Source organism: Flavobacterium covae (assembly GCF_001534645.1).
Taxonomy (GTDB): Bacteria; Bacteroidota; Bacteroidia; order Flavobacteriales; family Flavobacteriaceae; genus Flavobacterium; species Flavobacterium covae.
Genome location: NZ_CP013992.1, coordinates 2,127,125 through 2,242,467 on the forward strand (window position 1 = coordinate 2,127,125; position 115,343 = coordinate 2,242,467).

The window sequence follows — 115,343 nt, forward strand, 5'->3', positions numbered from 1 at the left end:
CAGGCATACGGAACCACTAATATCACGGAATTTAGATGGTATGACTCTGTAACAAATACACTGGAAGGAACTAGTCCAAGTACCATTGTTTCTGGACAAGCTACTACTACTTGGATCACTCCTTTATTAAACACAAGTAAAACATACAACGTTAAGGGGTATAATGGAACATGTCAAAGTTTCTATAATACTTTTGTTAATGCTGAGATAAAATCAACAACTGACATTAATTTAAATGCCTCATCAACTGTTATTTGTGGAGAAAATTCACAAGCAAAAATTACAGCATCTGTTGGAGAAACTAAATTTAATTTACTAACTGAAACATTTTCTGAATCTGACATTTCAGACACCAATTTTCTCGTAACACAAACACTTAGTAATTTCTTTTCTAATGCTACTTGGAAACTATATGTAAGTCCAACGGTTCCCATAAATACAACCGTTTTCAAACCTGCTATCAGTTCAGGAAACGCAGATAATACATTTGCACTCACAACTTCTGACTATTATAATCTTACAATGACCAGTAGAATGACAACTAAAAGCCCTGTTTCAACGGTTGGTTGTACTAGTGCAACCTTAACTTTTAGACATTATTACTCTGATTTTGATAATACAGATACAGCCACTGTTTATTATTCAACACTTGCTTCTCCTGATCCTGCAAATAGTTCTCATTGGACCCAATTAGTACAATATAATTCAGATCAAGGATTACCACATTCTTTTGTATCTGCTAATTATTCATTACCTATTGGCGTTCAAAAACTATCTATAAAATTTGAATACAAAGGTACTTGGGCTGAAGGCTGGGCAATTGATGATGTTTACATAAACGCAACAAAACCTTTTATCCCTAATTATTCATGGAATAATTCATCAGGTATATTATATGTTGACACAAACAATGATAATGTAGGTGATACTCTTTACACTAATCAAAACACATCAACTGTTTATTTTGCTCCTAAGGGTTCTTCTATAGAATTGCCTTCTTGGTCAACATCTGTAGAATCATTAACACCTAATGGCTGTTTATCTACCATTCCTATTACAATTACCAATAGTACTCGTACATGGAAAGGAACTATAAATGATCGTTGGGATACAGCTGGAAACTGGGCACCTGCTATTATTCCTGACAGTAATACTTGTGTAATCATACCTAGTACCGCCAAAATTAGAGGTACTGAATATACAGGCTATGGAAAAAACCTAACTATAAAATCAAACGGAAATTTAGAATTGCAAGCCAATAATAATTTAATTATTACAGACTGGATGGATATAAAAGGAGGAGGAATTTTTAATGTTCGCAACAATGCTAATTTTGTTCAAAGAAATGACAATCCTTCTCCTCCTAATTCTATTTCAGGTACTTTTACTATGGACAGAACGGCTACTGGCTTAAAACTATTTGATTACATATACTGGTCTTCTCCTGTAAACAATTTCCCTATTACCAGTGTCTCTCCAGATACACCAACTAGTAAAATTTTTCATTGGGTAACAGACCATCCTAATCCTAACGGTTTTGGTTTTGGCAATTGGTTTAACACAACTGAAAATATGCAACCAGGCAAAGGGTATATTATTAGAGTGGCTAATAACAACCCTACTTTTTCAACCACCTTTACTGGAGCACCAAGAAATGGCATCATTACAATACCTATTAAAAGAGGTCCATATATAGGAGCAGGCTATAAAGGTACTACTGGACGTTATATAACTAATTTAGATGATAACTTAAATTTAATTGGTAATCCATATCCTTCTGCTATAGATGCTATCAAATTTTTAACCGAAAACGAAGCACTATTAGAAGGAGGAATTCAAATTTGGACACATAAAGGAACTATATCTAAAAACAATGCTTCTCCTTATTATCAAAATTTTTCTAATAACTATTCATATAGTGATTATTTAACCTATACTAAACTAGGATCTAGTCTAGGAAGTAGTACAGGAGCAGATACAGGATTTAACGGAAAAATAGCTGCGGGACAAGGATTTCTTATAAAAATGAAAGATGGTAACCCTTTAACAAACAATATCATTTTTAAAAATAGTATGCGCATTGACAATTCAAATAACGCTTATAATAACAGTCAATTTTATAGAACAACAGACAACAAAAACGAAAACCAACCCAATCGAATTTGGATTGATTTAGTAGATAGTAACTCTGCTAGTAGTACTTTTCTAATAGGTTATGCAGAAGGTGCCACTCCAGAAAAAGATTTTCTTTTTGATGCTAAAACTGATTATGAAGCACCTTTAAAGGCTTTTTCGCTACTAGATAACGACGCATATATCATTCAAGGAAAAGGAATATTTGATATAAACGACAAATTTAATATTGGCTATCAAGTACCTACAAATGGCTCATATAAGTTTGCTATATCTGAAGTAGATGGTCTTTTCAAATCTACTAATCAAAAAATATATCTAGAAGATTTATTAACAAATACAATTCATGATTTAACTGTAAGTCCTTATTCATTCAATAGTGAAACAGGAATATTTAAAGGACGTTTCATAATTAAATACACAAAAGAAACATTATCTAACAATAATGAAGAATACAATAATAGTGTCGTTATTTACGGAACTAATGAATTACAAATTAAATCAGAGTTATTCAATTTAAAAAATATTGAAATCTATGATATTTTAGGAAAAACTTTATTTCAAGCAAAAGAGATCAACCAAAAAGAATCCTTACTTCATTTAAAAAACACCCAAAATATAATCCTCGTAAAAATAACGCTCGAAAATGGCGCAATAATAACAAAAAAAGTAATTTACTAAACATATTTCAAGAATGCCCAAAAAGACCTCCTCCCTAAATAGTTGAGGTCTTTCTCTTTTCTATAAGCCTCTCTTTCAAATGATATATTATAATACGCTTGTTGCTTATCTCTAAATTGCACTAACCGAAACAAATATTCTAATCCGTACCAAATAAAAAACAACAAAACCAACATTTCTTTTTGCTGATGGAGATGAATTCTTTCATGATTCATAAAATACGGATCTCTTTTATCTTCTTTCTTCCTCATAAAAACAAATGGAAAAAAAGTAATTCCACGAAATCTTCTAGGTGTTAAATATTTAGATACTATAAAAAACATATATACAAATTTGATAAATTTGTACACATGAACAATGATTTAAATCCAAATAATTTAAAAGAAGGAGAAGATTTTTATTACACCCCCCAAGGATATAAATGTTTTACAGAAAAATACCATTTAAAACGAGGCTATTGTTGCAAAAGCGGATGTCGCCATTGTCCTTACGGATTTGATAAAAAAACAGGAATTATTAAGAAAACCAATTAATATCCACAATTATTCTAAAACTTAAAAACACACCATAAATACTGCTTATTGCTTACAGCATAAAGCTTAAAGCTAAACAAAATGACATTTCAAGAACAAATAACACAAGGAATTCCAAACGTTTTACCACAAGCAAAAACGTATGAAACACAAATTAATCACGCTCCAAAGCGTAAAGAAATATTAACCGAAGAAGAAAAAAAATTAGCTTTAAAGAATGCTCTTCGTTATTTTCAGCCCCATCAGCATGCTGAACTAATTCCTGAATTTAAGGAAGAATTAGAAAAATACGGACGTATTTATATGTATCGTTTACGTCCTGATTATGAGATAAAAGCTAGACCTATTACTGATTATCCTGGTAAAAGCCTACAAGCAAAAGCCATTATGCTTATGATTCAAAACAATTTGGATTATGCCGTAGCGCAGCATCCACATGAATTAATCACTTACGGTGGTAATGGCGGTGTTTTTAGCAATTGGGCTCAGTATAGATTAACGATGAAATATTTAGCTGAAATGACTGATGAGCAAACACTAGTCATGTATTCAGGACATCCTATGGGGTTGTTTCCTTCCCATAAAGATGCTCCAAGAGTAGTCGTTACAAATGGCATGATGATACCCAATTACTCCAAACCTGATGATTGGGAACGCTTCAACGCTTTAGGAGTCACTCAATATGGTCAGATGACAGCAGGAAGTTATATGTACATTGGTCCCCAAGGAATTGTACACGGAACAACCATTACCGTTTTGAATGGATTTAGAAAAATCAATAAAAATCCAAATGGAGGCTTATTCGTTACCTCTGGATTAGGAGGAATGAGTGGTGCTCAACCAAAAGCAGGAACAATTGCAGGATGTGTAACCGTTTGTGCTGAAGTAAATCCTAAAATAACCAAAATACGTCATGAACAAGGCTGGATTCATGAAGTTCATGAAGATATAAACATTCTAATTACTCGTGTTAAAAAAGCATTAGAAACCAAAGAAATCGTGTCTTTAGCCTACTTAGGAAACGTGGTAGATGTATGGGAACGTTTTGATGAAGAAAACCTACATATTGATCTAGGTTCAGATCAAACATCCCTACACAATCCTTGGGCAGGTGGTTATTATCCAGTAGGCATCTCATTTGAAGAAGCCAATGAAATGATGGCTAACAACCCTGAACAATTTAAAATAGAAGTTCAAAAAACATTACGTCGTCACGCAGAAGCTATAAACAAACACACCGCAAAAGGAACTTACTTCTTTGATTATGGAAATGCGTTTCTTCTGGAAGCCTCACGCGCAGGTGCTGATGTTATGGCTGAAAACCCAACTTTAGGTAAAGAGTTTAAGTACCCTTCCTATGTTCAAGATATCATGGGACCTATGTGTTTTGATTACGGATTCGGTCCTTTCCGTTGGGTTTGTACATCTGGAAAACCCGAAGATCTACAAAAAACAGACAACATAGCTTGTCAAGTTTTAGAAGAAATGATGCAAAATTCACCAGAGGAAATTCAACAACAAATGGCGGATAATATTCAGTGGATTAAAGGTGCACAACAAAACAAATTAGTTGTAGGATCACAAGCACGTATTTTATACGCTGATGCTGAAGGTCGTACTAAAATTGCACAAGCATTCAACAACGCCATTAATAAAGGAGAAGTTGGCCCTATTGTATTAGGTCGTGACCATCATGATGTGTCAGGTACTGATTCCCCATATCGTGAAACATCTAACATTTACGATGGGTCTCGATTTACAGCTGATATGGCAATCCATAACGTCATAGGCGATAGCTTTCGTGGCGCCACTTGGGTTTCTATACACAACGGTGGTGGTGTAGGCTGGGGAGAAGTAATTAACGGCGGTTTTGGTATGTTATTAGACGGTTCAAGCGACAGCGATAGAAGACTAAAATCCATGCTTTTCTGGGATGTTAACAATGGTATCTCAAGAAGAAGTTGGGCAAGAAATGAAGGTGCTATTTTTGCTATCAAAAGAGCAATGGAACAAGAACCTTTATTAAAAGTGACCTTACCTAACTTAGTAGACGAAACACTCTTATAAAACCAGATATTTGCTTTGGTATATTTTTTGTTGTAATTTTATAACAGTCTCTTAAAATTTTCAATATTATGAAAACGATAAAATTACTAGTACTACTCTGTTTTTTCATACTTACAGCATGCAGCTCTGTGTATGTAAATACGGACTATGACAAAAGAGCTCATTTTGATCAGTATAAAACTTTTGCCTATCTCAAAAGCGGAATTGACAAAGCTGAAATATCAGATTTAGACAAAAAAAGAATACTTTATGCTTTAAATGAAACTCTAATATCCAAAGGTTTTACAAAATCTGAAAATGCGGATATACTCATCAGCTTTTTCACAAAAGAAAAAGAACGTATAGACTACTACAATAATTGGGGATGGAATATGGGATGGAATAATCCCTGGTGGGGTGCTGGCATTAACTATTCAATGCCTATTACCTCTATAGAAGGAACACTAATTATTGATATTATAGATGCCAAAACCCAAGAATTGATCTGGCAAGGAAAAGGCTCTGGATATTTAACAGACGATGTAAATAAAAAGGATGCTCGCATTAAAGAATTTGTATCCAAAATACTTGAAAAATATCCCCCTCAAATAAAGAATTAAATAAATGCTCCTTCATCGGAGCATTTATTTTTTACTAACATTTATCATTTTTTAAAAAGCATCAATTAAATACCTTTGTCACAATTATGTACATAAAATGAAAGACATCCAAAACCGATCCGATATAGAACTATTAGTCAATACTTTTTATGAAAAAGTAAAAGTCGACACCCTAATAGGTCCTATTTTTAATGGCATTATAAAAGATTGGACTCCTCATTTAAACAAAATGTATAATTTTTGGGAAACCGTACTACTAAAAGTACATACTTATTCTGGAGCTCCTTTTCCTCCTCATGCTAAAATGCCATTAGAAGAAATACATTTTAACCGTTGGATAAAACTATTCAATACCACAGTAGATAATCTATTTACAGGAAAAAAAGCAGATGAAATTAAATGGAGAGCTAGTAAAATGGCTGAACTATTTCAATACAAAATTGAATACTTCAAAAAAGCCAATCATAACCCCCTTTTATAGCATCATCAGTATTTTAAATTTTAAATTCGTTACAAAAAGGCTTATTTTTGCTCAAATAACTAATTAAAATATGGAAACTCATTTTGAAAGCAATCCCTTAATCGACCGATTACCTCAACATTTAAAACAATTTATAATTCCTCAAAATTATGAGGACTATACCCCTATTAATCAAGCGGTGTGGCGTTATGTAATGCGTAAAAATGTAGATTATCTTTCAAAAGTTGCTCATGAATCTTACTTAGAAGGCCTTCAACAAACAGGTATTGACACAAACAACATTCCTAATATGTATGGAATGAATCGTATTTTAAAAGAAATAGGATGGGCAGCAGTGGCTGTAGATGGTTTTATTCCTCCCAGTGCTTTTATGGAGTTCCAAGCTTATAATGTATTAGTTATTGCATGTGATATACGTCAATTAGAACATATAGAATATACTCCTGCTCCTGATATTATTCACGAAGGAGCTGGACATGCTCCTATTATTGCCAATCCAGAATATGCAGAATATTTAAGACGCTTTGGAGAAATTGGATGTAAAGCCATTTCCTCTGCAAGAGATTACGAACTATACGAAGCCATACGCTTACTCTCTATTCTAAAAGAAGCGGAGAACACCCCAGAAGAGGAGATACAAAAAGCCGAAGAACAAGTGAATTTCCTTCAAAACAATATGGGAGAACCCTCTGAAATGGCTCAAATCAGAAACTTACATTGGTGGACTGTTGAATATGGTTTAATAGGAACCATCGAAAATCCTAAAATATATGGTGCAGGATTACTCTCTTCAATTGGTGAAAGCGAATGGTGTATGACAAATAATGTTAAAAAAATTACTTATGACCTAACTGCTGCAAACCAAAGTTTTGATATTACAAAACCTCAACCACAATTATATGTAACACCTGACTTTGCCCATTTGAGCTTAGTTTTAGAAGAGTTTGCAAACAAAATGGCATTACGAACAGGAGGTTTATCAGGCATGAAAAAACTCATAAATTCAAAAGCTTTAGGAAGTATTGAGCTAAGCACTGGTTTACAAATTTCAGGCATCTTTAGTAACGTAATAGAAAACGAAGGAAAACCTGTCTATATTCAATCAACAGGCAAAACAGCTTTATCTTATCGTGAAAAAGAATTAGTAGGACATGGAACCCAACACCATGCAGAAGGCTTTGGTTCACCAATAGGCAAACTAAAAGGAATTAATCTTGCTATTGAAGATATGAGTCCACGTGACTTAAGAGCTTATGATATTTACGAAGGAAGACAAATTACATTAGAATTCGAAGGAAACATAAAGGTTACAGGTGAAATTATCACAGGTACACGCAACATACAAGGTAAAATATTAATTATTAAATTTAAAAACTGTACCGTCACACATGACAATCAAATTTTATTTCAACCTGAATGGGGAATTTATGATATGGCAGTAGGAAAAGAAATCATATCCGCTTTTTCTGGCCCAGCAGATGTAAACAGTTTTGATATGATTAGCCACGTTCCTTCCAGTAAAACTATAAAACAACAAAAATCAGCCGAACGAGAAGAGTTAGAAGGATTATATAGAAATGTTCGAAATCTTCGAGAAGAAAGAAATACAACCATAACACTTCAAGAAATTTTTAGTATTTTAACAAACAACCATCCAAATGATTGGCTACTAGCAGTAGAAATTGCCGAAATAGCACATAAACAAAATCATAATGATTTAGTAAATAAAGTATTAAATCATTTAGAAAATGTTAAAACTCGTAAACCAGAAGCAAAAAAACTAATTCAAAATGGCTTAGACCTAATTTTAGAAAAAGTTTCTTTCTAATGTAACTTTTGTCACACAAAAATAATTTAAGACCCCATACATTTGATCAAAAATCAAAAGGTATGGGCTTTTTTAGCTTTCTAGGTTTCAATAAAAAAAACAATTTACAAGAATTCATAGCCAAAGGAGCAATCATTATAGATGTAAGAACGCCTGCTGAATACGCTTCTGGACATATCCCAGGATCAAAAAACATCCCTCTTGATAACATCAAAGAACAAATAGAAAACATTAAAAAGTTAAATAAACCTGTAATTGCCTGTTGTCGTAGTGGTATACGTAGCAGTCAAGCAGTTTCTATACTTAAACAACACAATTTTGAGTGTATAAACGGCGGGAGTTGGGATAGTTTACAACATAAGCTATAATTTTCTTCATATCAAGATACCACATTATTAGTTTTTTTTTGGAAACAAAAGGCTATCTAAATTTAGATAGCCTTTTTTTGGGTCAAAAAATTTCCTTCGATAAAACTTCTTCTGTTTTAAGACTTTTTTTGATCTAATACCATTTAAACTCAGATTACACATTAGAAAAACTAATTTTTATAACTCATTGAAATAAAACATTTTAATTTTTATCAATTCTAGTTTTTAAAAATTAAAGTATTAGGGAATCAATAAAGTTTTTTTTTAAATTCTCTAATGCGTAATTTGGGTTAAACTTTGAAATTTCCTCATAATACTATTTTTCTAACCTTGAGACTGTCCAAAAAGTTCACAATCTTATCATCCCGACCAAAGGGAGAAATCACATAATATTGGATTATGAAACTCCTCCTTACGTAGGAGTGACAAACTGAATGTTGATTTAAACATTATCCTACAAAAGCAATAAAAATTAGTATTGATTCTTGATGCGCTTCGCACTCGAACTAACGATGATTTCAGTTATATACTCAACCGCTTCTTCGAGTTGTTTTAAAATAAAAAAACATATCGAGAATTTTACTTTTTAATTCAGTATATTTTAAGTTTAAATGGAATTATTTTGAATATTATTCACACTCCAAAGGGCTTCAGACAAAAAGACTTAGATTTAACCCAAATCTCTCATTAATCCAAACTCTTTTATTTCATTTAACTTATTTCACACATATAAAGTCAATTAACACGAATTTAAAAGCATTACATGGATTTTAAAATTCTTCAAAAAAGATTCTACTTTTATTTTTTCTAAATAAAAAAGTCCCAGAGTTACCTCTGAGACTAGTCGCACTAATAAACTAAGATGATAGGTTTATCGTAATCGATCCACTGATTTTACAAGATCTTCATCCCTTTTAATGGCTTTGTTAGCTAACCCTAACAACAAGATAGTGATTGCAGGAAGAAACATCCCAATACCCTTCACAGGAACCTGAGTTCCTCCAGATAAATTTAGTGCACAATACACAAATAATCCTAGTAAAATTAAGTTTAATATTATATTCAATCTGTTCAAAACAAATTGTGTTTGTCTCTTTTTAAAAGATAATAGACTCATCATACATAATGAGGTACTCAAACCGAAGAAAGCAGTATAGGTAATATTTGTCATAAAATATACCTCTTTCTCCCCTTCTTTCCAAAGAGGAAACACGAAAGGCAAGACCGCCATTACAACAAAAGCCAGAACTAAATATATGCTTTGAACTCTTTGAATCATCTTTTCTACTATATTGATACAAAAATATATTTTCTTTTTTAAAAAAACTATTGTTTCCTTAATAAAATTTTGTATTATTGCAAGAACAATCCGTAAGCACTTCATACTTCGGAACATAAGTTTCAAAAAATCAATTTTTAAACCCCATTTTTTTAAGCTAACTATACTTTATGTTTGATATTTCTGTATTAAAAGAAATGAAGCTAAATGAATTGCAAGAAATTGCAAAAGCAGCGAAAATCAAGAATTTTAAAACTCTTAAAAAAGACGATTTAGTTTACCAAATACTTGACTTCCAAGCTTCAAACCCTGAAAAACTAACCCCTGATGCAAATAGCATCCCTGAAGATTCTTCAAAACCTAAACGAACTCGTATGGTCAAAGACAAAAAAGAAGCATCATCAGAACCTGAAAAAGTTGATATAAATCAAGAAACGTCCTTTTTTACGGAAGAAACAGATGAAAAAAAAACATCTAAAAAAGTAAACAACAAGAAGGTAACAACTAACACAGAAGAAGTTACAGAACAAAAAAAGGATACTTTTGTAAAAAAGAATAAAAACCAGAAATTCCCTAAAGACAAAAAGAGTATTACTGAAACAAACGAAAAGATTATTGAATCTAATCTTCCAACAGAAGAGATAAACACTACAATCAACCTCCAAGAAAGCCAAACAGAAGAAACTGTAGAAATAGCGGAAATTTCATCCGACCAAGTAAACAATTCTACTATAGAACCTGAATTACCCCCATCTATTGAATCAAACAAACACAAGTATAACCAAAATCCTAAATACAAAAAAACAACTAATTTCAGAGAACCTGATTATGAGTTTGAAGGTATCATAGAAAGTGAAGGCGTATTAGAAATGATGCCTGACGGATATGGCTTTTTACGTTCCGCTGATTACAATTATTTAGCCTCTCCTGATGACATTTATTTGTCAACTTCTCAAATTAGATTATTTGGTCTTAAAACAGGTGACACAGTAAAAGGAGTTGTTCGCCCACCAAAAGAAGGAGAAAAATATTTCCCTTTAGTAAAAGTTCTAAAAATTAATGGTCATGACCCACAAGTAGTACGAGATCGTGTTTCCTTTGACCATTTAACTCCTGTTTTTCCTACCGAAAAATTTAAATTAGCAGAAAAAGGTAGTTCTATTTCTACACGTATTATAGATTTATTTTCCCCTATTGGAAAAGGGCAACGTGGTATGATCGTAGCTCAACCAAAAACAGGAAAAACCATGTTACTTAAAGATATTGCTAATGCTATTGCGGCAAATCACCCAGAAGTGTACATGATTGTACTACTCATAGATGAGCGTCCCGAAGAAGTTACTGATATGCAACGCAGTGTGCGAGCAGAAGTAGTTGCTTCTACATTTGATCGCGAACCACAAGAACATGTCAAGATTGCCAATATAGTACTTGAAAAAGCAAAACGTTTAGTTGAATGTGGTCACGATGTCGTTATATTATTAGACTCTATTACTCGCTTAGCTCGTGCTTACAACACTGTGCAACCAGCTTCTGGCAAGGTATTAAGTGGAGGTGTTGATGCTAATGCCTTACAAAAACCTAAACGCTTTTTTGGGGCTGCACGTAATGTAGAAAACGGCGGATCATTAAGCATCATTGCTACTGCATTAACAGAAACAGGCTCCAAAATGGACGAAGTAATCTTTGAAGAATTTAAAGGTACTGGTAACATGGAACTTCAATTAGATCGTAAAATTGCTAATCGCCGCATTTTCCCTTCTGTAGATCTTACTTCATCTAGTACACGTCGTGACGACCTTTTATTAGACGAAAAAACCATTCAACGTATGTGGATCATGCGTAAATACTTAGCAGACATGAACTCTGTAGAAGCAATGGAATTTATTAATGATCGCTTTAAGAAGACTCGAAACAATGAAGAATTTTTAATATCTATGAATGATTAAACACTACATATAACAAAGAGACTGACCAAAAAGTAATAAATCAACATGCAGTCTGTCTCTCCGACGTAAGGAGGAGTCTCATAATCAAGATTATGTGATTTCTCCCTTTGGTCGAAATGAAAGATTGCAAACTTTTTGAACAGTCTCTTATAATTTATCATTAAAGACATTCAAATTCTTTTTATATAACAACCTTTATGTATATGTTTAAAAAATCTTTATCTTTTAAAATATTCCCTTTTCTTTTGAAGATATAAAACCCAACAGCAAAATACATTAAAGCTTAAAGTCAACTTCCTTTTTTATCTCTTCTCCATTATATTCTACTTTCCACCCCACAGAATGGGTAACTAATAATATTTTTGACAATTCACTTATTAACCGATTTTCAGCATTGGATTTCAAAGCAGATTTCTGAATTTTTTTAGCTAAATCCTTTTTAATTTTTTGAGTAATCGCATTAAAATCAGAACCTGTAAACTTATTAAACTGACTTTGTTCAATGTCGTAATACTGTATATCAGGACTAATTTTTACTTCTTCTTTTGGTATAGATATAATTCGAATAACCTTAGATTTATCATCTATTTCATATTTCATTTGACGTAGATCGTATCCTATCGTTACATCTGAATTCACAATTATCAATGCTTTTTTATCAAATGATATGAACCCTCCTAAATAATGATCTTGATCTTTAAAAGTTAATACTTGAGAATAATGTCCTTCTGTTACCACTAATTTCCCAACATTTCTAACTTGCTCTTGGATTAAATTAGTATTATATTCTGTAGAAGTTTCATCATTATTTTTAAGATATCGATATGCAAAAAAAATGAGCACTAAAAATAATAGTCCGTAAAATAGTTTTTTGTAGATATAATTCATAATTAAAAAGATAAATGAGGTATTTTTTTAAACAATAGTGCTTTTTTGAATTCTATTTTTTCTAAAAATTTTTGATGTTTTTCTGTATTGGGATTAAAAGGACGATGTGCTAAATCTTTTTGAATATTTTTTACTTCAAGCATTAAAGATTGCGTTTCTGTCTCGAAATAAATTTCTGAAAAACGTTCCCAAATATAATCTATAGCAAGTTCATTAGGGTGTAGCAAATCTTTTTCATAGAATCTATAATCACGTAATTCGTCCATTACAATTTCATAACTTGGAAAATACGCCTCTTCTATCTTTGAAATAGAAAATGTTTTATGAAGTGCTAAAAACAAATTTCCTTTGCTTACATTATTTTCAAAAAAACCATCTTTTATGTGCCGTACTGGAGAAATAGTAAAAATAAATTTCACATCTGGGTTTATTTTTCTTACGAGTAAAACAATGTTTATCAAACTTTGCTGAATAACTTCTACAGAAAGCAATTCTTTGGTAAATTCTTTTTGCGGAACCTTATGACAGTTAGCCACTGTTTCTCCTGTTTTATTTATTCTATAAACCCAAGAAGTCCCTAGGGTTAGAATACAATGAGTAATTTCTTTTATTTGTTTATTTGCAAATTCTATTAGGTCATTGAGTGTTTTTAAAAAGTTTTCTTTATCTGGATTTGAAAGTTCTGAATGTATTTCAAAACAATGCCACAAATCATTGTGAAAAAAAATATCTTCTTCTGTGAAATGTTTTTTTTCTACAATTCTTTTAATTAATTTCTCTATAGAAATGGGATTAAAAATTATCCCGAAAGGATTTACTGTGGTCTTAAATTTAAAATAACTAAATTTGTTACCGATGTTTTCTGAGAAACAGGAACCCAATAACAATAAATCGGATTGATAATTTATTGTATTCTTGGTTTTGTCAATTGGTATTTTTAATGAAAAAATCATATTCAAAACTACAAATATTTTAGCAATCCTCTAAATATGGACTTTATAGAAATGGAGATTTTATTTCAATATTTAAAAAAACATTATAGACTTTTAGCCATTGCCTTATTAATGGCTGGAATGAACATTTGTTTTAGCTTAAGCGATTCTATTATCACAGGTAAAATAATGCAGGATTGTGGTGTAGGCATTGAAAAATACAAAGGAAATGATCTGGCTTTTGTAAAAGCTGTTGGCTTTTGGTTAGGTTTATCCATCTTAATGGCTATGATTTCTAGAATTACTAAAAACTTCCAAGATTATTTCACCAATATTGTTATACAACGCACAGGAGCTGAGATGTATGCTGATGGCATTAAAAAATCATTAGATTTGCCCTATGCTCAATTTGAGGATCAACGAAGCGGCGAAACTCTTAATAAATTACAAAAAGTTCGAATTGATTCCGAAAAATTAATTAATCTTTCTATTTCATTAGTTTTCCAAACAATAGTCGGGTTTATTTTTGTTTTTTTATACATTGCTCGTATTGATGTCAAAATTTCATTTATATTTATTATTACAGCTCCTATTATTGGTCTTGTTAGTTCTGTTTTAGGAAAGAAAATAAAATCCATATCACGACATATTGTAATTCAAACAAATGCTTTAGCAGGCTCAACCACTGAAAGTTTACGTAATATTGAATTAGTAAAAAGTCTTGGACTTACAGAACAAGAAGAGGCTCGTCTAAACCAAAACACCCTTAAAATACTAGGTCTTGAACTTCAAAAAATACGTTATATACGAAGTTTAAGTTTTATACAAGGAACAACGGTTCATTTTATGAGAACCGCAGTGGTTTTTACTCTTTATTATTTTGTTTTTCAGGGCAAAATAGTAGTTGGCGATTTGTTAACGATGACTTTTTTTACTTTTTTTATTTTTAATCCTTTACAAGAAATGAGTCAATTTATTATTGTAAAAAATGAAACAAAGGTTTCTTTAGATAATTTTAAAAAGCTATTATCTCAGGAATCAGAATATAAACCCACCTCTCCAAAAAAAATTGGAACAATAGAAAAACTATGTTTTAATCAGGTAAGTTTTCAGCATCAAACAGCTAGTTTTAAAGCGGTTGAAAACATTACTTTTGAAATCAAAAAAGGTGAAACTGTTGCATTTGTAGGCCCTTCAGGATCAGGTAAAACAACATTAGTAAAACTACTTGTAGGACTTTACAAACCTAACGAGGGAACTATTACCTACAATAATATAAATGAAACAGAGGTAGAATTATTAGAAATTAGAAAACAATTGGGATTTGTAACACAAGATGCACAATTATTTTCAGGAACAATTAAGGAAAATTTACTTTTTGTAAAACCCGATGCTTCCGATGAGGATTTATTAAATGCGCTACAACAATCTAGTTGTCAAAACCTTTTAAATCGTGCAGAAAATGGTATTAATACGACCATTGGAGAAGGAGGAATTAAGGTTTCAGGCGGTGAAAAACAACGTTTATCTATAGCTAGAGCTATTTTACGAAACCCAAATCTTTTGATTTTTGATGAAGCAACTTCTGCTCTAGACTCTCTTACAGAAGAGGCTATTAATGAAACTATTAAATCTATCTCTAACCACAACCGTATAACGGTTCTAATTGCTCATCGTCTTTCTACTATTATGCACGCTGATAAGATTTTTGTTCTTGAAAAAGGTAAGATTATCGAACACGGGAAACACCAAAATTTAGTAGATAGCAAAGGATTGTATTATGCTATGTGGAGACAACAAATAGGCGAAAGAAAATAGAATCGTTTTATTTTCTAAAAAAGAGCATTTCATCTGCTTAAATGTCTTATGTTTCCTATTTTTGGGGAAAAGATTACTTTTGAAAAATCATTTATCAGATTAGAATGACAAAATTTTTCCAGATTAACAAAGTTTATAAAGCCTTGTTTATTTTTTTTAAAATATTTAGTTAAACGAACATATAAAAATGAAATTTTTAATACAACTAGCCTATCATTTTTGGCCTTCTTTATATAAGAAAAGATATTACAAAACACTTGATTCTTTACATACAACTGATTATAAGTGTGAACCAGAATTACTACTTATTCATCAGCTCTTACAAGAAGATTCTATTTTTGTGGATATAGGAACCAATAAAGGAATTTATTTATATCAAGCTGAGAAGAAGATCAAAACAGGTAAAATTTTTGGTTTTGAACCAAATGAATCCTTAGTTCATTATATTCAACCTTTATTTCCTAAAATCAAACTATTTCCCTTAGCTGTTTCTTCTAAAACAGGTACTTCTATATTACATATTCCTAAAAAAGAAAATGGTTTACAGGACACACGTGCTTCTTTAGAAAACATGGGAGACGAAGTAGAAAAAATTGAAATCAAAACAATAACGTTGGATGATTGGGTTTCACAAAATAAAATAGAAAAGTTAGATGTAGTAAAAATTGATGTTGAAGGGCATGAATTTGATACCATTAAAGGCAGTAAAAAAGTTCTAGAAAAATTACGTCCAACATTTATTATTGAAATTGAATTACGCCATGCTCATTATAGAATCCAAGAAATTTTTGATTTTATAAATAGTTTTGATTATGAGGTTTTTTATTTTAATAGAAAATCATTGATTTTACATCCTTTTGACATTTCTTTATTATCTAATTTTCAAAAAGATGAATATCTAAATGATTTTAATCGCTATATAAATAATTTTATTTTTGTACCTAAATAGTTGTAGAATTCATAGGGATAATTGCATAGTTAAAAATCCTATTAGATAACCTATATAACCTTTGGATATTGAGTTAAATATTCTATAAGTTTATCAAAATTCATAAAATAAGTAGTTAAATGAGTGTTGTTGCAAGACAGAGTATAAAATATAGTATCATAGGATACTTAAGTACTCTTGTGGGTATATTTTCTACCGTATTTTTATATCCGTATGATTTATATTTTTCGGGTAAACTTCAGTTTATACATCAAACTGCTTTATTAATTCTACCTGTGATCGCCTTGGGAATCATGCACGCTAACGTCCGATTTTTTCCTCAGATGTCACAAAACAATACGCAACAAGATTTATTTAAATTTTCTATCGTTTTTATTAGCCGTAATTTTTTATTAGGATTTATATTATTAGGATTCACAACAATACTCTTTCCATCACTCCAGTCAACTGATTTTTACATTTATTCACCTTATATACTTTCAGTAGCATTTCTTCTTTCATTAATACAATTAACATCTAAATATATTTCTATCAAGAAACGAATTGTCATCCCTAATATTTTCGAAAATTTATTTCCTAAATTAGGAATGGTAACAGCCTTTGCATTATTACTTTGGGATAAACTACAAGAAAGCAGAGCCTTATGGATCTTTGTTAGCTTTTTTGTAATTGCTTTTTTAGGAATGGTCATTTATCTTAATCACCTAGAAAAACTAACTCAAAAAATGGATTTTACTTTTTTAAAAAAGGATCAATTTGGAAAGACTCTTTTTATTTATTCTTTTTATACGTTTTTAGGTAGTATGGGGTCTGTAATTGCTCTGAACATTGACACCTATATGATTGGTGAAATGTTAACATTTCAAGAAGTTTCTATCTATAATACATCTCTTAATTTGGTTCGAATGATCACTGTTCCTGCCTTAGGTGTTTATACTATTTCAGCCCCTATTATTGCACAGTATATAGCTGAAAACAAGATACAAGATTTAAAAACCTTACATCATAAAACATCTTTGTATTTATTTGTAATTGGCATCGTATTATTTGGTTTAGTAGCTGTTGGAATTGAAGATTTATTTGCTTTGATGAAAAACGGAGATAAGTTGATCAAGGGCTTACCTGTATTATATATTATGGGATTTGCTTTGTTATTTGATCTAGCTACAGGTTTTAATGGTTATATTATTACTAATTCTAAATACTATAAGTTTAATAATACCACAACCGTTGCATTAGCGTTGTTGACTATAATATCTAATCTAATTTTTTTATTCTGGTTTAAATTAGGAATTATTGGTGTTTCTATTGCTACTGCTATTTCTCTAACTACCTACAACTTAATAAAAATTTATTTTAATTATAAAAAATTTGGTATACATCCTTTTAGTTGGAAGTTTTTACATTTATTTTTTGTTTTAATTATTGTGATTATCATCGGTCGTTTATTACCTAATACTCCTTATAAATTTATTAATTTATGCTACAAACCTTTTGTAGTTCTTATTGCTTTTGCTGTTGCTAATGAATTTTTTAAAATTATCCCTATAAAGGAGGTTTTACCAAAATCATTAATGAGGTAAAGGGCAAATAATTAAAAAAATCTTTTAACCTCAAAAAAGCAGCTTATTCTATTGATTTATACCATTCAAACTTTAAAATTTCCTCATAATAGTATTTTTTTAACCTTGAGACTGTCCAAAAAGTTCGCAATCTTTTCATTTCGACGAAAGGGAGAAATTACATAATGTTTGATTTAGACACTATACTACAAAAGCAATAAAAATTAGTGTTGGTTCTCGATGTGCTTCGCGCTCGAACTAATGATGATTTCAATTATATACTTAACCGTTTGTTTGAGTTATTTTAAAATAAAACAACAGATCGAGAATTTTTCTTTTAAATCCAGTATATTTTAAGTTTTAATGGTATTACAAATAGTTTATACAAATAAACTTTATAAAGAATAACTTTGTACGTAATTTTGCAAGAAAGAAAATCTCATGAAAATAAAAATCTCCGCAATTCAGTTAGCTGAAATTATTAATATTAAAAATTTCAAAGATGAGTTAGAGGGAGCTAATTATAGTTTTTCTGGCTCAGAGTTTTTTAAGCAAATAGAACAAAATAAGTTTATTTATTTATTAGATTATGGCGTGGTTGTTTTTGCCAATTTTAGCCCTGAAGAAGAAACTGAATGGTTACAAAAAATAAAAAGACATCAGGAATCGCCAATAGATATGCTTTTAAAAGAGAGGTATTTCATAAGGATAAAGGAAGATAATACAAATTTTGAAGTTAAAAACAATGAAGTTCTCTTACCTGAATTAGATAGTTCTGCTATACGAATAATTATGCTTAATGTGGCACAATCAGTAGCATTAGAATATTATGAAGTCATTACAGGCAAGTTGGTTTCTTCTACAAAAGAATTTATACTTCAACTAGAAAATACTGGAAATATTAATATTTCTAAAAAGAATCTCTTAAAATATATAGGTCAAGTACTAAACGTAAAAAACAGTATTGTAGACAACTTATATATACTAGACGATCCTAACTCCGTATGGGAAAACGAAAAACTAGATGCTTTAAACAAAAAAATGAAATCTAATTTTGAAATTTTACCCCGTTTTAAAGACGTTGATTACCGCCTCTCTATAGTTGAAAACAATCTAAAAATATTTACCGAAGTTTTAAACGTAAAAGAAAGTTCTCGTTTAGAGTGGATTATTATTTTATTAATTACCTTTGAGATAATAATGTCTTTTGTAAAACATTAGATTAAACTAATTTTATTTTTAAAACGGTAGCCATATTTACTGCCATTTTCTTCATCTGTTCTGCAACTTTACCTTCAAAATAAGGATCAATGCTGTCATATAAATAATCTAACCAAATATCATAATGTTCCTTTAAAAAAGGTTCTTTATCATGAATATCTTTATGTATTTGAAACATATTATTAGTATAACCTCCTTTTAAAAATAAAGCTTGTTCCCAAAAAGTACATAAAACATCTAAATGCTCATCTAAATGTTGATCAACATGAGTTGTCTTTTTAAAAAAGAAATTAATGTTATCATCGGTCAAGAGTTTATTATAAAACATCTTCATTATAAACAATATATCTTCTCTTGTTTCTATATCTTTCATACAGCTAATATAATTTATTTAATTTAAATTTTTATTGATTTTTATCATCTGAATAACCTTTATGTTCATAGAAAACGAACCTATCTGGTTTTATTTCCTACCTTTGCAAAAAAAAGTACATTATGTCGCACAAAGCAGGATATGTTAATATTATAGGAAATCCCAATGTTGGAAAATCAACTCTAATGAATGCTTTAGTAGGAGAACGATTATCTATCATTACCAGTAAAGCACAAACAACTCGTCATCGAATTTTGGGTATTGTAAATGGTGATGATTTTCAAATATTATTTTCAGACACACCAGGTATTATAAAACCTGCTTATGAACTACAAAGTTCTATGATGGATTTTGTTAAGTCTGCATTTGAAGATGCTGATGTACTAATTTATATGGTGGAAATAGGCGAAAAAGACTTAAAAGACGAAGCTTTTTTTAATAAAATTATTCACTCTAAAATTCCTGTTCTTCTTCTTTTAAACAAAATTGATAAATCTAATCAAGAACAACTGGAAGAACAAGTAACATTATGGAAAGAGAAAGTACCTAACGCAGAGATTTTTCCTATTTCTGCTTTAGAAAATTTTAATGTACAAGCAGTTTTTAACAGAATCATAGAATTACTTCCTGAATCTGAACCCTATTATCCCAAAGATGCTTTAACGGACAAACCTGAGCGTTTCTTTGTAAATGAGGCTATTCGAGAAAAAATATTATTAAACTACGATAAAGAAATTCCTTATGCTTGCGAAGTAGAAACAGAAGAATTTAAAGAAGATGATAAGATCATTAGAATTCGTGCTTTAATAATGGTAGAACGTGATACTCAAAAAGGAATCATCATAGGCCACAAAGGGACTGCTATTAAGAAAGTAGGAATTCAAGCCCGCGAAGAATTAGAAAAATTCTTTGGTAAACAAATTCATATAGAGTTATATGTAAAAGTTAATAAAGATTGGCGCTCAAATGAAAGACAGTTAAGACGTTTTGGATATAATCAAAAAAATTAGTTTTAAAACATCTTGTAAACTCATAATATGTAATAGCCACTACTTTACCTGACAGTTGTAAGTTAAATTAAGTTTGTCAGATTGTTTGTTTTTTCAATTCCTGCGGGGCTTTTTCAGATGAAAGAAAAAAATGATTCTGATGCAATTTATTCAAGTTTTTTTCATCTGCCAAATATTTGGTATCTAAAAAAGTTTTTAAAGGAGTTTGTCCATAACAAAACTTACCAGAATGGGGTCTGTTTTGATTGTATTCTATAAGCCAAAGGTCAAGGTCTATTTGAAGTTGTTCAATTGAGTTATAAACTTTTTTTCTAAAAGCTATGGCATAAAATTCATTTTGTATAGTTCTATGAAAACGTTCGCAAATACCATTAGTCTGAGGACTTCTAGCTTTGGTTTTAGTATGATCTATGTCTTCAATAGCTAGATAAAGTTGAAAATCGTGATCTTGTGAACCACAATACTCTGTTCCTCTATCGGTAAGTATTCTAAGTAAAGAAACATCTTGTTCTTGATAAAATGGGAGCACTTTATCATTGAGCATATCTGCTGCTACGAGTGAATTTTTTTGGTCGTATAGTTTTGCAAAAGCAACTTTAGAATAAGTGTCTATGAAAGTTTGTTGGTAAATTCTTCCTACTCCTTTAATTGTGCCAACATAATAGGTGTCTTGTGCTCCCAAATAACCTGGATGAGCGGTTTCTATTTCTCCGTGAGCTTCTTTTTCTTCTTTAGCTTTTTCAATGGCTACGACTTGTGATTCAGTAAGAATCAAACCTTCTTTTGCTACTTTTGTCTCTAAGGCTTTTAATCGCTTTTTAAAGGTCTCTAAATCATTACGAAGCCAAATCGAACGAACTCCTCCAGGAGAAAGTACAATGCCTTCTTTACGCAATTCATTACTCACTCTTTGCTGACCTAGAGCTGGATTATCTGTAGCAATGCTTACTACTTTTTGCTCAATGTAGGGTTCAACACGATTTTTAATAATGGGTTTGCTTCGACTTATTTCTTGAAGTGCTAATTCGCCTCCTGTTTCATATAATTCTTGAAAACGATAAAAACTATCACGACTGTAGCCCATAATCCTACAAGCTTCTGATACATTTTTTAATTTGTTTGCTAAGTTTAATAGTCCAATTTTATTACCTATTATTTTTTGATTTGTTGTCATATTTAATCTTTGTTTAAAATTAATACTTTAATTGGTAACTGTCAGATTAAATATTAACTATTACACATAATACCCCCCCGTTTTAAACTTTATTGTTCTAAAACGAGGGTTTTTAATTAAAATATAAACTAATTTTATTGGATAATTTTTAAAAATTCTTGCTCTAATTCATTCATTTGTCCATACCCGTTTTCACGCGTTTGACGACCAAGAATATACAATAATATCCAACAAAAAAACATTAGTCCCATCACTATAAAGTCAGATGTAATACTTTTCTTTAACATATAATCAGAAATAGCAAACATCATAAAGACAATAAAAACCCCAGCTACCATGAAGTGCATAAAAATAAAAAATGTCCACATCGTTTGAGCGGGTCCAAACAATCCTCGGAGATGAGTAGCTTGCCCATTACTTCCTTCTTTTTCTTCCAACTCTATTGTTAGATATGGTGACCAATAACGTTGTTTTAAACCTCCTATCGTAAATTGTATATGATTTCTTCTTATTTTCATTACATAATCTGGAGAGATTTGACTTTTATAATCAATAAATTTTTGTCTTACCCCCTCAACTGTTTCGTCAATGTCTTTATAAAATCGTAGTCGTAGGTTAATAGTGTTTTCAGTTTCCATTTTTAGTTTATTTCGATTAGAGGGGAACCAAGATAAGAAAATTATTAAAAACTAATAAAACTCACTTCTTTTTTTAAAAATCATTTTTTACAACAAAAAAATAACATTAAAAGATATTCAAAAAAATCTACACAACACACAAACTTAAACATGAGAAGAAATCAAAAAGCCAAAATATTTTAACTCCTACCTTGTTTAAATAAAAAATGTTGAATCTTTTTTTGAATATCTCGTAACTGTATCAAAAAGTATATTTTACATTCAAACCTCCAAAAAAGGTTGCTTTTAAAGGTGCAGGAATGTACGCATCAGGCATTTGATTAACAAAAATCATTTGGTAATACTGTACATTAGTAATATTATTAACTCCTGAAAAAACATCTAAATCTAGGTGATTGATTACATTTACTTTTAAGCCTAATTTAGCGTGTAATAAATTATATTTATCCGCAGTTGCAATTTGTAAATTTGGATTTGTTCTATCTACAGGAACATATCCAAAATTAGCAGTTCCTCTATGATTAAACGTTACGTTACCATAGATTCCCAATTTAGTCAGAAAATCTATACCTGCATTAGCAACCCATTTAGGGGTTCCTAATACACTCAAACCTGAAAAATCGTAAACATTTTGAGCAATGTTAGCCCCAGTTGTGGTTCTACTAAATTTATACTCTTGGTATGTAAAGTCAGAATAAGTCCCGTTTACAAATGGTGCAAATGATTTTAGAAAACCATTTGTTGTTTTTATCATTTCAAATTTTAGATTACCTTCTACCCCTTTATGCAGCTGGCTTCCTCCGTTAATCATATAAGTATACAACTTAGTTATATTGGCTGGATCTGTAACTGAAACGGTTGACATTTTATCTTTAAAATTTGTTCTAAAAGCGGCCAATTCAAATCCTAAACGTCCTTCTAGAAGCTTTCCTTTTGTACCTACCTCCCATTGTTCTCCAATTTCTGGACGTAAATTACTATTGACCTGATTGATTTCAGGGATAAATAAATAACCGCTCACAGGCGCTTTATACGCTTTGTTATAAGAAGCATAAACTGATACTGATTTATAAAATACTTTACTAATAGCTACTTTTGGAGAATACATATCTCTATAAGATACATTAAAGTTTAATGGTTTACTGTTTTGAGTTACTTGCGGATTTCCTGAAAGATTGTAGATATAAGGAAATCTGTCATTAGAATCTATTCCCATATAGTTTGAGCTAATACCAGCCGTTAGAGCAAAATCATAAGGCAAATTAAAAGTCCATTCAGTAAATACAGAATTTGTTTTTGAGGAAACGTATAAATTACTTCTTAAAAGACCTATAGTATTATATCCCTCTGCATTTACAGGATTCCCCATAGGATATGTCAGTGTTTGTGCGTTTTGCATTTGCATTTCAACTCCTGTAATTCCTGACAATTTAAACTCATTACCTAAATCCCATTTGCTATCAAAGGTAGAACGAAAGCCATAATTTACTGGTAATTTATCGGTCCATCCTCCAGCAGAACTTACATTACTACTAATTCCTGAACCAAAAACAGAAGTGGAATTACTCAGGTTTTTATATATTTGATAAAAATGATTCAGTCCTGCTCTGAAACTAATGACATTACTATGTGCATTATTTTTTATATAAGCTGGATTTCCTGAATAATCTAAATTTTGATACTGAGCTATTGTCAGTTCTCCATTTCTTTCCTCATAACTATTGGTATATCCTACATACGCATTGATTTTTTGCTTGTTACTTAAGCCAAAATCAGCAAAAATATTTACAAAATCTTTTTTAGAAGCTGTATGATTCATAAAACCATCATACTTTTGGTTTCCGTAATTAACTAAAAAAGATGATTTTTCACTCCCCACAGCTATTTGAGATGTCAATCGTCTTAAACCATAGCTACCAAACATGGTATTTTGAGAAATAGAGGTTTTTCCTGCCTCTGGTTTAATTGTTTTTAAATTTACAGCACCTGCAATAGCCAATCCGTATAATGATCCTGCTGGTCCTTTTAGAACTTCAACTTCTCCAATTGAATTAAAGTCAATATCATCCATTAAAGTAATTCCTTCAGCATCTGTTACCGGAATATTATTTAAATACACTTTTACTCCTTGTGAATCAAAATTACTATTAGTCCCATTAGTTCCTCGCGCGCCATTTCCATATCCGCGAATATTAAACGTTTGTCCTGCTGATACTGTACGACGTTGCATAAACATTCCTGGTATGTTTGTATTTACAGCATCATCAAAAAACAAACCTGTACCACGTTGAATTTCTTTGGTTTCTAATTTAGAAATAGACGCAGCTTGTTTTAATAATGTCTTATCTGATTGCGAAGTAGCTGTAATTTCTACTTCATTTAATTTATTAATTTCTATATTTTTCTTATTATCTTGAGAAATAGCTTGAATTGAAGTAAGTCCCAATAAAACTACTCCTATTTTATTTTTAATTTTCATGTATACTTAACTTATTTAAAAAAATTATCATACTAGATTTAGCTAACACTTTAGCTAAATACTAAATGAGATAAACAAAGATCTAAATAAAGCTAAACGCTTTTTTATCCTATTTGTCTATCAATATATTATTTTCAATAAAATAGATTGAGGTAAAACTATCAACCTATTAAATAAGTATACTCTGGTGGAGGTGGTTCTATTGATTGTTTATTTTGTAAATAATTCATTAAATCATCCATGTTTAATTTTACTTTCCGACAATCTGAGTAATTATTTAGCAAAACAAACGCTATATTTTCTTGATAGTACAAAAAATTGATTTTTAACCTTTGGTTCTTATTCTTTGCTCCTGTATTACTCTTTTCCTTATAATCTTTTGTTCTGTTGAGATAATTTTTTTCGATTTTATCATTAATCAATTTTAAAACCACAAATCCATTATCTGATTTTATTTTAACAATATCATGAAGTTCTTTATTAATTATAATTTCATGATCTGAAATTCTTTTTTTAAGAAATTCTCTAAAAGTCAATTTTATCGTAAAACAATCATTTTCAGAATATTCCTCCAACACAACTAATTTTAAAAAACTTTGTTTAATTTCAAAAATAGAACTCACTATCCCAGCATGCATGAGTATAATAAAAGCAAGCAATAATAGGATATTTTTTCTCATTTAAACTTTTTGTGGGAGAAGCAAATATATAAAAATCAGATCCATGGAAAGATAATTTTATCAAAAAGAATGTGTAACCAGTTTGTTTTTTTTACCTTTGCGGACTGAAAAATTGAAAAATGAATAATATCGTAGCCATTGTAGGGAGACCTAATGTAGGGAAATCAACTTTTTTTAACCGATTAATTCAACGTCGTGAAGCTATTGTGGATTCTGTTGCAGGAGTAACACGTGATCGTATTTATGGTAAAAGTGAATGGAATGGAAAAGAGTTTTCTGTAATTGACACGGGTGGTTATATTAAGGGTTCTGATGATATTTTTGAAGGAGAAATTCGTAAACAGGTAGAATTAGCCATTGACGAAGCTGATGCTATTATTTTTGTAGTAGACGTAGAAGAAGGAGTAACCCCTATGGATATGGAAGTAGCTAATTTACTTCGTAAAGTTGACAAACCTGTTTTAGTAGCTGTTAACAAAGTAGATAACGCCATGCGTATGGGTGATGCTGTTGAATTTTACTCTTTAGGTTTAGGAGAATACCACACTATTGCGGGTATGAATGGTAGTGGAACAGGAGAATTACTAGACAAATTAGTAGAAGTATTACCCGAATTACCAGAAGTTATAGAAGAAGAAAATCCATTACCTCGTTTTTGTGTAGTAGGTCGTCCTAACGCTGGAAAATCTTCATTTATCAATGCGTTAATTGGTGAGGATCGTTTTGTGGTAACAGATATTGCAGGTACTACGCGTGATGCTATTGACACAAAATACAATCGTTTCGGTTTTGAGTTCAACCTAGTTGATACAGCAGGTATACGTCGTAAATCAAAAGTAAAAGAAGATTTAGAATTTTACTCTGTAATGCGTTCTGTTCGCGCTATTGAACATAGTGACGTTTGTATTTTAATGATAGATGCAACTCGTGGTTTTGAAGGACAAGATCAAAATATTTTTTGGTTAGCTGAAAAAAATCGCAAAGGAATTGTTATTTTAGTTAACAAATGGGACTTAGTTGAAAAAGACACAATGACCACAAAATTATACGAAGCTAAAATTCGTGAAGAAATAGCCCCTTTTACAGATGTACCTATCATTTTCGTCTCGGCATTGACAAAACAGCGTTTACTTAAGGCATTAGAAGCTGCTGTTCAGGTGTATGAAAACAAAAAACAACGCATTCCTACCTCTAAATTCAATGAGTATATGCTTAATATTATTGAACACATGCCACCTCCAGCACTAAAAGGCAAGTACATAAAAATCAAATACTGTATGCAATTACCAACACAATCACCACAGTTTGTGTTCTTTGCTAACTTACCTCAATATGTAAAAGATCCATACAAACGTTTCTTAGAAAATAAAATCCGAAATAACTGGAACTTTGAAGGTGTGCCAATTGATATTTATATAAGAGAAAAGTAAAATAAAACCTTCTTTATTTAAAAGCCATTGCTTCTTTTTAGCAGTGGCTTTTTTTATTTTTAACAACTTCCTACCTCAAAAACCAAGCTATTTATCCCCTATAATACAAAAACAAAACACAGGGTAGAATAGTATCTCTTGTTGTTAAATAAATACAAAAACAATAAATAAAATACAAATAAATTGCATTATCTATAAATAAAAAACCAAAAAACAGAATTATGAAAAAAACATTAATCCTAATTAGCCTCTTATTAAATATTGGCGGGAGCTTATATGCTCAAATCCTAGAATGTGGAACAAAAGAACAAAACGAAATTACACAAAGACAAAATCCTGATGCTTTAAAAAAAAGAAATGAATTTGAAATCTTTACAAAAAAATTTGTACATGATTTACGTAAAAACAAAAATGTAAAAAACAATGCTTTGGCTACTAATTACATTATTCCTGTCGTATTTCATATTTATGGTACTACCCAAAGTGGAAAAAGTGTTACCTATGACAAAATTGTTAACGCGTTAAATGCTGTTAATAATGATTTTAATGGACTTAATGATGACTTCAATAGTGTTGAACCTTTTTTTCAACCTCGTCGAGCAACATTAAACATTCAATTTAGACTAGCCAAAATTGATCCTAATGGAGGCAACACCACAGGAGTTGTTTTTCATACAACAAAAAATGGGTACGGAAATGGAGGCGGATATGACGATCAAATTGCAGCAGATGCTTGGGACAACAAAAAATACGTAAACGTTTATATCCAAAATGATTTATATAATCAAAATATTTACAACAACTCTGGAGTAGCCTGGTATCCCGATATAAATATGACCAATAGAAATACCGCCAGAATAGTATTTAATGGCGCTTATCTCTTGGGTAACACAGATAAAGAATTTTCTTCTACTCTTACCCATGAATTTGGTCATTTTTTTAACTTAATTCATACATTTGAAGATGGTTGTACTGGAACGGATCAAGTAGACGACACACCAAAAGAAGATGCTAAACATGCCTTGAGCTGTACCCCTGGTACAAATTGTGATGGAGACAAAGTAAATATCGAAAATTACATGGGATATAACGGAGCAAGAGGCTGTTACAAAATGTTTACCAGAGGTCAAGTTGACCGAATGATTGCAGCAATGCAACACGAAGCAAGAATTACTCTTTGGCAAAATTCAAATTTATTAGCTACAGGCGTATATGACAACCAACTAGCATCAATTATTGCTCCATTAAGCCTCTACAAAGAAAACATAAACAACAATGGTACTTTCTCACAAATAAATGAATTAAGCCTAACAGCAGGAAAAACTTTTTCATTATCCTCTGGAAAACTTATTCAAGGAACCCATTATACTTTAACCAATTTCCCTCAAGGTTTAAATCCTATCATAACCATAAATAGTAATTCTAAAGCAACTCTTACATTAGAAGGTTCTGCACAAAACCATCAGACTAACCATAATATTTTAGCAAGTATCCAATTTTTACCCGCTGCTTTTTCTGGAGGTACTAACAACTTAATATCTGACAAATTAAACATTAAATTTGAATTTATTGATCCTTATGGTATATTTTTAGCTAAAGGACAACCAAACTGGATGGCAACACCTAGTCAAACATGGCTTTTCTTTAATACAGAAAAAGGAGACGATACTTCCTATGGATTTTGGCTATTTGAAACGGATAAATACAAATTAGAAACTTACGGAAAGCGATTAATTTGCAATCCAAACACAAGAAATATTAGCCGTTTAACAAAAGGAACTGAAATAAATGGTTCTTCTAATTTTACAGCACCTGGAGCCTATCCTAATCAGCTAGACATCATTAATCCGTCTTATAATGATTGGAAAGGACAAATAGGATATATTGGCTATGAATACAAAATAGATGGCAATACTTGCTATGGCTATTTTAAAGTAGAGCCTATTAGTGGCTCTGAAGGGTATAGAATTACAGAATACGCTTACAACACACAACCTGGAGCTCCCATAAAAGCAGGTGAAAAAGATCTACAATCTTTAACATCTCCTTCAAACCTTACTTCTGCTATCAATAACAATACTATTGTTCTAAACTGGATTGATAAAAATACAACAGAAGATGGTTTTTATCTAGAAAAATCAACTAATGGAGGAGCTTATCAGCTAATTGCCTCCTTACCACCTAATACTTATACGTATTCAGACAAACTTATTAATGTAGGCATTACTTACAAATATAGAATAAGTGCTTACAAAGGAACTGAAAAATCAAGCTATTCTAATGAAACAATAATTACAGCTCCTAGTGATTATGTAGATTATTGTAAAGTTAGCGCAAGAAATACTTATGAATATATTAAATCCATTAAATTAAGTTCTTTTACAAATACTTCTGGAGCGGATTATGAAGGATATGGTAATTATGTATCTAAAACAATTAGTTTAAAATCAGGAGAACAAGTAACCACAGTACTTACCCCCGGTTTTAATCCTTCTGCTTCTGATGAAGCATGGACAATTTGGATTGACTATAACGACAATAAACAATTTGAAAATTCAGAAATCGTCTTAAAAACATCCCTAACAAACAAAGAATATACAGGTACTTTTTCAATTCCTTTAACCGCAAAAGGTACTTTCCGTATGCGTATCATAATGCGCTATAATGATATTAGCAATATTCCTTGTGGTTATATTAACGATGGAGAAATTGAAGACTACACCGTACAAATACAAGAACAAAATACTACCTTAGAAACACCTTATGCTTATTTAAATGGTGGAATCTCCAAAAATGGATTTTATGCTTTATGGAACAAAGTACCTAACGCTAGTAAATATGAGGTACAATTAAATACCTCTGGTACTTGGTACACAGTAGGAACTTCAACTAGTTATTATTTATATGTGGCAAAACCTGGATCTAGCACACAATTTCAATTTAAAGTAAAAGCTCTTAATTCTACAGGAGAAAGTAATTGGAGTACTCCTGTAAATGTAACCTTACCTTTATCAGGACCTATAAATACAAAAGAATCTAAATTTATTATAGCACCAAACCCTGCTACCGATCAAGTAACATTTTCAATACCTGAAAGCATTTCTAACGATAGTCGCATAGAAATCTATAATAACTTAGGTCAGCTTGTAAGAATAACACAACAAATGGAAAATTATTCCATTCAAAATTTACCCAGAGGAACCTACCAAGTTAAACTAATTTCTAAAGAAAAAGTAGAAGATAGTAAACATTTATTTTTAAAATAATAAACTCTTTTATTCATTAATCCTCAGGATTAAACAGTGGGTGTCTAAAAAGTAGCAACTTAAACTTCAATTACCAGAGAAGTTACATTATCCGTATTATCTGATTGGTTTTTGCTTATTCACTTCGTTCAAACCTCTCTTTCATCATAGGATGACAACATTGCAAACTTTTAGGACACCCTCTATTATATAACACCCCATTATAATATTCTGATTCCATCTAACTAACGAGTCAAAAATTTACTCTTAGCCTTAATTATATCTGCCACAGGTTTATTTTCAATTTTACTTTCCAACCACGAAATAATATCTAAATAAAGAAAAGCTCTTTTTTCATAAGAATGACTTTCAAATGACTTTAATTTTGCATGTAGTTTTTTGAACTCATTTTTTAATTGATGAGGATAAATTTCACCCAAATTTTTTAAAAACTTAATCATTTCTCTTTGAACTTCATGTAACTCATTCATTTTAATAAGAAACTTATAAGTAGCTTTTAATTGTTTTTCAAGTTGATAATCCATACACGCCTCATAATGCGCCACTAAATTCAAAATCCTAGAAAAACACATGAGGTCTTCCCGCATGCTTAGGTTTTTATTATCTATAATTTTAGTTAAATATTCTATACACTTTTTATTATTGTTTGTTCCAAAATGTAAACACGCTATTTTATAATAAAAAACCATTATATGATGATCATCAATCGTGTTTTTGTACAGGTTTATTAATGTTTCTACTTCTTCTATAAGCAAAAGCCCTTCCTTAAAAGTTCCTTCTAAAAAATGCAAATTAAACTTATTGTTATAAATACATAAAAAAGCAAGCGAGTTTATATTATCATTTTTAGGAAAAGAATCCGATTGAATTGTCTGTTCAATCCGGTATAAAGTAGTTTTAAAACTTGACTTATATTTAATCAAGTACAAACATTCTAATAAATAAGTAGCTCCCTTTAAAAACCATACAGGATTAATATATATTTGATGTTCGTTTTCATAAAATAAACCAATCCACTTAGTAGAGTATTTATAACAGCTCAAAAAATCTTGAACAAGCAAATGTTTCCATAAAAATGTTTTATAAAGCCATAATTTTTCTCTAAATCCCAACTCTTCATATTTATAATTTGGAACATTTTTATTAAAAAAATCTGTTATCTCTCTCATTTCTTCATCACTCTTGGCATAACCACTTTTGAGCATAATACTATAAAGCTGAAGAGATAAATTAGACAATTTACTAGCAATTACGTTTTGTATACTAAGTTCTTTTGCCTGAATAGCCAGTTCATCTGCTCTATTAATAATACTACGAGTTATATACTGAGATTCTATTACTTTTTCTAACTCAACAATTTCATACGCTATATTTTTTTCTTCATTTTCAACTGCCATACTTTTGGCTTTATCAAGAATTTTCAAACTTTGTTTATACAGCCCTTTTTGATACAAAATGGTTGCAAAATCTAATTGTTCCCTTATCAAAATACGTATATTTTGATTAATAGGATTTAATCGTAAACTAACTAAAATTTGCCTATACAAATGAGCCTTCAGATTAGACAATTGAAGTTTTGTTACGATCTTACTTCTCAATATTTCCTCTTCATCATATTCTACCATTTTATCTAGCAAATTAAAAAGAGATAAAAATTTCGCATCCGTATTAACACCTAATCTATTAACATATAGTTTAAAATGTCTTTTTTCAGATTTTGAAAGCGAATGAATTAGAATATGCAAATTATCTTTTGTAGGGTTAGACATTGTAATTTATTTTTCATTAAATACTTACTATTAAAGCACTTACACTTCTTTCATCACTCCTTAGATATTGTAAAATCAAAGTTTTAAAATCAATTTAATGCTTACACAAAATATAAATTCGTTATCAAAAATTAAAATGTTTTATGGAAAATCAGAAAATAAAAATTTTTGACACAACTCTTCGCGATGGTGAACAGGTACCAGGATGTAAGCTAAATAAGAGGCAAAAATTAGCAATTGCTTCTCGTTTAGATGAACTAGGAGTTGATGTAATTGAAGCAGGTTTTCCTGTTTCTAGTCCAGGAGACTTTGAAGCTGTAGATGCTATTTCTAAATTAGTCAAAAACGCAACCGTATGCGGTTTAACACGGGCTATAAAACAAGATATAGAAATCGCTGTAAGAGCATTAGAAAAAGCTAAAAAACCTCGTATTCATACAGGCATAGGAACCTCTGATTCGCATATAAAATATAAATTCAACGCAAGTAAAGATGAAATTATTGAACGAGCAGTAGAAGCCGTTGCCTTCGCTAAAAAGTTTGTAGACGATGTCGAATTTTATGCCGAAGATGCTGGAAGAACAAATAATGAATTTCTTGCTCTAATTTGTAGTGAAGTCGTAAGCGCAGGTGCTACCGTTTTAAACATACCTGACACAACAGGCTATTGCTTACCTGACGAATACGGTGCTAAAATAAAATATCTAAAAGAAAACGTAAAAGGAATAGACAATGCTATATTGTCTTGTCATTGCCATAATGATCTGGGTTTAGCTACTGCTAATTCAGTAGCAGGAATCATTAACGGTGCCAAACAAATAGAATGTACTATAAACGGTATTGGAGAAAGAGCCGGTAATACATCTTTAGAAGAAGTCGTAATGATTTTACGCCAGCATCCCGATTTAGGTTTTACAACTAATATAAACTCTAAATTACTATATGAAATGAGTCAACTAGTTTCTGAACAAATGGGAATGGTAGTCCAACCAAATAAAGCAATCGTGGGATCCAATGCCTTTGCCCATAGTTCAGGCATTCATCAAGATGGAGTAATCAAAAATAGAGAAACTTACGAAATTATAAACCCAAATGACGTAGGCGTAAATGAGTCATCAATCATTCTTACAGCAAGAAGTGGACGAGCAGCATTAGCCTATCGCGCCAAAAAAATTGGTTATGAATTAACCAAACTACAATTAGACAAAGTCTATCTAGAATTCTTAAAATTTGCCGATAGAAAAAAAGAAGTAGTAGATGAAGATGTACACAAAATTATTGAATTAAGTAAAATTAGAATATTTGCCTAATGAAAAAGAAAACCTTATTTGACAAAGTATGGGATAGCCACGTGGTGAGTACAATACCTAACGGCCCTCAAATTTTATATATAGACACCCATTTAATACACGAAGTAACAAGTCCTCAAGCATTTGCTGAATTAGAAGATCGTAACATTTCTATTTTTAGACCCAATCAAATTGTAGCTACTGCAGATCATAATGTTCCTACTTTTAATCAACATCTCCCCATCAAAGATGAATTATCAAAACAACAAGTAGAACAATTGACAAAAAATTGTAAAAAAAACAATATTACACTTTATGGTTTAGGTCATCAATATCAAGGAATTGTTCACGTAATAGCCCCCGAATTAGGAATTACACTACCTGGAATGACTATGGTATGTGGTGATAGCCACACCTCCACTCATGGAGCCTTTGGAACGATTGCTTTTGGAATTGGCACAAGTCAGGTAGCACAGGTTTTTGCAAGTCAATGTCTACTATTAAACAAACCTAAAAGCTTACGTATTACTGTAAATGGTATACTCGCGAAAAATGTAACCCCTAAAGATGTTATCTTATACATAATTTCCAAAATAGGCACCAATGCAGGAACAGGATATTTTTGTGAATATGCTGGAAGTGTTTTTAGAGAAATGTCTATGGAAGGACGTATGACCGTTTGTAACATGAGTATAGAAATGGGAGCTAGAGGAGGCATGATCGCTCCTGACGCAACTACCTTTGAATATATACAAGGAAGAAAATTTGCTCCAAAAGGAAACGAATTAAAAGAAAAAATAGACTATTGGAAAACCTTAGTAACAGACGAAGAAGCTGTTTTTGACAAAGAATATCATTTTGATGCTCAAGATATTGCACCAATGATTACCTACGGAACAAATCCTGGTATGGGAATAAAAATAACCGAAACAGTTCCGTTTATAAACAACGATCCTTCTTTTGATAAAGCTATAGAATATATGGGATTTAGCAAAGGTGAATATTTACTGAACAAAATAATTAATTATGTCTTTATTGGTAGTTGTACTAACTCCAGAATTGAAGATTTTAGAGCTGTAGCTCACTATATAAAAGGAAAACAAAAAGCATCAAATGTATATGCACTAATTGTTCCTGGATCACAACAAGTAGCTATACAAATTAAAGAAGAAGGTTTGTCTAAAATTTTTGAAGAAGCAGGTTTTCAAATTAGACAACCTGGATGCTCTGCTTGCCTAGCTATGAATGAGGATAAAATTCCAGCAGGAGAATACTGTGTTTCTACTTCTAATAGAAATTTTGAAGGAAGACAAGGACAAGGCGCAAGAACATTATTAACCAGTCCCGTTCTAGCCGCAGCAATTGCAATTGAAGGTAAAATTGTAATGGCACAAATCTAAAAAAGAAAATATGGAAAAGTTTACAAAATTAATATCTAGAGCAGTACCCCTAACAGTAGAAAATATAGATACAGACCAAATTATACCTGCTCGTTTTCTAAAAGTAACAAACAAAATTGGTTTTGGAAACCATCTATTTAAAGATTGGCGTTTTGATAATCAAAATAACCCCATTAATTCTTTCATATTAAATAATTCTGATTATTCAGGCAGTATTTTAGTTGCCGGAGATAATTTTGGTTGTGGTAGTAGTAGAGAACACGCCGCTTGGGCATTAACTGATTATGGTTTTAAAGTCATCGTTTCTAGCTATTTTGCTGATATTTTTAAAGGTAATGCCCTAAACAATGGTTTATTACCTGTACAAGTAACTCCTGTCTTTTTAAATGAAACTTTAAACTTATTAAAAACAAACCCTCAAGCCCTAATTGAAATTAATCTAGAAACACAAACTATTACAGTTACAGACCTATCTAAAACGGAAAACTTTGAAATAGATCCTTATAAAAAAATCTGTATGATAAATGGTTATGATGATATTGATTTTTTGATAAGTCATAAAAATAAAATTGAAGCCTTTGAAAAATCAAGAAACTTATCTTATCATAAAATAACAATATAAAGTTAAACAAGTATGGAAATAAAAATAGCATTATTATCAGGAGACGGCATTGGTCCTGAGGTAACAAAACAAGCAGTTAAAGCACTAAAAGCTATAGAAGAAATATATAATCATACATTCTATTTTACAGAAGCTCCAGTAGGAGCCCTAGCAATTGATGAAACAGGTAATCCTCTACCTGAAGCAACCTTAAAACTATGCAAAGATAGTCATGCCGTTCTTTTTGGAGCCATAGGCGATCCCAAATACGATCATGATCCTACAGCAAAAGTAAGACCTGAACAAGGTCTTCTAAAGCTAAGAAAAGAACTAGGACTATTTGCAAACATTCGTCCTATCAAAACCTATGATACATTACTAGACAAATCCCCTTTAAAAAAAGAAATTATTCAGGGAACTGATATGATTATTTATAGAGAGCTTACAGGAGGTATTTATTTTGGTGAAAAAAAATTAAATGAAACCGGTACTATTGCATCTGATTTATGTAAATATACAAAAGAAGAAATAGAAAGAATTACTCATCTTGCTTTTAAAGCAGCCTATACAAGAAAAAAACATGTTACTTTGGTAGATAAAGCCAATGTATTAGAATCCTCTAGACTTTGGAGAAAAGTAGTCACGGAAATAGCTAAAGATTATCCCGATATAACGTTAGATTTTTTATTTGTAGATAATGCAGCTATGCAAATAATATTAAATCCAAGCTCATTTGATGTTATTCTAACAGAAAACATGTTTGGAGATATTATTTCAGACGAAGGCAGCGTAATAGGAGGATCCATTGGCCTATTAGCTTCTGCTTCAATAGGAAACAAAAACGCTTTATTTGAACCCATTCATGGATCTTATCCTCAAGCTAAAGGAAAAGGTATAGCGAACCCCATTGCGTCTATCTTAAGTGCAGCTATGCTTTTAGAGCATTTTGGTTTGTACGAGGAAAGTACTACTATTAATAAAGCTGTAGATAAAGCCTTACAATCAAAAATAGTAACCGTAGATTTAAATAAAGATTTAAATTATTCAACGGAAGTTGTTGGAGATACTATTGCTGAATTTATCCTGAATAAAGATATTGAAATCGTTAATTTTGAAAATTTAAAAATAGGTAAATCCGTACTTATTTAGTATTCTAATTCATTATGTTTAACCCTATTTATGCGTTAGACTTTGTGATGAAAAGGAAAAAAGCAAAGAAGATAAAATGGACAGATATTTTTAAAATCGTACTATTTTTAAACTTTGAAATTTCCTCATAATACTATTTTTTTAACCTTGAGACTGTCCAAAAAGTTTACAATCTTTTCATTTCGACCAAAGGGAGAAATTACATAATATTGATTATGAGACTCTTCCTTACAAAAGGAACAAACTGTATATTGATTTAGGCACTATCCTACAAAAGCAATAAAAATTAGTGTTGATTCTTGATGTGCTTCGCGCTCGAACTAATGATGATTTCAATTATATACTCAACCGTTTGTTCGAGTTGTTTTAACCCAAATTACGCATTAGAGAATTTTAAAAAAACTTTATTGATTCCCTAATACTTTATTTTTTTAAAAACTAGAATTGATAAAAATTAAAACATTTTATTTCAATGAGTTATAAAAATTAATTTTTCTAATGCGTAATCTGAGTTTAAAATAAAAAAAAAGATCGAGAATTTTTCTTTTTAATCCAGTATATTTTAAATTTAAATGGCATCAAAGATCTTTTATTTGTAATAATTTTTTAATATACAAATGTGTATGAATCTTTTTTAAAATTAAAATAAAATTTGAAAGGGTTCGACTTTAAAAAAGTGAACCCCTTCTTTTTAACCCAACTTAAAACAAATTTTTCTTTTAACCAGTCTACTTTTTATTTTACCATAAAACAAACGATTAACTCAATTGAAATTGACCAATAGATATAGAATGGGACTTATTAGCTATAATTTCAGAAACTATTTTTCCTGTAGCAGGTGCTAAACTTAATCCCATCATGCCGTGTCCTGTTGCTAAAATTACATTTTGAATACTTTTATCTCTGGCAATTATCGGCATACCTGACGGAGTACAAGGACGAAAACCATACCATATATCTTGATTTTCAGGCATTTTTACTTTCATTTCAGGATAGAAAGTGTTTACTGTATTAACAATACCTTGTAATCTGTTCCGATTTATTTTTGTATCTCCTGTATGAGTAATTTCCATGGTACCACCAAAACGAATATCATTATTCATAGGAGTAACAGCTACTTTTCCTTCACATAAAATAGAAGGAATTTGAGGTTTTTTTTCTTTATCTAATAAAGTAAAACTGTATCCTTTTCCTGGTAAAAGAGAAATACCTGTTCCTATTTTTTTAGCTAAACTAGGACTCCATGCCCCTGTCGCAATTACAACTTCGTCTGTACTAAAATTTCCTTTAGAAGTAATTATCTGACTTACTTTTTCGTTCGTTAGAACAAAATCCATCACGCTACAATTACTATGAATTTTTATTTCTTTTTTAGCTAATTCTTCTTTTATGTATGCTATGAATTTTTGAGGATATAAATGCGAATCGCATTTATAATGAACTCCCCCTAAAATATCTAGTTTCGTTCCTTGTTCTAAACTTTCTACTTCTGATTTTGATAAGAATTCGACTTCTAACCCTAATTTTTTAGCTTCTTCTCCTTCATGCACAATTTCCGCACCTGTTTTATCTGTTTTAAACAACATTAAAAGTCCTTTTTCTTCATAGTAAAAGGAATTACTTTTACTTGCTAAATCTTTATAAAGTTCTTTACTTAACAGAGACAAATTTCGAAGAGCTGGTTTTGCTTTTTCTACATGTTGTTTTGTGGCATTTTTATAAAATTTCCACCCCCATTTCAACAAATCAACATCAAAACGAGGTTGGATATAAAAGGGACTTTTACTATCAAACATCCATTTAACGCCTTGTGCAATCATACCTGGTTGTGCAAGGGGAATAACGTGAGAGGGCACTATCATTCCTGCATTTCCATAGGAGCAACCGTCTGTTAGATCAGAACTGTCAAATATTTCTACCTCATATCCTTCTTCTGTCAAATAATAAGCAGTACATAACCCAATAATACCGCCTCCTATTATACTTATTTTTTTCATTTTTTAATACTTTTGAGATTTGGGATATTTAAAAAAAATGCTTAGCAAATTTATTTTCACTATACTTTCCTAATTTTTAATTCTATTTATATTACCTGAAATCCATGAGCGTATGGATCATCATCATCAATAATAATGTTGTTATAACCATAAACTTTAGCCCATCCTTGAATACTTGGTACAATTGCGGGTATAGAACCTATATTGGTTTCTTCAACTACTCGTCCGATGAATTTACTACCAATAAAGCTTTCGTGTATAAATTCTTCGTCTTTTTTTAAGATTCCTTTTGCATGTAATTGCGCCATTCGAGCAGAGGTTCCTGTACCGCAAGGGGAACGATCTATTGCTTTGTCTCCATAAAATACAGCGTTTCTTCCTGAAGAACTTGAATCAATTGGAGTACCTGTCCATAATAGGTGGCTTACATCTCTAATTGTATTATTTTCTGGATGTATAAATTGGTTTTGATATTTTTCATTTATACGCGCACGAACCACTTGACTGTATTGTATTATTTTACTTGCGGTAAAATTTTGTATCCCACTAAAATTTTTTTGTGGATCAACTATGGCGTAATAGTTTCCTCCATAAGCTACATCAAATACTATTTCACCCAATTCAGGACATTCTATCGTTAAATCTTGCGCTGCTAAATAGGATTTTACATTTGTAAGGCGTACCCACTCTACTTTTTTGTCAATTTGTTTGTATTCTATTTGCACAAGACCTGCTGGTGCTTCCATTCTAATTTTTCCTGGATTTTTTGGCGTAACTAATCCCTCTTCAACAGCTATGGTAATTGTACCTATAGTGCCGTGACCGCACATGGGTAAACATCCTGAGGTTTCTATAAACAAAATTCCAAAATCATTTTCTGGATCAACAGGAGGGTATAAGATACTACCACTCATCATATCATGACCTCTGGGTTCAAACATTAGTCCTTTTCGAATCCAATCGTACTCTTTTAAAAAATGTTGTCTTTTTTCGCTCATGTTTGCACCCTTTAAATCAGGACCACCACCAGCTACAACCCTTACGGGATTTCCGCAGGTATGTGCATCTACACAAAAAAAAGTTTTTCTTCCCATTGCTTACGCTGTAATAAAAGCTGTTGTTATTTCTAATTGATCATTTACGGTTCTTGAAATTCCTAATGGGTTTTCATTTTTTAATTCTTCTGGTAATAATTCGTTAGGCCAATTTTGATAACTTATAGGTCTTACCCAACGTTTTACGGCATGAATACCTACCGCTGTAAATCTTGAATCAGATGAGGCTGGATAAGGACCACCATGTAGCATAGACGCACAAACCTCAACTCCGGTTGGCACACCGTTAAAGTGTAATAGTTAATATTTAATCTGACAGTTACCAATTAAAGTATTAATTTTAAACAAAGATTAAATATGACAACAAATCAAAAAATAATAGGTAATAAAATTGGACTATTAAACTTAGCAAACAAATTAAAAAATGTATCAGAAGCTTGTAGGATTATGGGCTACAGTCGTGATAGTTTTTATCGTTTTCAAGAATTATATGAAACAGGAGGCGAATTAGCACTTCAAGAAATAAGTCGAAGCAAACCCATTATTAAAAATCGTGTTGAACCCTACATTGAGCAAAAAGTAGTAAGCATTGCTACAGATAATCCAGCTCTAGGTCAGCAAAGAGTGAGTAATGAATTGCGTAAAGAAGGCATTGTACTTTCTCCTGGAGGAGTTCGTTCGATTTGGCTTCGTAATGATTTAGAGACCTTTAAAAAGCGATTAAAAGCCTTAGAGACAAAAGTAGCAAAAGAAGGTTTGATTCTTACTGAATCACAAGTCGTAGCCATTGAAAAAGCTAAAGAAGAAAAAGAAGCTCACGGAGAAATAGAAACCGCTCATCCAGGTTATTTGGGAGCACAAGACACCTATTATGTTGGCACAATTAAAGGAGTAGGAAGAATTTACCAACAAACTTTCATAGACACTTATTCTAAAGTTGCTTTTGCAAAACTATACGACCAAAAAAATTCACTCGTAGCAGCAGATATGCTCAATGATAAAGTGCTCCCATTTTATCAAGAACAAGATGTTTCTTTACTTAGAATACTTACCGATAGAGGAACAGAGTATTGTGGTTCACAAGATCACGATTTTCAACTTTATCTAGCTATTGAAGACATAGATCATACTAAAACCAAAGCTAGAAGTCCTCAGACTAATGGTATTTGCGAACGTTTTCATAGAACTATACAAAATGAATTTTATGCCATAGCTTTTAGAAAAAAAGTTTATAACTCAATTGAACAACTTCAAATAGACCTTGACCTTTGGCTTATAGAATACAATCAAAACAGACCCCATTCTGGTAAGTTTTGTTATGGACAAACTCCTTTAAAAACTTTTTTAGATACCAAATATTTGGCAGATGAAAAAAACTTGAATAAATTGCATCAGAATCATTTTTTTCTTTCATCTGAAAAAGCCCCGCAGGAATTGAAAAAACAAACAATCTGACAAACTTAATTTAACTTACAACTGTCAGGTAAAGTAGTGGCTATTACAGTTAAAGATTAAACGTCCAACTCTTCCTTTTAACGCTTCTACTACCTCTCTATATTGACTTAGTTCTTTTGATTCTGCGATAATTGTTCCTGTTAATTGTCCTTCTAGGCTGTTTATAACCATTGCCATTTGCTCTTTCGTTTCGCAAACTACTAGTACTGAAAATGGTCCAAATACTTCATGACTTAATGTTTTATTCTTTAAAAATTCTGTTGCATTAACCCTTAATACGGTTTGAGGAGCATAATTAGGTTTTGTTTTACCCTCATAAATAGCTAAAATTTCTACTCCTTTTTGTAAACTTAATTCTTGTTGTCCTTCGTCATAATTTTTTCTAATAGAATAATGTAACATACAAGAAGGTGCTATTTGTAAAATTTCGGATGCTAATTCGGATGCAAAAGAGTTTAATTCTGGGCTTTCTAATCCAATTATTAAACCTGGATTTGTGCAGAACTGTCCTGTTCCTAAAGTAATGGAACTTGCATATTGTTTAGCCCAAAAAGAGGTGTTATTTCTTAGTTCGTTAGGTAATAATACAACAGGATTAATACTTCCCATTTCTGCAAATACAGGAATGGGTTCAGAACGTTGTGATGCTAAATCAAAAAGAGCTCTACCTCCTGCTATACTCCCTGTAAACCCAACGGCTTTAACTAATGGATGTTTTACTAATATGGTTCCTAGAGCTGTACCCTCTCCTATTAAATTAGAAAAAACACCTTCAGGCATGCCTGTTTTTTGTACAGCTTTAATTACAGCAGATGCAATCATTTCTCCTGTTCCAATATGCATAGAATGGCTTTTTACAATTACAGGACATCCTGCTGCTAATGCTGAAGCGGTATCTCCTCCAGCTGTAGAAAAAGCAAAAGGGAAATTACTTGACCCAAAAACTACTACTGGTCCTAATGGATAAAGCATTTTTCTCAAATCTATTTTAGGCAAAGGCTGTCGATCAGGAATTGCTGTATCAATTGTAGCTTCTACCCAGCTTCCTTCTTCTAACATTTGAGCAAAAGCACGTAATTGTCCAATCGTTCTTCCTCTTTCTCCTTCAGCTCTTCCTCTTGGCAAACCAGATTCTTGAACATATACCTCTAAAAGAGTATCTCCTAAAGCAAGTATTTCATCTGCAATCGCATTTAAAAACAAGGCTTTTCTCTTTCCCGAAACGTTTTTATATTCTTGGTAGGCCTTATTTGCTAATTGAACTGCTTGTTCTATTTCTTCTGTTGTTGCTTCTATAAAGTCCCAGCTGTTTTCTTGGTTCAATTCAGGATTAAAAGTTTTTAAAACTTTAGTTCCTCCTGCCACTAAATTAGTTCCTATATAATTTTTTCCTGTAATCATATTTAGTCTTTTATATTTAATAAAGTAACCTACAAGCTTTTACCTGTAGGTTAAGATAGCCTCTGAAAAAACATTATCAACCTTATGAAAAGAAGCCTATCAAATGAACTTTATTAAAATATTTTTTTTTATATCGTCTCTGTTATTAGAGATGCGTTTTTATAATCTGGTAGAATGGGTCTTGTTTTTAACCCTTCTTCAATAATTGCTAAAACTTTTTGTTTTTCAGCACCAGCTAAAGGTAGACGCGGTGCTCTAACATATTCTGTACCTATACCTGTTGCTACTTCTGCTAACTTTATATTTTGTACTAACTGAGGACTAATGTCTAATTCTAATAATGGTAAAAACCATCTATAAATTGCTAATGCTTCTTCTATCCTACCAGCTTTTGCTAATTTGTAAATAGCTACTGTTTCTGCTGGAAAAGCATCTACTAATCCTGCTACCCAACCATCAGCTCCCATTAATAAGCTTTCTAGAGCTAAAGTATCTACACCTGATAAAATTTTTAATCTATCTCCAAATCTATTTTTAATACGAGTAACATTTGATATGTCTCTTGTTGATTCTTTAACAGCTTGTATATTATCAAACTTTAATAATTCTTCGAACATATCTAAAGTTACTTCAATCTTGTAATCTACTGGATTATTATATACCATAATAGGTAATGTAGTACTTTTAGCCACTTCAGAAAAAAATACTACAGTTTCATAATCTGTAGCTTTATATCGCATAGGAGGTAACATCATTAATCCTTTAGCTCCGTCTTGTTCTGCTTTATTAGCTGCTTCTATAGCTCCTTTAGTTGTTTGTTCTGCTATATTCATTATAACAGGGACTTGCCCATTTACAATACGAACTGTTTCGCGGATAAGCTCTCTTTTTTCATCTTCAAATAAAGTACTGGCTTCACCTAAGGTTCCTCCTAAAATAATTCCCTCTGCTCCTGCATTAAGTTGCGCCTTGATGTTTACTTCAAACATGGTTAAGTCAAGCTTATCATCTGCTGTAAATTTTGTAGTAACTGCTGGCATTACACCTTTCCATTGAAAACTCATAATTGCTGTTTTTTGACAAAATTATTTTGAATATTATCAAAGCAATACTCAGTTTTTAGCCTAAAATGATACTATATTAGCCATTGTTAAAAATAATATACCAGAATTATGATAATAACATGATGAAGTTATAAATTTGAGTAAATAAAGTACCTACTTATGAAAGTATTCCCTTTTAAAATACCCAAGACAAAAGAAGAGGCTATTATCTATCAATTTGATAAAGAATTAGTGTTATATGATAAGCTTCACCAACATGAAGAAATTCAAATTAGTTATATTGAAAAAGGAGAAGGAACGATAATAGTAGGAGATACAATATCAGAATATAACTCAGGTGACATTATTGTTTTTGGTAGTAATTTACCTCATGTCTTTAGAAGTGATGTAAATAAAGATGAAGAATTTAGTTTAGTTCATTCTATTTTTTTTGACGCCACCGTAATCAAAGAAAGTCTACAAGTACTTCCTGAATCAACAAAGATATTAGACTTTTTTAATGATACTCGCAATGGCTATAGGGTATTATCTAAAAAGGAAAAAATTTATTTACTGATGTTTGAATTGGCTACAGCAAAAGATACCACTAAGTTTATCAAATTTTTACAATTACTAAATAAACTGGCTGCCTCTAAAAAAAAATCACTTTCATCTTTTAGATATGATAAAGACATTACTGATTCTGAAGGTAAACGTATGCAAGTTGTATATGAATTTGTAATGAATAATTTTGATAAAAAAATATCTTTAGAAGAAATTGCGGATATCGCTAATATGACTAAAAATGCTTTTTGTAGGTATTTTAAAATTAGAACAAACAAAACTTTTTTTCAATTTTTAATTGAATTACGTATAGAAAAAGCCTCTCGCCTTTTAACCTCTGACAATGAAATAAGTGTTATAGAAATTGCCGAACTAACTGGTTTTAATAACATTTCTAATTTCAATAGAAAGTTTAAAGAGATTAAAAAGATATCTCCTATGAATTATCGAAAAAGATTCAAAAGTTAATATTTTATTCAATATTAAAATTCTTAACAAGCAAGGTTTCTATTTTTTAAATATTGCTCAAGTAGTTAATATTAAATAATATTAAGTTAATATACTATCCTTTTTGAATTTCTATTTGAATCAATTTTGATTAAAAATTTTAAAATGAAAAATTCTTGCTTTTTATTTGTTACTCTATTTTCCCTTTTTAGCATTAATTGTATTGGACAGGATAAACTAAATTTACTACTAAAGCTTCAAGAAATTTTTAACAAAGCTAGTATCGAAAAGATTAAAAATCTTAAAGATTTCACAGAATCTTATAAAATTGTACTCGACGAACCTTTAGATCATAATGACTTATCAAAAGGTACTTTTAAACATTGTATTTATCTGTCTCATAAGGATTTTTCAAAACCTATGGTTATTGAAACGGAAGGTTATGATGCCCGTTATGAAAAAAATGAAGTAACCTCATTATTAGATGCCAATCAATTAATAATAGAATATCGCTTTTACGGCGGTTCTAGACCTAACCCTATTCCTTGGCAATACTTAACTAACAATCAAGCTATAGAGGATTACCATAAAATAGTAGAAAAATTAAAAAAAATATACTCAGGAAAATGGATTTCTACAGGTATAAGTAAAGGAGGTGAAACAACCTTAATTTATAAATCTAAATATCCTAATGATATCGATGTGGTCATACCTTATGTAGCACCCATGATAAACGGCACAGAAGACGAACGAACTATTAAACATTATACAACTACAGCAGGTACAACAGAATGCAGAAATTCAATCATACAAACTCAAAGACAATTAATGCTTAATAGGACAGCTATTGAAATAGAAATTGCCACTCATGCTAAAAAAAACAATTTAACTTTTAATGAAGTGCCTATTTCAGAAGCATTTGAATACGCGGTTCTAGAATTACCTTTTTCTTTTTGGCAATGGAATGCTAATTGTGATAAGATTCCTCAACTAAATGCTACTCCTAAAGAATTGTTTGATTATTTAAATCATATAGTTGGTTTTGATGTCTATTCTGACAAAGGAGTTTATAGACTATTACCTTCTTTTTATCAACACTTTACAGAATTAGGTTATTATGGTTTTGATCTGAGTCCTGTAAAAGACTTACTACGCATTGTTAAATCACCTAGTAACAGTAGATTTGCTCCTAGAAATATAGATTTGAAATACGATAAATCTTATATTAAACAAGTACGCGATTATACAGAAAAAAAGGGAACTAAAATTTTATATATTTATGGTGGCTTAGATCCTTGGTATGCTTGCTCTCCTACCCCTAATGAAAAACTAGACGCTTTAAAAATGGTGCTTCCACAAGGAACACATGCCACAAGAATTAAACATTTTTCAAAAGAAGATCAACAAAAAATAATGAACATATTAATAAAGTGGTTACAATAAGTGTATATTAAATGAATAAGAATATCTAAAAATATAAGCTCACTATTTTAGCCTCATTCTAATTATTCAAAAGAAATATATTAGAAAAACAAGTTTGTATGAATCTATATTATAGCGAATATTACGAGATTTTTATCTCTAATAAAAATGATTTGTTTGTAGCCTTTTAAGACGCTCTTGTAGTATCTCACTAAGAGGCTGTCCAAAAAGTCCGCAATCTTGTCATTTGACTTCGTCCACGCTTTGCTCTAGTCAACCAAAGGGAGACCCGAGAGCTCCGCTCGAACAGGCAAATTACAACATAGTACTGATTATGAGATTCCTCCTTACGTCGGAGTGACAAACTGTGTGTTGATTTTTTACTTTTAGGACAGCCTCCGTTTAAGATAGTGTCCTTAAAAATAATTAAACAAGCTTATTTTTTTATGACTTTTATATTATTTTTAAAAAATGATAGCTTTACAATAGCCACACTGTTAGCAGCTAGTATTTCTTCAACATCCACAATGCTCCGTTTTTTATTGTCAGTTTTTCTAATTGTCCATTTGCAGTTAGATTGTCCAAATAGTTTTCACTTTCAATTCGTGCTGTTCCTGTCAGTTCAGAAAATTCTTTTGCTGTCAATGAATGATATTTTGAAAATACATAACTCCAAGTCTTGTCATAGTTGGTTTTGATAGCAGTAGGAAAAAGTTTGAGTAAGGCACTCTCAAATGTATTATATGGTTTTGAGCCATAAACCATTTCCTTTTGTCCTGCTGTGTCTGTAAAAAACATTGTTGGAAAACCTCTTACGTCTAATTCTCTGCCTAATTTTAAATCTTCTTCAAAAAGTTCTTTTGCCTTTCCGTCATAATCTGTTTTAAATTTAATAATGTCAAGCCCAACTTTTTTTCCTGCTAATTCTAAATGTTCCCATTTTGAAATATTCTTTTTTTGTAGAAATACCATTTCTCGTATTTCACGAAGAAACAAAATTGCTTTTTCATTGTCTTGCATTTGGGCTGCTTTAAAAGCAATTGAAGGTGGATAAGAAGAGTTTAAAGGGTCTTCAAACCAAACATTTCCGTCAATTGGCATATCGTAATAAACACTTACTTCGTCCCAATGATGTGCAACATCAGAAGGTTTACTTATGCCACCGCTATTATAACTCCAATTCGGCAATAAACCACCCATTCTGTATTCAATTTCAATATTTTCTCCATACTCCAATTTTAATTTTCGTAGTTGTGGTTCAATGCCCCAACAAGAAGAACAAATAGGGTCTGTGTAATAAATTATTTTTACGGTTTTTTGTTTGCTTTTACAGAACTTGTATTTCCAGAATTAGTCCGGTTTGTTGGTATTTCACAAATCCCACTTTCAAGATCGCACATCAAAGGATTGTTATTTTCCATTTTCTTTTTTGTTTGAGCTTGGCAACTAATGTTGCCAAGCATAATTAGTATTATTAAAGTTTTGAACATTATTTTTTGAATAATTTTTCAGAATATGCAGTGTTGGCAAATTCTTCCATTTTTGTAATTAAGCCATTTTCAACGGTATAAACCTGTACCCATTTTTGTTCCAAAATTTTTCCATTTTGTTTAATTTTTTGTTTTTCAGAACCAAGGACAACCACAGTATTTCCGTTGTTTAAAATTTGTTCAACTTTAAAATCAAGAATCTCAACGTTCGATACGATGTTGCCGATAAATTTTACAACTTCATTTTTCCCTTTGTATGTTCCTGAATAAGGAATCAAATTACTTCCATTGTAGTTCCATACTGTAGAATCGGAAAGCGTTAGTTTTAGTGCTTCCATATTTCCTGCTCCAAATGCTTGTAGCATTTTATTTACAACCTCTACTTCTTTACTGTTGTTAGTTTGCGCATTCACACTCATTGTTGTTAGGCTTAATGCTAATAAGATTACGCCTACCGATTTGTTCATTACTTTTTTCATTTTTTTGAAATTTTGAAATTCTTATTAATGGTGCTAAACTATTACACATTAAATATAATTTTGTTATACATTTCCTTTTAGAAAGTAGTTTCCTTTTGGATACTATTCCATAGATTGGTAATTTTGTAAAATATAAATGACTAAACTTAATGAGAAAAAATGCTGAAATAAATGCAACACCTGTCTGTCAGGTAAGAATACAAGCAATTAAAGATGCGATGAGCTTGTTATCGGGAAAATGGAAATTTCATATTTTAGGTACTTTAATAGAAGGTAACACATTAGGTTTTATGGATTTGCTAAGAGAAGTAAATGGAATTGGCTCTAAAATGCTATCAAAAGAACTACAAGATTTAGAAATGAATAAATTAATAAGTCGAACAGTAATGAATACAAAACCCATTACTATTTCATATTCAATAACTGAATATGGCAAAACACTTTCACCTCTAATTGATGAAATAGCAAAATGGGGGATTGATTATAGAAAGTCTGTCTATAAAAATGAAATCTGATAAGTTTGTGTCGGGGGTCGCTATACTTACCCCTAATATTTTGAGTATTGCCCAAAGTGGGAATTTTTAATACAAAGTTCAATTAAAAAAGAAGATTGAATTTTGCGCAAGTATCCAATTGAGACTGTTCAATTCGACACTATCCTAAAAGTGTATAAGTTATAATAAAGAGGTTGTTTTTATGATTTTTGAGGATTTTTTTCTAAAAATCAGGAGTTGTACAACAGTTACCTATGTTAGCCATTCGTTATTTTTTTAGCATTCCTTCATTTAGATAACCAAATCTAACTAATTCAGTTTCATTTTCTAAATATCTTCCACATCCTTTATTTATCAAGTATATTTTAGTTGTAATTTCCAATAAATGCGAGTAGTTATGGTCTGTTATTATTAATCCTTTATTTTTTGATTGTTCTTTTATTTGTTTATTAATTTCGGTTGCAATTGCTGGAGAAATTCCGCTGTAAGGTTCATCTAAAAGACAAAATTTAGACTTATTAAATAAAATTAATTTGATTTGTAGATATTTTAATTCACCGACTGATAGTTCGCCGACTGAAGAATTTTTTAGTTTCTGTATAATATTATCCTCCCAAAACTCGTCAACTCTATTTTCTTCGATTGTTAGATTTACAGTTTTTATAACTGAAAAATTATTTGGAATAAAATTATTTTGTGGCAAATATGAAATCCCGTTTTCCATTTTAAATGATTGAGTTAACACTTTATTGTTAAGTCTTATAAAACTGTTTTCTGCTTTTAAAGTTCCAAATAATATTTTTAGAAGCGTTGATTTCCCGCTTCCATTTCTACCAAAAATCCCAACTATTTCACCAATTTCACATTTTAAATATATATCTGATAATACTTTTTTTCCGCCAAATGATTTATTTACGCTGTCAATTTCTAATTTATATTCCATTAATCAACAAAATAATAATTGATATTCCAAAGTTTAAAAGAAAACAGAACGATATTAATTTCAGTTTACTAATATTCATATTATAGTAAAAATAGTACTCATTTTTTCTAAATTGTTCTTTGTAAAAATAAATAATAGGAATTGCTAAAAATGACAAATTTACAACTACACTACTTGGATTAAACACTAAAGAAATGATTAATAAAAATAGATTTATAAATAATACACTTTTATAAAATTCCCAATATAATTTCAGTTTCATAATGAAGATTCATTTGTTCTTTGTGCGGTTATCGATAATGACGCACAACGCCAGTCTGTGAAAAAACTTCACATCCCTTTTCAAATATATCTAAAATAATTAGTTTAAAAATAAAATATTTCGCATTCTTAACAATGCACACATCTAGGAAATCTCTCTAGAATTCTCAGTAAAAGTTTTATCCAAAGTCTTTAGAGCCAAGTTTTGTGCTTTGTTCTTTAGTCAAGCCCCTGAGCAATATGGGCTATAAAAGAATAACCATGACAAAAGAACTGCGTGGTTTATGCCAAGAAGCCTTTTGGTAGTCCAAAATCAGTAGTGGAATATTTAGGACGTTACACCCACAAAATAGCCATTAGCAACCACCGACTCCGAGAGGTGACTGCAAAAGAGGTAATTTTTAGCTACAAGGAGTAAAAAAGGAAATGACACTTTCTTTAGGGGAGTTTACAAGGCGTTTTGCTTTGCATATACTACCCAAAAACTTTGTCAAAATAAGACATTACGGATTTTTGAGTAGTACTTGGAAACGAAATAAGTTGCCTGCTTTGCAGGCAAAACTCCAAGCAAAACCTATACAAACGAAGATTAAACCCAAATTACGCGTTAGGAATCTCTTTGGTCAAGTCAATAGGATAATTCCAAAGACTTTCGAACCATTTTCTGCGTTTTTTTGTTAGAGCGATTTTTAGTTTTATTGTGTCTCCAACTTTTTCAAAATAAGCCCCTATGGAGAAAGTTCTATATCTTAGTGTGGACAACGTTTTTTGAGTTTTTTCTTGTAACACAAAAATTCTAAATAAAGACATTAAATTATAAGCTATCATAGAGAAAATTAGAGCTGCTTCGGTTGGAAAAAAACCTTTAAGATTGAAACTTTCAGCTCCAAAATCTAATTTTAATTCTTTGATCCTATTTTCAGCATCACCTCTTTGTCTATAATTTCTCCAAACATCTGTAGCGGCATATTCTACATTTGTAACATAGGCTGAGTATCTATAATTTCTATGTATTTCATCTTCTGGAAATAAGCTTAATGTTCTTCCTGTTGCATTTGGACGCTCTGATATTTTTTGTCGAACAATTACAATTCTTCTGTTTTTATCCCAAGAATTTGCTTGATATTCTTTGTCACAAATTTCTATTCCATCATCAATACTTATCCACAAATCTTGCTTGTTAATAAGGTTTTGAATAGGGTGTGTAAAGCGTACAGCTACAATATAATTAAGGGTTTTATGTTCTAAATAATCCAAAATATCTTTTTGAAAAAATCCACTATCTAAACGAACTAGTCCTACTTTTTTAGTTCCAAAATTAGCCATAGTATCTTCTAAAAAACCAACAAAATTATTGGCAGAACTAGTATCACCACTTCTAAGCCAAAAATTAGCAACCATTTTTACATCATTGACAAAAGCAATAATAGGATGATGACTGTTCCTGCCTTTTTTCTTTGGATTATATCCTTTTTTAGCGCCTTCTTGTATTCCGTAACGTGTAATTACTGATGAATCAATATCAAGAGTGAAGTAGTTAATATTCAAATTTTGAAAAAACCAACTAAAAAAATGTCGTGAAACTTCTTGATTTGTAGCTTGTGTAAATTTGGAAAAATAACGCTTGTAAACATCTTGTGCTGGTGTTTGTGACCAACCAAAAATATCTGCTAATGCTCTATCTGCACGAGTAACTTCTGTATGCAAAAATCGATTAGCTCCACACCAAATACTAGTAATAAATGATTCTAAAATTACGGAAACATCATATCCTCGATTCGAATTTTGAGTAGGTAAAAAACTACAATCTTCGATATGAGTTTTGAAGTTGATTTTATCTAACATTTGCTTTAAAAAAACCATTCCGCCCCAAGGCGTAATCGCTTTATTGGTAAAGGATAACTCAATTTTCATAGGCTACATTTTTCTAACGCGTAGCGTTAGAATAGTTACACTAAAATTAACACTTTTTTCCTAATGCGTAATCTGGGTTAAAACAAAAGTATTACTTAAATGTCCCTGTTGTAAAAACGGATATTTGCATACCCTAGCTGTGTTTGATAAAAGAGGGCCTCCTGCTTGGTATCTTGCCACTAGCCAAAACACAAGTTCCTGTAAAAGCTAACGTTATGGGTAAGGGTACTTATGCACAAAAGTGAAGGAAATCACTCAGAAAAACTCCGAAATACAGACTTCAAAAAAAGAGGCACAGTGTGCCTCTTGTATATCATTAAACTTTTAGTTCGAAATTCCCATAGTGAGTGGATGGAATGCAATCGGTTCCGTTCAACAGAGGTTTACTTCACTAAGTTTCTATTTTGTTTTGGTGTTCAGTGATTACAATTCATTGTTCGTGCTTCGCACGCAACGAAACCTTAGCTGTTAACTGTAGTTTTTTTATCAAGTTTCTTATAGGTTTTTCAAAATACAAATAACTTAAAGACGATACTATAATCAAAATTAATAATCTAATTAGAAATGATATTGTAAAGTCAAATTCTTTATTCAGGCCTAAGTATTTAAACATTCTATAGTCGGAAAATATAACCCAAACAGGAGCTTGTAATATATATATTCCAAAGCTAATCTCTCCTAAAAAAATAAATATTTTTTTTGAAAATATTTTTGTAATCAAGTCATTACTCAATGATATTAAAAGTATTAGAGGAACAAAAATTACAGCAAGTAATCCATTATGGAAATTAAAACCAATTGGAAATCTTAAAAGAAGTATTAATATGACTATAAAAAAAGCAATTGATAAAAAGTAGTTTTTTTGATTGTTTTTAAGTTTATTAATAAAAAATAAACCTGCTAGATTACCAATCAAGAATTCATTAAAATGCATTAAGGGATGATAATACAAATCTCTATTACTATAATTTGGTACTTCTAAAACTTTATAAACTATTAGATGGAAAATTATTTGACTAATTAACCAAAATGAAATAATCGAAATGGTATTAATTTTTAGATTTTTTTTGGAATATATTTTATTTAATAAAAATGGAAAAGAAATATAAAAAAACATTTCAACAGATAAAGACCAGCCTGGATAATTCAGTGTAAGTGCTTTTTGAGGAACCCAAGATTGAATCATAAATAAGTTTAATAGCAAATCAAATTTATTGATATTTTGGAACAGAGTAATATCAAGTATCAGAAAAATTGCTAAAAGATATACTGGATATATTCTAGCCAATCTGTTTTTAATGTATTCGATAAAATTAACATTTTCTCTATTTCCATAAGCAATAATCATTACAAATCCCGATAGTAAAAAAAAATAGCTAACACCAACATTTGTTTGTTTAAAAATGAACGAAGTGTACTCGTTGTTAAACAAATAACTATTTTTTCCATAATGAAAAATTACTATAGAAATTGCTGCAATAAATCTTGTAAATGTTAATTGTTCGATTCTCAAAATTAATTTTATTTTAGTTTGCTTTTGTAAAATTACGTACAACGTCAGTCTGTGAAAAAACTTCGCAAACCCTGTCAAATATAGCCAAAATAGTTTGTTAAAAAATCGAGTTTTCGTATTTTTAAATAGGCAACATATCCAAGGAATCTCGCGTAATCAGTTACATTTGTCCAGCTTAGAAGACAAGTATTGATACCCAGTATCAAAGGGAAACAATAAAAAACTCCGAAATACAGACTTCAAAAAAATAGGCACAGTGTGCCTCTTGTATATCATTAAACTTTTAATTCAAAATTTTCATAGTAAGTAAATGGAATTCAATCAGTTTCATTCAACAATGGTTTACTTCACTAAGTTTCTATTTTGTTTTGGTGTTCAGTGATTACAATTTATTGTTCGTGCTCCGCACGCAACGAAACCTTAGCTGTTAGCGGTAGTTTTTCGTTCGAGGTATTTTGTCAGTTTTTCGTATTCTATTTTTTTGATGTAATTTTCCATATAGTCGTAGTCAATTTTTCCGTTTTGGTCTATTGGGAAAAGTAATTTTTGACGTAACATTCTCGCTTCGTTGAATTTATAAGCGTATTGAAATTTAGATTTTTGTTTCAATATGATTGTCTTAATAAACAAATACAAAAATTCGTTTCCTTCAACTTCTTTTAGGCTTAACCTTTTTACATCGTCTGAAAAAATTGCTTTGTAAGGATGATAAAAATTTTCAACAACACTTCCGTTGTAGTTTACTCCCAAAACATTAGAATCTAATGAAGAATTTATATTTGAAACAAAATTTGTAATACCATTATTAGAATCAGAAGCACCAATAAAAGGCGTTTCGCCTTTTATCATATCTGCTTTTGTTAGCCTTTTACCAGCTTTGATATTAAAAATGTCTTCAATAAAAAATTCTCCCCACTTTTTTTTAGTAAGTGAATCAACTTGTTTGAAGTTTTTAACTTGATTCAGTCTTTTTTCTAAATAGAGATTTAGGTTATTTTCTTTACTGCTTTCAATATATTGAACATACTTGTTCATAAAATCAAAATTTGGTAAATTATTAGAATCTACAGGTAAAATAATCTTTTCTCTTTGAATTCTTTTGTCATTAATTTCTCTGTTAAAACCATACTTCTCGCTTAATCGTTTTGCGATTGTAGATATAAACAAATAAATGTTTTTGGTAAATTTTTTATTTTCAAGTTTTGTAACGTGGTCACTCGCAATAAATGAAAATGGCTGAAAAAATGTCGCACCAACACTTCCACTATTTGCAATTGTCAAACAATTTTTAAAAACACGTACTTTTTCAGTATTGCCAATGTAGCCATCAACTCCGTTTGTAGTTGCAGAAGACGAAATATAAGGTTGATTACCTTCGATATGGTCGCCTTTTTTTAATCTTTTGCCTCTTTGTATTTCTGAAAAAATATCCTTGAGATAAAAGACATCCCATTTAACTTCATTTAGTTTCATACTGTTTGGATTAATTTTCATCAAATAAATGTTCTTTTCCATTCAATATCATATTAAACTCGAAAGTTAAATAGTCAGCAATAGTTTTTTCAAAATCTTTGTCTTCTGGTATTTCATCATTAAAGTAATAAAAAGAATGTAACCATTCGTCATCAGATTCAATTGTAGTTTTTACGCAAAAATTGGTTTCAGCTTCTAAATGTTCAAACCAAACATCCAATAAATGCTGTTTTTTGTCTATCGCCTTAATAGTTTCAACTAAACCACGATGTTTTTGAACTTCAAACCCATCATTTTCAAAATTGATAAACTTTACAATTTTATCTTTATAATGTGGAATACCTGCTGTAAAAACAGCTATACAAGGGTTTGTGCCAACACCATAAAATGAGTTTTTGTTTAGCGTAATAACACCATCTAAAGTATGGTATTTCAATATGTTTTCTTTAATAGCTTGTTCTTCTTTTGTTTTTCCTGTCATTGAAGATTGAGGAACAATTACTACAACTTTCGCATCTTGAACTACAGAATTAAGTAAATGCTCTGTAAAGTTTATTTCGTACAAACTTGGATTATTTTTACTACCCATTGAATAAGGTGGATTCATCATACCAACTGTACATCCTTTTTCTTGTAATTGAGAAGGATTAAATTTTAAAAAGTCTTCTTGTTCTAAATTACTTTTTCCATCTCCACGCAGAATCATATTTGTTGTTGCAATGGTAAACATATACGGTTGTAATTCTAACCCGTGCAATTGATTTTTTCTTATGTTTCTTTGTGTTTCAGGATTGTCGGTTTTTTGCAACATATCGTGCATAGCTGCAATTAAAAATCCTGCTGTTCCACAGCAAGGGTCTAAAACTGAATCAGTAGGTTTTAATTCTACTAAATCACAAAATAATTCTGTAACGTGTTTTGGTGTTAAAACAATTCCTAACGATTGTCCGTCACCACCAGAATAAGACATAAATTCTCCATAAAATCTTCCTAAATAATCTTCGGCAGAATGTATGTATTTTATGTTTTTATAAATGTTTTCATAAAGAAACTCTGTAAAGTGTTTTAAAGGTGTTTTCTTTAAAAACTCGTTTACTTCGTTAATTGCTTTTGTGTCTTTAATGACCAGAAACTGACTTAATAATTTATCTTTTTTAACTTGGGGCGAAACGTTTGCTCTTCGTAAATTCTTTTCTATTGCTTCATAGATTTTTTCGCCATCTGTATTAGTTTCGTCACCGATTAAACTATCAATACTGAAACCTTTATGCTCCATTTCACGTAAAGCTAATAAAATTCCAGAAACTATTAGCGGTTTGTCTTTGTCTTGAATACTTCCGTAATTTCTTAAATCTTCGTGAAGATTTTTAGCATCTTTTAGGATTTCTTCTGTTGTTTTGTCTTCGGGTGTTTGCTCTTTTAGAATGTTTTTTGTGTAATATTCGTCAATATTTTTTTCGTTGAAAAGTGTAAACGTTTCAACATCTTCAAGTTCTTTATAACCGCCTCTTTCGTCAATAAATATAGGTGTTATTTTGTGTCTCTTTTCATTGCCCGAAACTCCAAAAACAATGAATTTTTTATAGTTTGTGTTTTTTGATAAATGTTTACCATAAAACAACGCACCATTAACAGCGTAATTTTTTACACTTGTTGTTTCGCTACAAATAACATCTTTATCGTTTCGTTTTATGTGAAAAGAAACGTCTGCTTTGTTTTCAATAATCAAAACGAAGTCTTTAACAATTCCGCTATATTCAGGAAAACCAACTTTTCCTGTTCCAGCTTTTGATGCTGATTTTAAAGCGTTGTCAATGTCTTTTATGTTGCTTCCTTGTGGATGTAAATCAACATTTGCTTCTTTTAGCAATTCGTAAACCCACAAATCTGTCAATATTTCTTTCTTCGCCATTTATTTTGTCAATTCGTTAATGTCGCAAATTTATGATTTTTATTTCTGTTATTTGTTGGTTTGTCTTTCGTTTATGCGGTTCTGTTACACTGACGGCTAACTCATAAATAGGCGAACCTATCTTAATCCTATTTATTGTTATTATTGAAACAATTTAAAAAGGCGTACTTCGCATTTTGTATTGTTTTTCCAAATATAACGATAATAATGATTAAAAACAGTTAGAAATATACTCATCAAGATAGTTTTTTGAGGTCAACCTTTCTAGTTAACTGCATATTCTTAAAGCAATTATAACAGCAGAAAGTAGTTATTTAGCTAAACTTGTCAAAGAAAATAAAGCCTACCTAAAAAGTGTAATAGCTACTACTTGACCTGACAGTTGTAAGTTTAATTTTGCTTGGCAGATGATTTGTAATTTCATTTCTCCGTGAGTTTCTTTCTCTTGTTTCGCTTTTTCAATAGCGACAACCTGTGATTCGGTAAGTAGCAATCCTTCTTTGGAAACCTTGGTTTCTAATGCTTTTAAACGTTTTTTAAAGGTCTCTAAATCATTACGAAGCCAAATAGAGCGAACACTCTCTTGGAGATAACACAATCCTTCTTTACGTAATTCATTACTAACTCGTTGTTGACCTAGAGCTGGATTATCGGTGGTTATAGTGATTAGTTTTTGCTCAATATGTGGCTCAACACGATTTTTAAGAATAGGTTTACTACGACTTATTTCTTGAAGCGCTAATTCTCCTCCTGTTTCATATAATTCTTGAAAACGATAAAAGCTATCACGACTATAGCCCATAATTCTACAAGCTTCTGATACATTTTTTGGCTTTGTTGCTAAGTTTAATAGTCCTATCTTATTGCCTATTAATTCTTGATTTGTTATCATATTCAATCTTAAAAGTTACTGTTTTTATTGGCAACTGTCAGATTAAATATTAACTATTACAGGATAGACATACACATTAATTTCTTGTTTGTTTTCAAATTCGCTTATGCATTTTATTTTAGTTGATTTATAATTGATTGTAATATCAAACTACTTTTAAAAATAAGACTTTATTTGTTTTTTGTTTTTAAATATTGATCCAATAAACTCCCTTGTTTGCCTTCAATAAATCGTTCGTCTTCATAAATGGTTTCACCTGTTGTTCCGTTTATTATATAACAAGTCAATTTTAATGGATTGGTTTTATGATAACTCCACACTTCATATAAAGGAATTTTTAAATGTTTTTTTTCTTCATATCGGTTTATTGAGTGAATTTGTTTTATATTATAAATATCAATTTGATATTGGTTATTCATTTTTGTAGCTAAATCTTCTATTGTGTATTTATATGGTAAATCGTAATTTGTTTCTCTGATTAATTTACCTTGCTCATCATATTCCTTTTTAAAACCAAATTTTATAGAATAAAAACTTTTTAAAATTGATTTTAATTTAGAGTTTTTATGAAATTCTTTATATATCCTTATTCCTGTTTTTTCATTACTTCTTTCTTCCCAGAATGTTTTATCTTCACTTTCTACTTGCCTAATTTTTTCATTGTCTTCATGAAAAATGTAACCATTGTTAGTTTTATTTTTTCTATATTTTTCTATATCTATTGTTTCCATATTAATATTATTTATAGATTCTGATTTGACTTGACTCTTACAGGATAAAAAAGCAAGCAAATATATTATTTGTATTAATCTCATTTTATACCTTTTTTTTAATTATTCCCCATTGCCATTTCCACGTAGTCTTTCTTAGTGCTCCATTATAACTCATCACATTGTCAGTAGCTAATAAAGGATTTGTTCGTGCATAAACAAAAGTGAATTTTTGATTATATTCTGTAATTACACCATTACTATGAGTATGATATAAACCAAGCCCATGCAATGCTTCATGACTAAGTGTTAAGTTATTACGCATCTTATATAAAATTAAATTTTTAACACCAACATCTTCAATCTGACCAGCTGCATTATCATAAACTTCATCTTGTAAAACAAATACAGTAAAATAATTATTGTATTTACTGTTACCTGGAATAGCTATAAATTTACGTCTTATATCTCTGAAAAAATGTGGTATTTTATCTGTTGGGGTTGATCGATAGTCTTCGTTATACTTACCTGCTTGATCATACTTCCCACCTGCAATAAAATCTGGATCAGTAGTTAGATCAAATTCATTAATCCCAACAGAATTTGAATAATTTTCATCTTTAGGCACTATTAAACTTTGATATAATGAATTATATAAAGTTACTTTTTCAGAATCTGTAAAGATCCCTGATACGGCTGATCCAGTTAAGTTAGTCCTTAGTTGTACAAACACAAACTTTAGCTCCTTAATATTCTTGACCGCGTGTTGTCCTGTAGTATTTTTATTAGGCAAAACAATTATTCTACCAGCAAGTTTACGTTCCATAAGTTGCTCGGCTATAGATTTTGCCAAAGAACCCTTAGGATAGACATATACATTAATTTCTTGTTGTGTGGTAAAGCCTTCTATACATTTTACTTTTATACTATCAGCCGTAGCTTCACGTTTTGCCCCTAATGCTTTGTCGCTTATTAATACTGGATTTGTATCGCTACCATCTTTATCATTTATTTCAAAATAGCGTTTGTAAAAAACTATTCTTATTTAATCGAGGAATTATTTGTTCTTTTTTATAAATTCTTCTTTAGTAGAAATTCTAATTCTTTTATTTTGTGGCAATGTTTCCGTTGCAAAACCACTCTTATATTCTTCAAATAAAATCTCTCCAGTATTTCCATTTATTACAATTGCTTTTGCTCCGCCTCCATCTTGTATGTAAAGATTTACTTCATAAATGTAAGGTGCAAATCCAGGGTAAAATTCAATTTTACTTCTATTAACGTAATATTGAATGCCTCTTTCAATATTTGAGTTAGATGGAACCATTAAATCAATATCATAATCTGTCTTTATAAGTCTGCAAAGATCTTCAATACTGAATTTATAATTCTTCTCATAATCAGTTTCTTTGATTAGATTACCTGATTGATCAAATTCTTTTTGAATATTAGATGGTATATTATAGAAAAGACTACCTATTGCCTTAATTCTACTGTTACCATAATAGACAAAGTAATCAATGAATGGTGAATTTTTTTTATGAATATCTAAAATAGTTTCTTTTGTAGGTTCTATAAATTCATTGATTACGACATGATCTCCATTAGGTAATACTTTCATATTTACGCTCGGATCAATTTTTAAATTGGCGTAATACTCTTTATTGAAATATTCCATACTATCTTTTTTTATAATTAATTTTTCTTTTTTATCTTGTGATTTACATGATATTATACTAAAAAATAATATTCCTAATATTAATACTCGTGTCATAAATGTTTTTTTAACTGTTGCCATTTCCAAGTTGCACGACGCAAATCTGAATAGTCTATAATATTTTCAGTCAATTTGTATTTGAAAGTAAATTTACCATTTTTATCAAAGGAATGATATAAACCTAAACTATGCAAAAGTTAGTGAACAAGACAGGTAGAACATGAACAACAAATATCTACCCATTTTTATTTTCTATTTTTTTCAAACTCTTCTTTCGAAAGAATTTTAATTCTTTTATTTTTTGGCAATGCTTCAATTCCAAATCCACCTCTTTGGGTTTCAAAAAGAATTTCACCTGTATTGCCATCTATAACTAACATTTTATCTCCGCCACCATCTTGGATGTAAAATTGTACTGTGTAACAATTTGCTACAAAACCTTTAGCAAACTCTGATTTACCTCTGCCTACATTATATTGTACAGCCCTTGAATCATTTGAATTAGGTTTAATCATTAAATCAATATCATATTCTGATTTTATAAGTTTGCACAAATCTTCAATACTGAATTTAAAATCTTTGTCATAATCAATTTCTTTAATCAATTTACCTGATTCGTCGTATTCCTTTAAAATTCCTATTGGAAAACCATAAAAATCTTGGCTTTCAATATGAATAGTTTTAGTCTTAATATAATAAATCTTAACATAAGTTACTGGGAATATTTTATCTTTTATCCTAAAAATATAATTTATTTTATCACCAGCATCAAAATATTGTGCATTATTGCCATTTGATAACGTAACAAAATCTCCAGTTTGCTTTCCTATTAAATCTCTTAAAATTCTCTCATCATTAATTTCCATATTATTAGCTTTTATAATTTGTAATTGCTTCTTTTCTTGACTTTTACAACCAATTGCATTAATTAATAGTACTATTACTAAATATCGTATCATACATGTTTTTTTAATATTTCCCATTGCCATTTCCAAGTTGTTTTTCTCAATGAGCCATTATAACTCATAAAATTATCTGTGCCATGTGCAGAATCGTACCATGCATGCTTATACACATATTTTTGTGTTTTTGGATGATCATAATTGCAATAATGAACTGATAACACATAACGACCAGTGGGTACATTGTAATTCCAAGTGGAATTATCTGTACCTACATACAAATTGTTTTTATTATTTTTTAGTGCATTGTTGTTTACAGTTGCACGTCTATTATCTTTATCAAAAATGGTTGCTGTATTAGGGTCAGTAGTATCTATATATACATGAGTTAAATCCCTGTGAGTATGATACAATCCGAGACCATGCATTCCTTCATGTGGAAGTGTTTTTGAGTTTCTAGCATTAAACAAAGCCACCGCTTTTTTCTCTATATCTTCGGCAAAACCATTAAGATTATCACAAGGTTCGTCAAAAGAAAATACCATAAAATCATTTTGATAGGCGTTTGAGGTTGCCGTATTTAACAAAGTTCGCAATACTGGTATTAGAGTATTACTGTATTTTAATTCATCTACACTACTTTTTATAAATGTAGAACCTAGTCGAGCACCCGAACTGTTGTATTGTTGCTTAAACCGAGTATCAGCAGTCACATCCAAAATAATATCTGTAATTGTCCCTGCACTGTTGGTTCTTTGATCAGTAATATTAGCTTTAATCAAGCTTTGATATAAACCATTAACTAAATCTTTTTTCTCGCCTGACGCATTTGTAGTTCCAGTATCGAATGCACCAGTTCTTATATTTGATAATCCACCTAAAATATTTGTCCTTACTTTTACCAAAACAACATTCAATTCCTTAATATTCTTCACTGCATTTTGCCCGGTTGTATTTTTATTAGGTAAAACGATAATCTTTCCAGCAAGTTTACGAGCAAATAGTTGCTCAGCTACTGGTTTTGCTAGTGTGCCTTTAGGATATACATACACCTTAATTTCTTGTTGTGTGGTAAAGCCTTCTATACATTTTACTTTTATACTATCAGCCGTAGCTTCACGTTTTGCCCCTAATGCTTTGTCGCTTATCAATACTGGATTAGCATCGCTACCATCTTTGCCATTAATCTCAAAATAGTTTTTGTTAAAAACTACCCGTATTTGATCGGGTGCATCTGTACCACCTACCTCTACAAGTGTACGAAGCTCGGCTTCATAAGGTGGTTTAGGCATTCCCGTAGGCACAACTGCTGCATCACTATAAGGCTTAGGGAATAAGGCTAAATAAGGCACAAAATAATCTTTCGTGAATGGTGCAACAGCAGGTTTTGGAACAATATCAACCTTTATTTTAGGATACTCTTTCTTTAAGGCTTTAAATGCCTCATCTTTAGATTCGTATTCGGTATTAGCGTCTCTGCGAGGTGCTTTACCGTTTGGTGCTTCATACCCATTTTCAATACAATCTTCATATTTAGCTTCGGTGGTTAATCCATTATCATCTACACGTAGCCAGTCAAATCCAAATTGTCCTGTGTAAGTTCCATCCTGTTTGGTGCGAAATTCTACAACACACTCGGTAGTCATTTTATCTAGCGTTGGTGGTTTTTTAGGATTTCCATAAGTAACACCATTTTCATTACCGTTTATGCTAATATGTTTTTGCGAATTTATTTCAATGTTTTCAGCGGAGTATATTTTATAATCACCTCCTACAATCTCAGTGATTTTACCGCCAACAATTCGTGTCCTACTCATATTAGTGGTTTTTAGTTTTTTCGGCACTATTAACGTTGACTCCTTTTTTAGCATTCTTATCAATACTTCCTTCAGAATTTATAACAATACCTTTTTCAGAATTAACTATATTTTTCCCTCCTTTTGTTTCACTATGCACATCGCCTCCTATATATTCATCCAATTTACCTGTAATATGAGTAAGCATACTCAATCCTACCGTCAAGCTTTTTGCGCCTGTTACAGTTTCGCTTGATGTAGCCCCTACAGAAGTGGTTTGATTCATTCCCACATTAGTCGATTTGTTTACTCCCACAGTAGTAGTGTAATTATTAGATACATTTACTTCCATATCTGTACAATTTACTGAAAAAGTTTTAGGCGCATTTACATTGATATTCCCTTGCCCGTCCATTGTCCAAGTATTGCCGCTTGGGTCTTCTATAAAAACGGAACCTTGGGCATCGTTTAGGATTATTTTTGTGCCAGATCGGGTATGAATGACTTTTTGATCATTTCCTGGGGTATGGTACCCGCTGGTTTCGCTTCCGTTGTAATGAGTCCCTAATACAAACGGTTTTTCGGCATTGCCGTTTTCAAATCCTACAAGGACTTCTTCGCCTATTTCAGGGATGAAATGAAAGCCTTTGCCAGCTCCTGAGTGGGGTTGTATCAAACGAATCCACGGGGTTTTTTGATTCTTTTTTTCTTGCCAAGGAAATTGTACGCGTACTCTACCCATTCCCATAGGGTCGTTGTTAACAATCATTTTGGTTAGATTGCGTTTTTTTATATAACTTTTCTTTATATTCAAGTTATTTCGTGTTGTTCTTCATGTCCTTTGTATTCTACAGAAATTTTTCCTCCAACAGAACATTGACTGCTACTTTCTTCTGTAAGAATTTTAAAATTATTGATACTGTCTTTTTCTGTGGTTTTATCCCATTTTATGATTGCAGAAGTACAGTTACTTTTGGTAATAGCGCAAACTCCGAAACTAGGAATATTGGTTTCGGGGTATTTGTCTTCTTCTGTTGCAATGAGTTTTCCTTCTACTCTACTAAAGGTCTGACTAGTTACTTTTAATTGACCTGATTTTGTCCCTTTGTTACAAAATAGGAGCCCTTTTTCTGTGAGTTTTTGTGGCATGATCTACAATTTTTATTTGAACAAGTTGTCCCAAAATCCTTTTTTCTTTTTGGGTGTATGATTATCTCCTTTTTCTTCATCTACAATAAAAGAACTTTTTTTAATTGAATCTTGGGGTTTAGTAGCTTTCTCTTTTGGAGTATAAGATCTACCTGTTCTTTTACAGTATTCTTCATATTGTTTTTCTTCAAAATCTTCCCACTCTGTCTTTGTATAGGACTTGCCTTGGTGGGTTTTGTAAATAGAGGAAGTTTTCTTTTCTTTTTCTCCTTTTTGAGGAAATTTTGTTTTTGATTTAGGTATTTTATCACCGTTAGGGAGTTCTAAAAATTCTGCATCCTCATATAATACTTTTCCATTAGTACCATCAATATATACCACTTTTACAGGATATCTACCTTCTCCTTCATCTGAATAGCCACAAGAGAAAACCACGAGATATAGATATTGCTGTGTTAAAGACTCGTATCTTCTATCTACTCTATATTCTAATATATTCTTCTTGTAGTCTGATTTTACCATTAAATCTACTCCATATTCTTCTTTAATGAGTTTGCATAAATCTTCTACTTTAAAAGGGTAGTTTTTATCATTATCTATTTCTTTAATTAACTTGCCGTTTTCGTCATATTCTTTTGTAATCCCAATGGGGAAACTATTAAATTCTCTTACTGTAGATTTTAATAAAGTATTGTTATGATATACTTTAATGATTTTTATTGACTTATTATCATAATACTCTTCAACTTGTATGGTATTTATAAAATATAAAATATCAATATATTTATTATTGTCTTTAAAATAAAAATCAGATGATGATTTTAGTCTTTCTTTGTTAATAGGTAGATCCTTGTATTTCTTTAAATCAAAATATTCCATAGTCTCTTTTTTAAAATTATTAGGTTTAAGTGTATCTTTTTGTTGCCCTTTACAATTTATCATATACAGTGATAAAATTGCGCTAACTATTAATGTTTTCATTTTACATTTCTTTTTAAGATTTTCCATTGCCAGTGTAGAGTACTCCTTCTATCTTGCCTGTAACTCATAATATTATCTGTAGAATGAACTGGGTCTGTTCCTCCATTAGCAAAGACAAATTTTTGATCAGAATCATAAATTGTTCCATCTGCATGTGTATGGAACAATCCAAGACCATGCATACACTCATGAGGTAATGTGGTATCTCTTCGTGTATTAAACATTACAGCACTTTTTTTAAATATGGTTTTATTGCCTACAGTTATGGCTTCTGCAAAACCATTGATAACAAATCTGGGGTTTGAAGTATCAGGACATCTTTCATTAAAAGCAAAAATAATAAAATCATTAATGTGATTATTGGAGGTCTGAAGATGAAACCTTCGTTTAAGCTCTACTAATAAAGCATTAATGGGTTTTAAATTTCCTGAGCTATCAATATAAGTAGAATCAATCGGATTACCCCTAGAATCCCTATGTATTTTAAATTGAGGTACCGCAGATAGATCCAAAACAATATCCTTCATTATTCCTGTTGAATCGGGCAATTGTTTTATCAATTTAGTTTCTATTAATGCCTGATGCAGTGAATTCTGAAAAAAGGTATTTTCATTAGGTGATAAAGCTGGATTATATAAACCTTTACTTATAGTTAAACCGTTTAATATATTAGTCCAAACAGAAACCAACACCACATTCAACTCTTTTCTGTTCTTCACGGCAGGTTTCCCTTTAGAAGCAGGAGTATTTTTATTAGGTTCTAGGACAATTCTACCTGCTACTCTGCGCAGGGTAAGCTGTTCCGCAGGAGTTTTTAGAAGAGAATCTTTCGGATACGCATACACTGTGATCTCTTGTCTTACAGAGAATTCTTCTATACATTTTATTTTAATAATCTGTCCTGTGTCATGTTTAGAAGCAATCGCTTTATCAGTAATCAGTACAGGATGGGTATCTGTCCCATCTTTTGCATCTATGGTAAAATATTTTTTATCAAAAATAATTCGTATTTGGTCTGGCTCTTCTATTTCTATGTCTGTCAAAACTCTTAAGTCTATTTCGCATGGTGGTGCAGGGGTACTTGTGGCTGCAGCACTGACTGCTTCGGGATATAAATTAAGCCACGGAATATAATATTTTTTAAGGTTAGGATTACTGATTCTATTTATAGGAATTTGTAAATATTCTTTTTCCAAGGCTTTAAATGCTTCTTCCTTACTTTCATATTCTGTATTGGTATCAGTTTTAGTCGGTTTTTCATATCCATTTTCTAAGCAATCATAGTATGGTGTTTCTTGTCCTGCGCTATTATCATCTATCCTTAGCCAATCATATCCAACTTCTCCTTTCCATGTGGTTAGAGGTCTAAATTCTACTAATGTATTGGTTATTGTTTCTACTGGTTTTTTCTTATGTTTAGTTGGCTTATTGGTAAAGTTATTCTTGGTTTTACCGTGCATTTCAGCCACTTCCATGCTGTTAATGGAAGTCAATTTATCAGAATGCAGTAGCATCTTTTCTGTTCCGTATGTGGTAACTTCTTCCGCTTCAATATGAATGGTTTCTTTCGAATTGATAAGGGCTTTTCCACTGAACAGATTCATAAATCCGCTGATAACCTGTTTCATAAATGGTGCAAAAACAAAAAATTGTGACATGATGTTTAAAATCATGCTGTTTGAAACGTTAGCTGCCACATTATTGAACGCATTAATTTCTACATCTGTGGCATTAATTATTAACTTTTTAGGCACATTAAGTACTGCATTACCTTGTCCATCAAAATACAAGTAATTCCCGTCAGGTGTGCTTTGTTTCCAGCTTCCTTGGGAATCGTTAGTAAGGGTTTCAATACCGCTACGGGTTTTTATGACTTTTAGATCATTTCCTGGGGTATGGTACCCGCTGGTTTCGCTTCCGTTGTAATGAGTCCCTAATACAAACGGTTTTTCGGCATTGCCGTTTTCAAATCCTACAAGGACTTCTTCGCCTATTTCAGGGATGAAATGAAAGCCTTTGCCAGCTCCTGAGTGGGGTTGTATCAAACGAATCCACGGGGTTTTTTGATTCTTTTTTTCTTGCCAAGGAAATTGTACGCGTACTCTACCCATTCCCATAGGGTCGTTGTTATCTACTACGCGTGCCGTTTGTTCTTCGCAGTTAGGATGGATGTTGTCGTCAAAATAAGGTGGGGTCCACATATCAGGGATTCCTACAAATTCGTTGTAATAATCCTTTCCGTTATGAAAATGGTTGATTTCTATGATGCGGTAGGTTTCCATGGGTCTGTCGTTAATGTCAATCAGCTTGGTTAGAACGCCTTGTTTGAGTTCGGGATCTTTGCTTTTGCCTTTTACGATCATCAGGTTTTCTCTGTGTTCTTTTTGTTTTCGTACGGCCTCTTGTAGTTCTCTGTCTGTTTTATTATTAATACCCGTTGGGTTGTAGTGTTTATTGGGTTTTTTATGGAATACGTCTTTTGAGGCGTTTATTGCGGTTACTTGGTAGGGGTTGAATTTGTTTTGTAATTGAACTGAGGCGCTATCTCTTTGTAGGGTGCTGCCTGATTCTACATCGTAGGAGGTGTAGGTAAATTGCTGGGGTTTTACAGATATTTCAAAGGATGCGTGTACTAGGTCTGCGCCTTCTTCTAGTTGGATGATTTTAGGGCCTACTTTGTTGCCTAATACTAGGCTTTGTCCGTTGTAATAGAGGTATTCGCCATAGCGTATGGCCAATTGTTTTAAAAATTGGTAATCTGTTTGATTGTATTGTACGGTGTAGGGCAACACGTGTTGGGTGTTGTTATTTTGGGTAATGAGGTTGAGTGTCTTGGGGTAATCTGTTGCTATTTGTTGGGCTATTTCTCCTAGGGTTTTGTTTTCAAAGCTTTGGGATTCAAGGCCTTGTTCTAGCATAATCGTTGGGGCGTGTCCTGTTATGTAGAGTCTGCCGTAACCGTCTTTTTTTAAGAGGTTTAGGTGGGTTATAATCCCTGTAAAGGTTTGTTTTATTTCCCCAAATCGGTGTAAGTGGATCTGTAGGGTTTTGCCTAGATAGCTTTTAGAATTTTCCATGATGTACGCCTCTTCGTTGTCTAGAGAATCAGCACGGGTATCTAGGGTAAAGCTGTCGTGGTCGTTAGTCTTTTGATGGAATGCTAGGTTAAAATGGGATTTTTCTAAAAAGTCTTTGCCTTCTATACTTAGGGTGCAGTACACTAAGAAATCAGATTTGTCTGTTAGGTAGTCTTTAAAGGTGCGTAATTTAGCGTATTGGGCTAGGTCATCTGGGTGGTTGAGCCTTCCATAATCACTGTTGTAATTTTCCATAGTTAGTTAGCTTGTTTAGTTCTTGTTTTTTTTATTTAAAAACAGTGTTTATTATAACACAACGCATTGTTTTATTTTACAGCAACTTAAAAATACAATATTTTGTATTAAAACCAAGATTGGTTAATGGGTTTGTTTGGGGGTTTAATAAAATTAATTCAAAACGTTAAACCTCACATATAAGTGTTGGAAATTTATTATTGTTAAAAGGGCTTTGAATCGAAAAAAAACATTCCATTTTTTGTCTTCAATGGAGTAAAACTAGAACTAGGGGAAAAATTGCGGTTCATATTCCTCTTTTGTTCTGCATTGCAAAGTCTGTTGTCTAATTTGGGTTCAGTCTATTGATGGGGCAATGTTTTTGTATGCTTACTGAATTTTTTTTGTGTGGAAATTTTTTTCACAAAAAAAAACTACACAAAGTTGTGTGGAAAAAAAAATTTTCAAAAAAAACTACACAACTTTGTGCGGAAAAAATATTTTTTAAAAAAAACTACACAACTTTGTGCGGAAAAAATATTTTAAAAAAAAATCCACACAGATTATACGGAGTGTTAATCTATTTAATTATAAAGATTGTGTCTTGTATTTTCCAAGAGGGGGATTATGAAAAGGGATAGGAAAATAATGTGAGCTCCTGCTTTTCTTGTTTGTGTTTTTAAAATGAGGGCTAAGGGGTTGACAAGAGTTGATTTAAAAAAAGTGTGTCCCAAAAGTAAAAAATCAAGGTTGTATGAGTGTATTTAATAATCAGTATTATGTGATTTTTATCTCTCAATAGGATTGTTTGTAGTCTTTTGGGACACACTTTTATAAAAAAATTAAAGTCAAAGCTCAGTTTTGAGCTATTTTTTTATCCTATAAGTTGGGTAAAAAGGTCATTATTTTCATTTAAATACCTATATTGAAAATGATTAATTTCCATTTTATTTTTAATAGCGTCTATGTCTTCTGGTTTTTTTAGTTCTAATCCTACAATTACGGGTCCTGTTTCTCTATTATTTTTTTTAGTAAATTGAAAATAGGTTATATCATCTTCATTTCCTAATATTTCATTTACAAACTCTTTTAAGGCACCTGGACGTTGTGGAAATTGAATCATAAAATAATGTTTAAACCCTTCGTATAATAAGGAGCGTTCTTTTATTTCTTCTGTTCTTTCTATATCATTATTACTACCGCTTATGATGCAAACTACATTTTTATTTTTTATTTTTTGGCTATAAAAATCTAAGGCTGCAATAGATAATGCTCCAGCAGGCTCTACCACTAGTGCTTCTTCATTATAAAGTCTTAATATTGTGGTACAAACTTTTCCTTCGGGAACTAATACGATATCATCTAATGTGTCTTTACAAATTTGATAAGTAAGATTTCCTACTTGTTTAACGGCAGCTCCATCTACAAATTTATCAATTGATTCTAACATAACGTTACTTCCTTTCTCAAGTGCAACTTTCATAGAAGGAGCTCCTAAAGGTTCTACTCCTATTATTTTTGTTTCAGGACTGAGTTTTTTAAAAACGTTTATAATTCCTGAAGCAAATCCTCCTCCTCCTATAGGAACAAAAACATAATCTATTTTTGTTGTTGATTGTTCTAAAATTTCTAGGGCAACGGTTCCTTGACCTGCTATAACTTTTAAATCATCAAAGGGATGAACAAAGGTCTTATTGTTTTTGTTAGCATCTTCAATTGCTTTTTGGTAAGCATCATCAAAAGTATCGCCTATGAGTTGAATTTCTACATATGATTTACCAAATAATTGTACTTGTTTTACTTTTTGTTTTGGCGTTGTTTTAGGCATGTATATTTTGCCATAAATCTTTAGGTGATTACAAGAAAAAGCAACTCCTTGTGCATGATTACCAGCACTTGCACAGACAATTCCTTTTTGACGTTCTTCTGTATTTAATGAACTTATTTTATTATAAGCTCCTCTTATTTTAAAAGAACGAACAATTTGTAAATCTTCTCTTTTTAAAAAGATGTTTGCTTTATATTGTTCTGATATATTTACATTTTGAAATAATGGAGTAGTAAATACTACTCCACTTAATTGATTCTTAGCTAAGATTGTTTCTTCATATAAGTTCATATTGAAGTTCTTTTTTTGAATTAGAATTATCAGTTACTATCGTTTTCATCTCGGTCATAGCAGAGCGTAATTTAGCTCCGCAAATTTCAATAGAATGATTTCTAATGGCTGCATTGATGGTAACTAATTCAAAATTATCTATACTTTTACTCGTTTGATTGTTATATTTTTCGCCTATTAAATAGGATTCTATTTTTTCCATAAAATTAGCTAACAGGGGCTTACAAGCATGATCAAATAAATAACAGCCATATTCTGCTGTATCAGAAATTACTCGATTCATTTCAAATAATTTTTTTCTAGCAATGGTATTAGCTATTAACGGTGCTTCATGTAAGGATTCGTAATAAGCGGATTCTTCTTTTATTCCTGCTGCTACCATAGTTTCGTATGCTAACTCTACTCCTGCTTTTACAAAAGCAACCAGAAGGGTACCATGATCAAAATAGTCTTGTTCTGTAATTTCTTGACTTGTAGCGGTTGTTTTTTCAAAAGCAGTTTCTGCTGTAGCGGCTCTCCATGATAATAAGTTTTTATCTCCTGCTGCCCAATCTTCCATCATTGTTTTAGAAAACTTACCTGACAAAATATCATCCATATGTTTGTTAAACAAAGGAGTCATAATTTTTTTTAATTCTTCAGAAAGTTTAAAAGCTTCTATTTTAGCGGTATTCGAAAGACGGTCCATCATGTTTGTTATCCCTCCTATTTTCAAGGCTTCTGTAATTACTTCCCATCCGTACTGAACTAGTTTAGCGGCATATTCAGCGTCTATTCCTTTTTCAATCATCTTATCAAAACATAAAATAGATCCTGTTTGAAGTAAACCGCAAAGAATGGTTTGTTCTCCCATTAAATCTGATTTTACTTCTGCTACGAATGACGATTTTAAAACTCCTGCTCGATGCCCTCCTGTACCTACACAATATGCTTTGGCTATTTCTAATCCGTCTTGATTAGGATCATTTTCTGTATGAACGGCTATTAATGTAGGAACTCCAAAACCTCTTAAATATTCATTCCGTAATTCAGATCCTGGTGATTTAGGTGCAATCATAACGACCGTAATATCTTCTCTAATCTTAACTCCTTCTTCTACAATATTAAATCCGTGAGAATAGGAAAGACAAGCTCCTTTTTTCATCAAGGGAATTATTTTCTTTACAACATTTGTATGTTGCTTGTCTGGTGTTAGGTTAGATACAAGATCAGCTGTTGGTATTAATTCTTCAAAGGTCCCTACTTCAAATCCATTAGAAGTTGCTTTTACATAAGATTCTCTTTTATTTTCTATAGCTTCTTTACGAAGAGCATAGGCTACATTAAGTCCACTATCTCTTAAATTTTGCCCTTGTGCTAAACCTTGTGCTCCACAACCTATAATGATAATTTTTTTATTTAAAAGTTTATTTACTCCATTTACAAATTCATTTTTATCCATGAATTCGCACTTGGCTAATTCCTGTACCTTTAATCGGTGTGGTAAAGTGTTAAAATAATTTTCCATAATATTTTATTTTTTATTGTGTTGTTTATAATCCAAAGCTTGTTACAAATGGTTCATTTGTACTCTGTGAAATTAAAGTTGAATTCTTTTTTTCTAATTCGGTTACTTTTTGATGAATTCCTTTACTATCTTTAATGATGGCTATACGTGAACTTCTAACAAATTCGATAAGTTGATATTCTTCTAATTTTTTTAGCAATTTTTCTATTTCTTCTTGTTGACCTGTGGTTTCAAAAACGGTATAATCTTCTCTAATAACTACTGCTCTAGCGCCATATTCACGTAATAATCGTTCTACTCTTACTTCTTTCATTGTAACTGAGGTAGGAACTTTGTATAAAGCCATTTGTTGCCAAATAATTTCATCATTAGTATTGTAAAAAACTTTTAAAACATCTATTAATTTTTCTAATTGTCTAGCTAAATTTTTAATCTTTTCTTCTGTTTCATTTATTACTAATGTGAATCTATAAATGTTTGGAATTTCACTAGGTGATGTATTTAAACTTTCGATATTAATTTTCCTTCTTGAAAAAAGAATCGAAATTTTTGTAATCAATCCTATATGATTTTCAGTATAAATCGTTAATGTATATTCTTTTTTCATAATCTACTTTTTATATTTCTTCTTTAGATAAAACGATTTGCGCAACTCCTCTTCCTTGTGGTACCATAGGAAATACATTGTCTTCTTTTGCTACTTTTATTTCTAATAAATAGGCTTTTTCATATACTAAAAATTCTTGTAATGCTTGTTTTAAAAGCCTTCTTTCTGCTACTTGTGCTCCTTTTATCCTATAGCCTTTTGCGACTTGGACAAAATCAGGACTTTGAATATTTGTAAATGAATATCTTTTTTCGTGAAATAATTCTTGCCATTGGCGAACCATTCCTAAAAAACTATTATTCAGAATCAGTATTTTTACATTGGGTTGATATTGCATTATAGTTCCTAATTCTTGAATGTTCATTTGAGCTCCTCCATCTCCCATAATTGCAATAACTTGTCTTTTAGGTGCACCGTATTTAGCTCCTATTGCCGCTGGCAGAGCAAATCCCATAGTACCTAAACCACCGCTTGTAATGTTACTTCTAGTCTGATTTTGTGAAGCATATCTACAAGCTACCATTTGATGTTGCCCTACATCAGTTACTATAATTGCATTACCACTAGTTAATTCATTAAGTACTTGAATTACTTCTGCCATAGTAAGTTCTCCTTCAGTAGGAAAAAGTTCTTTTTGAATTAATAAGGTATTTTCTTTTTCTTTTTTTATTCTGAATTCTTTCATCCAGTCAGAATGTGTATTCTGGTTGAGTAATTCTGTTACTTGAACTAGTGTTTCTTTGCAATCTCCCCAGACAGGTACGGTTGTTTGAACGTTTTTATCAACCTCAGCAGGATCTATATCAAAATGAATTATTTTAGCTTGTTTTGCATACATATCCAATCTACCGGTAACTCTATCATCAAACCGCATTCCCACAGCTATTAAAACATCACATTCATTGGTTAAATAATTAGGGGCATAATTTCCGTGCATACCTACCATTCCTACAGCTAATGGGTGACTGGTAGGTATTGCACTCATCCCCATTATGGTCCAAGCAGTAGGAAGTCCTGCTTTTTCAATAAATTTTAGAAATTCTTTTTCTGCATTGCCTAGGATTACTCCTTGCCCAAACACGACTAATGGCTTCTTGGCTTGATTGATTAATTGGGCTGCTTTTTCTATGTATTCTGGTCTTATGATGGGTTTTTCTCTATAACTTCTTACATAATGACATGGTTTATACCCTTTGTATTCAAAGAATTGAAGTTGCGCATTTTTAGTTATATCTATTAATACGGGACCTGGTCTTCCGGTACTTGCTAAATAAAAAGCTTTGGCTAGTACATCTGGAATTTCATTTGCATCTGTAATTTGATAATTCCATTTAGTTACTGGTGTTGAAATATTAACAATATCTGTTTCTTGAAAAGCATCTGTTCCTAACAAATGAGCAAAGACTTGACCTGTGATACATACAAGTGGTGTAGAATCTATCATAGCATCTGCTAAACCTGTTACTAAATTAGTAGCTCCTGGTCCACTGGTTGCAAATACGACCCCTGTTTTTCCACTAGCTCTTGAAAAACCTTGTGCTGCATGAATTGCTCCTTGCTCATGTCTTACTAAAATATGTTGTATCTGCTCGTTATAATCAAATAAGGCATCATAAATGGGCATAATAGCGCCACCTGGATAACCAAAAATAGTTGTAACCTGTTCTGAAAGTAGGGCATCTAATACGGCTATACTTCCAGAAGTTTGTATTGCCTCTCTTAAAGGCGGAGTAACTTGTTCTATTCTTTTTGTTTCCATAATTCTATTTTTTAGATAGTATGGGGTTATTAATTATTTTTAATCGGTAACACATCCTTGAGAGGCATCCGTAACTAATTTTGCATATTTATATAAAACACCTTGGTTAACTTTTAATTTCGGTTGCTGCCATTGTAATGTTCGTTTATGAAGTTCTTCTTTAGATATAGATAAATGGAGTTTATTATTTTTAGCATCTATTTCTATTATATCACCGTCTTTAACTAATGCTATAGTCCCACCATCAAAAGCTTCTGGTGTAATATGTCCTACTACAAAACCATGTGTCCCTCCACTAAATCTACCATCTGTAATAAGGGCTACGCTTTTACCTAATCCTGCCCCTATAATGGCGGATGTAGGCTTTAACATTTCAGGCATTCCTGGTCCTCCTTTAGGTCCTACATAGCGAATTACTACTACATCTCCAGCTTGAATTTTCTTATTTTCAATTCCTGCAATAAGTTCTTTTTCGCCATCAAATACTTTTGCTGGTCCTGAAAAATATTCACCTTCTTTACCTGTAATTTTTGCTACAGCTCCTTTTTCAGCAAGGTTCCCATATAAGATTTGTAAATGACCTGTATTTTTTAAAGGTGATTCAAGAGGTTTTATAATATTTTGATCGTCAAAATTAATTAATGGAATGTTTTTTAAATTTTCAGCTACTGTTTTTCCTGTTACAGTTATACAATGTCCATGAAGTTTTCCTTTTTCTAAAAGGTATTTTAAAACCATAGGAACTCCTCCTTTTTCATGTAAATTTTGCATTAAATAATTACCTCCTGGTTTAAAATCAGCAATTAAAGGTGTGGTATTACTTATTCTTTGAAAATCATCTTGAGTTATCACAACATTTACACTTTTTGCCATTGCTATAATGTGTAAAACAGCATTAGTACTACCTCCTAAGGCTATTAGCGTAGTGATAGCATTTTCAAAAGCTTCAAAAGTCATGATGTCTTTAGGACAAATGTTATGTTCTAATAATATTTTAATGTAATTTGCAGCGCTTTCGCATTCCTTAATTTTATTTACACTTATAGCAGGATTTGAACTTGAATAAGGTAAACTCATACCTAAAGCTTCTATTGCTATTGCCATCGTATTAGCGGTATACATCCCGCCACAAGCACCTGCTCCAGGGCAGGAATTTTTTATAATTCCTTTAAAGTCTTCTTCTGATATTGTTCCGGCAATTTTTTCTCCTAACGCTTCAAAGGCAGATACAATATTCAAATCTTTGCCTTGGTATTTTCCAGGTGCAATAGTTCCTCCATAAACCATGATAGCAGGTCTATTTAGCCTTCCCATAGCTATAATAGCTCCTGGCATATTTTTATCACAACCAGGAACTGCTATCACAGCATCATAATAATGCCCTGCAACAACACTTTCTATACTATCTGCTATAATTTCTCGGCTGACAAGAGAATAACGCATACCATCTGTTCCATTTGTTATTCCATCACTAATCCCTATTGTATTAAAGATTAGCCCTACCATATCCTCTTCATTTACAGATGCTTTTATATAACTGGCCAAGTGATTTAAATGCATGTTACAGGTATTGCCATCATATCCCATTGAGGCTATACCTACAAAAGGTTGCTTTAATTGATCATCGCTTAGGCCTATCCCGTATAACATAGCTTGAGCAGCTGGTTGTGTAGGATCTTGGGTAATCGTTTTGCTGTATTTATTTAATTCCATTATTAAAATTTTGCTTCTAGTGAGTCTCCTTTTTCGGTAACTAAATTTTTATAAGCTTGTTGAAGTTTTCTTCCTAGTGAATTTTCCCATTGAAGAGGAAATTTTTGATGATTTAATGAGTCAACTCCAATAATTTCAGCTGCTGTTCCGCAAAGGAAAGCGCTATCTGCTTTTTCTAATTCTTCTGGTAAATAAAGCCCTTCTATCACTTCTATTTTTAATTCTTTACACAACTGCATTACGGTAGCTCTTGTAATACCTGGTAAAATGTTTCCTAATTGAGGTGTGAATAACTTTCTATCTTTTTCAAAAAATAAATTTGCTCCTGGTCCTTCAGCTAAAAAACCATCACTATCTAATAATAAAGCTTCATCAAATCCTTTAGCTTTAGCTTCTGAAGATGCTAATATTGAATTTACATAATGCCCACAAACTTTTGCTTCTATTTTTGTTGATCGTGGATGAGGTCTACAAAATGATGAAACTCCTAGATTTAATCTTTTTTCACCTAAATAAGCTCCCCACTCCCAAGCACATATCATTAATGAAACTTGATTAGGGGTACTTAATCCCATATTAGGACTACAAAAAACTAGAGGTCGTATATAAGCATCTGTAAAATTGTTACGTTCTAATAACTCATAAGTCTTTTGGGTTAATTCTTTACTATCAAATTCAAAAGGTATATTAATTAATTCACTAGATTTCTTAAGGCGTTCATAGTGTTCATCTGATTTAAAAATTTTTGTACCATTAGGAGTGTTGTAAGCTCTTATTCCTTCAAATACACCATAGCCATAGTGTAGAGTTTGACCATATAGATCTGAAAACGTTTTTTCTGACTTTAAGAATTCACCATTTAAATATAAAATATGGTTTTCATTGTAGTATAAGTTATTAGTTGGAGCAAAGGTTTCTGATGCTGTTGTCATAATATATAGAATTATTTTTTAAATTGTTTTGTAATATTTTATTTCAATCACGAATGTATGGTTCGATGTTTTTTTATAAATGATGAAAAAATATTATTTACAATGCTTTAAAAAGGTATTACACGGGGTAATCTATTGTAAATAAAGGCTTTTCACTAATTATTTTTATGATGTTAAACTTTTTGTTTTTTTAAAACAAAAAACATTTTTACTATTTTTTTAACAAATAAAATACCGCCCCAATAGATTTATCTATCAGGTAAAAGAGATTTTATTAAAAATATTTAACTAAAAAAGACTAGCTAATAATATAGATGTAGACTATTGAGAAAATAATAGAAGAAGTAGAAGAAGTGTAATGTATTATATGATTTAAAGATAAATCCCATTGTCGCATTTTCTGCTTATTAAAACCTGTTTTCATTTTTGTAATTTTTGTAATTTATAAATAAAAAAAGCCTCCTTTTACAAGGAGGCTTTTTGTTATATTTTTATATTTAAATTTTATTATAGATACATAACACCCCCTGTCCCTATTGTATAAATAATAGTGATAATAGTGATAATAATGACAGTAATAATGTTATTAAAATTTTTCATTCTTTTCTTTGTTGCGCACAAATTTATAAAAAAATAAATACAATACAATATGTTATCTAAAAAACATTCAGAAAACTACTGAAAATCAAGAAGGTTATTTACCAATCGCCTCCTGCTCCGCCTCCTGAAAAACCGCCGCCTCCAAAGCCGCCTCCAAAGCCACCGCTATCTCCCCAACTAGTTTCTCCTGAAGACCAACTACTCCCACCGCGTCCCATACGGCTCAAAATAATGATATCTCCTAAATCTAATCCTCCACCTCCCCCGTGATTATTCCCATTTCCTTTACTTTTAGAAATGATAATAAGAAGTACGATTACAATAAATAAGAATAAGAGGACACCTTCTATATCAATTCCTTCTTCTTTCTTTTGTTCTGCTTTGAATTTACCTTTTAAAGCTTGAATAATAGCATCTGTCCCTTCATCAACTCCTGCATAATAATTACCTTTTTTAAATTGAGGTATTATGTAATTACGAACAATTTCACCTGTCACACCTGCTGTTAAACGATCTTCAACCCCATAACCTGGCGAAATCCAAATTTTTCGTTCTTTTTTAGCGAGTAGCAAAATAACTCCATTATCTTTCTTCGCATCTCCAATTCCCCAAGTATGTGCCCATCGAGGTGCTAATAAACCTATATTTTCTCCTTTAAGTGTTTCAATAGAAATAAATATTATTTGAGTACTCGTAGAATCTGAATACTTAATTAATTTTTCTTCCACCTTTTTACTTTCGCTATTTGATAATATTTTAGCATAATCGTAAACACTGGTTTGATTTTTTGGTTTGGGAGGAATATCAAATTGTGCCCAAGAAAAGCTAACAAAATGTAGTAGGACAAATAGGAATAATCCTAGTGTATATTTTTTTATTTGAGGTTTGATATTTTTCATTTTAACCTTTAGATATAGTATCAGGTAATTCATTTTTATCTGTTTCAATCCACGGAAAATGTTTTTGTAACTGTATTCCTGCTTTCAAAATACCTTGAATCAATCCTTGCTTAAAATTTCCTTGTTTAAATTCTTGCAGGATTGTATCACGGGTACTTTCCCAAAAGTCTGCTGACACTGCATTATTTATACCTTGATCTCCATAAATAGCAAATGTTTTAGATTCTACTGCTATGTATAGTAGTACTCCGTTACGTAATTGGGTCTGATCCATTTTTAAAAAATAAAACACCTCTTTAGCGCGTTCTAAGGCTACTAAAGAAGTGTTTTTTTCTATATGTACCCGGATCTCACCAGAGGTTAATGATTCAGCTGATCGGATAGCTTCTACGATAGCTTCTTCATCTGTTTTTGACAAGAAATCTTCTACGGTTGACATTATTTTTTTTCCGCTTTATCATCAAAATTAAAATCTACTTTTGGAGCATTTTGTGCTTGTGGTTCTGCATCAAAATACGGTTTTTCTTTAAAGCCAAACCAACCAGTAAAAATACTATTAGGAAATATACTTACGTGATTATTATAAGGTTTTATAGCTTCATTAAAACGAGTTCTTGCCGTTTGAATTGTATTTTCAGTACTGGTAAGCTCATCTTGTAATTTTAGGAAGTTTTCATTTGCTTTTAATTGTGGGTACTGTTCTACTGTAACTAATAAACGAGATAATGCAGAAGAAACACCACTTTGCGCTTGATTAAACTGTGTTAACTGTTCAGGGGTAATATTTGTGGGATCAACCGTTATTTGTGTGGCTTTCGAACGAGCCTCCATAACTGCCGTTAAAGTTCCTTTTTCAAAATCAGCAGCTCCTTTTACGGTATTAACTAAATTACCAATCAAATCATTACGACGTTGATAAGAAGTTTGTACATTACCCCAAGCCTCTTTTACATTTTGATCTAACGCTACTGCTGTGTTGTTAATTCCTTTAAAATATGAGTATCCAATTAAAATTAATACTCCAATAATAATCCAAGGCAAAAATCTTCTCATAGTTGTTAAAATTTAATTTTTAGAATCTGGTTTTCGTTTTGTATAAAAAAGGAAAAATAAACCTCCTACTAGAAATAATTTCCATACTAAATAAACATATTCGTTTGTTTTAAAATTGAAAATCATATATTCTGACGAACCTTGTGCTATTTTATTAATTAAACTAAACAACACAAGGACTGCTAACACTAGATAAATATAATATAGTTTTTTCATACGTAACTATTTTAAACAGTTAGTCGAAACAAAGCATTCGTTGTTACATCTTTTATCTAGTTTCAATTACAAAGCATTTTTTATACTTAATAATTGTTGTTTTATAGATTCTAATTTATGAATGATGGCTAATTTATCTAAAGCTGTTTTTTGTCCTTCTTTCAGATGAATTTTTGCTCCTTCTAAGGTAAAACCTCTTTCTTTTACTAAATGATAAATTAACTCTAGGTTTTTTATATCTTCAGGAGTAAACAACCTGTTCCCTTTAGCATTTTTCTTAGGCCTTAAGACATCAAATTCTTTATCCCAAAAACGAATAAGGGATTGATTTACGCCAAAAGCTGTAGCTACTTCACCCATAGTATAGTAACGTTTATTTTCAGGAAGGTTTATATTCATTTTTTTAATATTCTGTTAACTAAACGGTAAAAAATTAGTCAAATGACTGATTCTCTTGTGTTGCCATTTTAGCAATAGCGGTATACTCAACAGCCGAAATATTTCCGTAATAAAAGTTAATAGGATTTACTACACTTCCGTTTTTATGGACTTCATAATGTAAATGAGGCGCTTGACTACGTCCTGTACTTCCTACAAAACCAATTATATCGCCTCTTTTTACTCTTCTACCTGGTCTACAATTATAGCGACTCAAGTGTGCATATAAGGTTTCATATCCAAATCCATGATTAATAACAATATGATTTCCAAAACCAGAAGCTCCCGCATCAGCTCTACGTACTACTCCGTCTCCAGTAGCAAATACAGGGGTCCCTGTTGGAGCCGTAAAGTCCATTCCTTTGTGCATTTTTCTTGCTTTTGTAAAGGGGTCACTTCGGTAACCAAAACCAGAAGCCATACGTTTTAACTGCTCATTTTTAACAGGTTGTATAGCAGGAATTGATCCTAGAAAACGATCTTTAGATTTAGCTAAAGACAAAATTTTATCTAACGATTTTGATTGATCAACTAAACTTTTTGAAAGACCGGAAAGCCTTGTTTCTGTACTTACTATTAATTGTTCATTGTTCATAGCAAGTAAATTCTTGAAACGCACTTTGGAGATAATTTTCTTATCCTCATTTGTTTCACCAGGACTTGCCATATTAAAATAAACCTTATATATATTATTATCCCGTTCTTCTATACTAGCTAGTACTTCATTTAGCTGATCAATTTTTTTATTAAGGATAACATAGTTTAACTTTAAATTTTCTAACTCTCTAGCCTGCATTTTGTCTTTAGGTGTACTAAAATATCCTAAATCTGATATTAAAAAGAAAAACAAAAATCCAAAAAGCATAGAAGCAAATAAAAATAATATTCCAACTCCTACTTTTCTTCCTTTTTTTGGTTTTATTTTTCTGTAAGCTAGACTCTCTGTGTCGTAGTAATACTTAACTTTTTTCGACATAATTTTAATTAAAAATCCTATTTTTGCACTCGTTATGACAAAGTAACAATTATTATACGAATAATCTAGAAAAAATGTTTCAAAAATTAATATAAACAGATCCTTTTTTTGAAGTATTATTATTTCAGTCTTTCGTATCATTTATTCCGCTGTCGTTAGCTACTTCTTGAAGGAAGTTATAAGAAGAACGTCATCAGGACTAAAAAGAAAAATAGAAATTTTTAAAGATATTTTTTTAGTTTAAACAGGATTTAGAGTAAACACTTTAAACTTTTAAACTTTAAACTTTTAAACAAAAGATTAATGAAATCACAAGACATTCGCAAAGCGTATTTAGATTTTTTTAAAAGCAAAGATCATTTAATTGTGCCTTCTGCACCAATCGTGTTAAAAGATGACCCTACCTTGATGTTTAATAATTCAGGAATGGCACAGTTTAAAGAATTTTTCTTAGGTAATGGAACGCCTAAAAGTCCTCGTATAGCCGATACACAAAAATGTCTTCGTGTTTCTGGAAAACACAATGATTTAGAAGATGTTGGTTTTGACACTTACCACCATACAATGTTTGAAATGTTAGGGAACTGGTCATTTGGTGATTATTTTAAGAAAGAAGCACTAGCTTGGGCTTGGGAATTCTTAACTGAAGTTTTAAAATTAGACAAAGACCGCTTATATGTTTCTGTTTTTGAAGGTAATCCTGAAGAAAATGTACCTTTTGATCAAGAAGCATTTGATATTTGGAAACAATATGTAGCCGAAGACCGAATTATTTTAGGAAACAAGAAAGATAATTTTTGGGAAATGGGGGATCAAGGTCCTTGCGGTCCTTGCTCTGAAATTCATATAGATTTACGTAGTGATGAAGAACGATCTAAAGTTTCTGGTAGAGATCTAGTAAATCAAGATGATCCACAAGTAGTAGAAATTTGGAATAATGTATTCATGGAATTCAACCGTAAAGCGGATAAAAGCTTGGAAAAATTACCTGCACAACACGTAGATACGGGAATGGGATTTGAACGTTTATGTATGGCTATGCAAGGCGTAACATCTAATTATGACACAGATGTTTTTACTCCATTAATTGAAAAAGTAAGTCTAATTACGGGTTTAAAATATACTAATAACGAAATTAAAGATATTACAGAGGAGCAAAACAAAATTAATATTGCTATTCGTGTAATTGTAGACCACGTTCGTGCAGTAGCATTTGCTATTGCAGATGGTCAGTTACCATCTAATACGGGAGCTGGTTATGTAATCCGTCGTATTTTACGTCGTGCTATTCGTTACGGTTTTACTTTCTTAAACAAAAAAGAACCATTTATTAATGAATTAGTAGGGGTTTTAGCTAATCAGATGGGGGAATTTTTCCCAGAAATAAAAGCGCAACAAAATTTAGTAACACAAGTAATCCGTGAAGAAGAAGCTTCTTTCTTACGCACATTAGAACAAGGATTACAATTATTAGAAAAGGTGGTTACTGAAACAGCTGGAAATGAAGTAAAAGGCGAAAAAGTATTTGAATTATATGATACTTTTGGATTCCCTAAAGATTTAACCGCTTTAATTTTAAAAGAAAAAGGATATTCATACAATGAAGAGGAATTTGAAGCAGAATTAGAAAAACAAAAAGCACGTTCACGTGCTGCTTCTGAAATTTCAACAGAGGACTGGAATGTTTTAGTTGATGGAAATATGGAAACATTTGTTGGTTATGATCAAACGGAAAACGAAGTAAAAATTACCCGTATCCGCAAAGTAGATTCTAAGAAAGATGGTATTTTATACCAAATTGTTTTAGACAATACCCCTTTTTACCCTGAAGGAGGTGGACAAGTAGGTGATAAAGGAACTTTAATTTCAGCTAACGAGTCTATTGAAATCATTGATACTAAAAAAGAAAATAACTTAATTTTACATTTTGCAAAACGTTTACCCGAAAATATAAATGCTACTTTCCAAGCAAAAGTAAATACAGATTTACGTGATTTGTGCGCAAGCAACCACTCAGCTACACACTTGCTACATCAGGCGTTACGCAGTGTTTTAGGAACACATGTAGAGCAAAAAGGGTCATTAGTATCACCTAATTATTTACGTTTTGACTTTTCACATTTCTCTAAAGTAACAGATGAAGAGTTAAAACAAGTAGAAGACTTTGTAAATGCGCGTATTCAAGAACAATTACCTTTAATTGAAAGAAGAAATATTCCTTTTACACAAGCAATTGAAGAAGGTGCTATGGCATTATTTGGCGAAAAGTATGGAGATAACGTTCGCGCTATCAAATTTGGTCAAAGCATGGAATTATGCGGAGGAATTCACGTAAAAAACACAGCAGATATTTGGTATTTTAAAATTGTTTCTGAAAGTGCTGTAGCAGCAGGTATTCGTCGTGTGGAGGCGATTACAAATAATGCAGTGAAAGCTTTTTTTGCTAAACAAGAAAATGTAATGACAGAGGTAAAAGAGTTATTAAAAAACCCACAAGATATAATTAAATCAGTAGTTTCATTACAAGATGAAAACACTAAATTAAAAAAACAAATAGAACAATTATTAAAAGAAAAAACCAAAAATCTAAAAGCAGAATTAGCTTCTCAAATACAAACGATCAATGAAATTGATTTCTTAGCTTCTCAAGTTGATTTAGATGCAAATGGAGCGAAAGATTTAGCTTACGAATTAGGACAAAATAAAAATAATTTATTCGTTGTATTAGCTACTGTTAACGAAGACAAACCTATGCTAACTTGCTACATTTCTAAAGAATTAGTAGAAACTAAAAATTTAAATGCCAGCCAGGTCGTTCGCGAATTAGGAAAACATATTCAAGGCGGCGGCGGCGGACAGCCTTTCTTTGCTACTGCTGGAGGAAAATATGTAGCTGGAATTAAAGAGGCCTTAGAAAAGGCAGTAGAGTTTATAGATAAATAAGGTATAAAATCTGTACGATTATATAATTATTAATAAATAGAGGGGCTTTTAAAGCCCCTCTATTTATTAATAATACACCAGTACTATATATGAATTTATTTCACAATTAATTTAAAGGTCTGTTGATATTTTTGACTGTGTATAATTCCTAAATAGAGTCCTTGAGGAATATTTAGTAAAATTTTATTTTCATTTAAATTCAACTCTGAATCAATAATTTTAGCACCATTCATTTCATATATACTAAAAGAAACTTTTTCTTTTAAATCAGTTGGCAACACTAGATTTAATATTTGACCTATCTTGATTGGATTGGGGTAAATACTTATATTTTTAATTAAGGATACTTCATCCGCTTTTAAAGCGGTATCACTACCTATTACAAATTGACTAAAACTAGTTATATTTAATCCTGAATCAAATTTTAATTTTGTATCTAATCCTGAACCTGAAATACTGTCTGCAATATCTATATGACTTCCCCATGTATTTCCAAAATCATTACTTCCTCGTTTAAAAAGTTTATAATTCATTGGATTCATATCCTGAGTAAAACTATTTATTCCGTAAAATGATATTGATTTAAGAGGAGTAAACACGGTATTTATCCCATAATTATTTACAATTGTATAAAAGTTATAATTTGTACCAATAGAAGGTAATTCATCTGGATTAATATTTCCTTTTGAAACCCAAACATCTCCATTAGGATAAGTTCCTGAAGCAAATTCAAGTGTTAATCCTGTAGAGGTAAAATCTTTAATTCCTGCTGAATTTACATTTATTTTTTCACTAACTCCCTCAAATATTGAAGCTTTAGAGATAGATCGTGAATAACCACTCCCTTTATAAGTAGCATATTTATTTGAATTATTTTTATTAAGTGTAATATTTCCTACAGATTCATTAAACTGATAATAAGCTACTAATCCTGTAAGAATTGGATCTCCCGAAATACTTTTAGTTAAATGCCTCCATTTACGAATTTCATCTATAGTTAAAGCCCTATTCCAAATACAAACTTCATCCATTTCCATATTTGTATAACGATCAGATCTTCCTCTTCCGTACGTTCCTAAAAATAATTGAGTAAAGTTTTCTAAAGACATAGCTGTATTTACCACACTTTCTTTTCCATTAACATAAATCTTTACATTGGTACCATTACTAACTAATGCTACATAAGACCATTGTCCGGCAGGAGCTTGTAAACCTGAGTTCCAACTCCAGGTAGGATGAAATCCTATTGAGTTATTTCCTCCTAAAAAGTTTAATCCAAAGGCATTTGGATCATTTTGTGACATAAAAATAGCGCTATAATCAGGTTGAATACCATTAGGTTTTATCCAACAAGAAAAAGTAAAAGCGTTTTTATTAAGATTTAAATTATCAACTAAAACGTAATCAGCATTTGTATTTCCAGTTAGATTAACTGAATTTCCTGGAATTTTATCAGGATTTGATGTCCCACAAACATTATTAACTTCAATAAAGTTAGGCAAAGTTTGTGTACTGGTTCCGTAAGCATCTGTGATAGTTAATGTAACATTATAAAACCCGTTAGGTGCTCCTGCATAAGAAACAACTGGGTTTTCTTCATTAGACGTTGACGGTGTACCTCCAGGAAAGTTCCATTGCCAAGTTGCAGAAGCATTTCTTATAACGGAATAGTCTTTGAATTTGAGAGTTTCTACTGCTCCACAACTTATTTTATTTGTATTAACTGAAATTAAGGCGTTTGGAGGACTTATTTCATATAAATCATGTTCAAAAGCACCGCGTGATGTACCTATTTTCAGTTTATTTTCATTATAGTTAATGTGCATAAAACGAATTTCACACGTTGGCAATCCGTTTCCTAAGATGGCCCAATTAGACATTGTATTATTGCGATAAAAAACACCTGCTTTATTAGCCACATATACTCCTCCATTTGAACCTCTTTGATAAATGATCTTAGTAATTGGCGAACTTGTTAAAATAGAGTTTGTTAAATTCATCCAAGTAACACCTCCATCTATTGATTTTACAATTTTGCAAGCAGTTTGTACTCCACTGTACGTAACCCAAATTTCATTTGGATTTTCGTCACCTATAGCAATATCTGAAATATTGGTTTGATTTATAGTAGCAGTTAAGCTAGGTGTAATATTAGTCCATGTTAAACTATCATCCGTTGTTTTCCATAATTTATTATTAGACAATCCTTCTACTACAATCATTGTATTAGAGTTTTTAACTGATATTTTTCCTCTAAAAACCTGATTAGTAAAAGTCTTAATTATCCTTACACTTGCTCCATTATCTTCTGTTTTTATTAAAGAATTTTTCCATGTTGCTAAATTAGGGTTTCCATTAGGATACTGTCCTGCATGATGGGTTATAAGTGTATAATACTTATTAGGATGAAATTCCATTTGATTAAAATAACTATAGATTCCACCGTTATCTAGGTAATTAGATTCATTAATTAAAGTATGAGGTCCTGTTCTAAAATATCTATAATTACTATATCCATTACTATAAATATACCTATCATCTAATGGATTTACATCTGTATTTCCTTGGTCTGCTCCTGAACCATTGTACCAATCAAATCCATTGTACGTTTCTTTAATCATTACAGGACCATGATTATTACCTGATGCTACTAAATTACTCTTAAAAGCACTGCCAAATCCCCATAATTCATGATTACTGATACTATTAGTAACAGTTCTTAATGTAGTTCCAAAATCAGTTGATGTTACAGCTTCACCATCGCTACCAAGTAATATGATTCCATTCACAAAATCCGTAGCCCTTAAATCAGTGTGTGTAGCTCCATTTTGTACGGTAAAACTTACTCCATTATCATTAGAATAATGAATTTTATTATTTCCATAACTGCCATAAATAATTTTATTCTCATCCGTTCTATCCATTTGAATATCTCCATGATGTAAAACGGGAGCATGGGCATAAGGATCTCCTACACCTGTAGCAATATTAATACGTGATAATTCAATAACTCCTGTAGTTTTATTAATTTTATATAAATGAACAGCATTATGAGCATAAGCAGAATTACCTGTTCCTACAGCAACATAAATTGAATTTAAATTGTTTTTAGGTGTAAAAATCTTACACCAACCAATAACTTGTCCATTAGCTGATGAATCTAAAGTAATATTTTGTAAAACAGAAAAATTTGCTCCTTGATTAGTAGAACGATAAAGAGAAAAATTATTTCCGTTTGAAAGATTTACAAAATATACATTATTAGGATCATTTGAATCCCATTCTAACATTTCACCATGAATTGAACAATCCCAAATAGAATAATTAGAGAGACCTGTTTGTACAGAATTCCATGTAGTACCTCCATCTATAGTCCTATAAAGAGAGGTCCCCCATCTTGTTATTACGATATCTGGATTTGTTGTAGAAGCTGCAATATCATAAGATGTCCCTGAATAATTAGCAGAAGTCATAGTAGTGGAAGTCCAATTTAATCCACCGTCAACTGATTTTAGTAATCGTTTTGAATTTAAGGCATAAACACGTTGTGAAGAAGCATTACAGACATCAATATCGTTATAAGCAACATCTTCAAAACTACTATCTGTTAATGTCCAATTAATACCTCCATCATTGGTTACCCATAGACCCCCTGTAACAAAGGAAACAAACATTTTTTGAGAATTTGTAGGATCTATTCTATTTAAGTAAACATATCCCCCGTGATTTCCTCTTCCTGAATATCCCGTAGTTGCACTATTGACAGGGCCTATTAATTTCCAAGTTCCTACTTGATTAGTTGATGAAATTGCAAAATTAGTACTAATAATAGGTAATTTATTTAAAATAGGCTCTGGCTGAACTATTCCATTATTATCAAGGTAATACAATTTTGATTTTAACCAATCTTCACCAATATTTCGTGTTTTACTTTCTTCCCATTTATGTTTACCAAAATATTTATCATAATTTTGTTTCACATCAAAATAGTTACTTCCTTCTTTTAACTGAGAAAACCAAAACTGTTTCTTATGCTTTACTTCATATTCAAAATCTTCATTTTCTTCATTCTTTTGGTTTAATTTTTGAGTTTGCTGGGCAAAAACAACATAACAACTAAGTAATACACTTAGCAATAAGTACTTTTTGTTCATAAATATAGATTATTCATCATTTGTAGTTGCTACCAAATGTATAAAAAAATCCTCTAGATTTCTGACAACTAACTCTTTATCATACTTAAAATATAGTTTTTCAAGCTCTAAATATTCTTTTTTTAATCTTTTTACAGATATTTCCTGTAAAATTTCTAAAAGTTCATTTTCATCATTATAAAATAAGTTATGCCAATCCATTTTGGGATAACTTTTGGGAAATAGTCCTATTTTTCCATTATAAATACAATCTGCTTCAGCACCACTTACTTTTGTTTGACCATATACCTCATCAACCCAATAAAAAGAGGTAGCTTGTTTTATGGGACAAAGTAATATATGTGCCTTTGAAATAACTCGGCTATATTCTTCCCAAGGAATAAACTGATGATAATGTGTAATTGATATATTAGAATGTGAATCTTTTTTTAAAGTTTGTAATTCTTTTAAAACTATATTATTTTCTGGTTTACCTAAAAAGGTAAAATGAAGTTTTGATTTAGGTTGTAATTTTCTAAGTATCCTAAAAATCATATCTACATCTTTACGTTTATTAGATACATTTCCTGGCATTACAATTTGAATAACTTCTTCTTTTGGAAGTATAAATTCTTTACAATAATTTAATTGAATTAACTCTGCTTTATCTAAAAATAATCCTTGTTCTTTTATAGTTTTTAAAGCAGAACTAGAAATTACACCTAACTTTTTAGCTTTAGTAATGATTTTTCGCTTAGTAGCTATCTTTTCTTTCCAATATAGTTTTAAAAAGTAGGTTAGTTTTTCTTTGTCTTTATAAATATTTTTCCAAGAGATGTTTCTAAAAAAAAGACTAAAATTGATATTATGAACTAAACATAAAACTGTTTTTTCTTCAAAAAGTTTTTTATAATCATCATAATTTCGATGCATAGTATTAACCACTACCCCGTCATAAGAATAAAAATTTGTTTGAGCAACAGAATTAATGATTGTCAAATATTGTTCTGGAATAGCTGTTAATTTATCATATACTTTTTTACTAACAAAAAAATGAAAATCTATATGTTTCATTTCTGTAACTAAAAAGTACCATTGTTCAAGCAAAGCTGAATGGGTTTCCATTTCTATAAAAGCAATTTTCTTTTTCAAATCTATTCTGTAGGGTTAAACAAAGTTTTAAGGTTCTTTCGATTTAAAGAGTGTATAGAGCCACTTAAAAGTCGGATAAAGTTGTTCATATTTATCACAAAAATAAAGATATTTGCATACTATTTATAAAAAATGAAATATTACATTGTCATACCTGCCCATAACGAAGAAAAGTTCATTAGTTTAACTTTAGAATCACTCGTTAATCAAACAATATTGCCTAAAAAAGTAGTAATAGTTAATGATAACTCTACTGACAAAACGGGAGAAATTGTTCTTTCTTATATTCAAAAACACCCTTGGATCTCCTTAGTTGAAAAAAAATCAGACGCTATTCATTTACCTGGAAGCAAAGTAATTCAAGCGTTTCAAACAGGATTGAATACGTTAGATGAGGAATACGATATTATGGTAAAAGGTGATTCAGATTTAATTTTTCCTACTAATTATTTCGAAACTATACTCAATCATTTTAAAAGTGATCCTGAGATAGGTATGGCTGGAGGATTTGCCTACATAGAGAAAAATGGTGATTGGATTTTAGAAAATTTAACAGATAAAGATCATATACGTGGTGCTTTTAAAGCTTATAGAAAAGAAACTTTTAAACAAATAGGCGGATTAAAACCGGCTATGGGTTGGGATACTGTAGATGAATTACTTTGTAAGTTCTATAATTGGAAAGTAGTAACTGATGAATCACTACATGTCAAACATTTAAAGCCCACGGGGGCTAATTATAATAAGGCATCACGCTATAAACAAGGGGAGGCTTTTTACAGTTTAGGCTATGGTTTTTTAATCACGGCAATTGCCTCTTTAAAGTTAGCCACGCGCAAAGGTAAAGCTCATTTGTTTTTAGATTATATTAAAGGTTTTTGGAAAGCTAAAATAGAAAAGAAACCTATGCTGGTAACTTCTGAACAAGCCCAATTTGTAAGGGCTTATCGTTGGAAAAAAATGAAAGAAAAACTTTTTAAACAGTTTAAGTAAACAGTAATTAACGATTGTTCTTAAAAAAGAATGATTAAAAAATATTATTTTTACCCCTTCGTTTACTTAACCAAATGCTAAAACTGTAAACTGAGCACTACTTTATGATGTTAGTAAGATACTTATCTCAAATAGGAAGATACTTCTTAATGCTACGAGAGATCTTCAAAAAACCTACCAAATGGTCGGTTATGGAAAATTTAATTTTTAAAGAAATAGATGATTTAATATTTGATTCTTTGGGAATCGTATCTTTCATCTCATTTTTCGTAGGAGGAGTGGTTTCTATCCAGACTGCTTTAAATCTTACAAACCCATTAATTCCTAAATATTTAATTGGTTTTGCTACAAGACAATCCGTTATTCTTGAATTTGCACCTACTTTTATCTCTATCATTATGGCTGGTAAAATGGGATCTTTTATTACCTCTAGTATTGGTACGATGCGTGTTACAGAACAAATTGATGCGTTAGAAGTAATGGGCGTTAATTCTTTAAACTACTTAGTTTTCCCAAAGCTAATAGCTTTATTGTTATACCCTTTTGTTATTGGCTTAAGTATGTTTTTAGGAATATTTGGAGGATGGCTTGCTGCTGTGTACGGAGGATTTGCGACAGCAGATGAATTCATGTCTGGTTTACAGGCTGAATTTATATCTTTTCATGTAGTATATGCTTTCATTAAAACCTTTGTTTTTGCTTTTTTATTAGCTACCATACCTTCATTTCATGGTTACTATATGAAAGGAGGTGCTCTAGAAGTAGGTAAAGCAAGTACTGTATCTTTTGTATGGACTTCTGTAGTCATTATTTTATGTAATTATATTTTAACTCAACTTCTTTTAACGAACTAATCATGATAGAAGTCAATAATGTTAAGAAATCATTTGGTGATCAAATGGTCTTAAAAGGAATCAGTACAACACTAGAAGCAGGGAAGACAAATTTAATTATTGGTCAGTCTGGATCAGGAAAAACAGTATTTCTTAAATCGCTTTTAGGAATCCATAAAGTAGACAGTGGAACAATTTCTTTTGATGGTCGTATTTATGAGGAAATGAGTGATAATGATCGTCGGGATTTACGTACCGAGATTGGGATGGTTTTTCAAGGAAGTGCTTTGTTTGACTCCATGACTGTCGAAGAAAACATAGGGTTCCCACTTAAAATGTTTTCAAATAAATCAAAAAAAGAAATTAAAGAACGGGTAGATTTTGTAATAGAGCGTGTAAAACTTGTGAATGCTCACCATAAAAAACCAAGTGAAATATCAGGAGGTATGCAAAAACGTGTTGCTATTGCTCGTGCTATCGTTAACAACCCTAAATATTTATTTTGTGATGAGCCTAATTCTGGACTTGATCCTAAAACAGCTATTGTAATCGATAATCTTATTCAAGAAATCACAAAAGAATATAATATTACAACTGTTATTAACACCCATGATATGAACTCTGTAATGGAAATAGGAGATAAAATTGTATTCCTTAAAAATGGTCTAAAAGCATGGGAAGGAGATAAAACTCAAATTTTTAAAACAGATAATGAAGCCGTTACTGATTTTGTTTATTCTTCTGAATTATTTAAAAAAGTTAGAGAAGCTGTATTAAAAGAAGAGCTTTAAAATAGGAAAAAGGGGGCCGAAAAGTATAATTTTATTTTTGAGTTTAATCGATAAAGGAAAATTAAATAATTTAGCTCAAAATAATAGTTATTATTAAAACCACTTAAAATTTAAAAGATGGTTATAAACTTTTCGGACAGCCTCTTTCTCTAAACACACAACGATAAGAAATTAATAGGTAAATATAAATCTTGTATATACGGGATCATGATCTGAAATATCTCCTCCAAAATATTGAGCATTAAAACGACTGGTTGGTGTTATATAATCAGGTTGTTTATGGTTTTTGTCTAATAGTATGTAATCTAATGTATTGTTATAATCTTTAAATCCTTGGTATCTTACTACTGTATTTTGGTTAGAATAGGTACCTCTATCTGTTAGTGGATTAAAAGAATAATTATTTATACCATTTAAGATTGCCTTCATCTTTTGATACTCATCAGTCAAGGTATATTCTACATTCATATCTCCTGCATAAATAACAGGTTCTGAATTAGGAATTTTAAAAGATTCTTTAAAATCTTTCATTTCTTCAAATTGCTTTTCACGTGTTAGTCTACCAGGAAAACCAGGTTGTTCAGAAGCAGTATGAGTTCCCATTATATGATATTTTTTTCCATTTTTTTGAACTATAGCATATACTACCCCTCTATTGGTTAATCCTTCTGGTGAATTAATTCTATTTTTAAATACTAATTGATATTTTTTTAGAATAGGATATTTACTTAGGATAATAACTCCTCCATTAATATGAAAAAGCGTATTACCACAATCCCCATAATAACCATCCCAATCATTAGGATACAAGACTGTTCCTTTTCCACTTGAACAATAAAGACCTAATAAAGAAGTCATATAGGGATAAACCGTTTTTATTTTAGCTAAAAAATCATCGCTAAAACGAGCATTAAAACCTTCTTGAATGACTAAAACATCAGGAGTTTCATTTCCTAAATTTGAGATATACTTTTGTAATTCAATGGCTCTCTCTTTACTCTTATATTGAGCTAAAACACTGGGTATTTGATACACATTATAACTCATAACAGAAAATGTTTCAGAAGAACTAATAAGCCTTTGGGCTGGCATTTCAGAGTTTTCAAGTAAAAATACATTTTCATCTGAGCAAGATACGATGCCTAGAAGACCTAATAAAAATAATAGTTTTTTCATGTTTTAATTTTTGAACAAAACTATATGACTTAGATTAGGAAATTCTTAATTTAAATTTATCTATTATTATATAAATGTTTAAATAATTTATTCACATATTAAGTAAACAATAACATTTTAAGAAAAGGTAAGTGTTTTTTATAAAGGAATTTTATAAAATATAAGAAATAAAAAAGGCTGTCTAAAAATACAAAACCATACGGTGTAGTCCATCAAAGATTAAGACCAACTTTTAATTTTTCAGACAACCTCTTTATAAATAAGTATGTTTTTTAAGAAGGTAAATTTGCTACTACAGTTTTTATATCCTGCTCTTTATTTTTAGGATATATTAATAACACATCATCTTTGTCTACTACTATATAATCTTTTAATCCGTCTATTACTACCAGTTTTTTTCCTTCTGTACGAATAATATTATTATTTGCATTTTCTAGATATACAGTAGCATTTACAACTGCATTATCTTGTTCATCTTTAGGAAGTTTATCATATAATGATCCCCAAGTTCCTAAATCATTCCAATCAAAAGTGGCAGGTAAAACAAATACATTTTGTGCTTTTTCTAAAATAGCATAATCTACAGAAATATTTTGAGCTAATGGATAATTATTCAAAATAAAAGCTGCTTCTTTTTCAGTATTATACATTTCATATCCATTCATAAAATGGGTGTACATAGTAGGTTGAAATTCTTCAAATGCTTTTAAAACACTTTTTACGCTCCATACAAAAATACCTGCATTCCATAAAAAATTTCTACTTTGTATAAACTTACGAGCTGTTGCATAATCTGGTTTTTCTCTAAATTGCTTAACCTTTTTTATCGGTCGTGAATCTAATTTATCATACTCAATATACCCATAACCTGTATTAGGGAATGTAGGTAAAATACCTAAAGTCATTAAGTTTTCATCACGTTCACAAAAATCAAAGGCATGTTGTAAATTAGCACAGAATTGAACTTCATCTTCAATCCAATGATCAGATGGTGCTACAACAACTACTGCATTAGGATTTTCTTTTTTTATTTTAAGAGTCGCATATAAAATACAAGGTGCTGTATTACGCATGGCAGGCTCTAAAACAACTTGCTCCTGCTTAACTCCAGGTAATTGTTCTAAAACTATGTCATTATAACTTTCATTAGTTAGTATCAAAATATTTTCCTTAGGTATAATTTGTGAAAGCCTTGAAAACGTTTTTTGAATAAGAGTTTCACCTGTTCCTAACATATCATGAAACTGTTTAGGAAATTCTACAGTAGATACAGGCCAAAAACGAGAACCAACTCCACCAGCCATTATAATTGCGTAATAATTTTTGTTCATAGGTTTTAAAAGTAACAAAGTGCGAAGTTACAAAGATTAAAATTAATTTGGCAACAACTCCACTTCAGCATTGGGGTTAAACAAATAAGTTTTTCCAGTACTTAACTCTAAGCATTCAAAGCGTTTTGTACGAAGGGCTATTTTTTTAAAAATTTTACCATTATGAATTCTAAACAGACTTCCAAAAGGAATTTCAAACACATAATGTTTATCATTTTCTGGATCAAATTGTTTGAGCGCTAAAGCTAGGGTAGCATCAGTATCGCTACTGGCTTTTGGATTACGAAAATGCCTTGCTATCAATGATAATAATGAAGGAGGAAATATTTCTGGACGAATAAAAGGAACCATCAATTTTTGAAATGTATGCTTCCACTCTTCTCCATGAGGTTTTATATTTCGCCCATATTTTTCAAATGCAACTAAATGGGCTATCTCATGAATAAGTGTAATTAGAAAACGATATTCATTTTGAGAATAATTAACTGTTATAATATGTCTACCATTACTTTCTCGTCTATAATCTCCATGACGGGTTACCCTTTCATTTACAATTTTTAAATGTACATGATTCGTTTTGATTAATTCAAAACATAAAGGAACAGAATGTTCAGGCAAGTATTTATAGAGAACTTCTTGCATTACTTATCATTCTTGCTTTTTAGATTAAAATTTAATTTTACTATAACTTTCATATAAATTTTATAATCCGAACTCTACTCTTTCAGTTATTAAATTCTTTCAAACAACTGATTTTTTTCTGTTATTAACTTCTCTTTTTAATTATGTTCTATCTTGTTAAAGACTCGTTTTCGTTAAACTTTATTAGGTTCACAATAAAGATCATCTCCTCTTTTATATTCTTTTTAAGGTGTAGTAGATGACACTTGTAAAACTTTTCCATTATAATATTTATTTCCATTTAAAGAAAAATCAAAAATATAGTTTGCCATTTCAGATGCATTAATAGGAGCTTGGTAACCTGGGAAAGCTTCTTGTAACATTTCAGTTTGTACCGCTCCTAAAGCAAGAACATTAAAAGCAATTCCTTTTTCTTTGTATTCTTCTGCTAATAATTCAGACAAAGTGATAACTGCTCCTTTACTTGAACTATAGGCTGAAAGTCCTGGAAATTTCAGACTTCCTTGTATTCCTCCCATAGAACTAATGGTTATAACATGGCTTCCTTTTTTAAGATAAGGAATACAAATACGAGTTAATGCAGCAACTCCAAAAACGTTTACTTTGTAAACATTTTCAAATTGAGCTGAAGTAATTTGTTCAAAGGGTTTATGTAATAAACTTCCTGCATTATGAATTATGATATCTACTTGTTTCCATGATTTTTCTAAAAAATTTTCAACTTGTATTAATTCTTCTTCAACAGCTAAATCAAGGGCTAAACAGGTAATGTTTTTATTATCTATTAAAGTCTGCTGTGTTTTACGTGAAATAGCTAATACTTGGTGTCCCGCATTAGCAAATTGCAATGCTAACTCATAGCCTATTCCTCTAGAAGTTCCTGTTATTATAATATTTTTATTTTTCATCTAACTTAATTTCTTTTGTAGCTGCATTAATCATTTTTTCAAGTATAATTTTAGTCTTTTCGGTTACTTTTTGAATATGAGGTATATCCATTTTTTCAAATTCATCTTTTACATGATGGTAAAATTTATAGTTTTCAAAATCAAAAGTAGAGATAGTATGTGCTGGAATATGATACTCTTCGTAAAAAGGATAATTATCTGATGCTTTAAAAAGTTGATATCTACTTTCAACAGGAAGATAACCTACCCATTTTTCACCAGCATATTCATTCATTTTTTTAGCCATATTTGATTTCGTTATACCAGTCATGTAAACCAACATTTTTTTGTGATTCATTGGAATTCCTATCATTTCAAAATTGAACATAAAATAAATATCTATTTTTGCATTTTTCATCTTTTTTGCTAGGTGACGTGAGCCTAATAATCCTTTTTCTTCGGCTGTAAACAAAGCAAAAATAATGGAGCGTTTATTATTTTTTTTCTCTGAAAAATAGCGCATTACTTCTAATACAGCTGTAGTTCCCACAGCATTATCATTAGCTCCATTGGCTATAATATCCCCTTCTACTTCTGTAGCATTACCTATATGATCGTAATGTGCACCAATAACTACATATTCATTTTTCAGATCAGGGTCGTTTCCTTCTATAACTCCAACAATATTATAAGCAGGTTTATGATAATCTGACAGTTTATCTCGATATGTTTTATAAAAAGGTTTTATTTTATTTTCTTTAAATTCTTTTTCCAAAAACACCATTACGTTTTCCATTTCAGGTGTTCCTGGTTCGCGTCCTTTATTTTCATCTGAGGCTAAAAATTGTATTATTTTTTTAATTCTTTCCTCTTTCTGATATTCTGTTTCTTGAGCATTTAGTTTTATAAAAGAACTAACTAACAATATACCTACTAGCTTATATATATTCATGCTATCGTTATTTTAAATTTTTCCTTCTGTTTGTAAAATCCATTGTAACTCGGCATCCCAATTATTTTGATAATCTTCTTTTTTAGAAATTATTGTAACTTGTGGCATTACTCCTCTTCCTTTTATAGCTGATTTTTTCACAACTCCTATTTCCATCATTCCTACTCTAAACTTTAGTTTAGAATAAGGCAATGTTAAAACAGGAAGTGTTCCCGCTACCGTACTATTAAAAGCACCTCCTGTTTCTTCGCCTAGGAAAATACCTCTATTTATATTTTGCAAATTAGCTGAAATAACACTGGAGGCTGAAAAACTTCCTCCGTTTATTAACACATATAATTTACCTTGATAATTATTATCTTTAGGTTGTAATCTATTAGTTAATTTTGATTTTTGATAAAAAAAGCCTTTGGGTGATTTTTTTATCGAAAAAAAATTTTTAATAGTATATGGAATTATTATAGGTGCTAATGTAATCAGGATTCTTTTTGGTACGTTACGAAACATGTTAGTTGCTAAACTCGTTCGATTTGTTACTTTTAAGGTATCCACAAAATTTACAAAATCGGGACTAATATACGTAAATAAATTCTTAATTTCTTCAATACTTCCTCCTCCATTATTTCGTAAATCAAGGACTAAGGTTTTTACCTTTTTATTCTCAATTTCTTTAAATATGAGTGAGTAAGCTTTTGACTGTTTTCCTCCTACAAATTTATTTATACGTAATATGGCTAATGAAGAATCTACTACAGGATAGATTAATTGTCGGGTAAACTCTTTTTTTATTTCATCGTATCCAAAAATTGATTTTTTTATTTCTAGTTCTTTTTCATGTGATCTTTGAAGTTCTTTTTCGTTTTTAGATCTTTTTTTAATTGTATCTATTCTTTTTTTATTTTTTTCTTTTCTAAATCCTTTTGTTAAGGCAACTCTCGTTAAAAGTTTTGTATAAAGACTGTCTTTATATAAAAATTCTACTTGTATACTATCTGTATTTTCCTTTTCTAATTTAATGTAATTAACAATTTTATTGGCAAAGGCTCGATTATAATATGTTTGATTATACCCATCTGAAGCTTCTGTTCCTTTGTATTTATCGAATAAATATTGAGGGGTTATTCCTTGTATATTTTTTATAACGGTTCCTGGTTTTATCGTGATATCTTTAGAGTAATTTTGTGTAACAATTAACTCATCATTGATGTAAGAGAAACTAAATAAAGACAAAGGATAGATTCCTTTTTTTTCAATTCTTTCAATTTATTTCTAGAAAATTGTTTATATAAGGGCTGTATAATAGTATGCCCTTGCCTAACACTTGCCACTACCCTACTAATTCCAAAATAAAATTCATTTGGTTTTAAAGGATTTTTAATGCTTTTCTTTAGACTATCAAATTTAAATTTTAAATCTTTTTTGTTAATATATAACTCTAAAGAGGGATGTAGTTTAAATAATTTTCTCTCTACAAAATCTATATCTTTATGTAGTTTTTTTATTGCTACAGGAGTTTCTATGTGTTGATTTGCTTGATGCACTGATTGACAATTTTGAAATAATATCAAAATCAAGCCTATAATTAATATTTTTATTTTTTTAATCATCTATATGGATGTTGTTTACGATAAGTTTCTGTATAATATATTGTTTGTTGTAATTTCAAGCTACAAAATAAAAAAATCCCGAATGTTTTTCAACTTTCGGGATTTAATAATTCTTGATTTATTTTTTTACGCTAACATCGTTACTGGGTTTTCCATATAAGCTTTAAAAGTTTGTAAAAACTGTGCTCCTGTGGCTCCATCTACTGTTCTATGATCACATGCTAAAGTAACCGTCATTGTGTTACCTACTACAATTTGTCCGTTTTTAACAACTGGTTTTTCAACAATGGCTCCAACTGACAAAATAGCTGAATTAGGTTGATTAATGATAGAGGTAAAAGATTGGATTCCAAACATTCCTAAATTAGATATGGTAAAAGTACTTCCTTCCATTTCGTTAGGTTGTATCTTTTTAATTTTGGCTCTTCCTGCCATATCTTTTACTGAGGCTCCTATTTGGGATAAAGTCATTTGATCCGCAAATTTTAATACTGGTACTACTAAACCATCTTCTACTGCAACTGCAACACCAATATTCACATGATGGTTTAAGATCATAGCCTCTTCTTTCCATTGTGAATTTACTTGTGGATGTTTTTTTAATGCCATAGCAGAAGCTTTTATCACCATATCATTAAAAGATACCTTTGTATTTGGCAAATTATTAATCATGGATCTAGATGTCATTGCATTATCCATATCTAACTCAATTGTTAGATAATAATGAGGTGCTGTAAATTTAGATTCTGATAAGCGTTTTGCAATTACTTTACGCATTTGTGAGTTTTTCACTTCTTCTTGATATACCTCACCTGCTGGTATGAAAGGTTTTACTGCTGCTACTGTTGTTACTGCTTCAGCTACTGTATCTGTTGCAGAAATGCTTGGTAGGTTTACCTGAACTGCTGATGAATTGTATGCTTCAACATCTGCTTTTGTTATACGTCCATTTTCTCCTGTTCCTTTTACAGAAGCTAAATTAATTCCTTTTTCTTGTGCTATTTTTTTAGCTAATGGAGAGGCAAAAATTCTCCCTGTATTGTTTGATGCTTCTTTTTGAGGAGCTGATACGGCTTCTTCTTTTGATTCTTGTATTATTTCTGTCTTAGGTGCAACAGCTCCTTCAGTTGAAAAATTAGCTAAAATAGCTGCAACATCTGTACCAGCTGGTCCTAAAATTGCTAAAATACTATCTACAGGAGCTGAATCGCCTGTTTGAACGCCTATGTATAATAAAGTACCTGAATTAAATGATTCAAATTCCATGGTTGCTTTATCTGTTTCAATTTCAGCTAAAATATCGCCTTCTTTTATAGTATCTCCTATGTTTTTTAACCAACTTGCAACAGTACCTGTTGTCATGGTATCACTCAAACGAGGCATAGTAACTACTTTTACTCCTGCTGGTATTTCAAAAGAAGGAATAGCATTTGTTGTAGACATTTCTATATTGGTTTCTCCAATTGGTTCTTCTTTTTTAGAAGTATTTCCATTTAATAATGCTGAAATATCTTCGCCTTCTTGGCCAATGATTGCTAATAATGAATCTACTGGGGCTGTTTGACCTGCTTCAATTCCTATATGTAATAATACTCCTGAATTAAAAGATTCAAATTCCATAGTGGCTTTATCCGTTTCTATTTCAGCCAATATATCTCCTTCTTTAATTTTATCTCCCACTTTTTTAAGCCATGTTGCTACAGTCCCTTCGGTCATGGTATCGCTCAAACGAGGCATGGTAACTACTATTGCCATAATCTTTTATAATTTATGAGGTAAAAATGGATAATTTTCTTGTTCGTATACAACGTCGTATAATTGTTCTATAGTAGGGAATGGTGATTCCTCGGCAAATTTCTCGCACTCAGCTACTAAGTCTACTACACGTTGATCAATTACTTCAATTTCCGCATCTGTAGCATACCCTTCGGCTTTAATTATATCTAAAACTTGGATAATTGGATCTATTTTTTTGTATTCTTCTACCTCTTCTTTTGTTCTGTATAATTGTGCATCTGACATTGAATGTCCTCTATAGCGATATGTTTTCATTTCTAGAAATGTAGGTCCATCACCACGACGTGCTCTATCAATAGCCTCGTGCATAGCTTCTGCTACTTTTACTGGATTCATTCCATCTACAGGTCCACATGGCATTTCATATCCTAAACCTAATTTCCAGATATCAGTATGGTTAGCGGTTCTTTCTACAGAAGTTCCCATGGCATATCCATTGTTTTCAACGATAAAAACTACTGGTAATTTCCAATTCATTGCCATATTAAAAGCTTCATGTAAAGACCCTTGACGTGCAGCTCCATCACCAAAATAGGTTAATGTAACACCATCACGACCAAAATATTTATCTGCAAAAGCAATACCTGCACCCACAGGAATTTGAGCTCCTACGATACCATGACCTCCATAAAAACCATGTTCTTTATCAAAGATGTGCATAGATCCTCCCATACCTTTAGACGTACCTGTTACTTTCCCTAACAATTCGGCCATTACTTTTCGAGGATCTGTACCCATACCTATTGGTTGTACGTGATTACGATATGCTGTAATCATTTTATCTTTGGACAAGTCCATAGCGTGTAAAGCACCTGCTAATACCGCTTCTTGTCCGTTATATAAATGCAAAAATCCTCTAACTTTTTGTTGAATATACAAGGCAGCAAGTTTATCTTCAAACTTTCTCCAGAACTGCATGTCTTCGTACCACTTAAGGTAGACTTCTTTTGTAATTGGTTTCATATCTAGCTTCTATTTGCTTTACTTATTACACATAATATTATTTAATGAGTTAAAAAACTAAAGCATTTTTTTTATCTAATTAATACACAAATAGGGAATCTCCCTAAATTAATGCTCTGCAAAAGTATAACTTTCCTAGTAAGTAGTAAAATTTAATAGGTAATTTTTAAATCATAAAAACTTTTTATCAAAAGTAAGTGGTAAAAGATTTTGTATAGAATCTGATTTATACACTTCTCCTGTTTCTCCCATAAAATAAATTTCAATAGGTTGTTCTTGTTTATACTCGTATTCAAAAATAGATTGTCTACAAGATCCACAAGGAGGAATAGGCTTATCTGTAACTGACAAAGTAGAACCTGCAGTAATTGCCATTTTTAAAATTTTGGCGTTTGGATATTGAGCTCCTGTATAAAAAATAGCTACTCTTTCTGCACATAAACCAGAAGGATAAGCTGCATTTTCTTGATTAGAACCTGTCACAATTTGCCCATTATCTAACAAAAGAGCTGCTCCAACATTAAATTTAGAATAAGGGGCATACGCCTGCATTCGAGCTTCAATGGCTTTTTGCATTAATGTCTTCACTTCCTCCGATAACTCAACCACTGAATCATAAACACTCAGTTTTGTATCAATTTTAATTTCTCTCATCATAAAGGTTAAGGGGAAAAAAAATCCAAATTTCATTTTACTGAAATTTGGATCTATAATTAATAATTTATTTTTTTAATATTGTTTGTAATCATCACCAAAATTAATAGTCAATGAAAAACGCAATGTATTTTCTAGTGGATTTTTAACTTTAGACATTGAGAATAAATACGATACGTCTACTTTTAGAGATGAATATTTAAACCCTGCACCTATAGTTGCAAATTTTCTAGCTCCTTTTACAGCACTTTCATTAAAATATCCTCCTCTAAAAGCAAATGAATCTTGATACCAATATTCTAATCCTGCTGCCCAAGTGGTTTCTTTTAACTCCTCACTAAAACCTCCTGGAGCATCTCCAAAGGATTTAAACATACCTGCTACCCAGCCTGTACTATTATATTGATTAACAGCGTCACGATAATCTTTTTGCTCTGAAGGATCTAAAACACCATTTCCATTGCTATCTATAGCTGTCTTAGGAGTTGGCACTAATAATTTATTAAATTCTAAAGTAGTAGATAACTTATTATAATCATCAAAAATAAAATCAAATCCTCCTCCTAAACGTAAATTAGCTGGCAAGAAGTTTGAACTACGTTCTACATCTGAATCGTACGAGATTTTAGGCCCCATGTTTTGAAGATTAAAACCGCCTCTCCATCTACCGTTGAAGTTACTGTACGCTATTTCAGATGATTCATAATAACCTGCTACATCTACTGCAAATGTTTGAGCAGATTTAGCGTCATTTGTACTAGTTGGTATTCTTAAATTAGAACGTATATATCGTCCTGCGATACCCATTGAAAATTTATCACTTAATTGCAAAGAATAAGACCCATCTAATGCCAATTCATTAGGGTTTACATTACCTGTTTGAACTCCTGTTTCATTTCTTAATTCAATTTCACCTAAACCGAAATATCGAAATCCAACTCCAAAAGCACTTCTCTCGTTAAATCTATTAAAATAAGTAAGCTGTCCTAATGACATATCATTTACTAATTCGGTTAAATAAGGTGTATAACTTACTGAAACACCATGCTTTTTTAAAGAAAAAGCATACTTAGCAGGATTGTACTGTTGTGAGAAAGCATCAGGCGAAGTTGCTACTCCCATATCTCCCATAGAGGCAGCTCTTGCATCAGCTGCTATTTGCAAAAAGGGTACCGCCGTAGTTATAACTCTATTATCATTCTGAAATTGAGCAAAGGCACTCACTCCAGTAAAAATCCCGATTAATACTAAACTAATTTTCTTCATTGGATTAAATAAAATGTTTACAAATATAATTTCTTTTATCAAAGAATCACTAATTTTTCAATTTTTTCCGCTTTTTTATTTGACAAAATCGACTTCACTGTCAACTTATACAAATAAACTCCTTTGGCTATTTTATCTCCAAAATCATCTCTTCCATCCCATTTTAAATCTCTTGACAAAAAACCTGTTGTAGAAATGGTTTGATTTTTAGTCCAAACAATCTTACCTGTTATTGTCATAACTTGAATTTGAACTTCCAAAGGCTCAAAGGGTTTATTATGAGTAAACCAAAACTCTGTATGATTAACGAACGGATTAGGATAATTCAATACATTTGTTAACACTAACTCTGAATCATCTATTACAACAAATTTCAAATCTGCACTCACCACGTTATTATAGACATCCCAAGCTTTAACTGTTAATGTATGAGTTCCTGACGATAATTTTGCAAATTGATAATTTACTACGCCTTTGGTAAAATCATCTTTAGTTGAATTATAAAAATCATTTAAAATAATAGGTTTTGTCTCATCTCCGTCCAAATAAGCTACTATATCATGACCAATTCCTCCTGCTGTATTGATTCCATTTTCATCTTGTAGTTCTATAATTAAAATGGGGGTTTGATTTACAATACTTCCCGCGACAAAAGTCTTATCATTAATATATAATTCCATTTTAGGCGGACTATTATCTTGTTGGGCATTTTGATTTACACCTCCTATTTTAATATTTAAATCATTTCCTGTTCTATCTTTTATACCTGCATTTTCGGCAACATAAAAACTTACTTTACCATTTCCAATTGGAATTGAGATATCTTTAGGGACTACAAAATTAAATTGAAATTTACCTTCTTTTACATTTGCGTTTCCTCTAAAAATGGTTTCGCCAATAGATTTAAAAGATAGTTTGGGTAATATTCCATCATTTGCCAAAGTGGTTTTATCCACAAACTTATCAAAAATACTTACAAATAGTTCACCTTCATAATCATTTTCTAATTGTCCTTTTTCACTTTGAATTTCGCCTGAAATTTTCACCTTTGACAATGCAGACAAAGACCCTTTATAATCCGCTATAGGTTCATCATTTACATGAGTTATTATTGCTTTAGGATCAGGTATAGCTAGTTTCATTGCAGGATCTCCAATAAATGAAATCACATGATTTCCAACATTTAGTGCCTCTCTTTTAGCTAAACGTACTGCTTCAGCGATTGATACTTTTCCTTTATTTGAGTACCCAAACAAATAAGGTGCAATTAACAAATTATATTGTTCTCCTATGAATTGATAAATCAATCTTGAAGTCGAAATTAGTGCAACTGGTCCTCCGTATGGATTTTGAAAAGCAACCTCTCCTCCTGTGTCTCTCAAAGGATTATCATAACGAGTAAACTCACAAGTTACTGTCATAAAAAGAGGAAATTTATATAGGTTTGTTAATGATTTTATATCTGCTAATTCAAATAAACGTTCACTTGCCAAACCACTTTCGCCTCCATGACCTATATATATCATGGCTAATGCTCCTTGTGAAAAAGAATTTAAAAACTCTTCTTTCGCTTTAGGATATTTTTGTCCTCCTGAGGTAATAATTTGCTCATAAGCATCTGTGAAAATTTTTTTTGCATTAAAGGAAGGACGATTTAACACTATTGCATCTGCCATATTATTCAAATTAACCTGCAAGGTAGCGTCTGAATCTTTATCTACATCATCTGACAAAAACACTAAATTATTTCGCCATTTTCCCATTGATTTTTTGTCATGATATTGAATAATTTTATCTACCATTTGTTGAGCTTGCAAAACATCTTTTGCTAAAATTCTTCCTACGGCTATATCACAACCTTCTGTTCCTGTCATACGTCCTTCATTTGGATCTAGCATTCCAAAAAATTCATCTGATACAAAGGAGTCCGATAGGGTAAAACTTCCTAGTGATTGTAAATTAGGAACCAAATTTGTATTATTTTTAATACGATCTTTATAATCAAAAGAGGCATCTCCAAAAAGGCATAGATAACTTATTTTTTTTCCTTTTGGTGCCACTTCATATAAATATCTTACTAGATTTCGTATAGCTCCTATATCCTGTTTACCTGCCGAAAATTCATTATAAATAGCATCTAAAGCAACTACTTTAACATTTAACTTTGAATAGTTTTTATGAAAATTAGCTAATCTATCAGCCTGAGATTTTAAAATTTTAGGAGTTACAATTAAATAATCAATAGGTTGTACTTCGTTATTCTCATCTAAAAAAATAGTCCCTTTTAAATCTTGGTTAACCACACTAGACATTTCATCAGATATAGGACTGTAATAATCATTAGGTTCTACTACTACATATTCATGTACTTTATCATCTATAAAACTTAAAAAAGAAAAATCATTTTCAGTTCCTTTATTTATTTTAGAAACCGAATCAAAATCAGTTACCTCCCAAATTTCTCTAATCTGCCCCACATTTTTAAGATTATATTGAGCAATTAATGGATTATTTTCAATTTGATTAATTCTAAATCCAAACTGTTTCCCATAACCTATAAGGTTTGATTTTGCTGTAACACTTAAAAAATCTAAATAAGCTTTTGCTGAAGGAACTCCATTATTATTATATGACAAATTAATAGATAGGGTATTCGAGGTATTTTCCTTATATCTAGAAACAAAAAAGCCTTCCTGACCTTTCACTGTACTCAAATCTGAAATTCCAAAAAAATTAGTTCTTCCTCTATCTATTCCATTAACAACTACATTTATACTTGAGGGCTTAGAACTCGTTGCTACAGAACTAAATTTAATTTCAACATCATCACCCAGCGCAATATTAGGCACTAAAAAATCAAAAGTATAATTAGATTTTAAATGTAATTCTTCACCAAACCAACGTCTCCCAAACTCACCAATATTATATTTATCAATTTCATGGTATACATAAAAATCATATTTATCAAAAAAAATATGAGCTGAACCAATAGGTTGAACCTTTGTTTGTATTCTTTTTCCTTTATCTCCTTCAGTGGTTATATAATAATAGGACTTATCAGCATACAAATTATTATGAGTCATATTTTCCTCACTCCACTTATCCATACCCAAACCGTAGAATAAAATATAATCAGAATCATCAAAAATACCATCTTCTTCCCCTACCACTTGAATTGCATTTTCTTGTAAATCTAAATAAGGATTTTCAGAATTCAACAAAGGAATCATAGCCCCTCCATTACCATAAATTTTCAGTGTTCGAGGATCCACATTAACATCAACACCTAATTGAGACAAAAAAGCTTTGGTTATTTTATAGACTCCTGATTTACCAACATAAAACTTTTTCCATTTTCCATTTCGTAACACTGAATTTTGCAAAACAGAAGCACGAGACCTTGCTAACATTTTTTGAGATCTCATTTCACCAAAGGAATAATTAAAAGAAACGATTCTTTTATAAACATTTCCCTCCTTATATATTGGGTTAAAACTCAAAACAACTGAATTTTCATCTCTGAAGGTTATATTTTTTAACTTAAAATCTACAACGTTATTAATTCTTTTTAAATCCAAAACACCTAACAAAGACTCCTCTATCTCTTCTGTTATTAGATTATAACATTTTAAAGAACCTTCCTCTGAAAAGACATTTTCAGCAATCTTTTGTGAAAACAACAAACTATTATTTTCAAAACTGAATACCAAAGACTCTGGTTGAAAATTAGGAATCATCACAACTCTTGTTTCATCGTATTTCAAAGGTTTTGTTGTCCACCTCAGCTCAATATTTCCTGACCACTGAGCATTTAAACAAACAGAATACAAAAAACTAAAAAAAAATAAAAACCATCTCATAAACAAATAAACGCAAATTATCTCATCATATTATCGGTAAAAATAAACTTAAATACACAATAAACCATATTTTTAAGCGTTAATGATATATAATATTTATAGGATGTTTTTATGCTGAAAAATAATTTGAGAAGTATTATTGCTAATTAATCGTTAATTATTATATTGCATCACTTTAAATAATTACCTACTGAAAGTATGAAAGTAAACAAAACGATGACAGTAAGAGCACTTTTATCTGCTATAGTGCTTTTAAGTTTTACTACCAGTTGTAGTAAAAAGTCTAGTACTAAAGACACTTCAGCTGCAACAGGCTGGAAAATTAATGATCCTAATGGAGGTTTCCAGTACAATTCGAATTTCACAAAACAAGAAACAGGTCCTGGTCTAGTTTTAGTTGAGGGAGGAACGTTTACGATGGGAAAAATTCAAGATGACGTTATGCATGATTGGAATAACACTCCATCTCAGCAACATGTTCAATCTTTTTACATGGATGAAACCGAAGTAACGAACATAATGTATATGGAGTATTTAGATTGGATCAAGAGAGTTTTCCCTCCAACAGAAGAAAATTACAAACATATATATAATGGTGCCTTACCAGACACTTTAGTATGGAGAAATCGTTTGGGTTATAACGAAACCATGACAAATAATTATTTACGCCACCCTGCTTATTCTCAATACCCTGTAGTTGGCGTAAATTGGTTACAAGCTACTGATTTTGCAAAGTGGAGAACAAATCGTGTAAATGAATCTCTTCTAGAAAGAGAAGGTTATATGAAAAAAGGAGCAAAACTAGTAGACGTTGATGCAAACAATAGCTTTGACACTGAAGCATATTTAGTATCTCCTTCCACTTCGTTTGGAGGAAATGAAGAAATCATCCTTCAAAAACAACGCGGTAGATCTAGTGCCAAAAAAAGTCAAAAAGGCTCTACAACAAATACTGATGCAACTGCTAGTAGCGATGGTCCTAAAAACGTGTATGCTCAAAAAACCTCAGGTTTATTATTACCTGAATACAGACTTCCTACAGAAGCTGAGTGGGAATATGCAGCAGCCTCAGATGTAGGAACTCGTGAATACAATACTTATAGAGGTCAGAAAAAATATCCTTGGAAAGGACAATATACTCGCTCTGGAAATAGAGTAACACGAGGAGATCAATTGGCTAATTTCAAACAAGGAAAAGGAGATTATGGAGGAATTGCAGGCTGGTCAGATGACAATGCAGATATAACAGCACCTGTAAAATCATACAAACCTAATGATTTTGGTCTTTACGACATGGCAGGTAACGTAGCTGAGTGGGTACAAGACGTTTATCGCCCTATCGTTGATGATGAAGCAAACGATTTCAACTACTTTAGAGGGAACGTCTATACAAAAAACAAGATAGACAAAGAAGGTAAAATTGTTTTTATAACTTCTGAAACGATAAAATACGATACATTAAGTAATGGTAAAGTAATCGCTGTAAGTAAACCAGGAGAAATTGCACAAGTCCCAGTTGATGAAAACGAAACATATTTGAGACAAAACTTCTCAAGAAGTAACAACATTGGTTTTAAAGATGGAGATAAGCAATCTTCTCGTTTCTATAACCTAAATGATGACTCAGGAGAAGACTTAAAAGACAAAAAAAGAATGTACAACTCTCCTCTTCATAAAGTATCCCCTGATAGTACTGGAAATATTAGTAGAAAATTTGACAAATCAGACAAAAGAACTACACTAGTAGGAGACAATGTAAGAGTTTACAAAGGAGGTTCTTGGAAAGACAGAGCTTATTGGTTAGATCCTGCTTCAAGAAGATATTTAAACCAAGACCTAGCTACCGATTTTATCGGATTTAGATGTGCTATGTCTCGCGTAGGTCCTAAATCAGACTTTAAAAAAACACCAAGAAATAAAAAATAACATACTTTCCGTTTAAGATAAGATCCCGCTTTTGCGGGATTTTATTTTTTTAGTAATTTAGCATTATGAAAATAGAAGAATTATACCAATGTTTTTTACAATGTGACACCGTAACAACGGACACAAGAAAAATAACCCCAAACAGCTTCTTTTTTGCATTAAAAGGAGAGCATTTTAATGCTAACGAATTTGCACAAGAAGCATTAAATAAAGGCGCACTCTTCGCCGTTATTGATGAAAAAAAATACTTGACTGATGAAAATAAAATGTTTCTTGTCAAAAATGTTTTAGAAACATTACAAGAACTTGCCCACTACCATCGTAATCAACTAGGACTTCCTATCATTGCACTCACTGGCAGCAACGGAAAAACAACCACTAAGGAATTAATAAACGTGGTACTTTCTAAAAAATATAAAACAATAGCCACCATAGGCAACCTAAACAACCACATTGGTGTCCCGCTAACCTTACTTTCTATCAAAGAAGATACAGATATTGCTATTGTTGAAATGGGCGCAAATCATCAAAAAGAAATCGAGTTATTATGTTCTATAACCGAGCCCGATTTTGGTTATATCACTAATTTTGGAAAAGCTCATTTAGAAGGTTTTGGAGGTATTGAAGGAGTTATCAAAGGAAAAAGTGAAATGTACGATTACCTTATCCATAATCACAAAACCATTTTTATTAATTCTGACGACCCTATTCAACTCAGCAAAACAGCCTCAGCCAATAGATATAGCTTTAGTACGAACCCAGATCACAAACCAAATGTTTATATCTCTGAATGCACTGCTAATCCTTTAGTAACCATAAACTATAACAACATAAACATAAATTCGCACCTTATCGGCATTTATAATGCCAATAATATTAATGCAGCTATCACCATCGGAAAATATTTCAACGTTGCTGACACCGAAATTAAAGACGCTATTGAAAATTACATCCCAAACAATAATCGTTCCCAATTAATAGAAAAAGGAAACAACAAAATAATTTTAGATGCTTACAATGCTAACCCTAGTAGTATGGCTGCCGCTCTGGGCAATTTCCAACAACTAGACGGATCCAAAATTGCCTTTTTAGGCGATATGTTCGAACTTGGCAACGAAAGCCTAGAGGAACATAAAAAAATAATAGAAAGTATCATTGATACAACAAATGTTCAATTCTATTTTATAGGCAAAAATTTTTACTCTTCAAAAATAGAAAAAGAACACATCTATTATTACACATCATTTGAAGATTTTATTAAAAATAAACCTAACGAAATAAACAACACCACGATCTTAATAAAAGGATCTAGAGGAATGGCTCTTGAGCGAATTTTGGATATTATTTAATTCCAAAAGTCAACAACTCAACCATTGCTTATTCAAGAATAATTACTTCTTTTCCGAAAACAGCCTTTCTAATATCTTAATAAACTGTATAATTCTCTTTAGATTTATACAGTTTATACCAATTTTTCAATAAATTTACAAACTTTTAACAAATCCTTTTATTTCAATTATCAACATAAACAAACTTTTTCAGGACGAAATACACAATAATTAGATAAGGATTATTTTAATATTTTATTTTTTAAAACAGACAAAACAATTATTTAATAAATAAACCAGACAAAGCTATATTTTTATAGAATTTTCTTATTTTTTTTAAAACAATGAAAAAAATCATATTTCTCACAATCTTTCTTTCTTTTAATAAATTTTATTCACAGCACACTGAATCTTTTACATACGGATTAAAAATAGGTGCAGTACATTCATCTTTTAGTAATCTCCCCGAAATGATTGTAGGCAGAGACAATTCTTTAACTCATTTTAGTCTAGATTCTAAAGGAAGTTACGGAGTAGAAGGTGGTTTCTTTGTGAATGCTAAATTACCTAATACAAGAGTAGCCTTACAAGGTGAAATTCTTTACAGAAATTCAGGAGATAAATTAATATTCAACAATACTTTGGGAAAAAATTATACTTTAAGTTTTGATTATTCTTTTATAACCATTGGGGCTATTTACAAAGTATATCCTTACAAAGGTTTTAATGTAGGAACAGGGGTTTTTTATTCTAAAAACATAAATCCTAGCAATATAAATTACACTTCTAATGAATACGATGGAAGGTATGATACTACGAAACGACAATTTTATAGAGACGCATTAGTAGGTAGTGATGACTTTAGCTTGTCTTTTTCTCTAGGATATGAATTACCGTATGATTTACATATTGAAGGTAGATATTATTTAGGACTAGGTGATGTTATAAAAAACAAAACGGCATCATTTCAATTTATAGAAAATTACAATAGAAGTTCTGTTATAGGTCTTTCTATAGGTTATAGTTTACATAATTGGTAACATAAAAAAATCAACAACATGAAAAAAATTGTATTTCTTTTATTTTTTACAATAGTTACTCATAGTCAAATTGGAAAAGAAATTAGTTACGGCTTTTACGCAGGTGCTGTATATTCAAAAATGAATAATATACAAAACACAATAATTCCTCCTAACATTTACACCAATTTTTCCACGACTGAAAAAGATAAATTTGGGGCTCTAGCTGGTGTTTTCTTAAATTGGAAATACCCTCGAGCAAACATAAGTTTTCAACCTGAAATATTTTACAGTCGCCAAGCTACTGATTTTAATTACAACGACAACAAAGGATTAAATTATCAAATAAAATTTGACTATCACAATTTAAATTTAGGATTCTTATTCAAATATTACATTCATGAAGGGTTGTATTTAGGCATAGGTCCTAATGTTGCTCTAAATCTTAACAGAAATAATATTAGTTACACTTCTAATGGAGCTGAAATGGAACAAAAGTACGGAGTCTCCTTTACTCCAGATCCTATTGTACAAAAAACATTAAAAGAATCTCTTGAAGGAGCCGACTATTTTCAAGGTATTTTTGGCATTGGTTATGAATTTCAAAACAAATTAGTTCTTGGTTTTCGTTATCATTTAGGTTTAACGGATGCTCTAGAAACTAAAGAAAATGGGCACCGATTTATAGATAATAATAATAAAACCAACGCTTTTTCATTACACATAGGATACAAATTTGATTTTGATGATTCAAACAATTTCTAGTTCTATTGTCTCTTCTCATAAAATTATTAAAATCATTATTTAACATTCTAATAATATAAAAAACAAAAAATAGGCAATCCTATACAGCATTGAGGTAAAGGTATTTATTATGTATTATAAACAACAAATAAACTACACGCATGAAACTATATATACCCTTTTTTATCCTTATAATATCTATAAAATGCTTTGCTCAAAAATGTCCAGCACAAGTAAAAAATCCTTATATTTGGATAACAGCAGATAAAAATAAAAATCAGTTTATTTTAAAAAATCAATTAGTCCCTAACACTATATTATTAAAAAAGACTGAAGGAGTTCTAATAAATAATCATCCCAGCATATTTTTTGATGCAAGCCAAGATACACTAACCTTTAACATACCAAAAATAAATTATCAAACTATTTTTTTAGTTTATAAAGTAAAGGACAGTTTGACCGAACAAGTATTATGGAACATCTCTGATCAATCAAAAAACATTACTTTAACAACCACAGAAAGACTGGCCAATCTTTCTAATTTCAAATACAATTCATTAAAAAACAAGTCAGAATATTCTTCAGCTATTCATTTTTATCAACATACAAAATCAAACCTAAGCGATAATAATAAATACCAAATCTCTATAGGTAAAATAAAACATAACTTATCAATACCCGCCCGTTTTTTGAAAGGATATATTAGTGAAATTATCATGTATGATAGATTCCTTAACAACAAAGAAACCAATAAAATAGCAAGTTATTTAGCTATAAAATATGGTATTTCTTTATCTCAAAAAGAACTACAAAATTACACGGATAGCAAAGGAAAAATCATTTGGAACGCTCTTGAAAACAAACACTATTTAAATCATGTAACCGCTATAGGTAAAGATGAAACATCACAACTCTACCAAAGTAAAAGTCGTAATATTGAAGATGAGTTAACAACTATAGATTTAAGTTCTATTAAAGAAAGTGTTCCTGATAATAGCTTTTTGTTTTGGAGTGATAATGCCAAACCATTAAAATTTAAACAAGAAGAAGGATTACCTAAATTACTAGAAAGAAAATGGCTTATGTGTATTGATTCTACTATTGATAGTCATAAGATAAAGTGGCAATTTAATTTAAAAAAAATAACAGACTTAAAACAACCCGATACAAAACCCTGGTTAGTAATAGATCCAACAGGAAAAGCAAAATGGGATTCTGACGAAATAATATATAAAAAATTAGAAGAAACCTCAGACGGAACTACAACCCTAAATAATTATAATTGGGATGGTAAAAAAAACAAAAAAATCGTTTATACATTTCAAATGGCACCAGATATGTTTGCTAGAGTAAAAATTACTCAACCTAAATGCGGAATATCTGATGGGTTTTTAAAATATACAATTATTGGAGGTAAAGCTCCTTATACTATAACTTTAATTAACCATGATACTAAAAATGTTGTTAAAAAATGGATTCATGACAACAATACTTCAAACATCGCAGTACATTCTGGAAAATATAATTATATAGTTGTTGATGCTAGTGGAACCATTTATGAACAAAAAATATTTATTTCAGATCAAGATATAACAAGTCCTAAACTACAAGAAACATTTACCCTAAATGACACTCCAATAGTCATAAATGCAAACGGTTATTTACCAGAAGGAAACTATCAATTTCAATGGTTTTTAAATAAAGAATTGATTACTAATGACAACACCATAATGCTAACAAATCCAGGCGATTATCAATTAATTACAAAACATGAAAATGACTGTGAAACAGTTACTAACTTTCGAGTAGAGGAGAAAAACAATAGTAAAAACAATCAAATAATAGCATTACCCAATCCTAGTGAAGATGGACATTTTAAAATTTTTGGAAATTTCAACACTATTACAAACGCAACACTATATATATACAACTCAGCTGGAGCTCTAATAACAACAGAAAAATGGTCTGGAAAAACCCAATATATATATAACGGTCATATTCCTACAAGTGGCGTTTATATAGCAAAAATAAGTACATCAGAAGAAGAAAAATCAATAAAAATAATAATAAAATAAACTATTACTAGAATGAGCAAGAAAATATACTTATTTTTTCTATTAATTGCTGGCATAGTTTTCGCTGCAAATTATAATCACATAAAGAAAACAATAATAAATAAACCTGCAAAAGTTAACTTAATAGCAAATAAAAAAACATTTTCAAATACCATCTCATCTAAGGTATTAATACATAAAGCCGATATCAAAGAAGGAGTTATAGGTCTTAATTCAAGTCAAATTATAGATGATGCCTTTGATAATTTATTTCATATTCAAATAAACCAATTACCTACTAATGATCAAACAGTATTCTTAGAATACGATTTATATGGTTATAAAAATGGAACATCTATTATTAAAAGCATCAATAATGCCCAAAGTACTGGTGGAAACTTTATTTCAAAAAACAACCAATGGTTACATCAAAAAGAGCAAATAAGCAATAGTGTAATAAAAAAAGGGAATAATATACTTTTTTTTAATGCTCCAGAAATAAAAAACAACCAATATAAAATAAAAAACGTTACACTAAACTTCTACAAAAACGAAAATACCCTTCAAAAATTTGAATTATTTCGTTTTGGAAACAAACTCTACATTGCCGGATTTCAACCCGAAAAAAACACAACATTGTATATAAATGACAAAAAAATAAATACCATTAATCAACATTTTGAAACCGAAATAGACTATACCAATCAAAAAGAAATAACCTGTATAAAAAAAGAAAACAACACAAACACTATAATTCCTATATCTATAAATAACTTTATCCCTGTAGATTATTACATCCCTTTATACAATAAAAACATAAAAAAAGAGCACACAATAGGTATTAATGGTGGGATTATAAACAATTCAAATGCTAGTTTTCAGCTAGAAAAAGATATAATCAAAAAAAACACATTATTTTCCATAGAAGCCCTCCATGCAAAAGATATTGCACCGTTAAACCCTTCAATGGTCAATGTAACTCAAAATTCTTTTGCTTACAGATTATTACCCCACGGAATACAATTCAAAAAACCTGGAAAACTTACAATTCCTTACGACAAAAAATTAATTCCAGAAGGATACACAGAAAAAGATATAAATCTTTTCTTTTTTGATGAAAAGAAAAGACTATGGAAAGAAATTCCTAAAGACACATTACTAGCCCATGAATCTAAAATAACAGGAAAAACCACCCATTTTACCGATTTTATAGCAGGAATTATAAAACTACCCGAATCACCCGAAACCTCTGGCTATACCCCTACAAGTATCAAAGATTTAAAAGCAGCCTCTCCAGCCGTAGGCATAACCCCTATTACCCCACCTACTGCAAATCCAAACGGAAGTACTAGCACAAATTTCCCTATCGAAATTCCAAAAGGCAGAGCAGGCATGCAACCTTCACTAGCCCTACAGTACAGTAGCGAAGCCGGACATAGCTGGACCGGACTAGGATGGGCAATAAACCTACCCAGTGTAGACATAGAAACCCGTTGGGGAGCACCAAGATACGATGCGAGCAAAGAAACCGAAAGTTATACCCTAGCGGGTGAGGCACTCTTGCCGAACGCTCATAGAGAAGCTTGGACAGACAGACAAAACAATA

At 31.0% G+C, this 115,343-nt stretch carries 90 protein-coding genes and 3 pseudogenes (2 of these 93 running past the window's edge); 35 read left to right on the top strand and 58 right to left on the bottom strand.

Going from position 1 to position 115,343, the window contains the following annotated elements; genetic code table 11:
- On the top strand, positions 1-2,814 hold the 3' portion of the coding sequence (locus tag AWN65_RS09445; protein ID WP_060382941.1) for a GEVED domain-containing protein. Its footprint begins 1,608 nt before the window's first position; only the last 2,814 of its 4,422 coding nucleotides appear in the window; the start codon falls outside the window, past its left edge; it ends in the stop codon at positions 2,812-2,814.
- Here AWN65_RS09445 and AWN65_RS09450 read toward each other — a convergent pair.
- A complete protein-coding gene (locus AWN65_RS09450) occupies positions 2,811-3,137 on the bottom strand; it encodes a hypothetical protein (protein ID WP_060382942.1) in 327 nt (108 codons plus the stop codon). The two genes, AWN65_RS09445 and AWN65_RS09450, sit on opposite strands and share 4 nt — an antisense overlap.
- Positions 3,138-3,164: 27 nt before the next feature.
- Between AWN65_RS09450 and AWN65_RS09455 the strand changes: the two genes are divergently transcribed.
- The 6 genes from AWN65_RS09455 (at position 3,165) to AWN65_RS09480 (ending at position 8,690) form a co-directional block, all read left to right on the top strand.
- Positions 3,165-3,347 (top strand): DUF5522 domain-containing protein, encoded by a 183-nt coding sequence (locus AWN65_RS09455; protein ID WP_060382943.1) that lies wholly within the window; start codon positions 3,165-3,167, stop codon positions 3,345-3,347.
- 81 nt (positions 3,348-3,428) lie between these two features.
- Complete coding sequence (locus tag AWN65_RS09460; protein ID WP_060382944.1) at positions 3,429-5,414, top strand: urocanate hydratase; 1,986 nt, start codon at positions 3,429-3,431, stop codon at positions 5,412-5,414.
- 68 nt (positions 5,415-5,482) lie between these two features.
- A complete protein-coding gene (locus tag AWN65_RS09465) occupies positions 5,483-6,013 on the top strand; it encodes a DUF4136 domain-containing protein (protein WP_060382945.1) in 531 nt (176 codons plus the stop codon).
- Positions 6,014-6,110: 97 nt separating this feature from the next.
- A complete protein-coding gene (locus tag AWN65_RS09470; protein ID WP_060382946.1) occupies positions 6,111-6,494 on the top strand; it encodes a group III truncated hemoglobin in 384 nt (127 codons plus the stop codon).
- 70 nt (positions 6,495-6,564) lie between these two features.
- Positions 6,565-8,322, top strand: coding sequence for an aromatic amino acid hydroxylase (locus AWN65_RS09475; protein ID WP_060382947.1), 1,758 nt, complete (start codon positions 6,565-6,567; stop codon positions 8,320-8,322).
- Between the two features lie 8 nt (positions 8,323-8,330).
- Entirely contained in the window at positions 8,331-8,690 is a 360-nt protein-coding gene (locus AWN65_RS09480) for a rhodanese-like domain-containing protein (RefSeq protein WP_081078423.1), read from the top strand.
- A gap of 871 nt (positions 8,691-9,561) precedes the next feature.
- Here the strand turns inward: AWN65_RS09480 and AWN65_RS09485 are convergent.
- The gene (locus AWN65_RS09485) at positions 9,562-9,969 is read right to left on the bottom strand and encodes a DUF4293 family protein (RefSeq protein WP_060383874.1); all 408 of its coding nucleotides are present in this window, start codon (positions 9,967-9,969) and stop codon (positions 9,562-9,564) included.
- A gap of 170 nt (positions 9,970-10,139) precedes the next feature.
- Here AWN65_RS09485 and rho point away from each other — a divergent pair, with 170 nt between their 5' ends.
- A complete protein-coding gene (gene rho, locus AWN65_RS09490; protein ID WP_060382948.1) occupies positions 10,140-11,918 on the top strand; it encodes a transcription termination factor Rho in 1,779 nt (592 codons plus the stop codon).
- A gap of 276 nt (positions 11,919-12,194) precedes the next feature.
- Here rho and AWN65_RS09495 read toward each other — a convergent pair whose 3' ends face one another.
- Positions 12,195-12,806 (bottom strand): DUF4230 domain-containing protein, encoded by a 612-nt coding sequence (locus tag AWN65_RS09495; protein ID WP_060382949.1) that lies wholly within the window; start codon positions 12,804-12,806, stop codon positions 12,195-12,197.
- 2 nt (positions 12,807-12,808) lie between these two features.
- Entirely contained in the window at positions 12,809-13,759 is a 951-nt protein-coding gene (locus AWN65_RS09500; protein ID WP_060382950.1) for a GSCFA domain-containing protein, read from the bottom strand.
- 51 nt (positions 13,760-13,810) lie between these two features.
- Between AWN65_RS09500 and AWN65_RS09505 the strand changes: the two genes are divergently transcribed.
- From AWN65_RS09505 to AWN65_RS14595, 4 genes are all read left to right on the top strand, one after another.
- Positions 13,811-15,556 (top strand): ABC transporter ATP-binding protein, encoded by a 1,746-nt coding sequence (locus AWN65_RS09505; RefSeq protein WP_060383875.1) that lies wholly within the window; start codon positions 13,811-13,813, stop codon positions 15,554-15,556.
- Positions 15,557-15,743: 187 nt separating this feature from the next.
- Positions 15,744-16,505, top strand: a complete 762-nt coding sequence (locus AWN65_RS09510) for an FkbM family methyltransferase (protein ID WP_060382951.1) — start codon at positions 15,744-15,746, stop codon at positions 16,503-16,505.
- 119 nt (positions 16,506-16,624) lie between these two features.
- Complete coding sequence (locus AWN65_RS09515; protein ID WP_060382952.1) at positions 16,625-18,088, top strand: lipopolysaccharide biosynthesis protein; 1,464 nt, start codon at positions 16,625-16,627, stop codon at positions 18,086-18,088.
- A 420-nt stretch (positions 18,089-18,508) separates the two neighbouring features.
- On the top strand, positions 18,509-19,288 hold the full coding sequence (locus tag AWN65_RS14595; protein WP_081078424.1) for an RMD1 family protein: 780 nt from the start codon (positions 18,509-18,511) through the stop codon (positions 19,286-19,288).
- 1 nt (position 19,289) lies between these two features.
- On the opposite strand, the gene AWN65_RS09525 is transcribed toward AWN65_RS14595, so the two are convergent.
- Positions 19,290-19,661, bottom strand: coding sequence for a group III truncated hemoglobin (locus AWN65_RS09525; RefSeq protein WP_060382953.1), 372 nt, complete (start codon positions 19,659-19,661; stop codon positions 19,290-19,292).
- A 122-nt stretch (positions 19,662-19,783) separates the two neighbouring features.
- On the opposite strand from AWN65_RS09525, the gene era reads away from it, so the two are divergent.
- The gene (gene era / locus AWN65_RS09530) at positions 19,784-20,671 is read left to right on the top strand and encodes a GTPase Era (protein WP_060382954.1); all 888 of its coding nucleotides are present in this window, start codon (positions 19,784-19,786) and stop codon (positions 20,669-20,671) included.
- Positions 20,672-20,747: 76 nt separating this feature from the next.
- Here the strand turns inward: era and AWN65_RS09535 are convergent, their stop codons facing one another.
- The 4 genes from AWN65_RS09535 to AWN65_RS09550 form a co-directional block, all read right to left on the bottom strand.
- Positions 20,748-21,845, bottom strand: coding sequence for an IS481 family transposase (locus AWN65_RS09535; RefSeq protein ID WP_060382253.1), 1,098 nt, complete (start codon positions 21,843-21,845; stop codon positions 20,748-20,750).
- A 134-nt stretch (positions 21,846-21,979) separates the two neighbouring features.
- A complete protein-coding gene (locus tag AWN65_RS09540; protein ID WP_060382955.1) occupies positions 21,980-22,483 on the bottom strand; it encodes a hypothetical protein in 504 nt (167 codons plus the stop codon).
- A 241-nt stretch (positions 22,484-22,724) separates the two neighbouring features.
- Positions 22,725-24,962, bottom strand: a complete 2,238-nt coding sequence (locus AWN65_RS09545; RefSeq protein ID WP_060382956.1) for a TonB-dependent receptor — start codon at positions 24,960-24,962, stop codon at positions 22,725-22,727.
- Positions 24,963-25,123: 161 nt separating this feature from the next.
- Positions 25,124-25,642 (bottom strand): hypothetical protein, encoded by a 519-nt coding sequence (locus AWN65_RS09550; protein ID WP_060382957.1) that lies wholly within the window; start codon positions 25,640-25,642, stop codon positions 25,124-25,126.
- Between the two features lie 119 nt (positions 25,643-25,761).
- Between AWN65_RS09550 and der the strand changes: the two genes are divergently transcribed.
- Positions 25,762-27,072 carry a ribosome biogenesis GTPase Der gene (gene der / locus AWN65_RS09555; protein ID WP_060382958.1) on the top strand — a complete coding sequence of 437 codons (1,311 nt, stop codon included), beginning with the start codon at positions 25,762-25,764 and terminating at the stop codon, positions 27,070-27,072.
- A 221-nt stretch (positions 27,073-27,293) separates the two neighbouring features.
- Positions 27,294-30,338, top strand: a complete 3,045-nt coding sequence (locus tag AWN65_RS09560) for a M43 family zinc metalloprotease (RefSeq protein ID WP_060382959.1) — start codon at positions 27,294-27,296, stop codon at positions 30,336-30,338.
- A gap of 224 nt (positions 30,339-30,562) precedes the next feature.
- Here the strand turns inward: AWN65_RS09560 and AWN65_RS09565 are convergent, their stop codons facing one another.
- Positions 30,563-32,107 (bottom strand): hypothetical protein, encoded by a 1,545-nt coding sequence (locus tag AWN65_RS09565; RefSeq protein WP_060382960.1) that lies wholly within the window; start codon positions 32,105-32,107, stop codon positions 30,563-30,565.
- 143 nt (positions 32,108-32,250) lie between these two features.
- Here AWN65_RS09565 and AWN65_RS09570 point away from each other — a divergent pair, with 143 nt between their 5' ends.
- From AWN65_RS09570 to leuB, 4 genes are read left to right on the top strand one after another with little or no spacing between them, the layout of a single operon-like run.
- Positions 32,251-33,417: a 2-isopropylmalate synthase gene (locus AWN65_RS09570; RefSeq protein ID WP_060382961.1), complete on the top strand. Its 1,167-nt coding sequence runs from the start codon at positions 32,251-32,253 to the stop codon at positions 33,415-33,417.
- Positions 33,417-34,796, top strand: coding sequence for a 3-isopropylmalate dehydratase large subunit (gene leuC / locus AWN65_RS09575; RefSeq protein WP_060382962.1), 1,380 nt, complete (start codon positions 33,417-33,419; stop codon positions 34,794-34,796). The genes AWN65_RS09570 and leuC overlap by 1 nt, the downstream gene beginning before the upstream one ends.
- A 10-nt stretch (positions 34,797-34,806) precedes the next feature.
- Entirely contained in the window at positions 34,807-35,418 is a 612-nt protein-coding gene (gene leuD, locus AWN65_RS09580) for a 3-isopropylmalate dehydratase small subunit (protein WP_060382963.1), read from the top strand.
- A 12-nt stretch (positions 35,419-35,430) separates the two neighbouring features.
- A complete protein-coding gene (gene leuB, locus AWN65_RS09585) occupies positions 35,431-36,546 on the top strand; it encodes a 3-isopropylmalate dehydrogenase (RefSeq protein ID WP_060382964.1) in 1,116 nt (371 codons plus the stop codon).
- 758 nt (positions 36,547-37,304) lie between these two features.
- Here leuB and AWN65_RS09590 read toward each other — a convergent pair.
- The 3 genes and pseudogenes from AWN65_RS09590 to AWN65_RS09600 all read right to left on the bottom strand — a co-directional run.
- Positions 37,305-38,543 (bottom strand): NAD(P)/FAD-dependent oxidoreductase, encoded by a 1,239-nt coding sequence (locus AWN65_RS09590; RefSeq protein WP_060382965.1) that lies wholly within the window; start codon positions 38,541-38,543, stop codon positions 37,305-37,307.
- A gap of 86 nt (positions 38,544-38,629) precedes the next feature.
- On the bottom strand, positions 38,630-39,637 hold the full coding sequence (locus AWN65_RS09595; RefSeq protein ID WP_060382966.1) for a 4-hydroxyproline epimerase: 1,008 nt from the start codon (positions 39,635-39,637) through the stop codon (positions 38,630-38,632).
- A 3-nt stretch (positions 39,638-39,640) separates the two neighbouring features.
- Positions 39,641-39,895: pseudogene (locus AWN65_RS09600) on the bottom strand (aldehyde dehydrogenase (NADP(+))); the annotation flags it as partial.
- A gap of 60 nt (positions 39,896-39,955) precedes the next feature.
- On the opposite strand from AWN65_RS09600, the gene AWN65_RS09605 reads away from it, so the two are divergent.
- Positions 39,956-41,053 (top strand): IS481 family transposase, encoded by a 1,098-nt coding sequence (locus AWN65_RS09605; protein ID WP_060382253.1) that lies wholly within the window; start codon positions 39,956-39,958, stop codon positions 41,051-41,053.
- A gap of 24 nt (positions 41,054-41,077) precedes the next feature.
- On the opposite strand, the gene AWN65_RS09610 is transcribed toward AWN65_RS09605, so the two are convergent.
- Both AWN65_RS09610 and AWN65_RS09615 read right to left on the bottom strand, forming a co-directional pair.
- Entirely contained in the window at positions 41,078-42,454 is a 1,377-nt protein-coding gene (locus AWN65_RS09610; protein WP_235588307.1) for an aldehyde dehydrogenase (NADP(+)), read from the bottom strand.
- Positions 42,455-42,582: 128 nt separating this feature from the next.
- Entirely contained in the window at positions 42,583-43,518 is a 936-nt protein-coding gene (locus AWN65_RS09615; RefSeq protein WP_060382968.1) for a dihydrodipicolinate synthase family protein, read from the bottom strand.
- Between the two features lie 159 nt (positions 43,519-43,677).
- Between AWN65_RS09615 and AWN65_RS09620 the strand changes: the two genes are divergently transcribed.
- Complete coding sequence (locus AWN65_RS09620) at positions 43,678-44,529, top strand: AraC family transcriptional regulator (protein ID WP_060382969.1); 852 nt, start codon at positions 43,678-43,680, stop codon at positions 44,527-44,529.
- 144 nt (positions 44,530-44,673) lie between these two features.
- Positions 44,674-45,951: a S28 family serine protease gene (locus AWN65_RS09625; RefSeq protein ID WP_060382970.1), complete on the top strand. Its 1,278-nt coding sequence runs from the start codon at positions 44,674-44,676 to the stop codon at positions 45,949-45,951.
- A gap of 483 nt (positions 45,952-46,434) precedes the next feature.
- Here AWN65_RS09625 and AWN65_RS09630 read toward each other — a convergent pair whose 3' ends face one another.
- Positions 46,435-47,235, bottom strand: a complete 801-nt coding sequence (locus tag AWN65_RS09630; protein WP_335338730.1) for a ClpXP adapter SpxH family protein — start codon at positions 47,233-47,235, stop codon at positions 46,435-46,437.
- A 184-nt stretch (positions 47,236-47,419) separates the two neighbouring features.
- Positions 47,420-47,899: a nuclear transport factor 2 family protein gene (locus tag AWN65_RS09635; RefSeq protein WP_060382971.1), complete on the bottom strand. Its 480-nt coding sequence runs from the start codon at positions 47,897-47,899 to the stop codon at positions 47,420-47,422.
- 149 nt (positions 47,900-48,048) lie between these two features.
- Here AWN65_RS09635 and AWN65_RS09640 point away from each other — a divergent pair, with 149 nt between their 5' ends.
- Positions 48,049-48,414 carry a winged helix-turn-helix transcriptional regulator gene (locus AWN65_RS09640; protein WP_060382972.1) on the top strand — a complete coding sequence of 122 codons (366 nt, stop codon included), beginning with the start codon at positions 48,049-48,051 and terminating at the stop codon, positions 48,412-48,414.
- A 247-nt stretch (positions 48,415-48,661) separates the two neighbouring features.
- On the opposite strand, the gene AWN65_RS09645 is transcribed toward AWN65_RS09640, so the two are convergent.
- Positions 48,662-49,336: an ATP-binding cassette domain-containing protein gene (locus tag AWN65_RS09645; protein ID WP_060382973.1), complete on the bottom strand. Its 675-nt coding sequence runs from the start codon at positions 49,334-49,336 to the stop codon at positions 48,662-48,664.
- A 425-nt stretch (positions 49,337-49,761) separates the two neighbouring features.
- On the opposite strand from AWN65_RS09645, the pseudogene AWN65_RS15250 reads away from it, so the two are divergent.
- Positions 49,762-50,200 (top strand): annotated as a pseudogene (locus AWN65_RS15250) (IS91 family transposase); the annotation flags it as partial.
- On the opposite strand, the gene AWN65_RS09650 reads toward AWN65_RS15250, so the two are convergent.
- Positions 50,198-51,511, bottom strand: coding sequence for an IS1380 family transposase (locus AWN65_RS09650; protein ID WP_060382974.1), 1,314 nt, complete (start codon positions 51,509-51,511; stop codon positions 50,198-50,200). The pseudogene AWN65_RS15250 and the gene AWN65_RS09650 overlap by 3 nt on opposite strands.
- A gap of 76 nt (positions 51,512-51,587) precedes the next feature.
- On the opposite strand from AWN65_RS09650, the pseudogene AWN65_RS15465 reads away from it, so the two are divergent.
- A pseudogene (locus AWN65_RS15465) lies at positions 51,588-51,722 on the top strand (IS91 family transposase); the annotation flags it as partial.
- 219 nt (positions 51,723-51,941) lie between these two features.
- Here AWN65_RS15465 and AWN65_RS14610 read toward each other — a convergent pair.
- From AWN65_RS14610 to AWN65_RS09780, 25 genes are all read right to left on the bottom strand, one after another.
- Positions 51,942-53,024: an acyltransferase family protein gene (locus AWN65_RS14610; RefSeq protein ID WP_158447598.1), complete on the bottom strand. Its 1,083-nt coding sequence runs from the start codon at positions 53,022-53,024 to the stop codon at positions 51,942-51,944.
- A gap of 420 nt (positions 53,025-53,444) precedes the next feature.
- Positions 53,445-54,539: a restriction endonuclease subunit S gene (locus tag AWN65_RS09660; RefSeq protein ID WP_060382975.1), complete on the bottom strand. Its 1,095-nt coding sequence runs from the start codon at positions 54,537-54,539 to the stop codon at positions 53,445-53,447.
- Entirely contained in the window at positions 54,508-56,409 is a 1,902-nt protein-coding gene (locus tag AWN65_RS09665; protein WP_060382976.1) for an HsdM family class I SAM-dependent methyltransferase, read from the bottom strand. The genes AWN65_RS09660 and AWN65_RS09665 overlap by 32 nt, the downstream gene beginning before the upstream one ends.
- Positions 56,410-56,752: 343 nt before the next feature.
- Positions 56,753-57,301, bottom strand: coding sequence for a helix-turn-helix domain-containing protein (locus AWN65_RS09670; protein WP_456236272.1), 549 nt, complete (start codon positions 57,299-57,301; stop codon positions 56,753-56,755).
- A 170-nt stretch (positions 57,302-57,471) separates the two neighbouring features.
- Positions 57,472-58,116 carry a hypothetical protein gene (locus AWN65_RS09675; RefSeq protein WP_145902553.1) on the bottom strand — a complete coding sequence of 215 codons (645 nt, stop codon included), beginning with the start codon at positions 58,114-58,116 and terminating at the stop codon, positions 57,472-57,474.
- 1 nt (position 58,117) lies between these two features.
- On the bottom strand, positions 58,118-58,837 hold the full coding sequence (locus AWN65_RS09680; RefSeq protein WP_060382978.1) for a hypothetical protein: 720 nt from the start codon (positions 58,835-58,837) through the stop codon (positions 58,118-58,120).
- A 231-nt stretch (positions 58,838-59,068) separates the two neighbouring features.
- The gene (locus AWN65_RS09685) at positions 59,069-59,785 is read right to left on the bottom strand and encodes a hypothetical protein (RefSeq protein WP_145902554.1); all 717 of its coding nucleotides are present in this window, start codon (positions 59,783-59,785) and stop codon (positions 59,069-59,071) included.
- Between the two features lie 188 nt (positions 59,786-59,973).
- The gene (locus AWN65_RS09690; protein ID WP_145902555.1) at positions 59,974-60,687 is read right to left on the bottom strand and encodes a hypothetical protein; all 714 of its coding nucleotides are present in this window, start codon (positions 60,685-60,687) and stop codon (positions 59,974-59,976) included.
- The gene (locus tag AWN65_RS09695; protein WP_060382981.1) at positions 60,684-62,447 is read right to left on the bottom strand and encodes a hypothetical protein; all 1,764 of its coding nucleotides are present in this window, start codon (positions 62,445-62,447) and stop codon (positions 60,684-60,686) included. The genes AWN65_RS09690 and AWN65_RS09695 overlap by 4 nt, the downstream gene beginning before the upstream one ends.
- Position 62,448: 1 nt before the next feature.
- A complete protein-coding gene (locus AWN65_RS09700; RefSeq protein WP_060382982.1) occupies positions 62,449-63,195 on the bottom strand; it encodes a phage baseplate assembly protein V in 747 nt (248 codons plus the stop codon).
- Positions 63,196-63,236: 41 nt separating this feature from the next.
- The gene (locus tag AWN65_RS09705) at positions 63,237-63,575 is read right to left on the bottom strand and encodes a DUF4280 domain-containing protein (protein ID WP_060382983.1); all 339 of its coding nucleotides are present in this window, start codon (positions 63,573-63,575) and stop codon (positions 63,237-63,239) included.
- A 12-nt stretch (positions 63,576-63,587) separates the two neighbouring features.
- Entirely contained in the window at positions 63,588-64,556 is a 969-nt protein-coding gene (locus AWN65_RS09710) for a hypothetical protein (protein ID WP_158447600.1), read from the bottom strand.
- Positions 64,553-67,888: a type VI secretion system Vgr family protein gene (locus AWN65_RS15255; protein ID WP_060382985.1), complete on the bottom strand. Its 3,336-nt coding sequence runs from the start codon at positions 67,886-67,888 to the stop codon at positions 64,553-64,555. Before AWN65_RS15255 ends, AWN65_RS09710 begins: the two co-directional genes overlap by 4 nt.
- An 853-nt stretch (positions 67,889-68,741) precedes the next feature.
- Positions 68,742-69,986 carry a threonine ammonia-lyase IlvA gene (gene ilvA / locus AWN65_RS09725; RefSeq protein WP_060382987.1) on the bottom strand — a complete coding sequence of 415 codons (1,245 nt, stop codon included), beginning with the start codon at positions 69,984-69,986 and terminating at the stop codon, positions 68,742-68,744.
- Positions 69,973-71,493, bottom strand: coding sequence for a ketol-acid reductoisomerase (gene ilvC, locus AWN65_RS09730; protein ID WP_060382988.1), 1,521 nt, complete (start codon positions 71,491-71,493; stop codon positions 69,973-69,975). Before ilvC ends, ilvA begins: the two co-directional genes overlap by 14 nt.
- Before the next feature lie 25 nt (positions 71,494-71,518).
- Positions 71,519-72,100: an acetolactate synthase small subunit gene (gene ilvN / locus AWN65_RS09735; RefSeq protein ID WP_060382989.1), complete on the bottom strand. Its 582-nt coding sequence runs from the start codon at positions 72,098-72,100 to the stop codon at positions 71,519-71,521.
- Between the two features lie 10 nt (positions 72,101-72,110).
- Positions 72,111-73,859, bottom strand: a complete 1,749-nt coding sequence (ilvB, locus tag AWN65_RS09740) for a biosynthetic-type acetolactate synthase large subunit (RefSeq protein ID WP_060382990.1) — start codon at positions 73,857-73,859, stop codon at positions 72,111-72,113.
- Positions 73,860-73,898: 39 nt separating this feature from the next.
- On the bottom strand, positions 73,899-75,572 hold the full coding sequence (gene ilvD, locus AWN65_RS09745; RefSeq protein WP_060382991.1) for a dihydroxy-acid dehydratase: 1,674 nt from the start codon (positions 75,570-75,572) through the stop codon (positions 73,899-73,901).
- Positions 75,573-75,574: 2 nt separating this feature from the next.
- A complete protein-coding gene (locus AWN65_RS09750; protein ID WP_060382992.1) occupies positions 75,575-76,504 on the bottom strand; it encodes a branched-chain amino acid transaminase in 930 nt (309 codons plus the stop codon).
- A gap of 698 nt (positions 76,505-77,202) precedes the next feature.
- Positions 77,203-78,003, bottom strand: coding sequence for a TPM domain-containing protein (locus tag AWN65_RS09755; protein WP_060383877.1), 801 nt, complete (start codon positions 78,001-78,003; stop codon positions 77,203-77,205).
- Position 78,004: 1 nt separating this feature from the next.
- A complete protein-coding gene (locus AWN65_RS09760; RefSeq protein ID WP_060382993.1) occupies positions 78,005-78,442 on the bottom strand; it encodes a TPM domain-containing protein in 438 nt (145 codons plus the stop codon).
- Positions 78,442-79,056 carry a LemA family protein gene (locus AWN65_RS09765; RefSeq protein ID WP_060382994.1) on the bottom strand — a complete coding sequence of 205 codons (615 nt, stop codon included), beginning with the start codon at positions 79,054-79,056 and terminating at the stop codon, positions 78,442-78,444. Before AWN65_RS09765 ends, AWN65_RS09760 begins: the two co-directional genes overlap by 1 nt.
- A 12-nt stretch (positions 79,057-79,068) precedes the next feature.
- On the bottom strand, positions 79,069-79,272 hold the full coding sequence (locus tag AWN65_RS09770) for a hypothetical protein (protein WP_060382995.1): 204 nt from the start codon (positions 79,270-79,272) through the stop codon (positions 79,069-79,071).
- A gap of 66 nt (positions 79,273-79,338) precedes the next feature.
- Complete coding sequence (locus AWN65_RS09775) at positions 79,339-79,671, bottom strand: MerR family transcriptional regulator (RefSeq protein WP_060382996.1); 333 nt, start codon at positions 79,669-79,671, stop codon at positions 79,339-79,341.
- A gap of 34 nt (positions 79,672-79,705) precedes the next feature.
- A complete protein-coding gene (locus AWN65_RS09780; protein ID WP_060382997.1) occupies positions 79,706-80,686 on the bottom strand; it encodes a M23 family metallopeptidase in 981 nt (326 codons plus the stop codon).
- A 303-nt stretch (positions 80,687-80,989) separates the two neighbouring features.
- Here AWN65_RS09780 and alaS point away from each other — a divergent pair, with 303 nt between their 5' ends.
- Positions 80,990-83,629, top strand: a complete 2,640-nt coding sequence (alaS, locus tag AWN65_RS09785) for an alanine--tRNA ligase (RefSeq protein WP_060382998.1) — start codon at positions 80,990-80,992, stop codon at positions 83,627-83,629.
- Positions 83,630-83,724: 95 nt separating this feature from the next.
- Here the strand turns inward: alaS and AWN65_RS09790 are convergent, their stop codons facing one another.
- A complete protein-coding gene (locus tag AWN65_RS09790; RefSeq protein ID WP_060382999.1) occupies positions 83,725-87,783 on the bottom strand; it encodes a LamG-like jellyroll fold domain-containing protein in 4,059 nt (1,352 codons plus the stop codon).
- Positions 87,784-87,792: 9 nt separating this feature from the next.
- A complete protein-coding gene (locus AWN65_RS09795; protein ID WP_060383000.1) occupies positions 87,793-88,914 on the bottom strand; it encodes a glycosyltransferase family protein in 1,122 nt (373 codons plus the stop codon).
- Positions 88,915-89,046: 132 nt separating this feature from the next.
- Here AWN65_RS09795 and AWN65_RS09800 point away from each other — a divergent pair, with 132 nt between their 5' ends.
- The 3 genes from AWN65_RS09800 to AWN65_RS09810 all read left to right on the top strand — a co-directional run bounded on the left by AWN65_RS09800 (position 89,047) and on the right by AWN65_RS09810 (position 91,531).
- Positions 89,047-89,907, top strand: a complete 861-nt coding sequence (locus AWN65_RS09800; protein ID WP_060383001.1) for a glycosyltransferase — start codon at positions 89,047-89,049, stop codon at positions 89,905-89,907.
- Positions 89,908-90,011: 104 nt separating this feature from the next.
- Positions 90,012-90,761: an MlaE family ABC transporter permease gene (locus AWN65_RS09805; protein WP_060383002.1), complete on the top strand. Its 750-nt coding sequence runs from the start codon at positions 90,012-90,014 to the stop codon at positions 90,759-90,761.
- Between the two features lie 2 nt (positions 90,762-90,763).
- Positions 90,764-91,531, top strand: coding sequence for an ABC transporter ATP-binding protein (locus AWN65_RS09810; protein WP_060383003.1), 768 nt, complete (start codon positions 90,764-90,766; stop codon positions 91,529-91,531).
- A gap of 171 nt (positions 91,532-91,702) precedes the next feature.
- On the opposite strand, the gene AWN65_RS09815 is transcribed toward AWN65_RS09810, so the two are convergent.
- The 12 genes from AWN65_RS09815 to porU all read right to left on the bottom strand — a co-directional run bounded on the left by AWN65_RS09815 (position 91,703) and on the right by porU (position 106,666).
- Positions 91,703-92,707, bottom strand: coding sequence for a sphingomyelin phosphodiesterase (locus AWN65_RS09815; protein ID WP_060383004.1), 1,005 nt, complete (start codon positions 92,705-92,707; stop codon positions 91,703-91,705).
- Between the two features lie 272 nt (positions 92,708-92,979).
- Positions 92,980-94,038 carry a mannose-1-phosphate guanylyltransferase gene (locus AWN65_RS09820; protein ID WP_060383005.1) on the bottom strand — a complete coding sequence of 353 codons (1,059 nt, stop codon included), beginning with the start codon at positions 94,036-94,038 and terminating at the stop codon, positions 92,980-92,982.
- A 42-nt stretch (positions 94,039-94,080) separates the two neighbouring features.
- Positions 94,081-94,680: a SprT-like domain-containing protein gene (locus tag AWN65_RS09825; protein ID WP_060383006.1), complete on the bottom strand. Its 600-nt coding sequence runs from the start codon at positions 94,678-94,680 to the stop codon at positions 94,081-94,083.
- A 224-nt stretch (positions 94,681-94,904) separates the two neighbouring features.
- On the bottom strand, positions 94,905-95,588 hold the full coding sequence (locus tag AWN65_RS09830; RefSeq protein ID WP_060383007.1) for an SDR family NAD(P)-dependent oxidoreductase: 684 nt from the start codon (positions 95,586-95,588) through the stop codon (positions 94,905-94,907).
- Complete coding sequence (locus AWN65_RS09835) at positions 95,578-96,519, bottom strand: M20/M25/M40 family metallo-hydrolase (protein WP_060383008.1); 942 nt, start codon at positions 96,517-96,519, stop codon at positions 95,578-95,580. Before AWN65_RS09835 ends, AWN65_RS09830 begins: the two co-directional genes overlap by 11 nt.
- A 12-nt stretch (positions 96,520-96,531) precedes the next feature.
- Positions 96,532-97,749, bottom strand: a complete 1,218-nt coding sequence (locus tag AWN65_RS09840; RefSeq protein WP_060383009.1) for a S41 family peptidase — start codon at positions 97,747-97,749, stop codon at positions 96,532-96,534.
- Entirely contained in the window at positions 97,710-98,126 is a 417-nt protein-coding gene (locus AWN65_RS09845) for a hypothetical protein (protein WP_060383010.1), read from the bottom strand. Before AWN65_RS09845 ends, AWN65_RS09840 begins: the two co-directional genes overlap by 40 nt.
- Before the next feature lie 126 nt (positions 98,127-98,252).
- Positions 98,253-99,881, bottom strand: coding sequence for a pyruvate dehydrogenase complex dihydrolipoamide acetyltransferase (locus AWN65_RS09850; RefSeq protein WP_060383011.1), 1,629 nt, complete (start codon positions 99,879-99,881; stop codon positions 98,253-98,255).
- 6 nt (positions 99,882-99,887) lie between these two features.
- Complete coding sequence (pdhA, locus tag AWN65_RS09855) at positions 99,888-100,886, bottom strand: pyruvate dehydrogenase (acetyl-transferring) E1 component subunit alpha (protein ID WP_060383012.1); 999 nt, start codon at positions 100,884-100,886, stop codon at positions 99,888-99,890.
- A 171-nt stretch (positions 100,887-101,057) separates the two neighbouring features.
- Positions 101,058-101,540: a cytidine deaminase gene (gene cdd, locus AWN65_RS09860; RefSeq protein ID WP_060383878.1), complete on the bottom strand. Its 483-nt coding sequence runs from the start codon at positions 101,538-101,540 to the stop codon at positions 101,058-101,060.
- 75 nt (positions 101,541-101,615) lie between these two features.
- Positions 101,616-102,806 (bottom strand): type IX secretion system outer membrane channel protein PorV, encoded by a 1,191-nt coding sequence (gene porV, locus AWN65_RS09865; RefSeq protein WP_060383013.1) that lies wholly within the window; start codon positions 102,804-102,806, stop codon positions 101,616-101,618.
- A gap of 38 nt (positions 102,807-102,844) precedes the next feature.
- Positions 102,845-106,666 (bottom strand): type IX secretion system sortase PorU, encoded by a 3,822-nt coding sequence (gene porU / locus AWN65_RS09870; RefSeq protein WP_060383014.1) that lies wholly within the window; start codon positions 106,664-106,666, stop codon positions 102,845-102,847.
- Between the two features lie 198 nt (positions 106,667-106,864).
- Between porU and gldJ the strand changes: the two genes are divergently transcribed.
- From gldJ to AWN65_RS09900, 6 genes are all read left to right on the top strand, one after another.
- Positions 106,865-108,592, top strand: coding sequence for a gliding motility lipoprotein GldJ (gene gldJ, locus AWN65_RS09875; protein ID WP_060383015.1), 1,728 nt, complete (start codon positions 106,865-106,867; stop codon positions 108,590-108,592).
- Between the two features lie 65 nt (positions 108,593-108,657).
- On the top strand, positions 108,658-109,941 hold the full coding sequence (locus AWN65_RS09880; protein WP_060383016.1) for a UDP-N-acetylmuramoyl-tripeptide--D-alanyl-D-alanine ligase: 1,284 nt from the start codon (positions 108,658-108,660) through the stop codon (positions 109,939-109,941).
- A 323-nt stretch (positions 109,942-110,264) separates the two neighbouring features.
- Positions 110,265-110,960, top strand: a complete 696-nt coding sequence (locus AWN65_RS09885; protein WP_060383017.1) for an outer membrane beta-barrel protein — start codon at positions 110,265-110,267, stop codon at positions 110,958-110,960.
- An 18-nt stretch (positions 110,961-110,978) separates the two neighbouring features.
- Positions 110,979-111,704 (top strand): porin family protein, encoded by a 726-nt coding sequence (locus AWN65_RS09890; RefSeq protein WP_060383018.1) that lies wholly within the window; start codon positions 110,979-110,981, stop codon positions 111,702-111,704.
- Between the two features lie 140 nt (positions 111,705-111,844).
- Positions 111,845-113,758, top strand: coding sequence for a T9SS type A sorting domain-containing protein (locus tag AWN65_RS09895; protein WP_060383019.1), 1,914 nt, complete (start codon positions 111,845-111,847; stop codon positions 113,756-113,758).
- A 12-nt stretch (positions 113,759-113,770) separates the two neighbouring features.
- Positions 113,771-115,343, top strand: partial view of a SpvB/TcaC N-terminal domain-containing protein gene (locus tag AWN65_RS09900; protein WP_060383020.1) — the beginning only. The gene runs 8,135 nt beyond the window's last position; 1,573 of the gene's 9,708 nt are visible here — the first part of the coding sequence; it begins with the start codon at positions 113,771-113,773; its stop codon lies off the right edge, out of view.

What these genes read in the sequence shown, in the direction of transcription:
- AWN65_RS09450 (WP_060382942.1), bottom strand. Translation starts at nt 3,137, where the DNA reads ATGTTTTTTATAGTATCTAAATATTTAACACCTAGAAGATTTCGTGGA.
- AWN65_RS09455 (WP_060382943.1), top strand. Translation starts at nt 3,165, where the DNA reads ATGAACAATGATTTAAATCCAAATAATTTAAAAGAAGGAGAAGATTTT.
- AWN65_RS09460 (WP_060382944.1), top strand. Translation starts at nt 3,429, where the DNA reads ATGACATTTCAAGAACAAATAACACAAGGAATTCCAAACGTTTTACCA.
- AWN65_RS09465 (WP_060382945.1), top strand. Translation starts at nt 5,483, where the DNA reads ATGAAAACGATAAAATTACTAGTACTACTCTGTTTTTTCATACTTACA.
- AWN65_RS09470 (WP_060382946.1), top strand. Translation starts at nt 6,111, where the DNA reads ATGAAAGACATCCAAAACCGATCCGATATAGAACTATTAGTCAATACT.
- AWN65_RS09475 (WP_060382947.1), top strand. Translation starts at nt 6,565, where the DNA reads ATGGAAACTCATTTTGAAAGCAATCCCTTAATCGACCGATTACCTCAA.
- AWN65_RS09485 (WP_060383874.1), bottom strand. Translation starts at nt 9,969, where the DNA reads ATGATTCAAAGAGTTCAAAGCATATATTTAGTTCTGGCTTTTGTTGTA.
- rho (WP_060382948.1), top strand. Translation starts at nt 10,140, where the DNA reads ATGTTTGATATTTCTGTATTAAAAGAAATGAAGCTAAATGAATTGCAA.
- AWN65_RS09495 (WP_060382949.1), bottom strand. Translation starts at nt 12,806, where the DNA reads ATGAATTATATCTACAAAAAACTATTTTACGGACTATTATTTTTAGTG.
- AWN65_RS09500 (WP_060382950.1), bottom strand. Translation starts at nt 13,759, where the DNA reads ATGATTTTTTCATTAAAAATACCAATTGACAAAACCAAGAATACAATA.
- AWN65_RS09505 (WP_060383875.1), top strand. Translation starts at nt 13,811, where the DNA reads ATGGAGATTTTATTTCAATATTTAAAAAAACATTATAGACTTTTAGCC.
- AWN65_RS09510 (WP_060382951.1), top strand. Translation starts at nt 15,744, where the DNA reads ATGAAATTTTTAATACAACTAGCCTATCATTTTTGGCCTTCTTTATAT.
- AWN65_RS09515 (WP_060382952.1), top strand. Translation starts at nt 16,625, where the DNA reads ATGAGTGTTGTTGCAAGACAGAGTATAAAATATAGTATCATAGGATAC.
- AWN65_RS14595 (WP_081078424.1), top strand. Translation starts at nt 18,509, where the DNA reads ATGAAAATAAAAATCTCCGCAATTCAGTTAGCTGAAATTATTAATATT.
- AWN65_RS09525 (WP_060382953.1), bottom strand. Translation starts at nt 19,661, where the DNA reads ATGAAAGATATAGAAACAAGAGAAGATATATTGTTTATAATGAAGATG.
- era (WP_060382954.1), top strand. Translation starts at nt 19,784, where the DNA reads ATGTCGCACAAAGCAGGATATGTTAATATTATAGGAAATCCCAATGTT.
- AWN65_RS09535 (WP_060382253.1), bottom strand. Translation starts at nt 21,845, where the DNA reads ATGACAACAAATCAAAAAATAATAGGTAATAAAATTGGACTATTAAAC.
- AWN65_RS09540 (WP_060382955.1), bottom strand. Translation starts at nt 22,483, where the DNA reads ATGGAAACTGAAAACACTATTAACCTACGACTACGATTTTATAAAGAC.
- AWN65_RS09545 (WP_060382956.1), bottom strand. Translation starts at nt 24,962, where the DNA reads ATGAAAATTAAAAATAAAATAGGAGTAGTTTTATTGGGACTTACTTCA.
- AWN65_RS09550 (WP_060382957.1), bottom strand. Translation starts at nt 25,642, where the DNA reads ATGAGAAAAAATATCCTATTATTGCTTGCTTTTATTATACTCATGCAT.
- der (WP_060382958.1), top strand. Translation starts at nt 25,762, where the DNA reads ATGAATAATATCGTAGCCATTGTAGGGAGACCTAATGTAGGGAAATCA.
- AWN65_RS09560 (WP_060382959.1), top strand. Translation starts at nt 27,294, where the DNA reads ATGAAAAAAACATTAATCCTAATTAGCCTCTTATTAAATATTGGCGGG.
- AWN65_RS09565 (WP_060382960.1), bottom strand. Translation starts at nt 32,107, where the DNA reads ATGTCTAACCCTACAAAAGATAATTTGCATATTCTAATTCATTCGCTT.
- AWN65_RS09570 (WP_060382961.1), top strand. Translation starts at nt 32,251, where the DNA reads ATGGAAAATCAGAAAATAAAAATTTTTGACACAACTCTTCGCGATGGT.
- leuC (WP_060382962.1), top strand. Translation starts at nt 33,417, where the DNA reads ATGAAAAAGAAAACCTTATTTGACAAAGTATGGGATAGCCACGTGGTG.
- leuD (WP_060382963.1), top strand. Translation starts at nt 34,807, where the DNA reads ATGGAAAAGTTTACAAAATTAATATCTAGAGCAGTACCCCTAACAGTA.
- leuB (WP_060382964.1), top strand. Translation starts at nt 35,431, where the DNA reads ATGGAAATAAAAATAGCATTATTATCAGGAGACGGCATTGGTCCTGAG.
- AWN65_RS09590 (WP_060382965.1), bottom strand. Translation starts at nt 38,543, where the DNA reads ATGAAAAAAATAAGTATAATAGGAGGCGGTATTATTGGGTTATGTACT.
- AWN65_RS09595 (WP_060382966.1), bottom strand. Translation starts at nt 39,637, where the DNA reads ATGGGAAGAAAAACTTTTTTTTGTGTAGATGCACATACCTGCGGAAAT.
- AWN65_RS09605 (WP_060382253.1), top strand. Translation starts at nt 39,956, where the DNA reads ATGACAACAAATCAAAAAATAATAGGTAATAAAATTGGACTATTAAAC.
- AWN65_RS09610 (WP_235588307.1), bottom strand. Translation starts at nt 42,454, where the DNA reads ATGATTACAGGAAAAAATTATATAGGAACTAATTTAGTGGCAGGAGGA.
- AWN65_RS09615 (WP_060382968.1), bottom strand. Translation starts at nt 43,518, where the DNA reads ATGAGTTTTCAATGGAAAGGTGTAATGCCAGCAGTTACTACAAAATTT.
- AWN65_RS09620 (WP_060382969.1), top strand. Translation starts at nt 43,678, where the DNA reads ATGAAAGTATTCCCTTTTAAAATACCCAAGACAAAAGAAGAGGCTATT.
- AWN65_RS09625 (WP_060382970.1), top strand. Translation starts at nt 44,674, where the DNA reads ATGAAAAATTCTTGCTTTTTATTTGTTACTCTATTTTCCCTTTTTAGC.
- AWN65_RS09635 (WP_060382971.1), bottom strand. Translation starts at nt 47,899, where the DNA reads ATGAAAAAAGTAATGAACAAATCGGTAGGCGTAATCTTATTAGCATTA.
- AWN65_RS09640 (WP_060382972.1), top strand. Translation starts at nt 48,049, where the DNA reads ATGAGAAAAAATGCTGAAATAAATGCAACACCTGTCTGTCAGGTAAGA.
- AWN65_RS09645 (WP_060382973.1), bottom strand. Translation starts at nt 49,336, where the DNA reads ATGGAATATAAATTAGAAATTGACAGCGTAAATAAATCATTTGGCGGA.
- AWN65_RS09650 (WP_060382974.1), bottom strand. Translation starts at nt 51,511, where the DNA reads ATGAAAATTGAGTTATCCTTTACCAATAAAGCGATTACGCCTTGGGGC.
- AWN65_RS09660 (WP_060382975.1), bottom strand. Translation starts at nt 54,539, where the DNA reads ATGGAAAAGAACATTTATTTGATGAAAATTAATCCAAACAGTATGAAA.
- AWN65_RS09665 (WP_060382976.1), bottom strand. Translation starts at nt 56,409, where the DNA reads ATGGCGAAGAAAGAAATATTGACAGATTTGTGGGTTTACGAATTGCTA.
- AWN65_RS09670 (WP_456236272.1), bottom strand. Translation starts at nt 57,301, where the DNA reads ATGATAACAAATCAAGAATTAATAGGCAATAAGATAGGACTATTAAAC.
- AWN65_RS09675 (WP_145902553.1), bottom strand. Translation starts at nt 58,116, where the DNA reads ATGAGATTAATACAAATAATATATTTGCTTGCTTTTTTATCCTGTAAG.
- AWN65_RS09680 (WP_060382978.1), bottom strand. Translation starts at nt 58,837, where the DNA reads ATGGAACGTAAACTTGCTGGTAGAATAATTGTTTTGCCTAATAAAAAT.
- AWN65_RS09685 (WP_145902554.1), bottom strand. Translation starts at nt 59,785, where the DNA reads ATGACACGAGTATTAATATTAGGAATATTATTTTTTAGTATAATATCA.
- AWN65_RS09690 (WP_145902555.1), bottom strand. Translation starts at nt 60,687, where the DNA reads ATGATACGATATTTAGTAATAGTACTATTAATTAATGCAATTGGTTGT.
- AWN65_RS09695 (WP_060382981.1), bottom strand. Translation starts at nt 62,447, where the DNA reads ATGAGTAGGACACGAATTGTTGGCGGTAAAATCACTGAGATTGTAGGA.
- AWN65_RS09700 (WP_060382982.1), bottom strand. Translation starts at nt 63,195, where the DNA reads ATGATTGTTAACAACGACCCTATGGGAATGGGTAGAGTACGCGTACAA.
- AWN65_RS09705 (WP_060382983.1), bottom strand. Translation starts at nt 63,575, where the DNA reads ATGCCACAAAAACTCACAGAAAAAGGGCTCCTATTTTGTAACAAAGGG.
- AWN65_RS09710 (WP_158447600.1), bottom strand. Translation starts at nt 64,556, where the DNA reads ATGAAAACATTAATAGTTAGCGCAATTTTATCACTGTATATGATAAAT.
- AWN65_RS15255 (WP_060382985.1), bottom strand. Translation starts at nt 67,888, where the DNA reads ATGGAAAATTACAACAGTGATTATGGAAGGCTCAACCACCCAGATGAC.
- ilvA (WP_060382987.1), bottom strand. Translation starts at nt 69,986, where the DNA reads ATGAACTTATATGAAGAAACAATCTTAGCTAAGAATCAATTAAGTGGA.
- ilvC (WP_060382988.1), bottom strand. Translation starts at nt 71,493, where the DNA reads ATGGAAAATTATTTTAACACTTTACCACACCGATTAAAGGTACAGGAA.
- ilvN (WP_060382989.1), bottom strand. Translation starts at nt 72,100, where the DNA reads ATGAAAAAAGAATATACATTAACGATTTATACTGAAAATCATATAGGA.
- ilvB (WP_060382990.1), bottom strand. Translation starts at nt 73,859, where the DNA reads ATGGAAACAAAAAGAATAGAACAAGTTACTCCGCCTTTAAGAGAGGCA.
- ilvD (WP_060382991.1), bottom strand. Translation starts at nt 75,572, where the DNA reads ATGGAATTAAATAAATACAGCAAAACGATTACCCAAGATCCTACACAA.
- AWN65_RS09750 (WP_060382992.1), bottom strand. Translation starts at nt 76,504, where the DNA reads ATGACAACAGCATCAGAAACCTTTGCTCCAACTAATAACTTATACTAC.
- AWN65_RS09755 (WP_060383877.1), bottom strand. Translation starts at nt 78,003, where the DNA reads ATGAAAAATATCAAACCTCAAATAAAAAAATATACACTAGGATTATTC.
- AWN65_RS09760 (WP_060382993.1), bottom strand. Translation starts at nt 78,442, where the DNA reads ATGTCAACCGTAGAAGATTTCTTGTCAAAAACAGATGAAGAAGCTATC.
- AWN65_RS09765 (WP_060382994.1), bottom strand. Translation starts at nt 79,056, where the DNA reads ATGAGAAGATTTTTGCCTTGGATTATTATTGGAGTATTAATTTTAATT.
- AWN65_RS09770 (WP_060382995.1), bottom strand. Translation starts at nt 79,272, where the DNA reads ATGAAAAAACTATATTATATTTATCTAGTGTTAGCAGTCCTTGTGTTG.
- AWN65_RS09775 (WP_060382996.1), bottom strand. Translation starts at nt 79,671, where the DNA reads ATGAATATAAACCTTCCTGAAAATAAACGTTACTATACTATGGGTGAA.
- AWN65_RS09780 (WP_060382997.1), bottom strand. Translation starts at nt 80,686, where the DNA reads ATGTCGAAAAAAGTTAAGTATTACTACGACACAGAGAGTCTAGCTTAC.
- alaS (WP_060382998.1), top strand. Translation starts at nt 80,990, where the DNA reads ATGAAATCACAAGACATTCGCAAAGCGTATTTAGATTTTTTTAAAAGC.
- AWN65_RS09790 (WP_060382999.1), bottom strand. Translation starts at nt 87,783, where the DNA reads ATGAACAAAAAGTACTTATTGCTAAGTGTATTACTTAGTTGTTATGTT.
- AWN65_RS09800 (WP_060383001.1), top strand. Translation starts at nt 89,047, where the DNA reads ATGAAATATTACATTGTCATACCTGCCCATAACGAAGAAAAGTTCATT.
- AWN65_RS09805 (WP_060383002.1), top strand. Translation starts at nt 90,012, where the DNA reads ATGATGTTAGTAAGATACTTATCTCAAATAGGAAGATACTTCTTAATG.
- AWN65_RS09810 (WP_060383003.1), top strand. Translation starts at nt 90,764, where the DNA reads ATGATAGAAGTCAATAATGTTAAGAAATCATTTGGTGATCAAATGGTC.
- AWN65_RS09815 (WP_060383004.1), bottom strand. Translation starts at nt 92,707, where the DNA reads ATGAAAAAACTATTATTTTTATTAGGTCTTCTAGGCATCGTATCTTGC.
- AWN65_RS09820 (WP_060383005.1), bottom strand. Translation starts at nt 94,038, where the DNA reads ATGAACAAAAATTATTACGCAATTATAATGGCTGGTGGAGTTGGTTCT.
- AWN65_RS09825 (WP_060383006.1), bottom strand. Translation starts at nt 94,680, where the DNA reads ATGCAAGAAGTTCTCTATAAATACTTGCCTGAACATTCTGTTCCTTTA.
- AWN65_RS09830 (WP_060383007.1), bottom strand. Translation starts at nt 95,588, where the DNA reads ATGAAAAATAAAAATATTATAATAACAGGAACTTCTAGAGGAATAGGC.
- AWN65_RS09835 (WP_060383008.1), bottom strand. Translation starts at nt 96,519, where the DNA reads ATGAATATATATAAGCTAGTAGGTATATTGTTAGTTAGTTCTTTTATA.
- AWN65_RS09845 (WP_060383010.1), bottom strand. Translation starts at nt 98,126, where the DNA reads ATGATTAAAAAAATAAAAATATTAATTATAGGCTTGATTTTGATATTA.
- AWN65_RS09850 (WP_060383011.1), bottom strand. Translation starts at nt 99,881, where the DNA reads ATGGCAATAGTAGTTACCATGCCTCGTTTGAGCGATACCATGACCGAA.
- pdhA (WP_060383012.1), bottom strand. Translation starts at nt 100,886, where the DNA reads ATGAAACCAATTACAAAAGAAGTCTACCTTAAGTGGTACGAAGACATG.
- cdd (WP_060383878.1), bottom strand. Translation starts at nt 101,540, where the DNA reads ATGAGAGAAATTAAAATTGATACAAAACTGAGTGTTTATGATTCAGTG.
- porV (WP_060383013.1), bottom strand. Translation starts at nt 102,806, where the DNA reads ATGAAGAAAATTAGTTTAGTATTAATCGGGATTTTTACTGGAGTGAGT.
- porU (WP_060383014.1), bottom strand. Translation starts at nt 106,666, where the DNA reads ATGAGATGGTTTTTATTTTTTTTTAGTTTTTTGTATTCTGTTTGTTTA.
- gldJ (WP_060383015.1), top strand. Translation starts at nt 106,865, where the DNA reads ATGAAAGTAAACAAAACGATGACAGTAAGAGCACTTTTATCTGCTATA.
- AWN65_RS09880 (WP_060383016.1), top strand. Translation starts at nt 108,658, where the DNA reads ATGAAAATAGAAGAATTATACCAATGTTTTTTACAATGTGACACCGTA.
- AWN65_RS09885 (WP_060383017.1), top strand. Translation starts at nt 110,265, where the DNA reads ATGAAAAAAATCATATTTCTCACAATCTTTCTTTCTTTTAATAAATTT.
- AWN65_RS09890 (WP_060383018.1), top strand. Translation starts at nt 110,979, where the DNA reads ATGAAAAAAATTGTATTTCTTTTATTTTTTACAATAGTTACTCATAGT.
- AWN65_RS09895 (WP_060383019.1), top strand. Translation starts at nt 111,845, where the DNA reads ATGAAACTATATATACCCTTTTTTATCCTTATAATATCTATAAAATGC.